Annotated in this window: 100 protein-coding genes and 2 tRNA genes (2 of these 102 running past the window's edge); 59 read left to right on the top strand and 43 right to left on the bottom strand. The window is 65.8% G+C overall.

Annotated elements, in window-relative coordinates; genetic code table 11:
- Positions 1-152, bottom strand: partial view of a phosphatidylserine decarboxylase family protein gene (locus ACZ5V4_RS17070; RefSeq protein ID WP_464316073.1) — the 5' portion only. It extends 490 nt beyond the left edge of the window; the window shows 152 of its 642 coding nt (coding positions 1-152); its start codon is at positions 150-152; its stop codon lies off the left edge, out of view.
- A gap of 33 nt (positions 153-185) precedes the next feature.
- A complete protein-coding gene (locus ACZ5V4_RS17065; protein ID WP_464316072.1) occupies positions 186-812 on the bottom strand; it encodes an HAD family hydrolase in 627 nt (208 codons plus the stop codon).
- 77 nt (positions 813-889) lie between these two features.
- On the opposite strand from ACZ5V4_RS17065, the gene ACZ5V4_RS17060 reads away from it, so the two are divergent.
- Together ACZ5V4_RS17060 and ACZ5V4_RS17055 are read left to right on the top strand one after the other, a co-directional pair.
- Positions 890-2,065 (top strand): ATP-binding protein, encoded by a 1,176-nt coding sequence (locus ACZ5V4_RS17060; protein WP_464316071.1) that lies wholly within the window; start codon positions 890-892, stop codon positions 2,063-2,065.
- On the top strand, positions 2,058-3,023 hold the full coding sequence (locus ACZ5V4_RS17055; protein ID WP_464316070.1) for a YbgA family protein: 966 nt from the start codon (positions 2,058-2,060) through the stop codon (positions 3,021-3,023). Before ACZ5V4_RS17060 ends, ACZ5V4_RS17055 begins: the two co-directional genes overlap by 8 nt.
- 21 nt (positions 3,024-3,044) lie before the next feature.
- On the opposite strand, the gene ACZ5V4_RS17050 is transcribed toward ACZ5V4_RS17055, so the two are convergent.
- From ACZ5V4_RS17050 to ACZ5V4_RS17040, 3 genes are all read right to left on the bottom strand, one after another.
- Positions 3,045-3,389, bottom strand: a complete 345-nt coding sequence (locus tag ACZ5V4_RS17050; protein ID WP_464316069.1) for a DMT family transporter — start codon at positions 3,387-3,389, stop codon at positions 3,045-3,047.
- 148 nt (positions 3,390-3,537) lie between these two features.
- The gene (locus ACZ5V4_RS17045) at positions 3,538-6,324 is read right to left on the bottom strand and encodes a M16 family metallopeptidase (RefSeq protein ID WP_464316068.1); all 2,787 of its coding nucleotides are present in this window, start codon (positions 6,322-6,324) and stop codon (positions 3,538-3,540) included.
- A gap of 191 nt (positions 6,325-6,515) precedes the next feature.
- On the bottom strand, positions 6,516-6,770 hold the full coding sequence (locus ACZ5V4_RS17040) for a hypothetical protein (protein WP_464316067.1): 255 nt from the start codon (positions 6,768-6,770) through the stop codon (positions 6,516-6,518).
- 3 nt (positions 6,771-6,773) lie between these two features.
- On the opposite strand from ACZ5V4_RS17040, the gene ACZ5V4_RS17035 reads away from it, so the two are divergent.
- Together ACZ5V4_RS17035 and ACZ5V4_RS17030 are read left to right on the top strand one after the other, a co-directional pair.
- A complete protein-coding gene (locus ACZ5V4_RS17035; protein ID WP_464316066.1) occupies positions 6,774-8,912 on the top strand; it encodes a PAS domain-containing sensor histidine kinase in 2,139 nt (712 codons plus the stop codon).
- Between the two features lie 76 nt (positions 8,913-8,988).
- The gene (locus tag ACZ5V4_RS17030) at positions 8,989-9,744 is read left to right on the top strand and encodes a substrate-binding periplasmic protein (RefSeq protein ID WP_464316065.1); all 756 of its coding nucleotides are present in this window, start codon (positions 8,989-8,991) and stop codon (positions 9,742-9,744) included.
- A gap of 12 nt (positions 9,745-9,756) precedes the next feature.
- Here ACZ5V4_RS17030 and ACZ5V4_RS17025 read toward each other — a convergent pair whose 3' ends face one another.
- The 5 genes from ACZ5V4_RS17025 to ACZ5V4_RS17005 form a co-directional block, all read right to left on the bottom strand.
- Complete coding sequence (locus tag ACZ5V4_RS17025; protein ID WP_464316064.1) at positions 9,757-12,312, bottom strand: TIGR03960 family B12-binding radical SAM protein; 2,556 nt, start codon at positions 12,310-12,312, stop codon at positions 9,757-9,759.
- 148 nt (positions 12,313-12,460) lie between these two features.
- On the bottom strand, positions 12,461-12,811 hold the full coding sequence (locus ACZ5V4_RS17020) for a hypothetical protein (RefSeq protein WP_464316063.1): 351 nt from the start codon (positions 12,809-12,811) through the stop codon (positions 12,461-12,463).
- Positions 12,812-12,901: 90 nt separating this feature from the next.
- Complete coding sequence (locus ACZ5V4_RS17015; protein WP_464316062.1) at positions 12,902-14,047, bottom strand: glycosyltransferase family 4 protein; 1,146 nt, start codon at positions 14,045-14,047, stop codon at positions 12,902-12,904.
- 22 nt (positions 14,048-14,069) lie between these two features.
- Positions 14,070-14,930: a glycosyltransferase family 2 protein gene (locus ACZ5V4_RS17010; RefSeq protein WP_464316061.1), complete on the bottom strand. Its 861-nt coding sequence runs from the start codon at positions 14,928-14,930 to the stop codon at positions 14,070-14,072.
- Entirely contained in the window at positions 14,930-16,573 is a 1,644-nt protein-coding gene (locus tag ACZ5V4_RS17005; RefSeq protein WP_464316060.1) for a glycosyltransferase family 4 protein, read from the bottom strand. Before ACZ5V4_RS17005 ends, ACZ5V4_RS17010 begins: the two co-directional genes overlap by 1 nt.
- A gap of 125 nt (positions 16,574-16,698) precedes the next feature.
- Between ACZ5V4_RS17005 and ACZ5V4_RS17000 the strand changes: the two genes are divergently transcribed.
- The 21 genes from ACZ5V4_RS17000 to ACZ5V4_RS16900 all read left to right on the top strand — a co-directional run bounded on the left by ACZ5V4_RS17000 (position 16,699) and on the right by ACZ5V4_RS16900 (position 36,206).
- Positions 16,699-17,844, top strand: a complete 1,146-nt coding sequence (locus tag ACZ5V4_RS17000; protein ID WP_464316059.1) for a glycosyltransferase family 4 protein — start codon at positions 16,699-16,701, stop codon at positions 17,842-17,844.
- A gap of 7 nt (positions 17,845-17,851) precedes the next feature.
- Positions 17,852-18,703, top strand: coding sequence for a glycosyltransferase family 2 protein (locus ACZ5V4_RS16995; RefSeq protein ID WP_464316058.1), 852 nt, complete (start codon positions 17,852-17,854; stop codon positions 18,701-18,703).
- Positions 18,703-19,257: a hypothetical protein gene (locus ACZ5V4_RS16990; RefSeq protein ID WP_464316057.1), complete on the top strand. Its 555-nt coding sequence runs from the start codon at positions 18,703-18,705 to the stop codon at positions 19,255-19,257. Before ACZ5V4_RS16995 ends, ACZ5V4_RS16990 begins: the two co-directional genes overlap by 1 nt.
- A 171-nt stretch (positions 19,258-19,428) precedes the next feature.
- On the top strand, positions 19,429-20,529 hold the full coding sequence (locus ACZ5V4_RS16985; RefSeq protein ID WP_464316056.1) for a glycosyltransferase family 4 protein: 1,101 nt from the start codon (positions 19,429-19,431) through the stop codon (positions 20,527-20,529).
- Between the two features lie 36 nt (positions 20,530-20,565).
- A complete protein-coding gene (locus tag ACZ5V4_RS16980; RefSeq protein ID WP_464316055.1) occupies positions 20,566-21,258 on the top strand; it encodes an ATP-binding cassette domain-containing protein in 693 nt (230 codons plus the stop codon).
- Positions 21,255-22,058 (top strand): ABC transporter ATP-binding protein, encoded by an 804-nt coding sequence (locus ACZ5V4_RS16975; protein ID WP_464316054.1) that lies wholly within the window; start codon positions 21,255-21,257, stop codon positions 22,056-22,058. Before ACZ5V4_RS16980 ends, ACZ5V4_RS16975 begins: the two co-directional genes overlap by 4 nt.
- Positions 22,059-22,135: 77 nt before the next feature.
- Positions 22,136-23,599 (top strand): methyl-accepting chemotaxis protein, encoded by a 1,464-nt coding sequence (locus tag ACZ5V4_RS16970; protein WP_464316053.1) that lies wholly within the window; start codon positions 22,136-22,138, stop codon positions 23,597-23,599.
- A gap of 92 nt (positions 23,600-23,691) precedes the next feature.
- Positions 23,692-24,453 (top strand): ABC transporter ATP-binding protein, encoded by a 762-nt coding sequence (locus ACZ5V4_RS16965; protein WP_464316052.1) that lies wholly within the window; start codon positions 23,692-23,694, stop codon positions 24,451-24,453.
- 69 nt (positions 24,454-24,522) lie between these two features.
- Positions 24,523-25,650 (top strand): branched-chain amino acid ABC transporter substrate-binding protein, encoded by a 1,128-nt coding sequence (locus ACZ5V4_RS16960; RefSeq protein ID WP_464316051.1) that lies wholly within the window; start codon positions 24,523-24,525, stop codon positions 25,648-25,650.
- Positions 25,651-25,890: 240 nt separating this feature from the next.
- Positions 25,891-26,238 carry a DMT family protein gene (locus tag ACZ5V4_RS16955; protein ID WP_464316050.1) on the top strand — a complete coding sequence of 116 codons (348 nt, stop codon included), beginning with the start codon at positions 25,891-25,893 and terminating at the stop codon, positions 26,236-26,238.
- 150 nt (positions 26,239-26,388) lie between these two features.
- Complete coding sequence (locus ACZ5V4_RS16950) at positions 26,389-27,300, top strand: branched-chain amino acid ABC transporter permease (RefSeq protein WP_464316049.1); 912 nt, start codon at positions 26,389-26,391, stop codon at positions 27,298-27,300.
- On the top strand, positions 27,284-28,492 hold the full coding sequence (locus ACZ5V4_RS16945) for an ABC transporter permease subunit (RefSeq protein ID WP_464316048.1): 1,209 nt from the start codon (positions 27,284-27,286) through the stop codon (positions 28,490-28,492). The genes ACZ5V4_RS16950 and ACZ5V4_RS16945 overlap by 17 nt, the downstream gene beginning before the upstream one ends.
- On the top strand, positions 28,489-29,208 hold the full coding sequence (locus ACZ5V4_RS16940; protein WP_464316047.1) for an ABC transporter ATP-binding protein: 720 nt from the start codon (positions 28,489-28,491) through the stop codon (positions 29,206-29,208). Before ACZ5V4_RS16945 ends, ACZ5V4_RS16940 begins: the two co-directional genes overlap by 4 nt.
- 105 nt (positions 29,209-29,313) lie before the next feature.
- Complete coding sequence (locus tag ACZ5V4_RS16935; RefSeq protein ID WP_464316046.1) at positions 29,314-30,144, top strand: DMT family transporter; 831 nt, start codon at positions 29,314-29,316, stop codon at positions 30,142-30,144.
- A gap of 13 nt (positions 30,145-30,157) precedes the next feature.
- Positions 30,158-31,036 carry a DMT family transporter gene (locus tag ACZ5V4_RS16930; RefSeq protein WP_464316045.1) on the top strand — a complete coding sequence of 293 codons (879 nt, stop codon included), beginning with the start codon at positions 30,158-30,160 and terminating at the stop codon, positions 31,034-31,036.
- A 57-nt stretch (positions 31,037-31,093) separates the two neighbouring features.
- A complete protein-coding gene (locus ACZ5V4_RS16925) occupies positions 31,094-31,696 on the top strand; it encodes a LysM peptidoglycan-binding domain-containing protein (protein WP_464316044.1) in 603 nt (200 codons plus the stop codon).
- A gap of 146 nt (positions 31,697-31,842) precedes the next feature.
- Positions 31,843-32,691, top strand: a complete 849-nt coding sequence (locus ACZ5V4_RS16920) for a DMT family transporter (RefSeq protein ID WP_464316043.1) — start codon at positions 31,843-31,845, stop codon at positions 32,689-32,691.
- A complete protein-coding gene (locus ACZ5V4_RS16915; RefSeq protein WP_464316042.1) occupies positions 32,691-33,407 on the top strand; it encodes a hypothetical protein in 717 nt (238 codons plus the stop codon). Before ACZ5V4_RS16920 ends, ACZ5V4_RS16915 begins: the two co-directional genes overlap by 1 nt.
- Before the next feature lie 60 nt (positions 33,408-33,467).
- Positions 33,468-34,832: a protoporphyrinogen/coproporphyrinogen oxidase gene (locus ACZ5V4_RS16910; protein WP_464316041.1), complete on the top strand. Its 1,365-nt coding sequence runs from the start codon at positions 33,468-33,470 to the stop codon at positions 34,830-34,832.
- Positions 34,833-34,842: 10 nt separating this feature from the next.
- Complete coding sequence (locus ACZ5V4_RS16905) at positions 34,843-35,943, top strand: M24 family metallopeptidase (RefSeq protein ID WP_464316040.1); 1,101 nt, start codon at positions 34,843-34,845, stop codon at positions 35,941-35,943.
- Positions 35,940-36,206, top strand: coding sequence for a DUF4911 domain-containing protein (locus tag ACZ5V4_RS16900; RefSeq protein WP_464316039.1), 267 nt, complete (start codon positions 35,940-35,942; stop codon positions 36,204-36,206). Before ACZ5V4_RS16905 ends, ACZ5V4_RS16900 begins: the two co-directional genes overlap by 4 nt.
- A gap of 156 nt (positions 36,207-36,362) precedes the next feature.
- Here the strand turns inward: ACZ5V4_RS16900 and cadR are convergent, their stop codons facing one another.
- Positions 36,363-36,836: a Cd(II)/Pb(II)-responsive transcriptional regulator gene (cadR, locus tag ACZ5V4_RS16895; RefSeq protein ID WP_464316038.1), complete on the bottom strand. Its 474-nt coding sequence runs from the start codon at positions 36,834-36,836 to the stop codon at positions 36,363-36,365.
- A gap of 106 nt (positions 36,837-36,942) precedes the next feature.
- Here cadR and ACZ5V4_RS16890 point away from each other — a divergent pair, with 106 nt between their 5' ends.
- Positions 36,943-39,132: a heavy metal translocating P-type ATPase gene (locus ACZ5V4_RS16890; protein ID WP_464316037.1), complete on the top strand. Its 2,190-nt coding sequence runs from the start codon at positions 36,943-36,945 to the stop codon at positions 39,130-39,132.
- A 130-nt stretch (positions 39,133-39,262) separates the two neighbouring features.
- Here the strand turns inward: ACZ5V4_RS16890 and ACZ5V4_RS16885 are convergent, their stop codons facing one another.
- Both ACZ5V4_RS16885 and ACZ5V4_RS16880 read right to left on the bottom strand, forming a co-directional pair.
- Positions 39,263-41,611 carry a mechanosensitive ion channel domain-containing protein gene (locus ACZ5V4_RS16885; protein ID WP_464316036.1) on the bottom strand — a complete coding sequence of 783 codons (2,349 nt, stop codon included), beginning with the start codon at positions 41,609-41,611 and terminating at the stop codon, positions 39,263-39,265.
- A gap of 146 nt (positions 41,612-41,757) precedes the next feature.
- The gene (locus tag ACZ5V4_RS16880; RefSeq protein WP_464316035.1) at positions 41,758-42,660 is read right to left on the bottom strand and encodes an AraC family transcriptional regulator; all 903 of its coding nucleotides are present in this window, start codon (positions 42,658-42,660) and stop codon (positions 41,758-41,760) included.
- A gap of 364 nt (positions 42,661-43,024) precedes the next feature.
- Between ACZ5V4_RS16880 and ACZ5V4_RS16875 the strand changes: the two genes are divergently transcribed.
- From ACZ5V4_RS16875 to ACZ5V4_RS16825, 11 genes are all read left to right on the top strand, one after another.
- Positions 43,025-43,423, top strand: a complete 399-nt coding sequence (locus ACZ5V4_RS16875; protein WP_464316034.1) for a (R)-mandelonitrile lyase — start codon at positions 43,025-43,027, stop codon at positions 43,421-43,423.
- A gap of 65 nt (positions 43,424-43,488) precedes the next feature.
- Positions 43,489-44,691 carry an aldo/keto reductase gene (locus ACZ5V4_RS16870; protein ID WP_464316033.1) on the top strand — a complete coding sequence of 401 codons (1,203 nt, stop codon included), beginning with the start codon at positions 43,489-43,491 and terminating at the stop codon, positions 44,689-44,691.
- A gap of 116 nt (positions 44,692-44,807) precedes the next feature.
- Positions 44,808-46,154: a nickel pincer cofactor biosynthesis protein LarC gene (gene larC / locus ACZ5V4_RS16865; RefSeq protein ID WP_464316032.1), complete on the top strand. Its 1,347-nt coding sequence runs from the start codon at positions 44,808-44,810 to the stop codon at positions 46,152-46,154.
- 4 nt (positions 46,155-46,158) lie between these two features.
- A complete protein-coding gene (gene larE, locus ACZ5V4_RS16860; RefSeq protein ID WP_464316031.1) occupies positions 46,159-46,968 on the top strand; it encodes an ATP-dependent sacrificial sulfur transferase LarE in 810 nt (269 codons plus the stop codon).
- A 13-nt stretch (positions 46,969-46,981) separates the two neighbouring features.
- Complete coding sequence (gene larB, locus ACZ5V4_RS16855; protein WP_464316030.1) at positions 46,982-47,737, top strand: nickel pincer cofactor biosynthesis protein LarB; 756 nt, start codon at positions 46,982-46,984, stop codon at positions 47,735-47,737.
- Between the two features lie 175 nt (positions 47,738-47,912).
- On the top strand, positions 47,913-48,500 hold the full coding sequence (locus ACZ5V4_RS16850; protein ID WP_464316029.1) for a (2Fe-2S)-binding protein: 588 nt from the start codon (positions 47,913-47,915) through the stop codon (positions 48,498-48,500).
- A 3-nt stretch (positions 48,501-48,503) separates the two neighbouring features.
- Positions 48,504-50,996, top strand: coding sequence for a xanthine dehydrogenase family protein molybdopterin-binding subunit (locus tag ACZ5V4_RS16845; protein WP_464316028.1), 2,493 nt, complete (start codon positions 48,504-48,506; stop codon positions 50,994-50,996).
- 39 nt (positions 50,997-51,035) lie between these two features.
- The gene (locus tag ACZ5V4_RS16840; RefSeq protein ID WP_464316027.1) at positions 51,036-52,037 is read left to right on the top strand and encodes an FAD binding domain-containing protein; all 1,002 of its coding nucleotides are present in this window, start codon (positions 51,036-51,038) and stop codon (positions 52,035-52,037) included.
- Positions 52,034-52,855 (top strand): cytochrome b/b6 domain-containing protein, encoded by an 822-nt coding sequence (locus ACZ5V4_RS16835; protein ID WP_464316026.1) that lies wholly within the window; start codon positions 52,034-52,036, stop codon positions 52,853-52,855. Before ACZ5V4_RS16840 ends, ACZ5V4_RS16835 begins: the two co-directional genes overlap by 4 nt.
- Positions 52,856-52,877: 22 nt before the next feature.
- On the top strand, positions 52,878-53,273 hold the full coding sequence (locus ACZ5V4_RS16830) for a hypothetical protein (RefSeq protein WP_464316025.1): 396 nt from the start codon (positions 52,878-52,880) through the stop codon (positions 53,271-53,273).
- A 104-nt stretch (positions 53,274-53,377) separates the two neighbouring features.
- Entirely contained in the window at positions 53,378-54,592 is a 1,215-nt protein-coding gene (locus ACZ5V4_RS16825; RefSeq protein WP_464316024.1) for an MFS transporter, read from the top strand.
- On the opposite strand, the gene ACZ5V4_RS16820 is transcribed toward ACZ5V4_RS16825, so the two are convergent.
- The 3 genes from ACZ5V4_RS16820 to ACZ5V4_RS16810 all read right to left on the bottom strand — a co-directional run bounded on the left by ACZ5V4_RS16820 (position 54,573) and on the right by ACZ5V4_RS16810 (position 59,242).
- Entirely contained in the window at positions 54,573-56,165 is a 1,593-nt protein-coding gene (locus ACZ5V4_RS16820; protein WP_464316023.1) for an acetolactate synthase large subunit, read from the bottom strand. The genes ACZ5V4_RS16825 and ACZ5V4_RS16820 overlap by 20 nt on opposite strands.
- A gap of 261 nt (positions 56,166-56,426) precedes the next feature.
- Positions 56,427-58,622, bottom strand: a complete 2,196-nt coding sequence (gene katG, locus ACZ5V4_RS16815; protein ID WP_464316022.1) for a catalase/peroxidase HPI — start codon at positions 58,620-58,622, stop codon at positions 56,427-56,429.
- A gap of 122 nt (positions 58,623-58,744) precedes the next feature.
- Entirely contained in the window at positions 58,745-59,242 is a 498-nt protein-coding gene (locus ACZ5V4_RS16810; protein WP_464316021.1) for a Fur family transcriptional regulator, read from the bottom strand.
- 630 nt (positions 59,243-59,872) lie between these two features.
- Here ACZ5V4_RS16810 and ACZ5V4_RS16805 point away from each other — a divergent pair.
- Positions 59,873-61,126, top strand: coding sequence for a tyrosine-type recombinase/integrase (locus ACZ5V4_RS16805; protein ID WP_464316020.1), 1,254 nt, complete (start codon positions 59,873-59,875; stop codon positions 61,124-61,126).
- On the opposite strand, the gene ACZ5V4_RS16800 is transcribed toward ACZ5V4_RS16805, so the two are convergent.
- The 5 genes from ACZ5V4_RS16800 to ACZ5V4_RS16780 form a co-directional block, all read right to left on the bottom strand.
- Positions 61,113-61,385, bottom strand: a complete 273-nt coding sequence (locus ACZ5V4_RS16800; RefSeq protein WP_464316019.1) for a hypothetical protein — start codon at positions 61,383-61,385, stop codon at positions 61,113-61,115. The genes ACZ5V4_RS16805 and ACZ5V4_RS16800 overlap by 14 nt on opposite strands.
- A gap of 166 nt (positions 61,386-61,551) precedes the next feature.
- Positions 61,552-61,845, bottom strand: a complete 294-nt coding sequence (locus tag ACZ5V4_RS16795; protein ID WP_464316018.1) for an immunity protein — start codon at positions 61,843-61,845, stop codon at positions 61,552-61,554.
- Positions 61,846-62,046: 201 nt separating this feature from the next.
- Positions 62,047-62,238: a Fic family protein gene (locus ACZ5V4_RS16790; RefSeq protein WP_464316017.1), complete on the bottom strand. Its 192-nt coding sequence runs from the start codon at positions 62,236-62,238 to the stop codon at positions 62,047-62,049.
- 374 nt (positions 62,239-62,612) lie between these two features.
- A complete protein-coding gene (locus tag ACZ5V4_RS16785) occupies positions 62,613-63,281 on the bottom strand; it encodes an amphi-Trp domain-containing protein (protein WP_464316016.1) in 669 nt (222 codons plus the stop codon).
- Between the two features lie 164 nt (positions 63,282-63,445).
- Complete coding sequence (locus ACZ5V4_RS16780; RefSeq protein ID WP_464316015.1) at positions 63,446-64,846, bottom strand: MltF family protein; 1,401 nt, start codon at positions 64,844-64,846, stop codon at positions 63,446-63,448.
- Between the two features lie 290 nt (positions 64,847-65,136).
- Here ACZ5V4_RS16780 and ACZ5V4_RS16775 point away from each other — a divergent pair, with 290 nt between their 5' ends.
- The 13 genes from ACZ5V4_RS16775 (at position 65,137) to ACZ5V4_RS16715 (ending at position 87,980) form a co-directional block, all read left to right on the top strand.
- On the top strand, positions 65,137-68,175 hold the full coding sequence (locus ACZ5V4_RS16775; protein WP_464316014.1) for a chemotaxis protein CheB: 3,039 nt from the start codon (positions 65,137-65,139) through the stop codon (positions 68,173-68,175).
- On the top strand, positions 68,172-69,953 hold the full coding sequence (locus ACZ5V4_RS16770; RefSeq protein ID WP_464316013.1) for a PAS domain-containing sensor histidine kinase: 1,782 nt from the start codon (positions 68,172-68,174) through the stop codon (positions 69,951-69,953). The genes ACZ5V4_RS16775 and ACZ5V4_RS16770 overlap by 4 nt, the downstream gene beginning before the upstream one ends.
- Positions 69,950-71,209, top strand: a complete 1,260-nt coding sequence (locus ACZ5V4_RS16765; protein ID WP_464316012.1) for a PAS domain-containing sensor histidine kinase — start codon at positions 69,950-69,952, stop codon at positions 71,207-71,209. The genes ACZ5V4_RS16770 and ACZ5V4_RS16765 overlap by 4 nt, the downstream gene beginning before the upstream one ends.
- On the top strand, positions 71,202-72,206 hold the full coding sequence (locus tag ACZ5V4_RS16760) for an aminoglycoside phosphotransferase family protein (RefSeq protein WP_464316011.1): 1,005 nt from the start codon (positions 71,202-71,204) through the stop codon (positions 72,204-72,206). Before ACZ5V4_RS16765 ends, ACZ5V4_RS16760 begins: the two co-directional genes overlap by 8 nt.
- Positions 72,203-72,946: an HAD family hydrolase gene (locus tag ACZ5V4_RS16755; RefSeq protein WP_464316010.1), complete on the top strand. Its 744-nt coding sequence runs from the start codon at positions 72,203-72,205 to the stop codon at positions 72,944-72,946. The genes ACZ5V4_RS16760 and ACZ5V4_RS16755 overlap by 4 nt, the downstream gene beginning before the upstream one ends.
- Before the next feature lie 146 nt (positions 72,947-73,092).
- Positions 73,093-74,526: a sigma-54-dependent transcriptional regulator gene (locus ACZ5V4_RS16750; protein WP_464316009.1), complete on the top strand. Its 1,434-nt coding sequence runs from the start codon at positions 73,093-73,095 to the stop codon at positions 74,524-74,526.
- A gap of 531 nt (positions 74,527-75,057) precedes the next feature.
- Positions 75,058-75,354 carry an ElaB/YgaM/YqjD family protein gene (locus tag ACZ5V4_RS16745; protein WP_464316008.1) on the top strand — a complete coding sequence of 99 codons (297 nt, stop codon included), beginning with the start codon at positions 75,058-75,060 and terminating at the stop codon, positions 75,352-75,354.
- Between the two features lie 2 nt (positions 75,355-75,356).
- Positions 75,357-75,746, top strand: coding sequence for a phage holin family protein (locus tag ACZ5V4_RS16740; RefSeq protein ID WP_464316007.1), 390 nt, complete (start codon positions 75,357-75,359; stop codon positions 75,744-75,746).
- Between the two features lie 289 nt (positions 75,747-76,035).
- Positions 76,036-76,356 (top strand): BON domain-containing protein, encoded by a 321-nt coding sequence (locus ACZ5V4_RS16735; RefSeq protein ID WP_464316006.1) that lies wholly within the window; start codon positions 76,036-76,038, stop codon positions 76,354-76,356.
- Between the two features lie 590 nt (positions 76,357-76,946).
- Positions 76,947-77,531, top strand: a complete 585-nt coding sequence (locus ACZ5V4_RS16730; protein ID WP_464316005.1) for a hypothetical protein — start codon at positions 76,947-76,949, stop codon at positions 77,529-77,531.
- A gap of 147 nt (positions 77,532-77,678) precedes the next feature.
- Positions 77,679-77,960 carry a hypothetical protein gene (locus ACZ5V4_RS16725; protein WP_464316004.1) on the top strand — a complete coding sequence of 94 codons (282 nt, stop codon included), beginning with the start codon at positions 77,679-77,681 and terminating at the stop codon, positions 77,958-77,960.
- 76 nt (positions 77,961-78,036) lie between these two features.
- Entirely contained in the window at positions 78,037-79,095 is a 1,059-nt protein-coding gene (locus tag ACZ5V4_RS16720) for an OmpA family protein (protein ID WP_464316003.1), read from the top strand.
- Positions 79,096-79,442: 347 nt separating this feature from the next.
- On the top strand, positions 79,443-87,980 hold the full coding sequence (locus ACZ5V4_RS16715; protein WP_464316002.1) for a glycoside hydrolase family 94 protein: 8,538 nt from the start codon (positions 79,443-79,445) through the stop codon (positions 87,978-87,980).
- Between the two features lie 184 nt (positions 87,981-88,164).
- Here the strand turns inward: ACZ5V4_RS16715 and ACZ5V4_RS16710 are convergent, their stop codons facing one another.
- The 4 genes from ACZ5V4_RS16710 to ACZ5V4_RS16695 all read right to left on the bottom strand — a co-directional run bounded on the left by ACZ5V4_RS16710 (position 88,165) and on the right by ACZ5V4_RS16695 (position 90,124).
- Positions 88,165-89,226 carry a lipid A deacylase LpxR family protein gene (locus tag ACZ5V4_RS16710; RefSeq protein ID WP_464316001.1) on the bottom strand — a complete coding sequence of 354 codons (1,062 nt, stop codon included), beginning with the start codon at positions 89,224-89,226 and terminating at the stop codon, positions 88,165-88,167.
- Positions 89,227-89,398: 172 nt separating this feature from the next.
- Positions 89,399-89,620, bottom strand: a complete 222-nt coding sequence (locus ACZ5V4_RS16705; protein ID WP_464316000.1) for a DUF3185 domain-containing protein — start codon at positions 89,618-89,620, stop codon at positions 89,399-89,401.
- Positions 89,621-89,697: 77 nt separating this feature from the next.
- The gene (locus ACZ5V4_RS16700; RefSeq protein WP_464315999.1) at positions 89,698-89,877 is read right to left on the bottom strand and encodes a CsbD family protein; all 180 of its coding nucleotides are present in this window, start codon (positions 89,875-89,877) and stop codon (positions 89,698-89,700) included.
- Between the two features lie 88 nt (positions 89,878-89,965).
- The gene (locus tag ACZ5V4_RS16695) at positions 89,966-90,124 is read right to left on the bottom strand and encodes a DUF3309 family protein (protein WP_464315998.1); all 159 of its coding nucleotides are present in this window, start codon (positions 90,122-90,124) and stop codon (positions 89,966-89,968) included.
- A gap of 604 nt (positions 90,125-90,728) precedes the next feature.
- Between ACZ5V4_RS16695 and ACZ5V4_RS16690 the strand changes: the two genes are divergently transcribed.
- On the top strand, positions 90,729-90,941 hold the full coding sequence (locus tag ACZ5V4_RS16690; RefSeq protein ID WP_464317849.1) for a hypothetical protein: 213 nt from the start codon (positions 90,729-90,731) through the stop codon (positions 90,939-90,941).
- A 768-nt stretch (positions 90,942-91,709) separates the two neighbouring features.
- Here ACZ5V4_RS16690 and ACZ5V4_RS16685 read toward each other — a convergent pair.
- The 4 genes from ACZ5V4_RS16685 to ACZ5V4_RS16670 form a co-directional block, all read right to left on the bottom strand.
- Positions 91,710-92,423: a hypothetical protein gene (locus ACZ5V4_RS16685; protein WP_464315997.1), complete on the bottom strand. Its 714-nt coding sequence runs from the start codon at positions 92,421-92,423 to the stop codon at positions 91,710-91,712.
- Positions 92,424-92,657: 234 nt separating this feature from the next.
- Positions 92,658-92,733: transfer RNA gene (locus tag ACZ5V4_RS16680), tRNA-Thr, on the bottom strand.
- Between the two features lie 169 nt (positions 92,734-92,902).
- On the bottom strand, positions 92,903-93,526 hold the full coding sequence (locus tag ACZ5V4_RS16675) for a sensor histidine kinase (RefSeq protein ID WP_464315996.1): 624 nt from the start codon (positions 93,524-93,526) through the stop codon (positions 92,903-92,905).
- 27 nt (positions 93,527-93,553) lie between these two features.
- Positions 93,554-95,236: a PDC sensor domain-containing protein gene (locus tag ACZ5V4_RS16670; RefSeq protein ID WP_464315995.1), complete on the bottom strand. Its 1,683-nt coding sequence runs from the start codon at positions 95,234-95,236 to the stop codon at positions 93,554-93,556.
- 434 nt (positions 95,237-95,670) lie between these two features.
- On the opposite strand from ACZ5V4_RS16670, the gene ACZ5V4_RS16665 reads away from it, so the two are divergent.
- Entirely contained in the window at positions 95,671-96,003 is a 333-nt protein-coding gene (locus ACZ5V4_RS16665; RefSeq protein WP_464315994.1) for a TraR/DksA family transcriptional regulator, read from the top strand.
- 75 nt (positions 96,004-96,078) lie between these two features.
- Here ACZ5V4_RS16665 and ACZ5V4_RS16660 read toward each other — a convergent pair whose 3' ends face one another.
- From ACZ5V4_RS16660 to ACZ5V4_RS16650, 3 genes are all read right to left on the bottom strand, one after another.
- On the bottom strand, positions 96,079-96,762 hold the full coding sequence (locus ACZ5V4_RS16660; protein WP_464315993.1) for a response regulator: 684 nt from the start codon (positions 96,760-96,762) through the stop codon (positions 96,079-96,081).
- Positions 96,759-97,883 (bottom strand): sensor histidine kinase, encoded by a 1,125-nt coding sequence (locus tag ACZ5V4_RS16655; RefSeq protein ID WP_464315992.1) that lies wholly within the window; start codon positions 97,881-97,883, stop codon positions 96,759-96,761. The genes ACZ5V4_RS16660 and ACZ5V4_RS16655 overlap by 4 nt, the downstream gene beginning before the upstream one ends.
- An 89-nt stretch (positions 97,884-97,972) precedes the next feature.
- Positions 97,973-99,607: a glutamate synthase-related protein gene (locus ACZ5V4_RS16650; RefSeq protein ID WP_464315991.1), complete on the bottom strand. Its 1,635-nt coding sequence runs from the start codon at positions 99,605-99,607 to the stop codon at positions 97,973-97,975.
- A gap of 218 nt (positions 99,608-99,825) precedes the next feature.
- Between ACZ5V4_RS16650 and ACZ5V4_RS16645 the strand changes: the two genes are divergently transcribed.
- Positions 99,826-100,254: a nucleoside 2-deoxyribosyltransferase gene (locus ACZ5V4_RS16645; RefSeq protein ID WP_464315990.1), complete on the top strand. Its 429-nt coding sequence runs from the start codon at positions 99,826-99,828 to the stop codon at positions 100,252-100,254.
- Between the two features lie 177 nt (positions 100,255-100,431).
- On the opposite strand, the gene ACZ5V4_RS16640 is transcribed toward ACZ5V4_RS16645, so the two are convergent.
- From ACZ5V4_RS16640 to rimI, 5 genes are all read right to left on the bottom strand, one after another.
- Positions 100,432-100,518 (bottom strand) — tRNA-Leu (locus ACZ5V4_RS16640).
- An 11-nt stretch (positions 100,519-100,529) separates the two neighbouring features.
- Positions 100,530-100,877, bottom strand: a complete 348-nt coding sequence (gene secG, locus ACZ5V4_RS16635) for a preprotein translocase subunit SecG (protein ID WP_464315989.1) — start codon at positions 100,875-100,877, stop codon at positions 100,530-100,532.
- Positions 100,878-100,908: 31 nt separating this feature from the next.
- Positions 100,909-101,664, bottom strand: coding sequence for a triose-phosphate isomerase (gene tpiA / locus ACZ5V4_RS16630; RefSeq protein ID WP_464315988.1), 756 nt, complete (start codon positions 101,662-101,664; stop codon positions 100,909-100,911).
- Complete coding sequence (locus ACZ5V4_RS16625; RefSeq protein WP_464315987.1) at positions 101,661-102,863, bottom strand: phosphoglycerate kinase; 1,203 nt, start codon at positions 102,861-102,863, stop codon at positions 101,661-101,663. The genes tpiA and ACZ5V4_RS16625 overlap by 4 nt, the downstream gene beginning before the upstream one ends.
- Before the next feature lie 45 nt (positions 102,864-102,908).
- Positions 102,909-103,400, bottom strand: a complete 492-nt coding sequence (gene rimI / locus ACZ5V4_RS16620; RefSeq protein WP_464315986.1) for a ribosomal protein S18-alanine N-acetyltransferase — start codon at positions 103,398-103,400, stop codon at positions 102,909-102,911.
- Positions 103,401-103,462: 62 nt separating this feature from the next.
- On the opposite strand from rimI, the gene ACZ5V4_RS16615 reads away from it, so the two are divergent.
- Positions 103,463-103,966, top strand: a complete 504-nt coding sequence (locus ACZ5V4_RS16615; protein WP_464315985.1) for an NUDIX domain-containing protein — start codon at positions 103,463-103,465, stop codon at positions 103,964-103,966.
- Positions 103,967-103,982: 16 nt separating this feature from the next.
- Here ACZ5V4_RS16615 and ACZ5V4_RS16610 read toward each other — a convergent pair whose 3' ends face one another.
- From ACZ5V4_RS16610 to ACZ5V4_RS16590, 5 genes are all read right to left on the bottom strand, one after another.
- Positions 103,983-105,410 carry a GGDEF domain-containing protein gene (locus ACZ5V4_RS16610; protein ID WP_464315984.1) on the bottom strand — a complete coding sequence of 476 codons (1,428 nt, stop codon included), beginning with the start codon at positions 105,408-105,410 and terminating at the stop codon, positions 103,983-103,985.
- Positions 105,411-105,514: 104 nt separating this feature from the next.
- Entirely contained in the window at positions 105,515-106,321 is an 807-nt protein-coding gene (locus ACZ5V4_RS16605; protein WP_464315983.1) for an inositol monophosphatase family protein, read from the bottom strand.
- A 2-nt stretch (positions 106,322-106,323) separates the two neighbouring features.
- Positions 106,324-107,349: a rod shape-determining protein MreB gene (gene mreB / locus ACZ5V4_RS16600; protein ID WP_464315982.1), complete on the bottom strand. Its 1,026-nt coding sequence runs from the start codon at positions 107,347-107,349 to the stop codon at positions 106,324-106,326.
- 74 nt (positions 107,350-107,423) lie between these two features.
- Complete coding sequence (locus tag ACZ5V4_RS16595; protein ID WP_464315981.1) at positions 107,424-108,389, bottom strand: GAF domain-containing protein; 966 nt, start codon at positions 108,387-108,389, stop codon at positions 107,424-107,426.
- A gap of 1 nt (position 108,390) precedes the next feature.
- Complete coding sequence (locus ACZ5V4_RS16590) at positions 108,391-108,609, bottom strand: hypothetical protein (RefSeq protein ID WP_464315980.1); 219 nt, start codon at positions 108,607-108,609, stop codon at positions 108,391-108,393.
- A gap of 217 nt (positions 108,610-108,826) precedes the next feature.
- On the opposite strand from ACZ5V4_RS16590, the gene ACZ5V4_RS16585 reads away from it, so the two are divergent.
- Together ACZ5V4_RS16585 and gcvT are read left to right on the top strand one after the other, a co-directional pair.
- Positions 108,827-110,569 carry a hypothetical protein gene (locus ACZ5V4_RS16585; protein WP_464315979.1) on the top strand — a complete coding sequence of 581 codons (1,743 nt, stop codon included), beginning with the start codon at positions 108,827-108,829 and terminating at the stop codon, positions 110,567-110,569.
- Between the two features lie 17 nt (positions 110,570-110,586).
- Complete coding sequence (gcvT, locus tag ACZ5V4_RS16580; RefSeq protein WP_464315978.1) at positions 110,587-111,672, top strand: glycine cleavage system aminomethyltransferase GcvT; 1,086 nt, start codon at positions 110,587-110,589, stop codon at positions 111,670-111,672.
- 323 nt (positions 111,673-111,995) lie between these two features.
- On the opposite strand, the gene ACZ5V4_RS16575 is transcribed toward gcvT, so the two are convergent.
- Positions 111,996-112,823, bottom strand: coding sequence for a TatD family hydrolase (locus ACZ5V4_RS16575; RefSeq protein WP_464315977.1), 828 nt, complete (start codon positions 112,821-112,823; stop codon positions 111,996-111,998).
- A gap of 82 nt (positions 112,824-112,905) precedes the next feature.
- Here ACZ5V4_RS16575 and ACZ5V4_RS16570 point away from each other — a divergent pair, with 82 nt between their 5' ends.
- Together ACZ5V4_RS16570 and murJ are read left to right on the top strand one after the other, a co-directional pair.
- Positions 112,906-114,375: a cyclic nucleotide-binding domain-containing protein gene (locus ACZ5V4_RS16570; protein ID WP_464315976.1), complete on the top strand. Its 1,470-nt coding sequence runs from the start codon at positions 112,906-112,908 to the stop codon at positions 114,373-114,375.
- A gap of 69 nt (positions 114,376-114,444) precedes the next feature.
- Positions 114,445-114,978: the beginning of a murein biosynthesis integral membrane protein MurJ gene (gene murJ, locus ACZ5V4_RS16565; protein WP_464317848.1), read on the top strand. 1,005 nt of this gene lie beyond the right edge of the window; the window shows 534 of its 1,539 coding nt (coding positions 1-534); it begins with the start codon at positions 114,445-114,447; its stop codon lies beyond the right edge, outside the window.

The following is a 114,978-nucleotide window of genomic DNA, read 5'->3' as shown; positions in this document are numbered from 1 at the left end:
TCGCGGAAGAAGTTGAGGAGCAGGGCCAGCGTCACCAGGCCCAGCACGGCGGGGACGGCCCAGCCCAAGAGCGAGAAGACCAGGGTGGCGCTGCCAGCCAGGATGATGGAAGGCCAGCCTTCGGGAGTGAGCGAGATGGAGGGCTTGCGCATGTTCTTTGGATTTCCTTTGTGTTTGGCCCGGGACTAGCCGTCCAGGGCGGCGGGGCAGACCAGCGCCAGGTCGCGCTCGAAGGCCTCGCGGCCGGTGTAGTGGATGGCGTGCATGCCGAGCGCCCGCGCTCTTTCCACATTGCCGGGGTTGTCGTCAACGAAAAGCGCGCGCCCCGGGGCGCACCCCAGGTCCTTGAGGGCCATGAGGAAGAACTCTGGCTCGAGCTTGGTGGCCCCGTGGTCGTAGCTGTTGTAGACCTTGTCGAAATGCTTGAAGAACCCCTGCTCCGCGTCCAGCCTGGCCAGCCAGTCGGTCTGGTCGGAGAGGATGGCCGTTGCGACTCCCATGGCCCGGAACCGTTCGGCCAGCTCGCGCATGAAGGGCCGCACCGCGAAGAGCCGGAAGATCTCCGCGCGCCAGGCGTTCTCGTCGCCCTCGACCCCGGTGCGCTCCTTGAAGAGCTTCCAAAACGCGGCCTCGTCCGCCTTGCCGGTGACGTAGCCGCTGTCCCACACGGCCGCGAGGCCCGCCTGCCAGACCTCGTGCTCGTCGCGCCCGGCGCCGCGCGCCAGGGCCTTGAGCCCGGCCGCGAAGCCCTCCTCGGCCACGACCCCGCCGAAATCCAGGATCAGCGCGTCCAACGGGCAGTCTTTTCTCATGAAATATTCCACAATGGGCTGAAATGAAGTAAGGAAGGCTCAGTAACGCCTTCCACCAGCCAATGCAAGGAGACCCCATGGCCCTTCTCAAGCTCCCGCAGGACAGGCTCAGGCAGTTCAAGGATCTGCTCGGCCTAACCGCCGCCCACGACACCTCGCTGGCCAAGTGGGCTCCGGTCTTCCTGCCCCGCGCCCCCGAGCTGGCCAACCGCATAGAGGATTTCGTCCGCTCCCGCCCGCAGCTGCGCATCATCCTGGAGAACCAGCCCCCGGGGAAGCTCAACGCCAACTGGCGGGCCTGGCACACGCTTCTTTTCACGGCCGGGGCCGGGGACGACTTCATGAACCACGTCTGGCGCAGCGGCCAGGCCCACGTGGTCCACAACGTGGACCACCGCCACGTGAGCCTGGCCTACAACCTGGCCAGGAACTTCCTGCACGAGGCCGCCATCACCGGCCTGCCCGTGACCGAGCAGCCCCAGGCCATCATCGCCCTGGACAAGGCCGTGGACTTCTCCCTCCTGGTGGAGACCGACGCCTACGTCACCTTCGCCACCCAGTGCGAGCTGGAAGTGATCCAGGGCATCTCGCACCAGGTGCGAAACCCCGTGTCCGTGATCGGCGGGGCCGCACGCAGGCTCCTGCGCACGCACCAGGACGACGACACCGTGCGCGAGGCCGCCGAGGTGATCTTCTCCGAGGCCGTGCGCCTGGAGCGCATGGCCAAGAACGTGAACGCCTACATGGACATCACCCAGCAGCAGGCCACGTTCAACCGCGCGGAGCTCGCGCCCGTGGTCCTGAAGGCAGTGGAGAAGATCCAGGCCGCAAGCCCGGTGCCCGCCTCGGCCTTCAGGATGTTCGTCTCGCCCGAGGCCTCGATGCTCTCGGGCGACCCCATGGAGTTGTGCATCCTGTTCTCCTGCCTGCTGGAGAACGCCTTCCAGTACGCCGACCAGAACTCGCCCAACATCAGCCTGACCTCGGTGCCGAGCCCCACCAAGGACGGTTTCGCCATGATCACCATCATCAACAACGGCACGCGCTTCAACCAGGAGCAGATGGGCGAGGCCTTCAGCCCCTTCCACTCCTCCCAGCCCACGGCCACGGGCTTCGGCCTGCCCATGGCCCGCGTGATCGCCAGCAAGTACTTCGGCAACATCACCCTGGCCCCGCTGGAAGGCATGGGCACGCGCTGCGTGGTCACGCTGCCGCTCCACGAGGAAGGCGCGCAGGGGGCCTCCCGTGGATGAGCCATTGAAGATCGGTGTGAGCGCCTGCCTGCTCGGCCAGCCCGTGCGCTACGACGGCGGGCATAAGCACGACCGCTGGATCACCGGCGAGCTCGGCCCGCACGTGGAATTCGTGCCGGTCTGCCCGGAGATGGAAGCGGGTTTCGGCGTGCCGCGAGAGGCCATGCGCCTGGTGGGCGACCCTGCTTCGCCCAGGCTCGTCACGATAAGCTCCGGCCAGGACAAGACCGAAGCCATGCTCGAGTGGGCGGCCCGGCGCGTGGAGGAGCTGGCAAGCGAAGACCTCTGCGGGTTCATCTTCAAGAGCAAGTCGCCCTCCTCGGGCATGGAGCGCGTGAAGGTCTATCCGGAAAAAGGCGGCATGCCCGCGCAAAAGGGCGTGGGCCTCTTCGCCAAAGCCTTCATGGAGCGCTTCCCGCAGCTGCCCGTGGAGGAGGAAGGCAGGCTCTGCGACGCGAGGCTGCGCGAGAACTTCATCGAGCGCATCTTCGTGCTCAGGGACTGGCGCGAAGTCTCCCGGGCCCTGCAGGGCCCCGGGCGCGAATACGCGAGGCTCGTGGATTTCCACTCGCGCCGCAAGCTCCAGCTGATGGCCCACTCGCCCTCCCTGGCCAAGGAGATGGGGCGCCTCGTGGCCGAAGGCGCGCGAGCGGACCGCGCCGTGCTGGCCGCCGGGTACGAAAGGATGCTCCTGGAGGCCATGGGCAAGATCGCCACCGTGGCCCGCAACGTGAACGTGCTCCAGCACATGGCCGGGTACTTCCGCAAGCTCGCCAGCGCCGACGAGCGACTGGAGCTGGCCGAGGCCATCGCGGCCTACCGCGCCGGGCTCACGCCGCTCATTGTGCCCGTGACGCTGGTGGCCCACCACGTGCGCAGGCACAAGGTGGCCTACCTGGCGGACCAGACGTACCTCAGGCCGCACCCGTTGGAGCTCAAGCTGAGAAACTATTACTGAAGCGCCGGACGCGCGCCGGGCTCAATGCCCCGACACGCTTGAGAAGAGGTTGATCACGGCCACGCCGCCAACGATCATGGCGATGCCCGCCATGGCCGCGAAGTCGAGCTTCTGCTGGAACACCACGAGCCCGATCAGGGCGGTGAGCACCACGCCCACCCCGGACCAGATCGCGTAGGCGATGCCCACCGGGATCACCTTGAGCGACTGCGACAAGAAGTAGAGCGCGCTCAGGAAGGCGGCGACCATGGCCAGAGTGGGGACGGCCTTGGTGAACTGCTCGCTCTTGGCCAGGCACGTGGTGCCTATCACCTCGCTGACGATGGCCACGACGAGAAAGCCGTAGGCGGTCGAAGACGGACTCATGGCGTGAAACCTCCCGGAATTGCTCCGGGAAAGATACCGCAACCCCCGCTTATTTCAAGGCGAAGCGAAACGGCCGCGCCCGCAAGCTCAAGAAAAACGGCCGGAAGCGCACGCTTCCGGCCGTTTTCAGTCGGGATCGCGAGCCCTCCTAGGGCTCGATCTTGAGCAGGTAGGCCTTGGCCGGGTCCAGGTACTTCCTCGCGGCTTCGAGCACCGCGGCGTCCGGCAGCGCCTCCACCTTGGCCACGATTTCGCGCTCGAAGTCCAGGGGGTAGCCCATGGCCAGGTCCTGCGAGGCCTCCTGGCTGCGGCTGCCCAGGCTCTGGCGCTCCTGGTAGTAGTCGCCCGCGATGGAGTTCTTGGCCCGCGAGATGCGGCCCTCGTCCAGGCCCGTGGCGGCCAGTTCGGCGGCCACGCGCGCGAATCCCTCCATGGCCTGGGCCTCCTTGTCGGGCGTGGTGCCGATGTAGAAGGCCAGGAAGCCCGTGTTGGGCGACTGCCAGAGGAAGGCCGTCACGGAGTACCCCAGGCCGTGCTTGTCGCGCAGGTCCTGGAAGAGGAGCCCCCCCTGCCCGGCCAGGGCCGTGCGCAGCACCTCCAGGGCGGGGGTGTCCGGGCTGGTTTTCCCGGCCACGGGGAAGATCCAGAACAGGTGCGTCTGGTTGCGCTCGGGCAGCTTGATGGACATCTCGCGCTTGGCCGACCAGGCCGGCTCGGCGAACGCGGGGGCCTGGCCCTCGGGGGAGACGGCCAGGGAGCGCGCCAGTTTCAATATCTCATCGCGGTCGAACACGCCGCACACGGCCATGACCCAGGGCATGGAGCGCTGCTTGCGCCAGAACCCGGCGGCCTCTTCGGGCGTGAAGCCCTGCACGGTCTCGGGCAGCCCGGCCCGGAAATAGCCGTAGTGCCCCTCGGGGAAGAGGAACGGGAAGAGGTGACGGAAGGCCAGGCTGGTGGGCCTGTCGTTGGCTTCGGCGATCTGGGCCAGTTGGAGCTTCTTGGCCCGCGAGACCTCCGAGGCGTCGAAGGCCGGGTCCAGGACCACCTCGGCGAAGAGCCCGGTCATGTCCTTGGCGAAGCGCGAGGGATAGCGCGCGCTCACGGTGAAGGTGTCGCGCCCGGTGGAGGCGGACAGCGAGGCGGCCCGGTCCTCCAGGAAGTCCTGCATGTCCAGGGGGCCGCGCTTGGCCGTGGAGCGCGTGAGCGCCTTGCCCGAAAGCTCGGCCAGGCCCTGGTCGGCGCTCTCCAGCAGGGCGTCGCCGCCCCGGTAGGTCAGGGTGAGCGAGGCGTAGGGCATGGTGGGGTCGGGCAGCAGGACGACCTTGCGCCCTCCCCCCAGGTCCACCACTTCCGGGGCCTGGGCCTTGCCTGCGCGCTGGGCCTGTTCCACGGGCCTGGGCTTGGCGGGCCATTTCTTTGAAAGCTCGGCCAGCATGGCCTGCGCTTTCGCGTCCGCCCCGGCCTGGTCCTGCCCGGGCAGGAGCACCGACAGGCTCGCGTTGCGCGGGTCGAGGTAGTCCTCGATCAACCCTGCGAGCTGGGCCTTGTCCACGCTGCGGGTGGCGTAGACCGTGTTGGCCTCGCCCTCGGGGCCGAAGCCGAAGAACTGGTAGTAGGCCAGCTTGCTGGCCTGGCCGCGCAGGGTTTCGCGCGCGCGGTAGAGCGAATCCTCGATGTTGAGCTTGGAGCGGTCCAACTCCTCGGCGGAGAAGGCCTCGGCCTTGAGCCCGGCCAGCTCCTCCACCAGGGCGGTCCAGAAGGCTTCGGCCTTGGCCGGGTCCAGGGTGGCCTCCACGCTCAGCATGCCGCCGCGCTCCAGGGTGATGGCCGAGACGTCCACGCTGTCGGCGAGCTGCGTCTCGTAGACGAACTTGCGGTAGAACTTGGAGGTCTTTCCGCCGCCCAGCATCTCGGAGAGCACCGTCAGGGGCACGTCCTTGGCCGAGTGCATGCCCGGGATGGCGAAGTTGAGGCGCAGGTAGCACTTGTTCCAGCTGCCCGAGGCGGCCTCGAAGGTGGGGCCGGTGACCACGGGCGAATTGTCCGGGGCGTCGGGCGGGACCACTGTCCTGTCGTTGGCCAGCGAACCGAACACGGCCTGGGCCTCGGCGAAGACCTCCCGGGCGTCCACGTCGCCCACCACCACCAGGAGCATGGACTGCGGCTGGTAGAGGCGCTTGACGTAGGCGCGCAGGTCGTCCGGAGTCACGGAGTTCACGGATTCGCGCGTGCCGATGATCGGGTGCTCGTAGGGCTGGCCGCTCCAGGTCTGGCGCTGGCTCATCTGGAAGAGGCGTTGCCCCGGCTCGTCCTGGCCGCGCTCGAGCTCGGAGATGACGACCTTTTTCTCCTGCTCCAGTTCGGCGGCGTCGAACTTGGCCCCGAAGATCATGTCCTGGAGCACGTACAGGCCAAGCTTCCAGTGCTCGCTCGGCAGGTCGGCCATGTACTGGGTGTAGTCGAAGCTGGTGGAGGCGTTGGTGTCGCCGCCCGCGCCCTCGATGGCGCTGGCCACGCCGCCCTTGAGGCGCTTGGCCGTGCTGTTGAAGACCATGTGCTCGAGCAGGTGGCTGATGCCCCCCTGGCCCTTGGCCTCGTAGGCCGAGCCGGCCCGGACGTAGAGGCGCTCGGCCACCAGGGGGAAGCGCTTGTCCTCGAGCACGAGCACGGTGAGCCCGTTCTCGAGCCTGGCCAGGAGCCTGCCGTCCGTCATGGGCACGTCCGCGCCCGAAGCGGCGGGCTTCGAGGCGGGCGCGGCGGGAGCCTCGGGGGCCTTCCTGGCCGCCGGGGCTTCGGGCGCGGGCTCCTGCTTCGCGGCCGGGGCCGGGACGGCCTGGGGCGCGGCCGGGGCGCGCCGCATGTGGTCGTTGTAGAGGTAGCCGGCGACTATCACCGCCGCCACGAGAAGGTAACCAAAGAGTCTGCGGGTCATTGCGTGCCGTCCTGGCTTATGGATTGCAAACGCCGGCCGCCGGGCGAGGCGGGGCCGAACGGTTCATATCCCAGAGGCGATGGCCCGGCCAGGGCCGACAGCATGAAAAAACGTCCATGTTTCCGCCGGGGAGCGCGTACCCTCCCCCGCTCCCGGCGGCGCGAGGCCCCGGAGCCCGGGACGCAAGGCGCTCACATTCCGGGCATGCAGCCGCAACAACCCGCGCCCATTGCGTTTTCAAGACCAATGTCATAGGAATTGTAAAATGACATACTTGAAGAAGTACCACGCGCCAAGCGCATCAAGTTGACGACATGTTCAGACAGCGGCCGTCCACCCCCACAACGATCAACCTCGTCCTTATCGTCGTCACGACGGCTGTCCTCGTCTCGTTCGGCTTCATCGATTTCATCCATCGCAGAGACAAGTATTACCTCGATCTCCACGATATGCTCTCGTCGGTTTCGGCGCAGCTGGGGTCGAGCCTGGCCCTGCCCCTGTGGAACTTCCAGGACGACCAGGCCAGCAAGATCATCGAGAACGCCTTCAACGACAAATCCGTGGTGGCGGTCGTCGCGCGCGACACCATCACCCAGCGCGTGGTGGCGGGGCGCCTGCGGCTGTCGGACGGCTCGCTGACCGCGACGGAGGTGCCCCCCGGCGCGCCGGACCTCATCGAGAAGCGTAGCGCCATCGCCTTCAACTCCCGCGACATCGGGGAGGTGAGCGTCTGGGGCACGGCGGCCCACGTGCGCGAGGCCATGAAGGCGGCCCTGTACAGGCTGGCCTTCGGCATCGCGCTCCTCAACGCGGCGCTGGTGGCCATGCTCTCGCTGGTGCTGAACAGGATGGTGGTCAAGCCGCTCAAGGCCGTGGAGACGTACGCCCTGGCCGTGAGCTCCCGCGAGGACGCCGACGCCCGCGTGCCCAGCGGGTTCTTCCTGCGCGAGATGGAGAACCTGCGCGACTCCATCGTGATCATGGTGGGCAGGCTTAAACAGCGCTACCTGCAGCTCGAGCGGTCCCAGACGGGGCTCGCCGAGGCCGAGGCCCGCTACCGCAACCTCTACGAGAACGCCCTGGCGGGCATCTACCGCTGCACGCCCGGCGGGCGCTTCCTCTCGGCCAACTCCGCCATGGCCCGCATCCTGGGCTACGACACCCAGGCGGACCTGCTCAGGGCCGTGCAGACCATCGACGGCCAGGTCTTCGTGAAGGACGCCGCCATGGAGCGCTACCGCGAGCTGATGGCCAACCGGGGCGAGGCCTCCAGGCTGACCGTGCGCTTCAAGCGCGCCGACGGGGACGTGCGCCTGGGGCTCCTGCACTCCAGGGCCACCTTCGGCGAGGACGGCCAGCCCGAGTATTTCGACGGCATGCTCGAGGACATCACGGACCGCACCCGCGCCGAGGAGCGCCTGCGCGAGGCCCACGGCTTCATCCAGAACATCCTGGACTCCATGCCCTCCATGATGATCGGCATCGACGACGCCATGCGCGTCACCCACGTCAACGCCCCCGCGGCCGCCGCCATGGGCCTCTCCCACGACGAGGTCATCGGCCGCAAGCTCACCGCCGTGATGCCCAGGCTCTCCTCCAGCGTGGAGGCCGTGCGCGGGGCCCTGAACGGCGCGCGCCCGGCCGCGCTGAACAACCGCTCCTACATGCGCGACGGCCAGCTGCGCCACGAGAACGTGCTGGTGTTTCCGGTGGTCCAGAACGGCATCCCCGGGGCGGTCATCCGCATCGACGACGTGACCGACCAGGCCCGCATGGAGGAGCTCATCCTCCAGACCGAGAAGATGATGTCGCTGGGCGGCCTGGCCGCTGGCATGGCCCACGAGATCAACAACCCCCTGGCGGGCATCCTCCAGGGCGTGCAGAACATCCAGCGGCGTATCTCGCCGGACCTGCCCGCCAACGCGGCCGCGGCGAAGGAGTCCGGCTGCGAGCTCGCGAGCGTGGTGAACTACCTGGAGCGCCGCGAGATACTGGAGTTCCTGGGGGGCATCCGCGAGTCGGGCCAGCGCGCGGCCAAGATCGTCAGCAACATGCTCACGTTCACCCGCAGGGCGCAGGCCTCCTCCGTGGAGGTGAAGCTGGACGAACTGCTGGACAGGGGCGTGGAACTCGCCTCCACCGACTACGACCTCAAGAAGAAATACGACTTCAAGCTCATCGAGATCGTGCGCGAGTACGAGTCGGACATGCCCCCGGTCTTCTGCTACCCCATGGAGATCGAGCAGGTGGTGCTGAACATCCTGCGCAACGCGGCCCAGGCCATGTACTCGGTGGAGGAGCCGAAGAAGCGCCCGCGCATCGTGCTCAGGCTCCACCGCCAGGAGGGCATGGCCGTGATCGAGATCGAGGACAACGGCCCGGGGCTCGAGGAGAAGGACCGCCTGCGCGTGTTCGACCCCTTCTTCACCACGAAGAAGCCCGGCGAGGGCACCGGGCTCGGGCTGTCGGTCTCCTACTTCATCGTCAGCCGCAACCACGGCGGCACCATCCACGTGGAATCAGGGCCGGGCAAGGGCGCGCGCTTCGTGATCAAGCTGCCCCTGGCGGCAAGGGGAGCCGTGGCCTAGGCGGCCCAGGCGGGCCTCATTTTCGGAAACCGGGGCTCGCGCGGCCCCGCTTCGTTCAAGGGAGCATGGTCAAGAAATGCGGTTTTCGTTCCAGACCGCCATCCTCGCCGCCGCGCTGTGCGCGCTGGCGGCCTTCCCCGGCGCGGCACGGGCCCAGAACGCCCTGACGGTGCTCACCGAGGAGTTCCCTCCCTACAACTTCACCGAGAACGGGCAGTTGCGCGGCATCAGCACGGACGTGCTCCGGCTCGTGCTCGAGGATTCGGGGATTCGCGCCGGCGGGGAAATCCAGGTATTGCCCTGGGCCAGGGCCTACTCCTACGCCCAGGCGCACCGGGGGGCGCTGCTTTTCTCCGTGACGCGCACGCGCGAGCGCGAAGCGCTCTTCAAGTGGGTGGGGCCCGTGGCGCCCAACCGCAACGCGCTGATCGCCAGGAAGGGCCGGGGCATCCACCTCGCCTCGGCTGCGGAGATATTCAGCTACAGGATCGGCGCGATCCGGGACGACGCGGGCGCGCAACTGCTTTTGGCCATGGGCTACGCGAACCGGGACCTGGACGTCTCCCCGGACGCGCTCTCGAACCTGCTCAAGCTCGAAAGCGGGCGCATCGACCTCTTCGCCTATCCCGAGGCGGTGTTCCGCTGGGTCGCGGCGAGAAACGGCCGAAACCCCGACGACTACGAGACGGCCTTCGTGCTCCACGAGGGCCACGTCTACTTCGCCTTGAACAAGGACACGCCCGACGAGGCCGTGGCCAGGCTCCAGCATTCGCTGGACAAGCTCAAGGCCGAGGGCCGCGTGCAGGCCGTGATCGACTCCTACCTACGCTAGCAGGCACACTCCTCAGGCGAAGATCTGGCGCAGCTTGGTCAGGCTGAAGTCCTTGAGCGAGAGCCCCTCGTTCACCGCGCCCACGAGTTTGAGCGGGCTGGCGTAGCGGTTGTCCCGCCAGTCGAAGGTCACGGCCAGCTCCAGCGCGGAGCGCTCCGTCATTTCCACCACCAGGGGCCGTATGTCCACGCTGCGGCTGCCGCGCTTGGTCACGGACAGCCAGGGGTGGCTCGCGCTCGCCATGAACTCGCGCCACTGCCCCACCCGCCTGGCGGCCTCATCCTCGGGCAGCAGATAGGTGAGCAGGAACTGCTCGCTCACGGGCTGGGGCACCTTCTTGCCGGGGCCGAGCCCCTCCACGCGAAGCACCCGCAAGCCCTCGGGCAGGGCCGCGCCCAGGCGCGAGGCGATGGACTCGGGCGAGGCGGCCTCGCGCAAAAAGAGCGCGAACCACTCCTCCAGGCTCTCCACGCCCACGGGCAAAGCCCAGCCGAAGGAGATGAGCGGCATGGGGTGGAACCCCTCCGAGAACGAAGGCTTGAGCCCGGAACGGCGAAGCGCGCGCTCCAGGACGCTCGCCAGCTCCAGCTGGCTCAGGAACGCGGCCGGGCCGGTCTTGGAGAACCAGATGCGGAAGTGCCCGGCCTTGCGGGTGATCTCCTCGCGGGCTTTGGGCGGGGCGTTCAGCATGCCGGGGTCCGGGGCCTGCCCCGCCTCGGCCTCCCGAAGCGACGCCGCCCACTCCGGCTCGGGCAGGTTCACCCTGGGGCGCACGCCGGAAGCGGAGATCTCGGGCTTGTTGCACAGCTCGGAACACGCGCCGCACTGCATGCAGTCGCCGAAGCGGCAGTCGGCCGTGTACTTCCCGCTCAGGGCGCGCTTGCGCTCGCTTTGCAAGAACGCCTTGGAGACGCCGCAGCGCAGGTTGTCCCACGGCAGGGGCGCGTCCGGATCGCGGGCGCGGAGCCAGCTTCCGGCGTCGATGCCGCACTCCTCGAAGGCCTTGAGCCAGGGCTCCAGTTCGAGCATGTCCACCCAGCTGGAAAAGAGCGCCCCGAGGCGGTAGGCCCGCTCCACGGCCGGGGCCAGGGCGCGCCCGCCGCGCGAGAACACCCCTTCGAGCCAGCTCATGCGCGGCTCGTGCCACTTGAGCGAGATGCGCTTGTGCGGAGCGATGGCCGCCTTGACCAGGGCCAGGCGGCGCTCTGTCTCCTCGCGCCCGATCTGCTCCTCCCACTGGAAGGGCGTGTGCGGCTTGGGCACGAAGGTGGACACGGACACGGTGACGCCCAGGCGCTTGGCCCCTGGCGGTGCGCAGCGCAGCACCTTCACGGCCAGGTCGGCTATGGCGGTGACGTCCTCGTCGGTCTCGGTGGGCAGGCCGATCATGAAGTAGAGCTTGATGGACTGCCAGCCCGAGGCGAAAAGCCTGGTGGCGTGGCCCAGCACGTCCTCTTCGGTGATGCCCTTGTTGATCACGGCGCGAAGCCTTGCGCTGCCAGCCTCCGGGGCGACGGTGGCTCCCGTGCGGCGCAGCTTGGCCATGAGCGAAAGCATCCTGGGCGTGAGCGTGCCCGCGCGCAGGGACGGCAGGCTGATGGCCACCTGGTCCGCCAGGCAGCGCGAGGCGGACTGCTCGAAGAGGCTCTCCAGGGCGGAAAAGTCGCCCGTGGACAGGGACAGGAAGGAGAGCTCCTCGTAGCCCGAGGCGGCGAGCCCCTTGTCCGCCAGCTCCGCGAGTTTCGGCAGGCTGCGCTCGCGCACGGGGCGGTAGATCATGCCCGCCTGGCAGAAGCGGCAGCCGCGCGTGCAGCCGCGCGCGATCTCCAGGCTCATGCGGTCGTGCACGGCCTGGCCGCAGGACACGGCCGGAAGAAGCGGGAAGGGCGCGTCGTCCAGGTTGGCCACGACGGCCTTCTCGACCTTCTCGTACCCCTGCGCCAGGGGCTGGCCGTTCTCGCCGAAGAACGACGGCACGTACACGCCCGGCGAATCCTTGAGCACCGACAGAAGCTCCGCGCGCGAAAGCCCCTTCTCCCTGGCCTGGGCGATGGCCTCCAGCACGCGCGGCAGGGCCTCTTCTCCGTCGCCCAGGACCATGGCGTCCAGGAACTCCGCGATGGGCTCCGCGTTGAAGGCGCAGCCTCCGCCCGCCAGCACCAGCGGGTGCGACCCGTCGCGCTCGGCCGCGCGAAGCGGCAGCCCTGCCAGGTCCAGCATGTAGAGCACGTTGGTGTAGCAGAGCTCGTGGGTCAGGTGGAAGGCCACGGCGTCCAGCTGGCGGAGCGGCGTGCCGGATTCCAGCGTGCACAGCTCCGCGCCGTGCTCGCGCATGACGGCGGCGGCCTCCAGGGACGGGGCGTAGACGCGCTCGGCCCAGAACTCCTCGCGGCGGTTGACCGCCTCGGAGAGGATCTTCTGGCCCAGATAGCTCATGCCGACCTCGTAGAGGTCCGGGAAGGCCAGCGCGACGCGGGCGGAGACCGAGGCGGGGTCCTTGCGGACCGCGCCCCACTCGGCTCCGGCGTAATGGCTGGGCCTGGGGAGAAGGCGCAGGATGTGACGCATGGATTTGAAAATGCATCGGCCGGGAGCGTCGCCCAGGGACCCGCTCCGCCCTTTCGGGCGGCCCGTTTCCGCTCGGGGCGTGCCGTCCGCGCGGCTGCGCGAGCGGCACGGCGCTTCCGGCCGGTCTGCTGTTTCGGCCTTGGGCCGGTTATTTCAGGATCAGGCCCGAGCCGCTCTTGCCGGAGGCCGCGCCCATGCGGTTGAGCGCGCTCAGGTCGCGGGCCGAGGAGATGGTCAGGTTCGAGGTGGCCTCGATGTACTTGTTCTTGAGCTCCTCGGGGAAGCTCTTGAAGACGTAGAGGATGTGCTCGGCCTTGATCTCGCCGCCGATCTCGGTCTCGAAGGGGTAGCCGAAGGGCAGGAGCACCATCTGCACGCCCTGCTGGGTGGGGATGGTCTGGAGGATGGCCAGGTCCTTGAGGCCCTGGGTTTCCTCGTCGAACTTGCCGAGAACGGTCTCGCCGTTGATGAGCTTCACCAGGCGGATGTCGTAGGCCATATGATGTCTCCTTTGGAGTGCGGTTCTTTGGGTGGGAAGACGGGCTTAGTTATGTTCGGGGGCCTGTCGTGTCAAGGCGAAGCGCGGATTTCAGCCGCTCCCCACCCCGGCCAGCCCGGGCAGGGACAGGGCCGCCTCGTAGCCCGAAAGGGCCACCCTGGCGGCGGCCTCCCAGGTGAAGAGCGCCGAGCGGGCGAGCCCCGCGTCGCGAAGCCCGGCGCGAAGCCCGGCGTCCGCCTCCAGGCGCCCCATGGCCGCCGCGATGGCGGGGGCGTCCCCAGGGGCCACCAGCAGGGCCGCGTCCCCGGCCACCTCCGGCAGGCTGGACACATTGGAGGTGATCACCGGCGCGCCCAGGCTCATGGCCTCGAGCACGGGCAGGCCGAAGCCCTCGAAGAGCGAGGGGTACACGAAGCCCAGGCAGTTGGCGTAGAGCCAGGCAAGCTCGGCGTCGTCCACGTAGCCCGTGAGCTTCACGCGCCCCGAGAGACCCAGGTCGGCGAGCTTTCCGGCCACGTCGTCCATGAGCCAGCCGCGCCCGCCCGCCAGCACCAGGGGGGTTGTCCCTGGCAGCCCGGCCATGGCCTCGAAAAGGCGCTCCTGGTTCTTGCGCGGCTCGATGGTGCCTACGCTGAGCCAGTATGAACCGGGCTCGAGGCCCGCCAGGCGCGCGGGGGGGCGCATGGGGCTCGACTGCCCGAAACGGCTGGCCAGGTGCATCACGGCCGTGCGCTCGCGCGGATAGTGCGGGTAGACCCGCAGGAAATGTTCAAGCGTAGCTTGAGAGATCGAGAGGATGAAGTCCGCCCGCAAACTGGCCCCGAACACCCCCTCCAGGCAGCCCGTGCGGTTCTGTTCGGTGGTCCACTGGGGGTTCTCCATGAAGGAGAGGTCGTAGAGCGTATAGACCAGCCGGGCTTTTTTCAGCCCCACGGGGCAGAAGAAGTTGTTGGAGTGCACGATGTCCGGGCTGCCCAGCCGGGCCTCGAAATCCGGGGGCGGATTGCGCCAGAAGCGCTTGGAGCGCTCGAACCACTTGAACGTCGGCCCCAGGCGCGCGCCCTCGCCGGGACGCGCGCAAGCGCGGGGATTCGGCTCCCAGTAGAGGTCGCCGAAGTGCGGGTAGAACACGAAGCGCGCGCCGAGCCCGGCCAGGGCGTGCGCCAGTCCGTGGGCCAGGTAGCCGCACCCGGCCTTGCCCGCCCCGGTCTGGCTGACGTCGAAGCCCACCAGCACGGCTAGTAGCTCCCGGCGCGGCTCATCGGGGCCGTCCCATCCAGCCCTTCACCGTGGCCCACAGCGAGCGCGACACGCCCTTGTTCCACCACAGCGAAGCTCCCAGCGAGGCCGCCGCGATGAGCGCCACGGTGTAGCGTTTGGCCGGGTCGAAGCCCATCTTGTCGCGCAGGAGCGTGTGCGCCCAGTTGCACAGCCAGCGGTCCGGCACGTAGCCCAGGGCGCCCGCCATCATGGAGTTGATCTCGGTGTGCACGGCCAGGCGCTGGCCCAGGGTCTTGGTGTCCGGGTAGAAGCGCGAACCCGCGAGCTTCCTCTCGATGTAGTCAAAGCGCGCCCCGCCGAGCCCCAGGCGCAGCCAGTACTCGTAGTCCATGCAGTAGCGCAGGTTCACGTCCGGCAGGCCGAAGCGCTCGATGACCCGGCGGCGGAAGAACAGCGCGGGCTGGCAGATGAAGCAGGACTCCTCCAGGCGTTCCACGTCGAAGGGCGCGCTGGGGTACTCCTCGATGAAGCGGTCGTGCTCGTCGATGTGGTCGGCCATGCCGTAGGCCACGTCGCACTCCGGATGGGCCTCGAAGTGCTCCATGACCGCTTCGAGCGCGCCGGGGCAGTACACGTCGTCGGAGTTGAGCCAGCCGATCACGTCGCCATGGGTCACTGCGATGCCCTTGTTCAGGGCGTCGGTCTGGCCCTTGTCGCGCTCGGAGACGAAGTGCAGGCGGCCTTCGTAAGGCTTGGCCACGTCGGCGGTGTCGTCGCAGCTGCCGCCGTCCATGATCACGTACTCCACGGGATAGCCCTGGGAGAGCACGGATTCGATGGTCCGGCCGATGAACCGGCCCTGGTTGAACGACGGGGTGATGACCGAAAGCGTAAGCATCAGGCGCTCCCGAGGAGGTCGAAGGTGTGCGCGCCCTCGAGCGCGAGTTTTTCGCAGACAAGCCCGGGCACGGGGCCATCCGTGCCGGAAGGTCCGAAGGCAATTTCCAGGCAGCCGCCATAGGGGCTGGCCAGGCGGCCGATCCTCAGCCTGGCCCCGGGAGCGAGCACGGCGCGCGACCCCAGGGGCTTGCCGTCCAGGCTGGCCTCGTACTCCAGGGGCTCGCCGCCGCCGTTACGGAAGACCGCCTCGATGCGCTGCCTGCCGGGGACAGGGCCGAAGGCCGCGAACACGCGCGGCGACACGGCCTCGCGGCTGACGCCCTCGCACACGGCGCTCTGGGTCTCGATTGCGCGGACGGCCTCGTCCAGGAGCTCCAGGCATTCCCTGGCCATGTCGCGGACAGCGCCCCGGCTCGCGGCGCGACGCCTGCCCCTCTCGGCGAGGTCCGTGGCGAGGCCGTCTTCGGTCGCGACGCGCTCGATGGCGGCGGCCAGGTCCTCGGGTTTGCGGTGATCGAAGAAGAGCGCGGCGTCCCCGGCCGTCTCGGCCGGGCCGGGCGCGTCCGAGCACAACACGGGCACGCCCATTAGCTGGGCCATGGCCACGGGCGCGGCGAAGCCCTCGTAGAGCGAAGGAAACACAAGGGCCAGGCTCACGGCCATGAGAGCGGAAAGCTCCGCCCCGGAAAGCCGTCCGGTGAAGGCAACGCGGTCCGAAAGCCCCATGGACTTGGCCGCCGCGTGAAGCTCGCGCGCGGCCCCGGAATCCTCCCCCGCCAGCACGAGCTTGAGCGTCGATCCGGGCTGGGACTTCGCGAAAATCCCAAGGGCCGTGAGCAGCACGCCGTGGTTCTTGAGCGCGGTGAAATCGGCGGGATAGATCAGGAATCCGCCGGGGGCCAGGCCGAAGCGGACGCATATCGCCGCCCCGTCCCGGGAGGACGCCCCCTCGGCCCCGGAAAGCCGCGCCGTCACCACGCGCACCCGCCCGGGGGGCAGGTTCGAGTGCTCAAGCGCCTCGCGGCGCACGCTCTCGGACACGCAGGCCAGGCGCGCCGAGCGCCGGACGGCGAGTTGGAAGCTCTGCTCGCGTTCGCGCAGCTCCGCCTCCTCGAAGAGGTGCGGAAAGGCCGCGTGGCCGAGCCCGTGGATCATGCTCACAAGCGGCGTGGCCTCGTGCTGGAAGCGCGGCCTGGCGAAGGGGCAGAACCAAGCGTCCACTGGCCTGCCCAGAAGCTTCAAGGGCGGGGCGGCCAGCCATTTGCCCTCGGCCTGAACCGCCTTGACGTTGGGGCCCTCCAGGCCGCGAAGCGCGCGCAGGGTTTCCGGGCCCGCGACAAGGGCGAAGGTCCAGTCCGGGGCCATGGCCGCCATGGCCTCAAGCAGGCCCAGGACGAAATCGTGCTCCGGGCCGGGCCTGAAGAACGACATGTCCACCGCCACAAGGGGCTTCTCGCCGGGCCTGCGGCCGACGGCAAGCCCGGGGGCCAGGCGGCGAAGCGCCCGTGCCGCCAGGTCCCGCCAGCGCCAGAGCCTGGCCCAGGCCATGAGCGCCCTGTCCAGCAGGGCCGGGAGCGGGGCCTCGGCGCGAAATCCCGTGGTCAGGTCGCGGATAACCGCCTTGTAGTCGTCGTTTTTCATGATGCCTTGGTTGGCGCGCCCGGCGCGTTGCGGGGGACGGGGCGCGCCTTGGCGGGCCGCCCCTCACACGAACTGACTTGCCTATTCCACAAATTTGACGCATGTCAACGCACCGGAGCCGCCCCATGCCCAAGGTCCTGCGCGTCGGCATCGACGCAAGCCCCCTCGCCTACCCCTTCCGCACCGGCATCGGCCGTTACCTGGAGTGCATCCTTCCGCACGTGATCGAGGCGTCGGAAGGCCAGGCCGTATTCACGCTGTTTGCGGGCAAGCCCCTGGTCAACCCCATCGCGCTCGACCTTGTCGAGAAGGGGCTCGTGCGCGCCGTCACCGCGCGCTTCTTCTCGCTCTACGCCTGGCAGCAGTCGGGCATGCTCCTGCAGCGGCTCGTGAACCCCCAGGACGTGTTCTTCTCGCCTGACGGGCTCTTCCCGCCGCTCATCCCGGGCAGGACCGTGGGCATGTACCACGACGTGCTCTGGCACGCCCACCCCGAGACCCTGGCCTGGCACATCCGCACCGTGTTCGGGCTGCGCCACAAGGCCGGACTCAAGCGGGCCACCCGGGCCATCACCGGCACCCAGGCCTCGCGCAACGAGATGCTGCGGGTCTTCGGCAAGGTGGCCAACAAGCTGGAGGTGCTGCCCAGCTACGGCGTGGACATGGCCCACTTCCGCCCACCGCGCGAGGACGAGGCCACCCTGGGCGAGGATTTCCGCGAACGCCACAACCTCAAGGAGGACTTCCTGCTCACCGCCGGGAACCTCCAGCCGCACAAGAACCTGGCCATCGTGCCCCAGGCGCTGGACATCCTGCGCCGCCAGGGCCGCGACATCCCGGTGCTGGCCGTGGCCGGGTTCGGCGACCAGCAGGCGCTCATAGCCGCCCTGCCCGAGGGCTTCCCCGAGGACAAGATCCGCTGCCTGGGCTACCTGCCCGAGACCGACCTGCGTCAAGCCTACCGCCTGGCCCTGGCCTACGTCTTCCCTTCGCTCTACGAGGGGTTCGGCCTGCCCGTGGCCGAGGCCCAGTCCAGCGGCGCGCCCGTGATCTACGCGGACTCCACCAGCCTGCCCGAGGTGGCCGGGGACGCGGGCCTGCCCTTCTACCCCGAATCCCCCGAGGACCTGGCCGTGCAGATCGCCAGCATCCTGGACGACCCGGACCTGCGCAAGCAGATGGTGGCCAAGGGCTTCGTCCAGTCCTCGAAGTTCCGCTGGGACCGCGCGGGCAAGACCCTGTGGCGCGTGCTCTCCGAGGCGGCCGGGTAGGTCTCGCGTGCGTCTGCCCAAGGTGACCGTGGTCACCCCCTCCTTCAACCAGGCCAAGTACCTGCGCCAGAACCTCGCGAGCGTGGCCGCCCAGAAAGGCGTGGAGGTGGAGCACATCCTCCTGGACGGCGGCTCCACGGACAACACGGTGGAGGTCGTGCGCGAGCACGGCGCCCACCTCGCCTGGTGGCGCAGTGAAAAGGATGCGGGCCAGACGGCCGCGCTCATCGAGGGATTCGAGCGCGCCAGCGGCGAGATCCTGGGCTGGATCAACTCCGACGATTTCCTCTGGGAGGAGCGCGCCCTGGAAAAGGTGGCGCGCGCCTTCGCCGAGAACCCCGACGCGGCCATGGTCTCGGGCGACACGGTGCTCACGGCCGAGGACGGCACGCCAGTGATGATGGATATGGTCTGGCGGCCGAGCGCCAGGCAGATGCGCTACAACATGGCCGTGCCGCAGCAGTCCACGTTCTGGCGCGCGCAGGCCTACCGCGCCGTGGGCGGCATCGACCCGGATTTCCGCTACTGCATGGATTTCGACCTGTTCCAGCGCATGAGCCAGGGCAGGCGGATGGTGCGCATCCCGCACATCGTGGCGGGTTTCAGGCTCCAGCCCGCCTCCAAGACAGCCACCTGGGGCGACGTGTTCGCCCGCGAGATGGCCCTGTGCCAGGGCCGCTTCGGCAAGGGCCTGGCCCACGAGGCCGCCGTGAAGGCCGTGACCATGGAAATTAGGCTTGGCGCGGTGATCGCCGAGGCCGGGGCGCTCCTCTCGGGCCGGTCCCTGCCCTGCCTGGCCAACGCCCGCCTGGAGCCCTGCCGGGCCTGGGCAAAGCGCCGCTTCGGGCTGGCGTTCTAGTGCCTCCCCTCCCCGTAAAGCTCGCCCGCTACCTGCGCGTCACTCCCGGAAGCCCGGCCCACGCCCAGGCCGCGCCGGTCTGGGCCGAGGCTCAACGGCTGGCCGACCCGCGCACTTGGTCCCAGCGCATGGACCTGGCCGAGTTCATCAAAGCCTTCGCGCCGCACGCCGCCGCCAGCCGGGATCTCTCCCGCACGCTCGAAGGCGTGACGCACGTCCAACTCATGGCCGCCACCATCGGCGGCGCCCTGGAGGAGCGCGCGGCCGCGCTTTTCTCGGGCGGCGAACCTTTCGCCGGGTACATGCTCGACCGCATGGGCTCCTACCTGGCGGAGGCGGCCATGCGTGCCCTGCACGCCTCCGCGCGCCTGGAGCGCGAAGCCCAGGGCGGGCGCGCCACCAGGCGCTACAGCCCGGGCTACGGCGATTTCACGCTCGAAGCCCAGGCGGCCTTCGTGCGCCTTTCGGCCCATGCCCTGCCGGGGCTTGGCCTCACGGCCTCGCACATGCTCCTGCCCCAGAAGAGCGTCACGGCCGTTTGCGGCCTCATTTGACGCGGGGCTTGAGCCCCACGCCCTGCCGGGGGGCCATGCCCCCTGGGCCCGCAAATGGGCTTCGCGGGTTTCACTTTCATCATGAACATGGACCGTGCGTCCCACCCGTCCTGGGGCAAACGCGCGCCTTCCCCCCTTCCCCCGCGCCCGTGTCGCGGCTATAGACCCGCCATGCGAATCGCCGTGAGCTGCCGCAGCCTGGAGTACGCCTCGGGCGGGGTGCGCGAATACCTGGTCAGCCTGCTCGGGGAGCTTCTGCGCCTGGACACCCGCAACACCTACGTGCTCCTGCACGCCCGCAAGGAGCACCTGGGGGCGTTTCCCGGCGCGGAGGAAATCTCTCTGGACTGCCCCAACCGCCTGCTCTTCGACTGGGTGAAGCTGCCCCTTGCGCTCAGGAAGCACCGCGCGGACGTGGCCTTCTTCCCCTCCTCCAACATGCCGCCCCACGTGCCCTGCAAGGCCGTGGCCGCCATGATGGACCTGGGCTACTTCCACGGCGAGTACCGCATGTACAGGCTGGCGGACACGCTCTACATGAAGCCCGCCATGGCCTGGACCGCCAGGTTGGCCGACAGGCTGGTGGCCATCTCGCAAAGCACCCGCGACGACCTGGTGCGCATCCTGGGCGTGCCCGAAGGCAAGATCACGGTGACGCACCTGGCTGCCGACGACATCTACCTCAAGCCCGTGGGCGCCGAGGCAGTCGCGGCCCTGCGCGCCCGGCACGGGCTTTCCCGGCCGTTCTTCCTCTACACCGGCAACATCTCCCCGCGCAAAAACCTTAAAGCGCTGCTTGAGTCTTTCGCGCTGGCCAAGGACCGCGTGGACGCGGACCTGGTGGTCACGGGCGGGCTCTCCTGGAGCGAATCCTGGTCCGCCTGGGTGGACTCGCTGGGCCTCGGCCCCCGGGTGCGCCGCCTGGGCTTCGTCGCGCGCGCGGACATGCCCGCGCTCTACGCCGCGGCAACGGCCTTCGTGTTCCCCTCGCTCTTCGAGGGCTTCGGCCTGCCCGTGCTGGAGGCCCAGGCCGTGGGCACGCCCGTGATCTGCTCCGACGCCACGAGCCTGCCCGAGGTGGCCGGAGACAGCGCCTACATGCTCTCCCCCCGGGACGTGCCCGGCTGGGCCAGGGCCATGGAGGAGGTGGCCGCGAGCCCGGATTTGCGCGAGAAGCTCTCGCGCCTGGGACGCGAAAACGTGCAGCGCTTCTCCTGGCGCGACACGGCCGTGAAAACCTTGGAAGCCATCGAGGCCGCCGCCCGGTCCTAGGCCTTCCGCCGCTTCGCCTCCGCCCGGGTGAGCGGAGTGAGCGAGCGCTCGGTGGTCTGGCGGCACATGTTCGTCAACGCGCTCATCCCCATCCTCACGGCCACGGGCATGCACGTGGGCGAGCTTCTGGACGCGGCCATGATCATGCAGAACCCGTCCAGCTGCTTCGACCCGGTGATGACCATCAAGGGCCACTTCAAGGAGACCCTGGCCGCCCAGGGAACAGGCTGGGGCGAAGGCCATGCCAGGGCGCTGGAGTCCCTGGCCGAAGCCGGATTCGACGATCCGGCCGCGCTCCTGCCGCTCTACCCCTTCCAGATGAGCGGGGGCATGCTCCAACGGGTGATGATCGCCCTGGCCATGCTCTCCGGGCCGCGCCTGCTCCTGGCCGACGAGCCCACGACGGACCTGGACATGCCCGCCCAGGCCAAGGTGCTCGCGCTCATCGACCGCCTGCGCTGCTCAAGGGGCCTGGGCGTGCTCCTGGTGACGCACGACCTCTCGGTGGCCGCAAGGCTCGCGGACCGTGTGGCGGTGATGCGAAACGGGCGCATCCTTGAGACCGGCCCGGTGCGCCGCATCTTCGACGCCCCAAGCCACGAGTACACCCGCACCCTGCTGGCCGCGCATTTCGAACTGCACGACGCCCTGGCTCCGCCCCGCGAGGACAGCCCGCCGGTGGCGTCCGGCGCGGCGCGGCCCGCGTGGGCCATGGAGGAGGCGTCATGAGCGTGCTGTCGGTGGAGAACGTGCGCAAGTCCTACCGCCAGGGCGGCGTGTTCGCCGGGGGAAAGCCCGTGGAGGTGCTGAAGGGCGTGAGCTTCGAACTGGCCCGGGGCGAATGCCTTGGGCTGGTGGGCAGAAGCGGCTGCGGCAAGTCCACCCTGGGGCGGCTGGCGCTGGGGCTCGAGCGGCCCGACTCGGGCGCGGTGCGCTTCAAGGGCCGCGACGTGCGCGAGATCAAAGGCAAGGACTGGCGCTATTTCAGGCGAAACGTCCAGGTGGTCTTCCAGAACTTCATCGGCGCGGTGAACCCGCGCTTAAGCGCGGGAGACATCGTGGCCGAGCCGCTGCGCAACTTCGAGGCCCTGGACGGGAAGCGCCTGGCGGCGCGCGTGGCGGAGCTTCTGGAGATGGTCGGGCTCTCGGCCGCCGACGCCCGCAAGCGCCCGGCCGCGTTCAGCGGCGGCCAGCTCCAGCGCGTCTGCATCGCCAGGGCCATGGCCCTGGGCCCCGAGGTGCTGGTGCTGGACGAGGCCGTGAGTTCCCTGGACATGCTCGTGCAGGCCCAGGTCATGGAGCTCCTGGCCAGGCTCGGGCGCGAGCGGGGCACGTCCTGCCTGTTCATCTCCCACGACCTGCGCGTGGTGGCCCGGCTCTGCTCGCGCGTGGCCGTGATGAAGGGCGGGGTGATCGTGGAGCAGGCGGCTTGCGGGTCCGGCGGCATCGGGCTTCGCGGCGACGGGTTCGCCGAGCTCTCGGAAGCGATATTGCCCGCGCGCCCGGCGCGCCGGGCCTGTGGGGGCTGAGAGGGTTTATCGCCCGGGCGATGTTTTTCGGCGGCCGGACGAGGTATCGGCTGGGCGAAAGTCCTTACGGAGTACACATGAGCGACTTCACCGCGCTGGTTGTCCGGCCCGCCGTCCCCGCCTTCTGTCTCGCCGCCGGGAGCGCCCTCCTGGCTGCGGCCGCCCTTCCGCCGGATTCCTCCCTCGCCTGGGCCGTGCGCCTGCCGCTTGGCGCGGCCGGGCTCGCGGGCTGCCTTGCCGCCTTCCTGACGGCCTCTTCCATGCTGAAAACCCTCGGGCGCGCCCTGAAGGAGTGCTCGCAGGCCCTCGGCGAGGCCCAGCGCCGTTCGGACGACTACCGCCAGGCCCTGGAGGACAGCCCCGTGCCGCTCCTGGCCTTCGACGGCTCCGGCGGGCTCCTGCTGGCCAGCCGCTCCTACAAGGCGCTCACGGGGGTGGACGCCCAGGCCCGGGCCGGAAGCTCCCTCGCCGAAGTGGCCGGGGAGGAGATCGCCGGGGCGGTGGGCAAGGCGGCCTTCCCCGAGGGAGTCACCGTGGGCGTGTCGTCCGCCGGAAAGGACGCCCTGCGCTCCCGGGTCATCGCCGCGCCGGGCTCCATGGGCCTTTTGTGCCACTTCATCCCCCTGGCCAGCCAGCGCAAGGACCTGGAGGCCTCGGAGAAGCGTAGGCAGGTGATCATGGAGACGGCCAAGCGCCTGGGCGGCCTGGCCTCGGAGCTGGACGCGTCCGCGCGCCGCTTCGAGGAGGGCGCGGCCATCCAGGTGGAGGAGGCCCGCAGGCAGAAGCGCAACACCGACTCCGTGGCCGCGGCCATGGAGGAGATGGCCGCCAGCGTGCGGGAGGTCGCCCGCAACACCCAGGCCACCTGGGAGGAGGCGCGCACGACCGGCCAGACCGCTTCCGAGGGGGCGAGCCTGGTGGACGGAACGGCCAAGGGCATCGACGAACTGCGCCAGTCCGCCAGCGGGCTCTCGCGGGACCTTGAGGCCCTCTCGCGCCAGGCGGGGGAGATCGGGCGCATAATAGGCGTGATCAACGACATCGCGGACCAGACCAACCTGCTTGCGCTCAACGCGGCCATCGAGGCCGCCCGCGCCGGGGAATCCGGCCGGGGCTTCGCCGTGGTGGCCGACGAGGTGCGCAAGCTGGCGGAGAAGACCCTGATTGCCACCAAGGACGTGCGCGCCGCAGTGGAGACCATCCGCGCGGCCTCGGCCGAGGCCGTGGCCTCCATGAACGGCACCTCCACGCAGGTGGAGGCCGCGCGGGAGCTCTCCACCGCCACGGCCCAAGCCCTGGAGCGCATCCGCCAGGACGCCTCCCGCGTGGCGGACCACACGGCCGAGATCGCTTCCGCCGCCGGGCAACAGTCCCAGGCGGCCTCGGAGATCGCCCGCAACGTGGAGGACGTGGACCGCATCGCCTCGAGCTTCGTGGAGTCCTCCGAACGCCAGGGGGAGGCGGCCTCGCGCCTGCGGGAGCTCTCCGGGGAACTCAAGGACCTGGCCCGCGCCCTGGGCCAGGACGGGCCCAAGGCCTGACGCCACCGGGACCGTCTTACAATCTTGCCAATTCGGGTACATGCGGGTAATCATCGCCGCTCACATCCATCACAAGGAGCGGTTTCACCCACATGGCCCATCTGGTGTTCGAGGACGTATCGGTCCGCTTCGGCGGCCTCCAGGCCCTCTGCGAGGTGAGCTTCGAGCTCAAGCCCGGGGAGATCCTGGGGCTCATCGGCCCCAACGGGGCGGGCAAGACCACGGTGTTCAACGTCATCACCGGGGTGTACCAGGTCAGCTCCGGCCGCGCGGCCTACGACGGCAAGGCCCTGGCCGGGACCGCGCCGCACCTGATCCTGAAGATGGGCCTGGCGCGCACCTTCCAGAACATCCGCCTCTTCCAGAACATGACCGCGCTGGAGAACGTGATGATCGCCCAGCACGGCCGCACCCGCGCCGGGGTGGTGGGCGCCATGCTGCGCACGCCCTCGCAGCGCGCCGAGGAGGCCCGCATCCGCGACAAGGCCCGCTGGGCGCTCGATTTCATGGCCCTGGGCGATCACGCCCACGAAGAGGCCCGGAACCTCCCCTACGGCCTGCAGCGCCGCCTGGAGATCGCCCGCGCCCTGGCCAGCGACCCGCAGACCATCCTGCTCGACGAGCCCGCCGCCGGGCTGAACCCCACGGAATCCGCCGCCCTCATGAAGGACATCGAGCGCATCCTGGGCCACGGCGTGAACGTGCTCATGGTGGAGCACGACATGAAGGTGGTCATGGGGCTTTGCACGCGCATCGTGGTGTTGGAGCACGGCGAGAAGATCGCCGAGGGCACCCCCTCCGAAATACGGAAAGACCAGCGGGTCATCGAGGCCTACCTCGGCACGACCCACTGATTTCAGCTACGACGCGAAGAATCTGGAGAACCAAGGGAAGTCAACAGGCAAACACGACAGGAGGACGACATGGCGAAACGGATCATCGGGCTTCTGGCCCTGGCCCTCACCCTCGTTGCCGGAGCCGCCCAGGCCGCGCCGCTCAAGATCGGCGTGCTGGCGCCCATTTCCGGCTCCTCTGCCGCCGACGGCAACGACATCGTCAAGGGCGTGAAGACCGCCGTCGAGGTCGTGAAGGCCGAGGGCGGCGTGCCCGGATTCGACGGCATCGAAGTGGAAGTGCAGGACAGCGCCTGCGATCCCCGCCAGGCCGTGGCCGGCGCCAACAAGCTGGCCAACTCCAAGGTCGCCGGCGTCATCGGCGCCTACTGCTCCTCGGCCACCATCCCGGCCTCCGAGGTGCTGAACGAAGAAAAGATCACCATGATCACCCCGGCCTCCACCAACCCCAAGGTCACCCAGCGCGGCTTCAAGTACATGTACCGCATGTGCGGCCTGGACATCCACCAGGCCGACGCCGCGGGCAAGTTCCTCAAGGATGTGCTCAAGGCCAAGACCATCTACATCGTGGACGACAAGACCACCTACTCCCAGCACCTGGCCGAGTACGTGGCCGAGGAGTCCAAGAAGATCGGCGTGAAGGTGCTGGCCCACGAGCACGTCAACGAAGGCGACATGGACTACTCCGCCATCCTGACCAAGGTGAAGGAGGCCAACCCCGACGTCTTCTACATGAGCCTGCAGAACTCCTCGTCCGGCATCCGCATGATCAAGCAGTTCCGCCAGATGGGCATCAAGGCCGCCGTGCTCTCCCAGGACGCCGTGTACCACCCGAACTTCATCAAGGAAGCCCCCGAGCAGTCCCAGGGCGTGTTCTTCACCTTCGGCTACGCCGACAAGAACGCCCCCGTGTACAAGAAGTTCCTGGACAAATACACCGCCATGCACGGCGACCCCGGCGCGTATTCGGCCTACGCGTTCGACTCCGCCTATTCCCTGCTGACCGCCATCAAGGCCGCCAAGTCCACCGACGCCGACAAGATCCGCGCCGAGATGATGAAGCTCAACATGGTGGGCGCCTCCAAGACCATCAAGTTCCAGGACAACGGCGACTCCGGGTCCAACTACGTGATCTACAAGGTCGAAGGCGACAAGTTCAAGGAATACTTCAACCCCGAGACCGGCAAGATGTTCTAGGCCCGGCCACACCTGACCAGCAGGCCGGACCGCTTTCGGGCGGTCCGGCTTTTTTTGCGCCTCGCCGCATCGTGGGCAGGGCAGCCTCGCGGCGGGAGGTCCCCCTTGCCCGGCAAGAGGCTTGCGCCCGCCCCGGAAAGGGCCTAGGTGCTTCTGCGCCTCCGCCGGGAGCAAACCGCCGGAAGCGCGCCATCACACGCCAGGCCCGCGCGAGGGCCTGGCAAACAGGGGCTTACCGCGATGTTCTCACGCACCGTCCTCACCACTGTGGGCCTGCTCGTGGCCTCCAACGTGTTCATGACCTTCGCCTGGTACGCGCACCTGAAGAACCTGCACTCGCGCCCCTGGTGGATCGCGGCGCTTTTTTCCTGGGGCATCGCGCTCTTCGAGTACATGCTCCAGGTCCCGGCCAACCGCATCGGCTTCGGCCAGCTCACGCTGCCGCAGCTCAAGATCATGCAGGAGGTGATCACCCTCTCGGTGTTCGCGCCCTTCTCCATCTGGTACATGAACCAGCCCCTCAAGCTCGACCACCTCTGGGCCGGGCTCTGCCTGGTGGGCGCGGTGTACTTCATCTTCCGCTCGTAAGCGCCAGGGGCGAGAAAAATAATCAGCCCGGCAAAGGGTCCGCAGCCTTGACGAAAACGGCATTCGTCTGCTCAAACAACGGCTCCCCGAACGCCGGGGAGGGGCATCCTCTTCAACCTTGAACGCCCGAGACGAGACCACCCGCGAACCATGGACTTCTTTCTCCAGCAGCTCATCAACGCCGTGACCCTGGGCGGCTTCTACGCCCTGATCGCCCTGGGCTACACCATGGTCTACGGCATCATCCAGCTCATCAACTTCGCCCACGGAGAGTTCTTCGCCGCAGGCGGCTACATGGGCGTCATCCTGCTGGCCTGGATGGACTCCCAGGGCTACATGCAGACCCATCCATGGCTCTGCCTGAGCATCGCCTTCCTGCTCTCCATGGGCTACTGCGCCATGATGGCCATGGGCGTGGAGAAGGTGGCCTACAAGCCGCTGCGCAAGGCGTCCAAGCTCTCGGTGCTGCTTTCGGCGCTGGGCATGTCGATCTTCCTGCAGAACGGCCTCATGCTCACCCAGGGCGTCTACGACAAGACCTACCCCGGCGTGTACGCCAAGGGCGCGTTCCAGGTGGGCGAGTTCAACTTCACCTACCTGCAGATCATCGCCCTCAGCGTCACGGCGCTCCTCATGGTGGGCCTGAACCGCCTCGTGTACCGCACGCGCCTGGGCAAGGCCATGCGCGCCACCGCCCAGGACAGGGTCATGGCCACCCTGGTGGGCATAAGCTCCGACAGGATCATCTCCGTCACCTTCGCCATCGGCGCGGCCCTGGCGGCGGCCTCGGGCATCCTGGTGGGCCTGTACTTCGGCTCCGTGCGCTACGACATGGGCTTCGTGCCGGGCATCAAGGCCTTCGCGGCCGCCGTGCTGGGCGGCATCGGCTCCATCACCGGGGCCATGCTCGGGGGGCTTATCATCGGGGCGACGGAAATCTTCACGGCGGCCTACATCTCCGGCGAATACAAGGACGTCTTCGCCTTCGTGATCCTCATCGCCGTGCTCTACTTCAGACCAACCGGCCTCATGGGCGAGAACATCAATGACACCCGCGTCTAAGGGCCTGGCCGGAAGGCTCGCCATCGGCGCGCTCTGGCTGTTTCTGCTGATCTGGCCCATGACCGGCATCACGGCCGGGGGCCTGGAGTTCGCCAAGGCGGCGAAGATCACCGGGTCCGCGCTCCTGGCCGCGCTCGTCTGCCTGGCGCTGTGGAAGCTCAAGTCCCGGGTGGACCTGGGCACGGACAGGCTCTTCGCCACCGCCTCCCACGCCGCCTCGCGCGTGCCGGGCTGGCTGTGGAAGGCCCTTGGGCTCGCCGTGCTGATCGGCTTTCCGCTGATCGCCTCGCGCTACGGGCGCGACGTGGCCATCAACGTGCTCGTCTACGTGACCCTTGGCCTGGGGCTGAACATCGTGGTGGGCCTGGCCGGGCTTCTGGACCTCGGCTACATCGCCTTCTACGGCGTGGGGGCCTACACCTACGCCCTGCTCTCGGTGCACTACGAGCTCTCCTTCTGGCTGGCCCTGCCGCTGTGCGCCGTCTTCGCGGCCGTGGCCGGGTGCGTCATCGGCTACCCCACGCTGCGCATGCGCGGCGACTACCTGGCCATCGTCACCCTGGGCTTCGGCGAGATTTTGCGCCTGGTGCTGAACAACTGGATGAAGCTCACCGGCGGCCCCAACGGGATACTCGGCATCAAGGCGCCCGCGATCTACTGGCCCGACCCCGAGAACGGCTGGGAGATCGCCCGGATGCTCATCAGGAGCCCCCTGTCGCAGTACTACCTGATCCTGGGCATCGCGCTGGTGACCATCGTCGCCGTGAGAAGGCTGGCGGATTCGCGCGTGGGCCGCGCCTGGGAGGCCATCCGCGAGGACGAGACAGCCGCCTCGCTCATGGGCGTGAACACCTTCGCGCTGAAACTCCTGGCCTACGCCATGGGCGCGGTGTTCGGCGGGCTGGCCGGCGCGTTCTTCGCGGCCAAGATGCGCTTCGTGTCGCCGGGGTCGTTCACGTTCATCGAGTCGGCCATGGTCCTGGCCATGGTGGTGCTGGGCGGCATGGGCTCGATCCCGGGCATCGTCCTGGGGGCGCTGGCGCTCATCGCCCTGCCCGAGGTCTTCCGCGACTTCGAGCAGTACCGCATGCTCGTGTTCGGGGCGGCCATGGCCTTCATGATGCTCTTCAGACCGGCCGGGCTCATTCCGGCGGCGCGCGTGGGCAAGCGCTCCGAGGAGGAACACTCGTGAGCGCGCCGGTGCTCGAACTTCGCGACGTGTCCGCCGGATGGGGCCGCGCCCCCGCCGTGCGCGGCCTGTGGCTGCGCGTGGAGCCCGGCGAGATCGTGACCATCATCGGGGCCAACGGCGCGGGCAAGTCCACCACGCTCATGACCATAAGCGGAATCCTGCGGCCCATGGCCGGCCAAGTGGTCTACGACGGCCACGACATCGCCTCCATCGCGCCCGAGAAGCTGCCCAGCATGGGGCTTTGCCAGGTGCCCGAGGGCAGGCGCATCTTCCCCAGGCTCACCGTGGCCGAGAACCTGGAGATGGGGGCCTATTTCCGCAAGGATTTCGAAGCAGTGAAGCGCGACCTGGCCCACGTGTTCGCCCTCTTCCCGCGCCTCAAGGAGCGCCGCGACCAGCACGGCGGCACCCTCTCCGGCGGCGAGCAGCAGATGCTGGCCATCGGGCGCGCGCTCATGGGCAGGCCGAAGCTCCTTCTCCTGGACGAGCCCTCGCTGGGGCTCGCGCCGCTCATCGTGGAGCACATCTTCGCCATCATCCGCCGCGTCAACGAGGAGGAGGGCATGACCGTGCTGCTCGTGGAGCAGAACGCCAACCTGGCCCTCAAGCTGGCCCACAGGGGTTACGTGATGGAGACGGGCGAAATATCCATGACCGGGGGAGGCCAGGAACTCCTGGACAACCCGGAAATCAGGAAGGCGTACCTGGGCGAGTAGCCCGGAAAGGCTGTCACAGATGAATCCGCATTGCTCGCTGCGGCCGGGGGGCGTTGCCCTTTCCGGCCTTTTTCCTCTTTACCGCCCCAACGGAAGGTTCCCCGGATGACCGGCAGAAACGCCGCCCTGGCCCTGGTCCTCACCGCCGTGCTCTGGTCCATCGGCGGCGTCTTCATCAAGTCCGTGGAGTGGAACCCGCTGGCCATCGCGGGGGCGCGCTCGGGCATCGCGGCCGTGTTTTTGGCCCTGGCCCTGGGGCGGCCGCAAATCCGCCTGAGCTGGCCGCTTGTCGGCGCGGCGGTGTCCACGGCCGCGTGCATGCTCATGTTCGTCACGGCCACGCGCCTGACCACGGCGGCCAACGCCGTGATGCTCCAGTACCTGGCCCCCATCCACGTGGCGCTTCTCGCCCCGCGCTTCTTGGGCGAGCCCACGCGCCCGAGCGACTGGGCCGCCCTGGGCCTGGCGCTGTGCGGCATGGTGCTCTTCTTCTGGGAGGACGTCTCGCCCCAGGGCAAACTCGGCATCACCCTGGCCGTGGGGTCGAGCTTCGCCTTCGCGGGCATCCCGCTCTTCCTGCGCCGCCTGGGCGGCCGCGGCGGCCAGACCGAGGCCGTGCTCCTGGGCAACGCGCTCCTCTGCCTGGTCTGCACGCCCTTCTACTTCTCCGGCCCCCTGCCGGACGCCAAGGGTATCGGCGCGCTTCTCGTGCTGGGGCTTATCCAGACCGGGCTGGCCTACTTCATCTACACCAAGGCCATCCGCCACGTGCGCGCCCTGCCCGCCATAATCATCCCGGTGATCGAGCCCATCCTGAACCCCGTATGGGTGTTCCTCTTCATCGGCGAGAAGCCCTCGGCCACGGCCCTTGCCGGAGGCTTGGTGGTGCTCGGCGCGGCCACCATGCAGGGCTATTTCGCGGCCCGGGCGAGATGAGGGCCACGGCGCCATGAGCCTGACCACCCTGAAGCTCTTCGCCACCGCCGTGATCTGGGGCGGCACGTTCATCGCCGGGAGGATGCTCGGCCCGGAGATCAGCGCGTTCCCGGCCTCGTTTCTGCGCTTCGTGGCCGCCAACGTCTTCCTCGTGGCCTTCTTCCTCTGGAAGGAGGGCACGCTGCCGCGCTTCGACGCCAAGATGATCATCATCCTTCTGGGACTCGGGGCCACGGGCGTGTTCGGCTACAACGCCTTCTTCCTCTGGGGGCTGAAAAGCGTGCCCGCCGGACGCGCGGCCATCATCGTGGCGGGCAACCCCGTGTTCATCGCGCTCTTTTCCTGGCTCCTGTTCAGGGAGCCGCTCGGCAAGCTCAAGGCCCTGGGCATCGCGCTCTGCCTGACCGGGGCCGCCGTGGTCATCGGCCGGGGCAACCCGCTGGGGCTCTTCTCCGGCGAACTGAGCCTGGGCGACCTGGCCATCGCCGGGGCCATGCTCTCCTGGGTGAGCTATTCGCTTTTGGGCAAGCAGGTGATGGGCAGGCTGACCCCGCTGGCCGCAGTGACGTTCTCCTGCCTGGCCGGGATGCTCATGCTCCTGCCCCCGGCCCTGGCCGACGGGCTCGCGACCCAGGCCGCCAGCCTGTCGCTCACGGGCTGGGCCTGCATCCTCTACCTGGGGATCTTCGGCACGGGCGTGGGCTTCGTGTGGTTCTATCAGGGCATCAAGGAGATCGGGGCTTCGCGCGCGGCGGTGTTCATCAACTTCGTGCCCGTCTCGGCGGCCATCATGGGCGCGCTTATGCTTGGCGAAGCCATCAACGCCCCCATCGTGGCGGGCGGGGCACTGGTGCTCGCGGGCGTGGCCCTGACCAACCGCCCGGCCAGATAGGGCTTGCTCCAGACTTCCTGAATTGTTAGGGCTGCTTGCAAACAGAAAGGAGTAGGCATGGCCCGGACGGTTCACCGCCTCTGCGCGAAGCTTCTCGCGGCGCTGGCCGTGGCGCTTCTCTGCTCCCCGCCCTGCCAGGCCCTCGAACACGCCGTGCGTCCGGGCGAGACCTTGCGCGGCGTGGCCCGCGCCTACAAGGTCAGCCCCGCCCTGCTCGCCCGCGCCAACAGACTCAAACCCGACGCGAAGATCAGATCCGGCGCGATCCTGACCATCCCGAGCCTCGCGGCCGCCCTGCCTCCGCCCGTGGCGGACCATCGCGACTTGATCGCGGGAAAGCCCGTGGCCGGGGTCAAGGGCCTGGGCGGCAAGCGCCCTGGGGAGGCCCGCCAACGGCCGGACAACGTGGTGGTGACCCCGAACACCCGCCCTGCCGCCGAATCCGTGACGCCCAACTCGCCCGTGGACCGCGACCCCAAGACCTTCGGGCGCAGCACAGCCGGGGTCCGGGCCACCTTCCAGACCGACCCGGACACGGAGGTCATCGGCATCCTGGGCGCGCCGGACGGCCCGGGCGCGGCCTACAGGCCCTACGGCAAGCCCGAGCCACAGACGGGGAGTTCGCCGTCCGGCGGGGTGCTCCTCAAGCGCAGCTTCTGATCCCGGCCTTGCCCGCGCCAGGAAGCAGGCCCCGCGCCCGCCAGTCCTGAAGCACCCTCAGCGAGCCGTCCCGGCGCAACCGGACCGGAAAGGTTCCTCGTGATTGTCCTTTCTTTCCCGGCCGCATGCGGCTAGAAAAGCCCGTCATGTTCACCGGATATGCGCTCGTTGCCCTGGCCGCCCTGCTTTGGGGCATGATCGGCCCCCTCTCCAAGTACGCCTTCCAGTCCGGCATGCCCGCCCTGGAGGTCGCCTTCTGGCGCGCCACCCTGGCCTGGGTGCTCTACGCGGCCCACGCCCTGGCCATCAGGCGCGTGAAAATCGACGGCCGCGACCTGCCGTGGGTGCTGGGCTTCGGCGTGGTGTGCATCTTCGGGCTCTTCGGCAGCTACGTGCTGGCCGTGCGCGAGGGCGGGGCCGCTCTGGCCTCGGTGCTTCTCTACACCGCGCCCGCGTGGGTTGCGCTCCTGGCCTGGAAGCTTCTCGGCGAAAAGATGACCCCGGCCAAGGTGGGCGCGGTGGCGCTCACGGTGCTGGGCGTGGCGGGCGTGAGCCTGGGCGGCGGGCTGGACGGCGGCATCAACGCCCAGGCCCTGGGCTTCGGGCTTCTCTCGGGGCTCACCTACGCGCTCTACTACATCTTCGGCAAAGCCTTCCTCTCACGCTACCCCACGCCCACGATCTTTCTCTACGCCCTGCCCGCCGGCGCGGCCTGCATGACGCCGTTCTTCAGCTTCGGCCCGCACCCGCTCGAGGTCTGGATCGCCTGCGCGGTGCTGGCCGTATGCAGCACCTACGGGGCCTACTCGCTCTACTACGCGGGCCTGAGGCGCATCGAGGCCAGCCGCGCCGCCGTGATCGCCACCCTGGAGCCCGTGGTGGCCGCGCTCCTGGCCTTCTCGCTCTTCGGCGAGAGCTTCACCGCCTTCGGCTACCTGGGCTCAGGACTGATCCTGACCGCCGTGGTCATGACCATCTTCGCCGGGAGGCGCTGATGTTTCTCACACACCCCGCGCCGGGCAACCTGCGCATCCTGGACACGGCCCCGCTTCCCACGCCCTCGCAGGAGGCGCTCGAGCGCGTGGATGAGCTCTGGCGTCAAAGCCTGGAGCGCGTCCCCGGGCTCTTCGACGGGCGCGTCTTCAGCCTGGAGCGCTTCGAGGGCGGCGACGCCGTGGGTTTCCTGGCCCCGTACAAGTGGTACCTGGCGCAACTGGCCGAGCCGGAACTCTACTCCGAGCTTCGCGTGCGCTCCCTGGCCCTGAGCGGGCTGGTGGTCGCCTCCGGCCACCTCTTCTTCGGGCTGCGCAGGCGGAACCTGGCCGTGGAGCCGAACCAGTGGGAGACCGCGCCCTCGGGCACCCTGGACGCCTCCATCCGCGAACCGGACGGGTCGATCTCCTGGAGGGGGGCGTTCGCGGCCGAACTGCGCGAGGAGCTGGGCATCGACCCCGCCGCCTGCGATCCCAGGCCCTTCGCCCTGGTGGAGGACACCGGGACGCGCATCATCGAGACCGGGCTTCTCTTGGAGCTCCCCATGGACCATCGCGACGTCCTGGCCGCGTACGTGGGCAGCCCCGCGCCCGAGCACTGCGAGATGGCCGCCGTGCCGCTTCACGACGTGGCCCGCTTCCTCAAGGAGCGCGCGGCAGCCATGACCGGGGCCTGCCCGCACCTGGTGGCCGCCTCCGGGCTCATCCCGGCTTCCTGACGCCTGGAAAACGGCTCGTATCTTGCATTAAAAAGCGCGTCTCTTCACGGAGGAAGAAACGTGCGTCACAAATACATCATCGTGGGCGCCGGCCCCACCGGCTTGGGCGCCGCCCGCAGGCTCGCCGAGCTCGGCGAGCGCGATTTCGTCGTGCTCGAGGCCAACTCCTACCCCGGCGGGCTCGCCGCCAGCTTCAAGGACTCCCAGGGCTTCACCTGGGACGTGGGCGGGCACGTGGTCTTCTCGCACTACGAGTACTTCGACCGCATGCTGGATGACGCCCTGGGCGGCGACTACCTGGAGCACCAGCGCGAGGCCTGGGTGCGCATCGCCGGGACCTGGGTGCCCTACCCCTTCCAGAACAACATCCGCCACCTGCCCAAGGACCTGGCCTGGGAGTGCGTGCGCGGGCTCCTGCCCGGCGTGCGCCCCGAGAACGCGGGCGATCCGGCCAACTTCCACGAGTGGATCCTCAGGGTGTTCGGCCAGGGCATCGCGAAGCTCTTCATGGAGCCCTACAACTTCAAGGTCTGGGCCACGCCGCCGGAGCTCATGGGCTACAAGTGGATCGGCGAGCGCGTGAGCGTCATCGACCTGGAAAAGGTGCTCAAAAACGTCATCCTGGAACTGAACGACGTCTCCTGGGGCCCCAACAACACCTTCCGCTTCCCGCTCAAGGGCGGCACTGGGGAGATCTACCGCAGGGTGGCGGCCAAGCTCGCGGGCCACATCCGCTACGATTTCCCGGTCAGGGGCGTGGACCCCGCCGCGAAGACGGTGCTCGGCCCGGACGGGGCGGCGATCGAGTACGAGCGCCTGCTCTTCACCGGCCCGCTGGACATCCTGGCCCGCACGCTCCTGGCCACGGCCCCGGACGCGGTGCGCCGGGCCGCCGACGGGCTCAAGCACAGCGGCGGCTACATCGGTGGCGTGGGCGTGGAAGGCCCCAAGACCGACGAGCGCTGCTGGATGTATTTCCCCGAGTCCGACAACCCCTTCTACCGCGTGACCAACTTCCACCACTACTCGCCCAACAACACCCCGGACCCCGACGGCATGACCACGCGCATGCGCGCCTACATGACCGAGGTGAGCTTCTCCGAGCACAAGCCCGAGAACGCCGCGCACCTGGACAGCGTGGTGGACGGTCTTGTAAACGTGTCGCTCATGACGCCAAGGGAACGGGACGCCATCGTCTCCACCTGGGAGATGCGCCTCGACTACTCCTACCCCGTGCCCACCCTGGGCCGCGACGCGGCCCTGCGCACGATCCAGCCCTGGCTGGAGTCCGTGGGCATCTTCGGCAGGGGCCGCTTCGGCGGCTGGAAGTACGAGGTGAGCAACATGGACCACTCGGTGATGCAGGGCGTGGAGTGGGCCGAACGCATGGTGACCGGCAAGGCCGAAACCACTTACGCCCTCTGAAGGTTCATCCGTGACCGACGCTCCCTTTTCGCCGGACGTGTACGCCGCCCGGCGCGAGAAACTGCGCGCCCGCATCCGCGATGCGGGGCACACCGCGCTTCTGGTCTCCCACGCGGCCAACCGCTACTACCTGAGCGGCTTCGAACTGCACGACTCCCAGTGCAACGAGTCCTCTGGCATGCTCCTGATCGGCGCTGACGGCCGCGACAAGCTGCTCACCGACCCCCGGTTCCTGGACGCCGCGAGGCGGCTGTGGCCCGAGGACGACATCTTCATCTACACCGGCCACCGCCACGCGCAGATCAGGGAATTCATCGCCAAGGTCCACCAGGGCCCCCTGGCCTTCGAGAGCAGGGCCATGAGCGTGGACACCTGCGAGCACCTGCGCGAGACGCTCGCGCTCGTTCCCACCCACGGCCTCGTGGAGGACCTGCGCCGCATCAAGGAGCCCGCCGAGATCGAACGCCTGGACCGCTCCTGCGCGGTCAACGAGCGGGTCATGCGCGCGGCTCCGGACGAGATCCTGCCCGGGCGCAGCGAGGGCGAGGTGGCCTGGCGGCTCGAGCAGCTCTTCCGCGACTTCGGGGCCTCTGAGCTCGCGTTCTCGCCCATCGTGGCCGTGGACTCCAACGCCGCCCTGCCGCACGCCGAACCCGGGCGCGACCTGGTCAAGGAAGAGTGCATGGTGCTCGTGGACATGGGCGGACGCCACGGCGAGTACAACTCCGACCAGACCCGCACCTTCTGGGTCGGCAAGCGCCCGCCGGACTACTTCCGCAAGGCCCTGGAGCTGACCCAGATGGCCCAGGCCAAGGCCATCTCCGTGATCCGCCCGGGCCTGCCCATAAGCGAGGCCTACCACGCCGCGCGCTCCTACTTCGCGCAGTTCGGTGTGGAGAAGGCCTTCACCCACGCCCTGGGGCACGGCATCGGCCTGGAGACCCACGAATACCCGAGCCTCTCGCCCATCGCCGAAGGGGTGCTGGAGCCGGGCATGGTCATCACCGTGGAGCCTGGGCTCTACTACCCCGAGTGGGGCGGCATCCGCTGGGAGCACATGGTCGTCGTCACCGAGGACGGCCACCGCATCCTGGGCCAGGACGGGGCGTGAGCGAACCCAGGCCCCGCAGGCGCAAGACGCCCTACGCCGCCCCGCGCCGGTCGTCACGGATCTACGTGGGGATCGCGCGGGAGAACGTGGGGCTCCTCAAGTTCCTGCTGGAGGCCCACGGCCACCTGGGGATCATGAGCGTGCTCGACCGCCACGCCGCCGTGGCCCAAATTGCCTACTCCCCGGACTGCGAGCGCGAGCTGCGGGCCTTCCTTGAGGAAGCCGCCCAGACCGTGCCACTTCGAGAACTGAAAATCGCCTGACCAAGGCCAAGGCGGCCCGGAAGTGCATGCCGCGCTCCCGGGCCGCCTCGTTTCGCCCCCCCCTTGCTCCCGCGCGGGCCGCTCCATCGTCGGAAAGAAACCTGTCGCGACGGCCTCCTCCACGCGACCGGAGAGGACTGCCACCGACGAGCGGGCCTAGGACGCGTTTTTCGCGTGCGCGCAGCGCGCCCCGCGCACGTGCGGCTCCAGGCAGCCCTTGGCGGCGCGGCCGTCCTCCACGGGCTCGGAGAGCTCGTGCAGGATGGCGCAGTCCGACACCGCCCGAATCCTGGCGCACCTGCCACGCAGGGCGGTGAGCTGGCCCTTCAGGGCCGTGAGCCTCTCGATGCGCTCGGCCACGTGCTCGATGTGCTCGTCGAGGATCACGTTGACCTCGTTGCAGTCCTTGCACGGGTCGAGCTTCAGCTGGATGAGCGCGCGGATCTCCCCCAGGGACATCTCGAGCGTCCGGCAGTTGCGGATGAAACTCAACGCCTCCAGGTGCTCCGCGCCGTACACGCGGTAGTTGTTGGCCCCGCGCTCCGGTTCGGGCAATAACCCCTCGCGCTCGTAGTAGCGCACGGTCTCCACCGTGCAGCCGGCCCTCCCGGCCAGGTCCCCTATCTTCATCGCTTCCTCCTGGAAAACGCTTGACCCTGAAGTTACTCCAGGGTGTCTACTCTGGCAAGCCGTGGGCCGAAAGGCCCGAATATGTTTCCAGAGAAGAAGGAATCCCATGAATTCGTTGACGTTTCGCATCATGGACATGGACTGCGCCGAGGAGGTGGCCATCCTCACCCGGGCCCTGGAGCCCCTGGTGGGCGACAAGGACCGGCTCAGCTTCGACCTCCTGGAGCGCAAATTGAAGGTGGATGTCGAAGGCTTGCAACTGGCCCAGGAGCAGATCGAACAGGCCGTGCGCGCCACCGGCATGAAGGCCGAGCCCGTGGCCCAGGCCCTGGCTGCCTGCTCCTGCTGCGGCGGCACCTGCGCCACCCGGGGGGGCTTCTGGGCGCGGCGGGGCCGAGAGGCGCTCTGCGCCGTGAGCGGCGCGCTCTGGGCCTCGGGGCTCGGCCTGATGATGGCGGAGCACGGATCGCTGTTGGCTGCCTTCAGGCACAGCAGCGAGGCCCCCGTGGCGGCCAAGGCCCTGTGGATCGCGGCGGCCCTGGCCGGAGTGTGGCACGTGCTGCCCAAGGCCGCGCACTCGCTGCGCACCCTGCGCCCGGACATGAACCTGCTCATGGTCCTGGCGTGCAGCGGGGCCATGGCCATCGGCGAATACTCCGAGGGCGCGTCCGTGGCCTTCCTCTTCGCCCTGGCCAACCAGCTCGAAGCCTGGAGCGTGGGCCGCGCCAGAAACGCCATCCACGCCCTCATGACCCTGGCCCCGGACAAGGCCCTGGTGTTCTCGCCCTTCACCTTCGGCCCGGTGGAGACGCCGGTGGAGGAAGTGCGGCCGGGCTCCGTCATCCTGGTGCGCCCCGGCGACCGCATCCCCCTGGACGGCGAGGTGCGCTCGGGCGCGTCCAGCGTGGACCAGTCCCCCATCACGGGCGAGTCCATGCCCGTGCCCAAGTCCCCGGGCGACCAGGTGTTCGCGGGCACCATCAACGCCGAGGGCGCGCTGGAGGTGAAGACCACCCGGGCCGCCTCGGACACCACCCTGGCCAGGATCATGCGCATGGTGGAGGACGCCCAGTCCAGGCGCGCCAAGGCCGTGCAGTGGGTGGAGAAGTTCGCGGCCGTGTACACGCCGGTGATGGTCGGCGTGTCGCTCCTCTTCGCGGTGATCCCCCCGCTTTTCGCGGGCGAGCCCTGGGACAAGTGGATCTACGAGGCCCTGGTGATCCTCGTGATCTCGTGCCCGTGCGCCCTGGTGATCTCCACGCCCGTGAGCGTGGTGGCCGCCCTGGCCTCGGCCGCGCGCAACGGCGTTTTGGTCAAGGGCGGGGTGTTTCTGGAGGTCCCGGCCACGCTGGACGCCGTGGCCCTGGACAAGACCGGCACCCTGACCCGCGGCAGGCCCGCCGTGACGGGCGTGGCCTGCCTGAACGGAACCTCCGAGGCCGGGCTCCTGGCCGTGGCCGCCGCCCTGGAGTCGCGCAGCAGCCATCCGGTGGCCCTGGCCGTGATGCGCCACGCCGCCGCGCTCGGCGTGGACGTGCCCCAGGTGCGGGACGCTCAGGCCAGGCCGGGCCTCGGCGCGCAGGGCGTGGTCCACGGGGCCGCGCACTACGTGGGCAACCCGCGCTTCCTCAGGGAGACGGGCGTGGCGCCGGTATCGAGCGAGATCGAGGAGACTATCGGGCGCATGGAGGATTCGGCGGCCACGGTGGTCTGCGTGTGGACCGAAGGCCGCGTGCTCGGCTGCCTCTCGGTGGCGGACGAGGTCAGGCCGCAATCCAGGCAGGCCGTGGGGGAGCTCGCGGCCCTGGGCGTTGGCACGGTGGTCATGCTCACGGGCGACAACGCCCGGACCGCCGCCAAGATCGCCAGCGAGGCCGGAGTGACGCAATTCCGGGCCGACCTCTTGCCCGAGGACAAGACCCGCGCGGTCCAGGAGCTGGTGGATTCCGGGCGGCGCGTGGCCATGGTGGGCGACGGAGTGAACGACGCCCCGGCCCTGGCCGCCTCGCATCTGGGCGTGGCCATGGGCTCCGTCGGCACGGACGTGGCCATCGAGACGGCGGACGTGGCGCTCATGTCCGACGACCTCTCCAAGCTGCCCTGGCTCATCGGGCACTCGCGCAGGACCATGGGGGTGATCAAGGCCAACATCGGCTTCGCCCTGGGCGTGAAGGCGGTGTTCCTCGTGCTGGCGGCCATGCAGATGGCCACGCTCTGGACGGCCATCCTGGCGGACCTGGGCTCGTCGCTTTTGGTGATCTTCAACGGCCTGCGGCTTCTGCGCATCAGGCGTTAGCCGACGCGTCCCGGCGTCCCACGGGCCTGCCCCTGTCCGGCTCCGCCAACCGGGGCGGGCTCGTGAACCGGCGGCCACCCCGTCCGGCCAGCCGGGCACGACCGGCCCGTGAAGCGCGCCCGCGCCGGGGCTATTCCGCCTTGGGTTTGGCGGCCTTCAGGGCCGCCAGCTTTTCCTCTTCCTCGGCGGCCAGGGCGCTCGCGGCGGCCGCGCCGAGGGCCTGACGGGCGGCCTCGTCCATCTGCTTCTCCCCGGCCGCCAGGGCGCTGAACTCCGGGGGGAAGTACACCGTCACGTTGCGGTGCGCGAACTCGATCCCGTTCTTCCTGAAGGCCTCCTGCACGCGGCGGTAGAGCTCCTTTTCGACCAGGAACTGGTGGCCCGGCACGGTCTTGAACTTGATGCGCAGGATCATGGCCGAATCTTCCATCTTGCGCACACCCATGGACTTGATGTCGCTCAGCATCCCCCGGCTGATCTCCTCGTTGGCCATCAGCTCCTTGTTGATGCGCTTGATGATCTTCCTGATCTTCTCGATGTCCGCGTCGTAGCGGACGCGGAAGTCGAGCTTGGAGATGATGTAGTCCCTGCTGTAGTTCTGCAGTATCTTGAGCCCGCCGTAGGGGATGGTGAAGACCATGCCCCGGGGGTGGCGCAGTTTCATGGAGCGCAGCGAGATCTGCTCCACCGTGCCCTTGGCCGTCCCGGCCTCCACGTAGTCCCCCACGCGGAAGGCGTCGTCGATGAGGAAGAACACGCCGGAGATGATGTCCTTGACCAGGGTCTGCGCGCCGAAGCCGATGGCCAGGCCGATGACGCCAGCGCCCGCGATGAGCGGCCCGATGTCCACGCCCAGCGAGGACAGGGCCACAAGCGAGCCCATGACCACGATCACGCACAGGAGGAACTTGCGCAGCAGCATGAGCAGCGTGGCGCTGCGCGAGCCCCCCGCCCCGCCGCCCTCCTCCATCTCGTCGCCGGGCAGGCTCGTCTCCTCGCTCAGCCTGCGGTCGATGCGGATGCGGATGACCTCCCAGACCAGAAGCCCGCCCACGCCCACCAGCAGGACGCTCAGCACGTTTCGCGCGAAAAGCCAGCCCAAGGGGATCTCCACCCCCCAGGTCTTGAGCATGGCGAAGGCCGCGAAAGCCACCAGGACCACCCGCAGGCTCTTGCGGATGAACGGGATGTAGTAGCGGATGGTCTTCCTGTCCGGGGCCGCCGGGTGGACCGGTTCGCCCGCGCCGCGCTCCTCCGGGGTCAGGTCGATGACCTCCCTGTCCTCCCCGGACGCGGCGGCCAGGAGCTTGCCCACCCACAGGTCCACGCCGATGGCGCACGGGATGAGGAACAGGCTCAGCACGAGCAGCAGGATGGTGGCGTCGCCCGAGAGGGCCTGCGAGCTCCAGAAGAAGCCGATGACCAGCGCGTAGGCCACGGCGGGGTAGTGCCAGAAGCGCGCCGCCAGGGCCCTGGCCCCGAAGTGCTGGCCGCCGTCCCCACCCAGGATCACCCCGGCCACCCGGGAGCGGTTGGCCAGGATCATGCCCGTGAGCAGAAGGCCCACCACCGGCCCGGCCTGGGCGTAGAGGATGTCCCCCAGGGCCGGGGCCTTGCCCAGATTCTTGAGGACCACGCCGGACACGCCCAAGAGGGCCGAAGCCAGGGCGATGGCCATGAGCCAGCGGTAGAGCGTGAGCGCGTCCTCGTCGCGGATGGGGATGAGCCGGGCCCCCCCGTCCTCCGGGGAGAGCAGCACGCGCGCCACGGCCTTGACGAGCAGGTAATAGGACAGCCCCACTATGGCGATGACCCCCATGGTGCGAACGTTGCCCGCCGCCGGGAGCAGGGCCATGTAGAGCGCGAAGGCGGCCAGGAAAAACGCCGCCACCGCGAGCGCGCTACGCAGGAGGTTGGAGAGGACCCTGCCCGTGCGGCCGAGCCCGGGCCCGTCCGGGAGCCCCGGGGAGCGCCTGGTCAGGGTGTCGCACAGCCTGCCCGCGCCCGCCGAGGCGGCCAGCGCCCCGGCGAGGACGGCGGCCAGCGCCAGCAGGGAATACAGGAGGCTCCGGGAGGTTCCGCCGCCGGTGAGGTTGCCCGCCACGTCCACTCCGGAGAGCTCCTCCTGGGCCTTGGCCAGGAGGCGTTCGTGGCGCGCAAGCCCCTCGCGCACGGACTTTTCCAGGCTCACGAACAGCCCGAGCAGGAAGCTGCCGTGCTCCTCCCCGCTGTCCTGCGCGGCCGGGGCGGCCTGGGCCGCGAGCTTGGCCTGAAGGAGGGCGCGCGCCTCCTCGTCGGTGAGCCTGGCCATGAAGGCCGGCACGTCCTGGGGGTCGGTGGGCTCCACCAGGGGGGCTTGAGCCTTGCCCGAGGGTTTCTTCATCCCAGGGACGGCCGCGATGCAGGCATGGGAAGCGAAAAGCGGGACGGCCAAGGCGAGCACGGCCAAGACTGCGAGGTGCCTGACCATAAAGATCATGCGGGGGTTCTCCGGGTACTGGAGCCGAAACGGCGCTCGGTTAAGCGGACGATACTCCTGCCACCCGATCCATCTCCATCAAATCACGCAAAAACACAAGGCCGCAGCCCGGCCGCGAGCCCGCTCCCGGACGGCGGCCCGGCCCGCTACCGCCCCCTGCGCATGTCCCTCTTCGGCGGCTCCCCGAAGAGCCGCTTGTACTCCCTGTTGAACTGCGTGGAGCTCTCGTAGCCCACGGCCAGGGCCGCGCTGGTGGCGTTCTCGCTCTCGGCGAGCATCAGGCGCTGGGCCTCGTAGAGGCGCAGGCGCTTGTGGAACTGCAAGGGGCTGAGGCTCGTCACTTCCTTGAAGTGCCGGTGGAACGTGGAGGTGGCCATGTTCACGAACCCGGCCAGCCTGTCCACCTGCAAGGGCTCCTTGAAGTTCGCCCGGAGCCAGGTGATGGCCTTGGCGATCTGGTTGCCCTGGGTGCCGTGCGTGTTCAGCCTGCGCAGGTGCCCGCCCTGCGGCCCGGCGAGCAGCCGGTAGTGGATCTCGCGCGTTATCAGCGGCGCGAGCACCGGTATCTGCTCGGGCCTTTCGAGCAGCTCCACCAGGCGCAAGAAGGCGTCCAGCACGTCCGGGTCCGCGTCCGCCACGGATATTCCCTTGCGGCAGCCCTTGTCCGGCCCGCCCGGCAGGGCGGTCTCGGCCGCGAGCCTGGTGATCAGGGCCTTGTCCAGGGTGAGCGACACCACCAGGAACGGCCGCTCCGGCGACGCGGAGGTGATGTAGGAGGTGCTCGGCATGTCCACCCCGGCCACCAGGCACTGGTTCTCGCCGTAGCGGTACTCCTCGGAGCCGATGATCGAGCGCTTGAACCCCTGGACGATCACCGCCACCAGGGGATCGGAGAAGCTGTTCTCGCAATTGACCGGTTCGTCGCGCCTGGAAATCCGCAGGCCCTCCACGGCGGTGCGGTGGACTCCCGGCGCGGGGGCCCAGCGCAACAGTTTCTCTTTCAGCAGGCTGTTCGCCTTCTCGAACTCGAAGCGCTTCTCGTTTTCCATTGCTGACCAACCCGTTGTTTTCAAAGTAAATAGCAGAAAACAGCGCCGGTGGCGCATGCCCTCAGATAATACGATCCTCTTGTCCTTGGTAGCCTCGTGAGAGAATCAGGCAAGAATTGGGCAGGATCGTGTCTACTGCCCCGCGGCCGGGGGACCTATATGCGCATCATCGGGAAATCGGGACCAGGGGAAGCGGGCGGCGCGGATCGCTGCCGGCCCGAGGCGAAAACGCACGGACGTTCGGCGAGCCGCCGCGACATCCCGAAGCTCCCGGCCGCAGGCCTGCTGGAGGGCATCGCGGCGACGGCGCAATTTTTCCGGGCGGCCTTGGCGCGAAGCCCCGCCCAGCGAAGGAGGATCATCCATGGAGATCAAGAGGGCAGGCTCCCAGCCTTCCATGACCGGCCCGGCCGAGAGGTTCACGGGCCAGGTGCGCATCGACCCGCTGCGCCCCCAGGCGCACGATCCCTCGCGCGTGACAGCGTTAAGCGTCACCTTCGAGCCCGGGGCACGCACGGCCTGGCACGCCCATCCCCTGGGCCAGACCCTGATCGTCACGGCCGGGTGCGGGCGGGTGCAGCGCGAAGGCGGGCCCGTCCAGGAGATCCGGCCCGGGGACGCGGTGCTCATCGCGCCCGGTGAAAAGCACTGGCACGGCGCGTCGCCCACCACGGCCATGACGCACATCGCCATCCAGGAGCAGGTGGAAGGCCGCACCGCCGACTGGATGGAGAAGGTCGACGACGCCCAGTACGGCGGCTGAGCGCGCCCCGCGCGTGGCCGCCGCCGAAACGAAACAACCCCTCCGCAATGACAAGGAGACTTTCCATGCTTTACAGGAAGATGCCGAAAACAGGAGACGAGCTCTCCATCCTGGGCTTCGGGTGCATGCGCATGCCCATGATCGACGGCCAGATCGACGAGCCCCGGGCCATCGCCCAAATCAGGGGCGCCATCGACAGCGGGGTCAACTATGTCGACACCGCCTGGCCCTACCACGGCGGGCAAAGCGAGCCCCTCCTGGGCAAGGCCCTGAAGGACGGCTACCGCGAGCGCGTCAAGGTGGCCACCAAGCTGCCCACGTGGCTGGTCAAGGACCGTGCGGACATGGACCGCTACCTGAACGCCCAGCTCGAAAGGCTCGGCGTCGAGCGCATCGACTACTACCTGGTGCACTCCCTGAACGGGCCGTCCTGGGACGACATCGAGGCCAAGGGCGTGCGCGACTTCCTGGACCAGGCCAAGAAGGACGGGCGCATCGTCAACGCCGGGTTCTCCTTCCACGGCCTGGGCGAGGACTTCGCGCGCATCGTGGACGCCTACCCCTGGGAGTTCTGCCAGATCCAGTACAACTACCTGGACCAGGAGTTCCAGGCGGGCACGGCCGGGCTCAAATACGCGGCCTCCAAGGGCCTGGGCGTGGTGATCATGGAGCCTCTGCGCGGCGGCAACCTGGGCCTGCCCACCCCGCCCCCGGCCGTGGCCGCCATGTGGGACGGGGCCGAAACCGGGCGCACCCCGGTGGAGTGGGCCCTGCGCTGGGTGTGGGACCATCCGGAAGTGACCGTGGTGCTCTCGGGCATGAACGAGGAGGAGCACATCGCCCAGAACCTGGCCATCGCGAACGAGGCCCACGCGGGCTCGCTCACCGCCAAGGAGCGGGAACTGGTGGACAAGGTCCGGCGCAAGTACCAGGAGCTCATGCAGGTCGGCTGCACGGGCTGCGCCTACTGCATGCCCTGCCCGGCCGGGGTGCAGATACCCAAGTGCTTCGATTTCTACAACAAGATGCACATGTTCGGGAACGTCCAGGAGGCGAAGTTCATGTACGTCGCCTTCAACTCCGGCCTGACCGGCGGCGGCCCGGGCTTCGCCTCGCAGTGCGTGGCCTGCGGCGAATGCCTGGAGAAGTGCCCCCAGAGCATCGAAATCCCGGACGTCCTGGAAAAGGTCTCCGCCGAGATGGAAGGCCCCGGCTTCCAGGAACAGTTGGCCATGATCAAGGATCACTTCAGGAAAGGGCTCGACTAGCCCGAAGCGGCGGGAGGGCGCGTCCATGGACACGCCCTCCCCCATTGCATACAAGCGTATCCGGGCGGGAACTGCCCGCCCCCCAACGATCAACAGGCGCGAAAGCGCACCAGGCGATGAGAATACTCTATTACGACTGCTTCGCCGGAATAAGCGGCGACATGAACCTGGCGGCCATGATCGGCCTGGGCGTGGACCCCGGCTTTCTGCGCGCGGAGCTCTCCAAACTGGGCCTGGACCACGAGTTCGAGCTGCTGGTCTCGCAGGGCGAGCGCCACGGCATCCACGGCACGCGCGTGGACGTGGCGTTTGGGAACCAGGACTCCGGCCACTCCCACGGCCACGAACGCCATGACGAAGCCCCCGCCGAGGCGCACGCCCACGGACACCATCACGACCATGGCCACGGGCGCGACCACAATCACGGGCACGACCACGGCCACGGCCACCATCACGACCACTGCCACGCGGAGCCGCGCGCCGAGCGCCACGACCACGCCGCGCACCGCAACCTGGCGGACATCGAGAAGATCATCACGGAGAGCTCCCTGGCCGAACCGGTCAAGAAGACCAGCCTGGCGATCTTCCGCAAGGTGGCCGAGGCCGAGGCCAAGGTGCACGGCAAGGGACTTCATGAAGTGCACTTCCACGAGGTGGGGGCCACGGACTCCATCGTGGACATCGTGGGCGCGGCCGTCTGCTTCCACGCCCTGGGCGTGGACGCGGTGTGGTGCTCCCCGGTGGAGCTCGGCGGCGGGTTCGTGCGCTGCGCCCACGGGATGATGCCCGTGCCCGCGCCCGCCACCGTGGAAATCCTCACGGGAATACCCACCACGCGCGGCGCGGCCCGGCACGAGGCGACCACCCCCACGGGCGCGGCCATAGTGGCCGTGCTGGCGGACGAATTCACTTCCGCCCCCTCGCTGGCCGCCGAGAAGACCGCCTACGCCGTCGGCCACCGGGACGCCGAGATCCCCAACGTCCTGCGGGTGCAGCTGGCCCGCCCGGCCGCCTCGAAGCCCGAAGGCCCGGTGAGCGAGGCGCGGCTGCTGCAATGCAACATCGACGACATGACCGCCGAGGCCCTCGGCGTGGCCATGGACGTGCTCATGGAGAACGGGGCCATGGACGTGCACTTCACGCCCATCGTGATGAAGAAGAACCGTCCGGCCACCTGCGTCTCGCTTCTGTGCGCGACCCAGGACGAGGAGCGCTTCAAGGAGCTGCTCTTTCGCCACACCACCACCCTGGGCGTGAAGAGCTTCCCCCTGGAGAAGACCGTGCTGGGCGTCAGCTTCGAGAGCCTGGAAACGGAGCTCGGCCCCGTGACCATGAAGAACGCCCTCAAGGACGGCCGCGTCATCCGCTCCAAGCCGGAGCTGGAGGACTGCCGGGAACTGGCCAGGAAACACGGCCTGAGCCTGGCCGAGGTCCAAGCCGCCGTCGCCAGGCACGGGAAGTAGCGCCATGGAAGCCAAGCGCCAAGCCCTGCTCGCTATCCTGCGCCCCCTGGGCAAGGCCCTGGTGGCCTTTTCCGGCGGGCTGGACAGCACGCTTCTGCTGCACGCCGCCCGCGAGGCCCTGGGCGGCGGCGCGCTGGCCGTGACCCTGGTCACGCCCTACACGCCCGCCCAGGAAGTCGAGGACGCCAAGGAGGCGGCCAAGGCCATGGGAGTACGCCACAGGATGATCGAGGTCCCCTTTCCCGAGGCCCTGCGCGACAACCCTCCGGAGCGCTGCTACATCTGCAAGAAGGGCCTCTTTTCCCTGCTTCTCGGCCTGGCCCGGGAGGAAGGCATGATCCACGTGCTGGACGGGACCAACCTGGACGACCTGGGCGACCATCGCCCGGGCTTCAGGGCCGTCAAGGATCTGGGGGTCGAAAGCCCGCTTCTGGAAGCCGGGCTGACCAAGCAGGATATTCGGGGGCTCTCCCGCCTGTTTGGCCTCGCCACCTGGGACAAGCCCGCCGGGGCCTGCCTGCTCACGCGGCTGCCCCACGGGACGCGCGTGGACGAGGCGGAGCTTACGCGCATCGACCGGGCCGAGGACTTTCTCAAGGGCCTGGGCTTCCCGGCCGTGCGCGTGCGCAGCCACGGGGGCGCGGCCCGCATCGAGGTGCCGCGCGGGCGCGTGGCCGAACTGGTCGAGGCGGACGAGAAACACGGCATCGACGCCATGCTCAAGGCCCTGGGCTTCAGCCACGCGGCCGTGGACCTGGCGGGCTACCGCATGGGCAGCCTGAACGAGAAAACCGCCCGGGAACGGGCATCATAATAATAAAGAAAACATGGATACCCAAGAGAGCCTGAAACTGCTGCTGACCGCCGTCAAGGACGGCAGCCTGGACGTGGAGCAGGGCATGGAGCGCCTGCGCGACCTGCCCTTCATGGACATGGGCCACACCAAGATCGACATGCACCGCGCCCTGCGCAACGGATTTCCCGAGGTGATCTACGGCGAGGGCAAGACCCCGGAGCAGGTCGGCGAAATCTTCACCCGCATGCGCGGCCACGCGGGCGTGCTGGCCACGCGCGTCTCGCCGGAAATGGCGGCGCACGTGCAGGCCGTGTGCCCGGAGGTGGAGTACAACCCGCTGGGGCGCACGCTGACGCTCACCAGCGGCGAGAGGGCCTGGCGCGAGGGCGAGATCGCCATCGTCACGGCGGGCACCTCCGACCTGCCCGTGGCCGAGGAGGCCCGGGTGACCTGCGAGATGCTCGGCAGCCGGGCCTGGATCGTCTCCGACGTCGGCGTCGCGGGCATCCACCGGCTGCTGGACCGGCTTTCGGACATCCGCAAGGCCCGGGTGATCATCGTGGTGGCGGGCATGGAGGGGGCTCTGGCCAGCGTGGTCGGGGGGCTCGTCTCCCAGCCCATCGTGGCGGTGCCCACGTCGGTGGGCTACGGGGCGTCGCTCTCCGGGCTCTCGGCGCTGCTCGGCATGCTCACGTCCTGCGCCAGCGGGGTCACTGTGGTGAACATCGACAACGGCTTCGGCGCGGCCTGCGCGGCCTGCAAGATCAACAACCTCTTCCCGGCCTGAAAACGAGCCCAGGGATTTCGCCGAATGGTGTTGGCATGGGGCCGTCATCGGAGTATCAGGCCGTAGTGAAGAAAAATGTCCGTGCGGTGCGCACCCTTCACCCCCCGGAGCCTCCGGGAAGAAAGGCGGTGGTGCAATGTGCGATTGTGATGCTTCGCAAGCCAGGCCCGGGGGCATGTCCCGCCGCCAGTTCATCAAGAGCGTCATCGCGGCGGGCGCGGTCACGTTTTCCGCCCCGCTGTTCACCGGCCCGGCGGGCGCTGCGGCCCCGGCCGCGCCCGGCTCGGTGGAGCGCCTCGTCACCCTGACCGTCAACGGCCAGCAGCGCCGCGTGGACGTGCTGCCCCAGGAAACCCTGGCCCAGACCCTGCGCGGCAAGCTCGGGCTCGGCGGGGTCAAGCTCGGCTGCGACCGGGCCGAGTGCGGGGCCTGCACCGTGCTCGTGGACGACGTACCCGTCTATTCCTGCTCGATTCTCACACACGGCGTCCGGGGCAGGAAGATCCTCACCGTGGAGGGGCTGGCCAACCCGGACGGCTCGCTGCACCCCCTGCAGCAAGGCGTGCTCGACGAGCAGGGCTTCCAGTGCGGCTACTGCGCCCCGGGCTTTCTCATGTCCGCCCTGGGCTTTCTTAAAAAGAACCCCTCCCCCACCCGCCAAGAACTTGCGCGCGGCGTCTCCGGCAACCTCTGCCGCTGCCAGGACTACGACAAGATTCTCACGGCCCTGATGCGCGGGGCCGAATACATGAGGAAGGTGTAAGCCATGGCCCAGCAAGACCCGCCCTTCACGGCGAAGCTGACCGGGCGCGACTACACCACGCCCGACCAGCGCGCCAAATTGACAGGCTCCGCCCGCTACGCCGAGGACTTCCGCGCCGAGGGCATGCTTGCGTGCAGGCTGCTCACGAGCCCCATGCCGCACGCCAAGGTCACGCGCCTGGACACGCGCAAGGCCCTAGCCATGCCCGGGGTGCGGGCCATCCTCACGCCCGACGACCTGCCGCCCCCGGCCGACTCCGTCACGGACACCGGCGCGGTGATCAAGGCCAGCCCCTGGGCCGAGCGCGCCCTGACCATGGAGCCGCTCTACCAGGGCGACCCCGTCCTGGCCGTGGCCGCAGTGGACGAGGCCTCGGCCGTTGCGGCCATCGAGGCCGTGGACATCGAATTCACGCCGCTGCCCTTCGTCATCGACCCCCTGGACAGCCTGCGCCCGGGCGGACCCAACGCCCGCGCCGACGGCAACGCCTGGCTGCCCCCGAAGAAATCAGGGGAGCTGGCCTCGGTCGGGGAGTTCAAGTGGACCGCCGAGGACTTCGCCGCCGCCGCCCCGGGCCAACTGCCCCTGGGCAAGGCCACGGCCGAGTGGTCCTTCGGCGACGTGGAGGCCGGTTTCTCCAAGGCCGACCTGGTGCTGGACGAGACGTTCGTCACGCCCAACGTCAGCCACCAGGCCCTGGAGACCAGGTCCACCCTGGCCTGGTGGGAGAACGGCAGGCTGCACCTGGCCGCCGGGACCCAGAGCACCATCCAGACCGTCCCGGCCCTCGCGCGCTGGCTCAACCTGGAGCCGGACAAGATAGTCTTCGTCAGCGAGTACACGGGCGGCGGGTTCGGCGGCAAGATCACGGCCTCCATCGCCGTGGTCATACCGGCCCTCTTGGCGAAGAAGGCCCAGGCCCCGGTGATGATGCGCGTCACCCGCGAGGAGGAGCAGTACATCGGCCGGGCAAGGCCCAGTTGCATCGGGCGCACGCGCGCCGGGTTCTCCAAGGACGGCCGCCTGCTGGCCCTGGACATCCTCGTGGTGCAGGACAACGGCCCCTACGAGCAGCAGCACGACGTGGCCATCATCGGGCGCATGGCCTCGCTCCTCTATCAGCCCAAGGCCATGCGCTGGCGAGGGGTGACGGTGCTGACCAACACGCCCCCGCGCTCGGCACAGACCGCGCCCGGCGGCCTCCAGGCCACTGCCCTGGTGGGGCCGGTGCTGGCCAAGGCCGCGCGCAGGCTTAACCTCGATCCCCTGGCCGTCTGCCGGGTCAACGCCCCCCAGGGCCGCGCCCCGGCCGGGCCGCCCAACGCCGAGGGCAAGCTCGGCCAGGCCACGGCCGCGAACGTGGCCCAGGCCCTGGACCAGGGCGCGAAGACCTTCGGCTGGCAGGAGCGCCGCGCCCGCCCCGCGCCCAAGGAAGGCCCCCTGCGGCGCGGCCTGGGCGTGGCCACGGGCTGCTTCGTGGCGGGCACTGTGGGCTTCGACGGCCTTTTCGTCATCACCCCCGAGGGCAGGCTTCGCATCCACAGCGGCGTGGGCAACCTGGGCACCGAGTCCTTCAGCGACGTGCAGCGCGTGCTGGCCGACGCCATGGACGTGCCCTGGGAGGCCTGCGAGGTGATCTGGGGCGACACGGGCAAAGGCCTGGGCTGGAGCTGCGTCTCGGGCGGCAGCCAGACCATCCACGCCATGTCGCGCGCGGCCCTGGCCGCCAGCCTGGACGCCAAAAAGAAGTTGCGCGAGATCGCCGCGTCCATCCTGGGAGAACGTCCGGAGGACTACCAGATCGGCGGGCAGCGGGTCTTCCGGCCGGACACGGGGCAGGGGGTGAGCCTGGCCGAGGCCGCCGCCCAGGCCATCAGGATGGGCGGCGTCTACGACGGCCACGAGGCCCCGGCCGACGTCCACAAGCTGACCAAGGCCTCGGTTGCCGCGCTGGCCGGACAGGGGCTCGTGGCCGTCGGCCGCGACAACTTCCCGCGAGACGGCCAGACCTATTCCTTCGTGGCCGCTTTCGTCGAGGTGGAGGTGGACGTGGAGACCGGCATGTACCGCATCAAGGACTTCCACGCCGAGGCCGACGCGGGCGTCGTGGTCCATCCCAGGGCGTTCGCGGGGCAACTCGCCGGGCGCTCCATGCTGGGCATCGGCCACGCCACCACCCAGAAGTGGTTCTACGACAAGCACTACGGCCTGCCCGTGGCCAAGCGCTTCTACCAGACCCGGCCGCCCACGGTCCTCGACTTCCCGGAGAAGTTCACCTGGGGTTCGCTCGGCATCCCCGATCCGCAGACGCCCATCGGGGCGCGCGGCATCGGCGAGCCGCCCACGGCGGCGGCCTGCGCGGCCATGCTCTGCGCGCTGTCCGACGCGCTGGGCGACGGCGCGTTCAACCGCGCCCCGGTCATGACCGAAACGGTCATCAGGGCCTTCGAGCAGGCGGGCCGGGTCAGCCGGGACGGCCTCTCGGCCAACGTCTGATCCCGTAGGCCGCCACGCAGGCGGCGGGAGGATACGCCCATGGCGACGACGCGTGACGGCATGGCGCCTTTCGAGCTCTACCAGCCGGCCGCAGTAGAGGACGCCCTGGCCCTGGCCGGACGCTTCGGAAATGACGGCTGGCTCCTGGCCGGGGGGCTGGACAGCCTGGAGCGGTTCAAGGACCGCATCGTGAGGCCCAAGGCGGTGATCGACCTGACCCGCGTCGAGGCCTTGCGCGGCGTCCGCGAGGAAGCCGGGGACCTCGTCATCGGCCCCATGACCACGCTCACCGAGGTGGCCGGCCATCCGGCCGTCCGGCAGCGCTTCGGCCTGCTGGCCGAGGCCGCGGGCGAGGTGGCCTCGCCGCAGATCCGCAACCAAGGGACCATCGGCGGCAACATCTGCCAGGACGCCCGCTGCTGGTACTACCGGGGCGGCTGGGACTGCTACCGGGCCGGGGGCAACATCTGCTACGCCGACGCGCCCGAGGGCATGAACCGCGAGCATGCCGTGTTCGGGGCCAGCGGCTGCGTGGCCGTCTCCCCCTCGGACACCGCTCCGGCGCTGGTGGCCCTGGAGGCCAGGCTGGTGATCCAAGGCGGCTCGGTCAGGCGCGAGGTGGCGGCCGAGGACTTCTTCGTGGGCCCGGAGCGCGACATCACTCGCCTGAACGTGCTCGGCCCGGGCGAGATGCTCACGGCCATCCGCATCCCGCCCACGTGGTCCGGGGCGGCGTTCCACTTCGAGAAGGTCAGGGACAGGCCGGTGTGGGATTTCGCGCTGGCGAACGTGGCCTCGGCCATGCGCATCGGCAACGGGCGCATCGCCAAGGCACGCGTGGTGCTGGGGGCCGTGGCCGCCCGGCCCTGGCGGCTGCCCCGCGTGGAGGAGGCCGTGGCCGGGCGCACTCCCGCCGACGCGGCGGCGGTTGCCGCGCGCCTGGCGGCCGAGGGCGCGGTGCCCCTGCGCCACAACGGCTTCAAGGTGGACTTGGCCCGCAACCTGGTCAAACGCGCCTTCCTGGGCAAGGAGGGGTCATGAGCCTGGTCACGTGGGGACACACCCCCTGGGGACAGCCCATCATCCTGCACGCCGCCTGGTATCTGCTGTGGTACTCGCTGGCCGCCGGGGCGGCCTTTGCCGTGGTCCACTCCCTGTGGGCGCGTGGAGCGCCCAAGCCCGGGGGCGCTCCAACGCTTTCGCCCGAGGCGGCGGACAGGCTCCCGCAGCGCATCGCGCGCCATTCGCGCCCCGCGAGGCTCTTCCACTGGGGCATGGCCGCGGCCATGCTCACGCTTTTGGGCACGGCCTTTTTGCCCAAGCTGGGCGTGCGCTTCGCCTGGCTGGAGATCCATGTGCTCGCCGGAGCCGTCCTCGTGGCGGCCCTGGTGTTCCACCTGGTGCACGCCGTGTGCTTCATGGACTTCTGGTCCATCTGGCCCAGGCCGTCCGACATGGCCGAAGTGAAGGGCCTGCTGGCCGGCGGAGAAAAAGGGGCGGCCCCTGCCCGGCCCGGCAAGTATCCGCTGGGCAACAAGCTCTACCACCTGACGGTGGCTGCCCTGGGCCTGACCATGGCCGCCACGGGCCTCGCGATGCTCACGCGGGTGCGTTCGCCCTTCATGGCGCGCGACCCCTACCGCTTCTTCTCCGACGGCGGCTGGGGCGTTGTGTACGCCCTGCACGGGCTGGCCGGGCTCGCGCTGGTGGCGCTGGTGATCGTCCACGTGTACTTTGCCCTGCGGCCGGAAAAGCTGCCGGTCACCCGGTCCATGCTCACGGGGGACCTGGAGAAGGACTACTACCTCAGCCACCATGACCCCGAACGGTGGAGCGGCGACACCCGCCCCGCCCGGTAACCTCACAGGAGACCAAGCGCCCATGACGCAGTTCACGGATATCGCCGCGCGGTGCGACGCAATCGAGGAATGCTACGAGTTCATGCTGGCCTACGCGGCGCAGGGCGCGGCGGACGACAGGCAAAGCCGCAACGGGGCGCAGCTTCGGGAGCTGCTCTCCCGCGCGGTGGAGGCCGCACGGGGCCTGCCCGGGGCCTTCGCGGCGGCGTCGGCCTCCATGGCCCCGGGAGCGCGGGAGAAGTACGACGCCTTCCTGGACGTGCTGCGCGCCGACGCGGCCAGGGCCCTGGCGGCCATGGAGCTGGTGCTGGCCCTGGAGCGCGTCTCCTCGCAACTGGTCGACAACCTCAACGCCTCCCACCACGTGCGCACGCTGCTCACGGACGTGTTCCTCCTGGACGAGGTCCTGAAGCCCTGAGCCCGCCTTTCCTTATTCTCACTTGACCCGCCCGCCTTTTGGCGCGAAGAGCCCACCTCGCCGGAGGTTTCCGCCTGCGGCGACAGCAACACCTCGGGGGCGAGATGCGCTCGGAAATCTTCGGCAACGCCGCCTTCACCCGCTTCTGGATCGCCCGTAGCGCCTCGGGCTTCGCCTACCACCTCACGGCCGTGGCCATCGGCTGGCAGGTCTACGACCTCACCGGGGACGTCTTCAACCTGGGCCTTGTGGGCCTGATCGAATTCCTGCCGCAGTTCCTGCTCACGCTGGTGGTGGGCCAGGTGGCCGACCGGCTGGACCGCAGGCGCATCGCCGGAGTCTGCCAGGCCGTCCAGGCCCTGGCGCTCCTGGTGCTCATGGCCGGGAGCCTGGGCGGCTGGCTGAACCTGCACGGGATATTCGCCTGCGTGGCTTTCATCGGGGCGGCCAGGGCCTTCGAGAACCCTTCGCTCCAGGCGCTCCTGCCCGGGCTCGTGCCCCTGGACCAGCTGCTGCGCATGCTGGCCTGGAGCTCGTCCGTCTGGAAGACGGCCATGATCCTCGGCCCGGCCCTCGGCGGCGTGCTCTTCATCATGGGCCCCTGGGTGGCCTACGCGGCCGGGGCGGGCGTGTTCCTTCTCGCGAGCGCCTGCGTGGCGGGCATCCCGAAGCCCGCCTCCAAGTCCGGCAAGGAGCCCCCCACCTGGAGCTCCGCCCTGGACGGGGTGCGCTTCATCCGCAAGCGCCCGGTGATCTTCGGGGCCATCTCCCTGGACCTCTTCTCGGTGCTTCTGGGCGGGGCCACGGCCATGCTGCCCGTCTTCGCCAAGGACATCCTCTTCATTGGCCCGTGGGGGCTCGGCGTCATGCGCGCCGCGCCCTCCATCGGGGCGCTGGCCATGTCGCTCTACCTCACGCGCTACCCGCTCAAGCGCAACGTGGGGCGGATCATGTACGCCGCCGTGGCCGTCTTCGGGCTGGCCACCATCGCCTTCGGGCTCTCGCGCTCCTTCCCGCTCTCGGTGGCCGCCCTGGCGACGCTCGGGGCCAGCGACATGATCAGCGTGGTCATCCGGGCCACGCTCATCCAGCTGGACACCCCCGACGAGCTGCGCGGCAGGGTCAGCGCCGTGAACTCCGTGTTCATCGGCACGTCCAACCAGCTCGGCGATTTCGAGTCCGGCGTGGCCGCCGCCCTGTTCGGGGCCGTGGGCGCGGTGGTGATCGGCGGGGTGGGCACGCTCGCGGTGGTGGCCTTGTGGCTCAAGCTCTTCCCGGAACTCTACCGGCGAGACACCCTTAGATCACAGCCTCGATGAGCCGGGGCCCGGGCTCGCGCAGGGCGGCGGCGAACGCGTCGGCAAAGGCCTCTGTCGTATCCGCGCGCACGGCCTCCACGCCCATGCCTTCGGCCAGCTTGACCCAATCGAGCGTGGGGTTGCCCAGGTCCAGGAGCGACCCGGCCTTCTCCCCCCGGGACTCGGCCTGGACCAGGCGCAGCTCGTGGTTCAGCACGGCGTAGGATCTGTTGGCGTAGATCACCGTGACCACGTCGAGCCGCTCGCGGGCCTGGGTCCAGAGGGCCTGGAGGGTGTACATGGCGCTGCCGTCCCCCTCCAGGCAGACCACCTTGCGACCGGGCGCGCCAATGGCCGCCCCCGTGCTCAGGGGCAGGATGTTGCCTATGGAGCCGCCCGTGATCGGCAGATAGTCGTGGGGCGCGGCCGTGGCCAAAAGCGACGAGTACGGGAGCGTGGACGTGATCCCCTCGTCGGTGACGACGGCGTTCTCCGGCAACAGCGCTGCGACGGCGCGCATGACGGCCTCCGCCGTGAGCGGGCCTTGCGGCGGCAGCGCAGGCGGGTCGTAGGGCGTCATGGGGCACGTCCCGGGCACGCCCATGGCCCGGGCCAGCGCGGCCAGCGCGGCGTTCGCGTCCTCGTGGGGGTGGGACAGCGTGAGTATTTCGCACCCCGGGGGCGTCAGCCAGCCCTCCTGCCCCGGGTAGGCGAAGAAGGACACCGGAGGCTCCGCGCCCACCAGCAGAAGCTGCCCGAACTCGCCCAGGCGGCGCAGGATGTCCTTGCCCCGGTAGGGAAGCCGCTCCACCACCGGGGACCCCGCCCCGGCCCGCATGCGCGGGGGGAAGGTGTCGCAGAAGAGCGTGGCCCCGGCCCTGGCGGCGATGCACCCTGCGACCGTGAGCCCGTCTCCGTGGAGCGCCGGGCCGCGCATGAGGATGGCGGTCTTGCGCCCGCTCGCGAGGGCCTTGGCCGCTGCGTCCACCGCAGCGTCCGGGACTTTCGACGGCGCAAGGACCTCGAGCCTGGGCGAGGGGCGCTCGGCGGGCTCCCAGGCCGTGTCGGCGGGCAGAATCAGGGTCGCCACCTGCCCCGGGGCCTGGCGCGCGGCCTGCACGGCGCGCGCGGCGTCGGCCGCCACGCTGCGGGAGTTCCTGGACCGGCACACCCAGTGGGAAGCGGCCTTGGCCAAACCCAGCACATCGGAAGTGAGCGGCGCGTCGTGGCGCTCATGGTAGGTGGCGTGGTCGCCCACGACGTTCACCATGGGCGACTGCGCGCGGCGGGCGTTGTGGATGTTGGCGATCCCGTTGGCGAACCCCGGCCCCAGGTGCAAAAGGGTGCAGGCGGGCCTGCCCGTCATGCGGGCGTAACCGTCGGCCGCGCCGGTGGCCACGCCCTCGAACAGGCAGAGCACGGGGCGCATTTCCGGCACGGCGTCCAGCGCGCTGACGAAATGCATCTCCGAGGTGCCCGGGTTGGCGAAACACACCTCCACCCCGCTCTCCACCAGGGTGGCCACGAGGGTTTCGGCTCCGTTATACGTCTCCATGGGTCCCGGCTTGGCGTCCGCGCCGCTCTCTTGAGGCATTGCCCGCTCCTTTTTTTCAATCAGTGGAAATCGTCCCGGCTTTCCCGCCGGGGTTGCCGCGCGTGGGCAGGCCTCGGGGCCCGCGGGCGAATCCCGCCGGGGACCATACACCACGGACGCCCGCCGCGCCATCTTCGGCAACCGGGAAATCGCAAGCGCCCGGGCGGGCAGGAAGGCCAATGAAAAGCGCGGCGCCCCAAGACGATTGGAGCGCCGCGCGGGTTCACGGCCGGGAATCCCGGAAGCGTTGCGGCTTCGATCTTAAGCGAGGTCGAAGCGGTCGAGGTTCATCACCTTGGTCCAGGCGGCCACGAAGTCGCTCACGAACTTCGCCAGAGAATCCCCGCACGCGTAGACCTCGGCGATGGCCCGAAGCTGCGAGTTCGCCCCGAAGATCAGGTCCACGCGCGTGCCGGTCCACCTGGGTTCGCCGGTCGCGCGGTCGCGGCCCTCGAAGAGCTCGTTGTCCTCGGAGATCGGCTTCCACGCGGTGCGCATGTCCAGCAGGTTCACGAAGAAGTCGTTGGTGAGCGCGCCCGGCCGCTTGGTGAAGACGCCGTGCGGGGCCTGGCCGAAGTTGGCCCCGAGCACGCGCATGCCGCCGACCAGCACCGTCATCTCGGGCGCGGTCAGGGTCAGGAGCTGCGCGCGGTCCACCAGCAGTTCCTCGGCCGTGACGGAGTACCTGGCCTTGCGGTAGTTGCGGAAGCCGTCGGCGGCGGGCTCCAGCACCGCGAACGAGGCCACGTCGGTCTGCTCCTGCGAGGCGTCCGTGCGCCCGGGGGAGAACGGCACGGTCACGTCGCAGCCCGCGGCCTTGGCGGCCTGTTCCACCCCGGCGCAGCCGCCCAGGACGATCAGGTCCGCCAGGGAGACCTTCTTGTTGCCGGACTGCGCGGCGTTGAACTCCTTCTGGACCGCTTCATAGGCCGCGAGCACCGTGGCCAGCTGGGCGGGCTGGTTGACCTCCCAGTCCTTCTGGGGCGCCAGGCGGATGCGCGCGCCGTTGGCCCCGCCGCGCTTGTCCGAGCCCCTGAACGTGGACGCCGAGGCCCAGGCGGTGGAGACCAGCTGGGGAACGGTAAGTCCGGAGGCGAGAATCTTGGCCTTGAGCGCGGCGATGTCCTTGTCGTCGATCAGGTCGTGGTCGACCGGGGGCACCGGGTCCTGCCAGATGAGCTCTTCCTTGGGCACGTCGGGCCCGAGGTAGCGCGAGCGCGGCCCCATGTCGCGGTGCGTCAGCTTGAACCAGGCCCGGGCGAACGCGTCCGCCAGCTTTTCGGGATTCTTCTGGTAGTCGCGCGCGATGGGCTCGTAGATGGGGTCGAAGCGCAGGGAGAGGTCCGCCGTGGTCATCATGGGGCGGTACTTCTTGGCCGGGTTGTGCGCGCCCTCGATCATGTCCTCCGGGGCCACGTCCTTGGCCAGCCACTGGTGCGCCCCGGCCGGGCTCTTCACCAGCTCCCACTCGTACTTGAAGAGCGTGTTCAGGTAGCCCATGTCCCAGCGGGTCGGGTGCGGCTTCCACGCGCCCTCGATGCCGCTGCCGATGGTGTCGTCGCCCTTGCCGGTGCCGAAGCTGCTCTTCCAGCCGAGCCCCTGCTCCTCGAGCCCCGCCCCTTCCGGCTCCGGGCCGACGTGCTTGGCGTCGCCCGCGCCGTGGCACTTGCCGAAGGTGTGCCCGCCCGCGACCAGGGCCACGGTCTCCTCGTCGTTCATGGCCATGCGGGCGAAGGTTTCGCGCACGTCCTTGCCGGACGCCACCGGGTCGGGGTTGCCGTTGGGGCCTTCTGGGTTCACGTAGATGAGCCCCATCTGCACGGCGGCCAGCGGGTTGTCGAGCTGGCGTTCGCCCTTGTAGCGGGTGTCGCCCAGCCAGGTGTCCTCGGCGCCCCAGTAGATGTCCTCCTCGGGCTCCCAGACGTCCTCGCGCCCGCCGCCGAAGCCGAAGGGCTTGAGGCCCATGGACTCGATGGCGCAGGTGCCCGCCAGGACCATGAGGTCGGCCCAGGAGATCTTCTTGCCGTACTTCTGCTTGATCGGCCAAAGCAGCCTGCGGGCCTTGTCCAGGTTGACGTTGTCCGGCCAGCTGTTCAGGGGGGCCAGGCGCTGGCTGCCCGAGCCCGCGCCGCCGCGCCCGTCGCCGGTGCGGTAGGTGCCCGCGCTGTGCCAGGCCATGCGGATGAACAGGGGGCCGTAGTGGCCGTAGTCGGCGGGCCACCAGTCCTGGGAATCGGTCATCAGCGCGAAGAGGTCCTTCTTCACGGCTTCGAGGTCGAGCTTCTTGAACTCTTCCGCGTAGTTGAAATCCTTGCCCATGGGGTTGGACTTGCAGGAATGCTGGTGCAGGATGTGCAGGTTCAACTGGTTCGGCCACCAGTCGCGGTTGGAAGTACCGCCGCCGGCGACTTGACGGCTGGCCCTGCCCGTTACCGGACACTTTTTCTCGTCACTCATACAGCAACCTCCTTGAATTTTATAAAGTGCTCCACATATCCATTCGAATTTCCAGTTGACCATGTACGGCTTCAAGATGACGCTTGCGCGTCATGCGTCGAAAGCCCAAGGTGACTGCCCGGTCATTTCTCGTCGACATTTTCGACGCCAAAGGGATGCGACACCGATCCCTTCCGCTTCGCAGCGCAGGCGTTGCAGATGCCTTTCACCTCCACCTGCGTCCTTTCGATCGATCCGATTGCGGCGACTGATTCCGGAAGCGCCAGCATGTTCAGGTCTTCGCTGTAGAAATCGCGTGTCAGCCCGCAAACGATGCAGACGAAATGATGGTGGCGCGACAGATTCGCATCGAAGCGCGTGCTGTCCCTCGCCGGTCCGAGCGCGTTCACCAATCCCAATTCGGTGAGCCACCACAAAGTGCGGTAAACTGTGTCCAGCGAGATGGCCGGAAGACGCGCGCGCACGCCCCTGTAGATGGACTCGGCATCAGGGTGCTCTTCGCTCGCGGCGATTTCACGAAATATTTCGGCGCGCTGAGGAGTCAGCCTGACCCTGGCTTCCCTGCAAGCCCGGAAGAAGGCCTCCATGCGCAGTGCGATCTCGTTTTCATCCAGAGCCATGGCCACGACCCAGATAGGAATATATTCTTATTTTCAGGCTATCGAAAATTCGACGGAAGATGTCAAGACGAAACAATCTCATGGCCCCCATGCCTAACTCTCTGGCGAGAATTAAATATTTGGCAATCATATCAGGATATTTCAGCCAGACTGGCGGACGAAACCCTTGGCTCCGCGCTTGACAGGCACAGGCGCCTGCTCGCGCTGGGAGCAAGACGGCGTGGACGGACAGCGCCGGGCAAGAGAAGGCGGGACTGCCCTGGGAGTGAGCCTGGCGCCACCGAGCCTTGCGCCTGAGAGATTGGCCCAAAAGGCCCGCCTCCCGGGCACGGACAGACGCTAGCAGGAATAAAAAGAGCCCCCGGACGTAGCTTTGGGGGGTAAAAGGAGGGTGACGACTCTTAACGAAAACAAAAAAGGGTCCGGCCTAGTACAGCCAAACCCTTTGCCATTCCTTGTGGAGCCAGCGAGGGGACTCGAACCCCTGACCTGCTGATTACGAAGCCGATTCATGACCACCTCTGCACCATACCTAGTCATATTACATTCATTTATTACAGCTGATTAACTTTGTTCTTCCATCCCAGGGCATCCCTTGACCGGGATTTATTCCGGGACTATTCCGGGACCATGAAAGCGCGTTGGAACCGCACCCCCTACCCCGGCGTCAGGTATCGCGAGCATCCCAGCCGCCGTCACAACGGCAGGTCGGACCGTTACTTCTGCATCCGCTACTACATCAACTACAAGGACTGCGAGGAAGGGCTCGGCTGGGCCTCCGAGGGCTGGAACGCCGAGAAGGCCCATGGAGTGCTCTCGCGCATCAAGAAGCACATCAAGACCGGCTCTGGTCCCCAGAGCCTCGCCGCACTCCGGGCAGAAGGCGACGCCAAGCGCGAGGCCGAAGCCCAGGAAGCCCGCCGCTTGAGCGTGCAGGGCATGACGGTCTCCGACTTCCTCACGAATCATTACATGCCCGAGGCAAAACGCAGCAAGCGCACCTGGCGCGATGACGACGGCCGGGTCCGGAAGATCATCCCTCGTCTGGGCCATCTCCCCCTCGCCGCAGTGACCCGGGACGATATCCGGGCCTTCCTGGACTTCCTGCGGCAGGACGGCGCTTCCGAGTCCACGGCCCTGCACTACATGGCCGTTCTGCGCCGGGCCTACAACATGGCCAGGGTGACGGAAGTGGAGGGCGTGGCCATCTTCTCCGGGCAAAGCCCGCTGGAGGGTGTGGCCCTGCCCAAGCCCAAGAATGCCAGGGAGCGTTTCCTCTCCTATGAGGAAGCAGATGTCCTGATTGAGGCTGCTCGCGCCTCTGGGCATCCTGACCTGCACGCCGCCATCGTCCTGGGGCTCAACACAGGCATGCGCCTTGGCGAGATATTGCGCCTTGAGTGGGTGGATGTGGACCTTGTTCACGGCGTCATCACCGTGCGGGAGGAACACAGCCGGAAGCCAGGCGGCAAGGTCTTCATCAATACCGAAGTGGAAGCGGTGCTCCGGGAACGCCTGGACGCCGCATCCTGCTCCGAGAATGCCAGCGGGAATGGAGTCCGAGAGGTTCCAGGCTGTCTGGTCCTGACACCGCCGAAGGGCGGGAAGGAGCGCAGCTCCCTCACTCACCGCTTCGCGGAGCTTGTTGTCCGGCTCGGGTTCAACGCCCAAGTGAAAGACGCGCGGCACAAGGTGGTCTTTCACACCTTGCGCCACACGTTCGCTTCCTGGCTGGCCATGGCCGGAACGGACATCTACCGGATCAAAACCTTGATGCGGCACAAGACCATCACCATGACCATGCGCTACGCCCATCTGATCCCCGATGCCACCAGGGCCGCAGTGCACAATCTGCGTCCGGCCAACGGGGCTACAGGGTCTTGAGGCTCGCAAGGCGGACAACCCCGAACCGTTCCACGATCCACCTGATCAGTGATTCCGTTCTGTAGGTGACCACCCGCCCCACGCGGTAGGCGACCTCCGGCCCCACTCCGGCGGAATCCGCATTGCAGAGGGTTTGGGACGCTATCATCCCTCCCAGGTAGCGCTTGACCTCCTTGCGGGCGATGACCGGGGGCAGACCCGACAAGAGCGTGCTGATGAACTCTTCTTCCTCGGGACTCAGTTTTCTCGAATTTCTCACAAGGGACCTCGTCTTGATGGTTTGGCATCCTGGAACGCTGAGCCTGATCGTCAGCGCCAGGGAGAACGAGGTTGCTTTAGCAAGAATTTCTTGTGAAACACAAGGCCCGGAAATTATTTCCGGTACCAGCAGGCCATTCGCCAATAAGATGAGTTGTTCGAGGAATTCAGGTGGGCTGGCTCGACTTTCTGGCTATCTCTTTGGCCACGGCGAGCAGATAGGTCAGATCCTCACCAAGAACGTCAGCCATGCGCTGTGCGTCGGCGATGAGCACGCCTTGGGGTTTGCCTGTGTTGGAGGATCGGCTGCGTATGGCCGCCCACTTCGTGGCGGCGGATTTCGGGTTGTCTCGTGGCCAGACTTGCTGGGCAAATTCCCCCTTGCCCCACCCACGAGCGTCTGCCCGCTCGTCGACAAGCGAGACAAAGCAGCGCTCTAAGAGTGAAGAGAAGTCGTCCATGCGCCACATTCTTTGGAGATTTGGCTGATCAGATCCACGCGCTCACCGGAAAGAATTTCCTGGCCATTGTCAAGGAATGCCCCTGGTCTCAAATCAGGCAGCGTTCGATTACGAGAGTATCCAAGGTCCAGACTTAAGTACACATTTCGCGCCAGACAAGCACAGGCGGTTTAACCAAGGCTGTTCCTGTCCCGGCTCACATCAGCCGTCGCCATGCTGCGCCAGCCACTGCCTGCCTTTGTCGGTCAGGCGGTATTGTCGCAGGCGTCTGTTGGGCTTGTCGGGGACGGTCATTTCGATCAGGCCATCCGCCAAAGCCGGCTTGAGGTAGCGTTCGCGGAAGGATTTTCGGTCCAGCAGGCCGAGGGCGGATTGCAGCGCCTCACGGCTCATTTCGCCCTGCATCGCCGTCAGCAGCTCGCCGACTGGGGGGGGGTGACTTGAGGCGTGACTTGGGGGGATGAGGTGCGCACGGTGTCCAGGATCATCCGCAGCATGAAGGCGATGAAGGGCGCGGAGTCGCTCTGGCGAGTGCTCTCACCCAAGGCTTGATAATACTCGGCCTGGTGCTCGAGGATCAGCAGTTCACCGGTATCTCGGCAAACAATGGATTCCAACTGACCAGAATCAGGCTCATGAGACAAGCACGAACACGCTCATGAACACAGGCAGATAGAGCCTTGAATTTCTCGACAACTCTACACCTATAAGCATTGAGAACATACGCCTCCTGACATGCGCAATCTGCCCATTAAGACACGTTGAGACTAGCCGATTCCCGTTGTGGAATCTGACATTATGAGACGCCTATTCTTGATCTTGAGCTGTGTGACAGGAATGACCATGTCGCGGTTCATCTGGCCCAGGACATCGCCAGTACCGACGACCGCCGAGGAGACGGCCTGGCCGGGGGTCAGGATAAGGTCTTCCACTGTTCCGACTTTTTCGTTGGCGGAGTTGTAGACGTGCTTGCCCAGAAGGTCCTTCCTGGCGCGCGAGGCGTTTGTGAAGAACATGTTCCCTTCACTGCTGAAGAACAGCCTCTCTTCGTTGGTGAGGATCGTCTCTTGCGTGTTGGCCAAGGCGTTGGCCCTACCGCAGCCAAGTCTTGATGCCTCAGGACGGACTGAGCCAGAATTTGCCTTCGAGGCGGAATGGAAAAACGACCCCTGCCATTGGAATTGTTCCGCTTCACCATCCCATTTGAGTTCTATCACCAACGTCTGCCTTCCCTTGCCGGTGTCAGCCCGGATCTCGTAATCAAGATTGTCGGCCAGCGTGAGGGTCTCACCTCCCGTGCCTTCGCCGACGCGGATGCTGCCTCTCTTGAAGTCTCTCAGCAACCCTTCGAGCAGAACGCTCAAATCCGCCCGGTGAATCGACCCCTTAAGGGCGAATCCTTTCTTCTTCGGAGTGTGCTTCATGAGGTAGCGCACTACAACAACTATGCCGCCTGCCACATTGTATCAATACACTATAATAATGAAGTTATTATTTTGCTGTTTCTGGATTTGCACATGTTTTTCATTTTGCAAGAGTCGCTGGATGACGAATTATCATGCCATGATAATCGTTTTGATTCTGGACTCACCTCGGAGCATCACGTCTTTTCCATGGTTCTATCGCGGTTTGCGCGGGCCTCCTCTTCGAGTTTGTACGCCACGTAATACTTGAAGATATTGCGCACGTACCGCACGGGCTCCTGCCCCACCATCCTGGCCACCACCAGCTCCACATTGTTGAACCAGACAGAGGGATCGAGCCCTTCTGCTTCCGCCCTCTTGCGGGCGCGGGCAATCCGGTCCGCGCCTGCGTTGTAGCTGGCGAAAGCGAACAAAGTCCGGTTCGTTTCGTTGAACGGAGTGCTTTTGAAGTGCTCGTCCATCATCCTGGCCACATATTTGGCTCCGCCGTGGATGTTGGGCTCCACCTGGCGGATGTCGCCCACCCGAAGTTCCCTGCCGGTGGCGGGCATGATCTGCATGACGCCGATGGCTCCCATGGGGCTCCTGGCGTTCTGGTCCAGCCCGGACTCCTGGTAGCCCTGGGCCATGAGCAGCAAACTGTCGAATCCGTATTGGCTCCCGTACTTCTTGAACAGGCCGACCAGCGACTCGAAGCGGCGCATATCCGCACCGTCTCGGGCGTTGCGCATCTTTTGGGCGTCTCGGGCGAACTGCTCGTAGATGGCCTTCTGAAGCCCTTTTCCCGTGGAGTGGGGGATGATCTCGTCAAGGATGGCCTTGAGCTTTGGGCTGTCCTTGCGGACAGCCCAAGCGATGACGCCGTCCGTGCGCACGACAAGGTCAGGACGCGCGGTGATGTGCGGCAGAAAGTCAGCCCAGAGGTTCACCAGGCGGTCGTCCTTGACCGTCACCTGGATCAGGCCCGCATTCAGCATGTCCAGCACGTCCTCATCCTGGAGCTCGTCAGGCAGCAGGACAATGCTCACGGGTTCCTTGCCTTCATGTGCAAAACGCTCGTTCAGGGTATCGAGGCTCTGCCGATAGCTTGTGGCTGCCCTCACATGAACGTCGCGACCGGACAGATCATCCAGGCTGCCGAGCTTTGGGGCGCCGGGTCCGGTTACCACGATCTCATTCATGGAGTCCGTGATGGGCACGGTGAAATCGACAGACTCGAGTCGTTCCCTGGTCACGGTGATGCTCCCGGCGGCTATGTCCGCCTTGCCCTCCAGCAAAGAGGGCAGGAGGCGGTCTAAAGTCATGGGAGTGATGACCACCGACAAGAAACGTTTGCGCGGCAGATGTTTACGCAACCGGCGCTCCAACTCGCGGATGGCGTCTGCCGCCAGCCCGCACTGACGCCCCTTGTTGTAGAAGAACTGGGTGCGGCTGAAGGGCACGGCCACGCGCAGGACGCGCCGCTTGAGAATCTCATCAAAATCGCCGGTGTAAGTCCCGGTATCGGTTTTGAATCTCCCCTTGGCGGCGAGCGCGGACATGCCGGAGAAAGTCAAGAAGAACGCCAGGACAGCCATGAGACAACCAAGTCTTTTCATACGGCCCCCGGATGAAAGGAATCGGCACCCTCTGCGGACACGGAAAGGACTCTGGACCAATAGCAAAAATATGGCCGTGATGGCGAGAGACAAAACGGGAAAAGGCAATCGGAACGGACGAAATTAAAATGCAGGAGCCAGCAATGTTTAGCATTAATTATGTTGCCAGATTATGTGAGGCATGAGATATTGAAAAAGTGACTCACTCCAGACGGAGCGGAATTTTCACGTGTAACTATCAATGCCTAGCCGAACCTGGGGATGCCTTCATGAGTAAGAAACGTGGCCATGTAATTCACACACCTAACAAAGAATGCGCTCCATTTATAGAAACACCTGACATTGCTTTTGATGCCAACACCAAGTCATCATTCCCCATTGTCGGCATCGGGGCCTCGGCCGGTGGCCTAGCCGCCTTCGAGGCCTTCTTCTCCGGGATGCCCGGCGATGCCGACCCCAACATGGCCTTTGTTCTGGTGCAGCACCTGGCCCCGGACCACAACAGCATCCTCACGGATCTCGTCCGGCGCTACACCCGCATGCAGGTGTTCGAGGTCCAGGACGGGATGACGGTCCAACCCAACTGCGCCTACATCATCCCGCCCAATCACGACATGGCCTTCATGAACGGAACGCTCCAGTTGCTTGCTCCCGCCGCCCCTCGCGGACAGCGTCTGCCCATCGACTTCTTCTTCCGCTCCCTGGCCCAAGATCAGCATGAGCGGGCCATCGGCGTGGTGCTCTCCGGCACGGGCAGCGACGGAACCCAGGGGGTCAGGGCCATCAAGGGCGAGGGCGGCATGGTCATGGTTCAGAATCCGGAGTCAACGGAATACGACGGCATGCCGCGAAGCGCCATCGCCACAGGGCTGGTGGATTTCGAGCTTCCGCCAGCCGAGATGCCCATTCAGATCATCTCCTACGTGACCCATGCCTTCGGCAATCCGCCCCTGCCCGCAACCGCCCCACCCCACAAGGCAGAGAGCGCACTGAAGAAGATTTTCATTCTTCTTCGGGCCCAGACCGGGCACGATTTTTCCTTGTACAAGCCGAGCACCATCCATCGACGCATTGAACGGCGCATGGCGGTCCACCAGATCGACTCGCTGGACGGATACGTCAAATTCCTCCAGCAGAACCCAGTCGAGGTGGAAGCGCTCTTCAGGGATCTGCTCATCGGAGTGACCAGTTTCTTCCGCGACCCGGAGGCTTTCAAGGCGCTTGAGGAGCACGTCATCCCCAAACTGTTCGCGGGAAAACCGACCGGGGCCAGTGTCCGTGTCTGGTCGACGGGATGCTCCACCGGAGAAGAAGCCTACTCCCTGGCCATCCTCCTGCAAGAGCACCTTGAGATTCTGAAGCAGAGTTTCACCGTCCAGATCTTCGCCACGGACATCGACAGCATGGCAATCGCCACGGCCCGCACCGGGCTGTATCCGGCCAGCATCGCCGCCGACATCTCGCCAGAACGGCTTGGACGCTATTTCGTGGCAGAGTCCGACGGCAGCATGTACCGAATCCACAAAGGCATCCGGGACATGCTGGTGTTTTCCGAGCACGACGTGGTCCGCGACCCGCCGTTCTCCAAGCTCGACCTCATCAGTTGCCGCAACCTCATGATCTACATGGGAGGAGAGCTGCAGAAAAGGCTTATCCCCATCTTCCATTACGCGCTGAATCCGGGCGGCTTCATCTTCCTGGGCACATCGGAAACCGTGGGGGAATTCGGGGACTTGTTCGCGACCTTGGAGCGCAAGCTGAAGCTGTACCAGCGCAAGGATGACATCCACGGGATTCGACGGACGGTTCCGGGCCACTATCTGCCGTTCCCGTCATTGGAGGGCAAAGCCAGTCAACCTGTCGGCAAGGCTCACAGAGCAGGAAAACTGCCGCTGCGCGAACTGACCGAACAGGCGCTTCTCGCCCAGGTCCCGCTTGTAGGCGTATTGGTGAACGCACAGGGAGTAATACTGTATCTTCACGGCCGCACAGGCATGTACCTGGAGCCGACTCCAGGCGAAGTCGGGGTCTACAACATCCTGAAGATGGCCAGGGAGGGTTTGCGGCGCGACCTGACCACGGCCCTGCACAAGGCCTCGATGACCAAAGCGACCGTCCGTTGCGAGGGCCTGCGCATCAAAACCAACGGCCACTACACCATGGCCAACCTCGTCGTCAGCCCGGTACCGACGCAGCTCGCCTCGGCCCCCGAGGACACCTTGTTCCTGGTCATCCTGGAGGAAATCCTAGGTGCGGACACCACAGGTGCGCCGGGAGCCATCCTGGAACCTGTCTGGGTTGAAGGCGGCACAGATGCGAACGTCGATGCGCGCATCACGGCACTCAAGCAGGAACTCCGGGCCAAGGAGGAGTATCTCCAGACCACCAATGAGGAGCTGGAGACATCCAACGAGGAGCTCAAGTCCTCCAACGAAGAGATGCAGTCCATCAACGAGGAGCTGCAATCATCCAACGAGGAGCTGGAGACGTCCAAGGAAGAGCTGCAATCAGTCAACGAGGAGCTCGCCACGGTCAATGCGGAATTGCAGACCAAGGTGGCGGACCTGTCGCAGGCCAACAACGATATGAACAACCTGCTGGCGGGAACGGGCATCGCCACCATCTTCGTGGACCATCAGCTGCGCATCCTGCGGTTCACTCCAGCGGCCACCAGGATCATAAACATGATCCTCTCGGACGTTGGGCGGCCCGTGCGCCACATCGTGTCCAACCTGGTCGGCTACGACAGCTTGGTCGCGGACGCCCAGGAGGTGCTGGACTCCCTGACCCCGAAAGAGATCGAGGTGGAGACGGCCGAAGGCAACTGGTACACCATGCGCATCCGTCCCTACCGCACCCTCGACAACGTGATCGAAGGGGCGGTGATCACCTTCTTCGACATCACCGAGACGAAAAGAGCGCAGGAAATGCTGAAAAGGGCCAACGAGCAGCTCCGGCTGGCCATCGTTGTCCGCGACTCCCAGGACGCCATCCTCATGCTCGACCTCGAAGGCCGCATCATGGCCTGGAACCTTTCCGCACAGAAGGTGTTCGGCTGGAGCGAGGCCGAAGCCCTGTCCATGAACATCCGGGACATGCTCCCCTCCGAGTTGCGCGAGCACGAATTGGACAACCTCCTGAAAGTCGTCAAGGACGATACCCAGGCGCCCTACTCCACAAAACGAATGAACAAAGACGGACGGACTATCGATGTGTGGCTGACCGCCACGGCAATGCTCGACAATGCCGGGCGGGTGTACGCCATCGCGACCACCGAACGGGCCGGACTCGTGAGAGGTGACCCATGAACGCATCACTGCGCCAACGGGCTGAAGAGCGTGCCAGGACGGTCAAAGCCCCAAGGGGGCCGGAGCTGTCCGCCGAAGAGATGCAGGAGAAGCTCCATGAGCTTCTCGTGCATCAGATAGAACTTGAAATGCAGAACGAAGCGTTGCGCCAGTCCCAGGAAGACCTGGAAGCCGTGCGCGCCCGGTACTTCGACCTCTACGACATGGCCCCCATCGGCTACGTCACGCTCAACGAACAGGGCCTGATCCTCGAAGCCAACACCACCATCGCCTCCATGCTTGGGGTGCACCGCAGCCTGCTTGTCAACCAGCCGATCAGCCGGTTCATCTTCAAAGAAGACCAGGATCATTATTACCGGCACCGCAAGCATCTCGTCGCATCAGGCGAGCCGCACTCGTGCACCCAGCGCGGATGCGAACTGCGCCTGGTGAACCAGGAAGGGACTATATTCTGGGCGCAGATCGAAACAAAATCCGCCCAGGAGGCAAACGGGGAATTCGTGCAGCTTACCATGGTAAGCGACATTTCCGCGCGCAAACAGGCGGAGCAGGAGATGGTCAAAGCGCAAGACTACCTCGCTAGCATCCTGAACTCCATGCCCTCCATCATGATCGGGATCGACCTCAATTGCGTGGTGACGCACTGGAACAAGGCAGCGGAAGACGCCGCCGGGACTCCCGCCCGGATTGCCCTTGGCCGCCCACTGGAAGAAGCGTTCCCCAGGCTGGCCACCCAGATGGACACCATCAGGGCTGCGCTACGCGACAGAACCCCCCAGGACACGAAACGCGACGTGTTCATACGGAACGGCGTGAGGGGCTACCAGGACGTGATGATCTACCCCCTTGTCAACGAGGACATTGTGGGCGCGGTGGTCCGGGTGGACGACGTAACCCGGCGGGTTCAGATCGACGAGATGATGGTGCAGTCCGAAAAGATGATGTCGGTTGGCGGCCTCGCCGCGGGCATGGCCCATGAAATAAACAACCCCCTGAGCGGCATTCTCCAGAGCGCGCAAGTGGTGATCTCCCACCTCCAGCCGGATGTCCCGGCCAACAGGGCTGCCGCAGAAGAGAGCGGATGCTCCATGGACTGCATCCTGGCCTACCTGGAAAAACGAAAGATATCCGAGTTTCTGGACGCCATCACCCAGTCTGGCGCGCGAGCCGCCCAGATTGTTTCCAACATGCTGGAATTCTGTCGCAAGGGCGACGTGCGGCACCAGACTGCGGACATCAACGAATTGCTGGACAAAGCGGTGGAGTTGTCACGCTTCGACTATGACTTGAAAAAAAAATACGACTTCAAAAGCATTACCATCATTCGTGAATACGCTTCGGACCTCCCGGAGCTGCACTGCACCAGCGCCGAGATAGAGCAAGTTGTCCTGAACCTGCTCAAGAATGCGGCCCAGGCCCTCGTGAATCAAGACGCAATCCAGGCCGGGCCGACCATCACGTTGCGGACCGCCCGTGAAGGCGGCCTCCTGCGCATCGAAGTGGAAGACAACGGAATCGGCATGACCGACGCCGTGCGCAAAAGGGCCTTCGAGCCGTTCTTCACCACCAAGGGGGTCGGAGAAGGTACCGGCCTGGGACTCGCCGTTTCGTACTTCATCATCGTCACCAAGCACGGCGGAAGCTTCGATGTGCAGTCGCAGCCTGGGAACGGAGCGCGCTTCACCATGCGGATTCCCCTCTCGTCAAATAGGACGGACGACCAGACGGGTGAAGCCGATGCGACCGGAAGGTCGGCCAGCTCAGGAGAGACAAAATGACCGATAGGCTGCGTAAGTGTGCGGAAAAACAGCTCAAGGTAAGCGAGACAGCAGCCGAAATGGCGATGTCTCCCGAGGAAATGCGTCAGACGATGCATGAATTGCGGGTGCACCAGATCGAGCTAGAGATGCAGAACGAAGAACTTCGGCGGACGCAGGCGGACCTTGAAGCCATGCGCACAAAATATTTCGACCTCTACGATCTGGCCCCCATCGGCTACGTGACTCTGAGCGGGAAGGGGTTGCTCCTTGAAACCAACGTCACCTTCGCGAGCATGGTTGGCGTGCCTCGGGGCATGATCCTCAACCAGCCCTTCAGCCGGTTCATCAGCAAAGAGGACCAGGACATCTACTACCGGCATCACAAGCAACTCACGGCCACCGGCATGCGTCAGGGATGTGAACTGCAAATGATGAAGGCGGACGCCACCTCATTCTGGGCGAAAATCGATGCGGTTCCCGTTGACGAGGCGGGTAAGCCCACCGAGTATCGCGCCGTCATAAGCGACATCTCCATCCGCAAACATGCCGAGCTACTCCAGGCGCACATCGAGGGCGTCATCCAGCACGACCTGCGCTCTCCGGCGTGCAACGCCGTGAACGTCGCCACGTTGCTGCTTGAGGGAAACGACCTGAACAACCAGCAACGCCAGCTTTTGGCCCTGCTGAACAACGCTGGCCGACAGATGCTGGACACGCTGGATCGTACCCTGGACATGCACAAGATCGAAACAGGACAGTACCGGGCATATCCCAAGACCTTCAATTGCATCCCGGTGATTCTTGAAATCGTCCAGAATCTGCGCAACACGCCCCAGCACAGGCACACCTCCATGCAGGTGCTCCTGAATGGCGCCCCGCTGCCTGAGAAGGTGAGTTTCCCATGTTCCGGACAGGTGGAACTCTTGCGCTCCTCACTGTTCAACCTCATGAAGAACGCGGCGGAGGCTTCGCCCAAAGGGAGCACGGTGATCGTGAACCTGATATCAGGCAGGGATTGTCACATCGAGATACGCAATCAGGGCGTGGTCCCCGTGCCCATACGGGACCGGTTCTTCGACAAGTACAGCACGGCGGGCAAATCATACGGAACGGGGCTCGGCACCTACTCGGCGAGGAAGATGATCGAGGCGCAGGGCGGCACGCTTGAAATGCGCACTTCGGACGAATCAAACGAGACGGTCCTCACGATTCATCTCCCGGAGTGCGCGAGCATCGCAGAACGGGATTCGGGCTTGTGGCGAAACGATGTTTGACAGGTATATGGGGCATCTCGATCATTTCGACCCTTTGCATGGATATCTAAAGGATCACATCGTTCCACAACTTGGGGTTGACTCTGAAGGGGTGGAGTTTCGCGTATTCCAGTCCGCATGTTCCCGGAATGTTTTTCTTTATGAAGAAAAGCACAGCGGAGTACGGCTGGTAGGGAAATTCTATCCCCCTAAAAGCCCCTCCCAACAGATGAAGACCGGGGAGACCGAGTTTGGCAATCTCCTATACCTGCGCAACCTCGGGTTCGATTCTGCGCCTCACTACGTGGTCAGACCACTCGGGTTCAACCCCGACATAAACAACGTGCTGATGATGGAATTTCTAGGGGGAGACCTGCTTGGTACGGTCATCACCCAAGCCGTCCATCAGCGCAGAGGCGGGCGGCTTTTCCGCAAACTGACAGCCTTGGGAAAATTCCTCGCTTCCCTCCATAACCGCACGGCAGGAGACTGGAGAGTCAGCTTCGACCACAGCCACGCCTACATGGGGCGGCTCATCGGGTCGCTCACTTCAAAGCGAGGCATGGGATGGGACCACTCTGACGAACTCTATCATCTGCGAGACTCGTGGAGCGCCCAAGGCATCATGTGGGAAGACTGCAACGTTCTGGTTCATGGCGACGCCACGCCCTCCAATTTTCTGTTCGGACCGGGGCATACCGTACTGGCAATCGACCTGGAACGAATGCAATGGGCCGACAGGGTTTTCGACCTGGGAAGAATCTGCGGCGAACTGGCGCATTTCTTCTATCAGGGAACAGGCGCCCCAGAGGCCGCCGAGCCCTTCATCGGGCACTTCCTATGGGAATACTCGCGTTATTTTCCGGACCCCATGAGCGCATTCCGATCCATCACTAGGCGCATCCCCTTTTTCATGGGCATCACACTGCTCCGCATCGCCCGCAATTCGTGGATCAACTACGATTATCGCTGGCAACTTGTGCAGAAAGCCAAAATGATCCTGAGGGAGCTGCCATGAACATCAAGGCTGTTTTGTTTGATATCAACGGCACACTCATCGACATTCAGACCGACGAAGGCAATGAGGAGATCTACCGCGGCATCAGCCATTTCCTGACCTACCAAGGTATTCGAACGAGCCGTTGGGAGGTCCGCGACGAATATTATCAGCTGCTGGACACCCAGCGCAAAGTACGCGGAGAGACTTTTCCCGAATTCGATGCGGTCGAAGTGTGGCGGGAGTACCTGCGCCGCAGACCTGAGGCCTGCCAGGCCTTGCCTCCCGAGAAACTGAAGTGGATGCCGTTGTTTATCGCCGAGATGTACCGGGGCATCTCTCGTAACCGGCTGCAGCTTTATCCCGAAGTGAAAAACATACTCAACGAACTGTCTCAGCGCTATAAGCTTGCAGCGTTGACCGACGCGCAGAGCGCCTGGGCATTATCGGAAATGCGGGCCGTAGGCATCGTGGAGTATTTCCGACCCATCATCATTTCCGGGGACCTGGGATACAGAAAACCTGACACCAGGATATTTCAGTCTGCACTCGATAGGCTCGAACTGCCTGCGGAGAATGTTCTCTTCGTGGGCAACGACATGTACCGAGACATCTATGGAGCCAGTAGCGTAGGAATGATAACCGTCTTCTTTTCATCCAACCAGGGAAGAAAAAAGCACAGCGGAGTAGAGCCAGACTACATCATCTATCAGTTCGCAGAACTGCGCCAGGCAATCACTTTTCTTGAGTCTCAGCGTTAGCGAGCAGAGCTGATCAGAGAACTGTGCAAGCCATGTCCGCACAAACATGCAACCGATCACATTGTGGTGCAACACGCTTCAAGACGACTCGACGAGTACGAGGGACTTCCGAGGCAGCCACCGCCGATTGAGTACATGGGAGTACTATGGCCAGGATTCTTATAGTTGACGATGACGAAATCACCCGAGTGGTGCTTTCGGACATCATTGCCACGGTAGGACACGAAGTGTACGCCGAACCCTCACTGGCCCGGGGACTCAAAAGAGCCGAATCAATCCCCATCGACCTCGTGTTCCTGGATGTGATGCTCCCGGACGGCAACGGCCTGGAATTCCTGCCGAGGTTCACGCACCTCCCCTCCAACCCGCTGGTGATCATCATCACCAACGCGGGCGATCCGAACGGAGCGGAGCTGGCCATTCGCAACGGAGCCTGGGACTACGTCGAAAAGCCGTTTTCACCACAGGACCTTCAGCTCTCCATCCGGCAAGCCACGGCGTTCCGTGAGAAAAAGGGCGACACGCTGCCCGTGGAGCGCAGCCGGATTGTGGGGTCGAGCCCCCACCTGCTGCAATGCATCCAGGAGATGGCCAGGGCGGCCCGAAGCAACGTGAGCGTGCTGGTGTACGGGGAAACAGGCGTCGGCAAGGACCTTTTCGTCAGGGCCTTGCATGAGAACTGTTCCGTGGCGAACGGGCCGTTCGTGATCGTGGACTGTGCGTCTCTCCAGCCGAACATCGCCGGAAGCGAACTCTTCGGACACAAGAAGGGATCGTTCACCAGCGCGGTGTCCGCAAACCAGGGGCTTATCCAGCAGGCGCACGGCGGCACCCTCTTCCTGGACGAAATAAGCGAACTTGACCTTGAAACGCAAAAACTCCTGCTGCGCGTCCTGGAAACCCACAGATATCGCCCCCTCGGGGAACATCACGAGGTGTTCAGCGATTTCCGCTTCGTGTGCGCCAGCAACAGAGACCTTGAGGCCATGGTCGGCGCGGGCCAGTTCCGGGAAGATCTCTTTTTCCGAATCCGGGAGGTGACAATCCGCCTCCCTCCCCTGCGGGAGCGGCTCTCCGACTTGCCCGAACTCGTGGCGTTCTTTCTGGCGGAAGCCTGCCGAAACAACAAGCTGGCCACAAAAACCGTCTCCCCGGAACTCATGCGCATGTTCGGCACGTATGCCTGGCCAGGAAACGTGCGCGAACTGTCCCACCTGATCCGGGCGTTGGTTTCCAATGCCCAAACCGACGCAATCATCATGCCTTGGCACCTGCCCCTGGAGTTGCGGGCGCTGCTCATCCGCTCCACCTTGAAGGGGACTGCGGCATCGCAGGAACTGTCCCTCAAGCCCGCAAGTGACTTCGTGGACATGAACTGGAAGTCGTTTCGCGCGGAATCACTGGACAAGATCGAACTGATCTATTTCCGGTCCCTGGTTGATTCCTACGCGGGCAAGATCTCCAAGATAATGGCCGTGTCGGAATTGAGCCCTGCGCAATTATACCGGTTGTTGAAAAAGCACGGCCTTACGTCCCGCTCCAAAGGCCTCAACGCGCAAAACGACTCGCAAGAAAGCTAGCCTGAAATCCCGCCTCTCATGGCTGCCAAGTTTCATCCATGTGGATGAAGCCTAGTCGACATGCCGAATTGCTGCCACCACACCAAGCCCCTCCGACTCTCATCTGATGATAATTTCTTTCTCATGGATTCTTGTTGCATGAGACAATTCCAACAAATGAACCTTGGCATTATTATGAACAACAATGTCAGCACCTTACAAACACACCAGGGCGGCACACTTATTGTATATTAAAAGAACATTACATGTAGTTATTAGAGATAATGAACATCTCCAGTCACTGAGACTGAATTTTACATGAAACGTCGTGCTCAAACTCAACACGAACTGCATCCTCAAGATTCCCAACAATACAAAAGGCTGAAACACTACATAGGATCATTACAAACGAACTAAATAACAACTACTCAATAAAAATAAATGAAACGGCCGAGCGCTGAACAACGAAACGCCGTGACGTAACAAATCATCATAGAGCAACAGCCCCTCGCTGCAAAAACCTGGAACATCTGAACAAGGAGCACCCACCCAATGGCAACCGGACAAAATAATATGAAAGCGATGGAAAAGGAAATGCACAACATGATGGAACACGCTCAGGCACTGATCGACGCAACCTCCGACGAGGTGGACGACCGCATAAAGTCGGCACGCTCGGCACTCCGTGAACGCCTGGAATCAGCCCGCAAGGAATACGGCGAGATAGAGGAAATGGTCATGGCCAAGGCCCAGAGCGCAGACGATTTCATCCACGCAAAACCATACTACGCCATCGGAGGCAGCTTCATCGTCGGCCTGCTCTTTGGCTGGTCCATGTCCAGAAAATAAGGGTGAACCTGTTGCCACCGCACCATCCCAGAATTGCGCAAACCGCAGGCAGGATTGGCTGGACATCTCTACAGATACTGGAAGACCGCCTGGAGTTGCTGTCCCTGGAATTGCGCGAGGCAAAAATCAGGTTTGTTCAGGCGTTTGTCCTGGCCTGCCTCGGAGTGATCTGCTTCATGTTCGCGATCGGCCTGATGACCCTGGGATGCCTGTCCGCCCTGCCGGACGAGTGGAAGCTTCACGGATTCGCGGCAGCGACCGTAATCAGCCTTTTGGGCTCAGTTGCAGCATTTATGGCACTGAAACGGCGAACGTCCAACAAGCCCATGGCGTTCGGACAGAGTCTGGCGGAACTGAAGAAGGACAAGGCATGTTTCTCGACAAGGAACTAAGGCGAATCCAGGAGAGCAGGAATCGCCTTGCCATATGCTGCGAGTTTCGCAGACGCCTTGTCCAACTCGATATTCAAAGCATCTGGAGCAAGGGACATAGCACCTTTTCAAATCTGACTCTCGGCCTTGCCTTAGCAGAACAAATATTGGACCTGTATCACAAGTACAAACGCAACAGGAGATAGACTCAGGATATGCCACGCACAACAGCTAAACAGACACCAAACCTCAACCCAAACAGCAAGCATAAATTTATTACATAAACTTTGACCAACACAGGAGATCAGACATGAAGCCCGGAATAAATGTTTCCCTCGTACTGGCCGTATTCATCCTTACGATTTCGCTTGGGTGCGCATCCACCAAAACCCAGGAGGGAACTGGAGAATATCTCGACGACTCTGCCATCACGGCAAAAGTCAAAACAGCAATTCTCCAGGAGCCGACTCTTTCATCAGCAGAGATTAATGTAGAAACATTCAAGGGCGTGGTCCAACTCAGCGGATTTGTCGGCTCAAGCGCAGAGATCAGGACTGCCGTAGAAGTATCCCGCAGAGTTGGCGGAGTGAAGTCCGTACGCAACGACATGCATGTAAAGGGACAACAATAGGACTGTGTCGCCTCAACCCGTACACGGCGATCCGTGCGGTTGCCACAACCGTCCCCAAAGAGGACGTCGACATGAAACTACCCACTTTTACCGTGATGGCATTCATCTGCTTGAGCACCCTGGCTGTCGCCGCAGGCCCCAATTCCTACCAGTGCATCCGCCCCGACGGCACGCTCGTGTGCACTGTCAACGTCCCCTCTGGTGATCCGAGTGTTGTCTGCAACCATGACTGCGTCGAGTGCAACATGACCTGCGCGGCCAAACAACTTGTCATCAGGGACGGGAACGAGAGGATTTACAATCCGGGAGCCCCTGCGGCAACGCCGCCCAGCCAGACAAGCCGAGGCGGTGTCGAAACGCCTGAGTATTGCAAGCGACAGTATCTGCAGTGTGAAGACAGGTGTCGCAGCAATCCGAGCAACAGGACGCAGAGTGACATCGATGCCTGCACGTCCAGTTGCTACAGCGCACTCTCTGGATGCGGCAAGGCGCAATAGCCGTATCGAACAGGCCGGACGTCCACACTCGTGACGAGCTCCAGTTCACAAGGAACTACTGACAAACAAGAAGGAATCAAAGCGAGGAAAATCATGCAAGAATCAAAAATTCACAGGCCGATGTTGTTGTGTTTCGCGGCAATTCTGGCTGTAAGCGCAACGTATGGCTGCGCCAAGAAAAGAACCCCACCGGAACCGACCGAGGCAAGCACGACAAACATCAACGAAAGAGCTGTCATCGTCCACCGTGGAGACGACGGTTCCACGCGGTACTACCGCGACAATAACGGGAAGCTCTACTATGTCGATACGGCAGGAGCCGTGCATACCATAGAAAGAAGCCCCGTGGTGCAGCAGGGCCCTGCAGGGATATACTACATTATTGATGACGACAACGTCAGCTATTCAACGGATGACCGTGGCAGGTTGTACTACAGGGACAACACCAACAGGACCGTCTACATAGACGACAGCAGTGCGGGCAGGGTCATTGACCCCCTCCCCATAATGCGCGGTGATTCGTACCCCAGAATCGAACAGGTGCGCAGCCTGAACTACTGCAACGAAACATGGAGAAAATGCACTTCCCGCTGCGACGACGACCCAGGCCTGGGAAGCAAGCGGAATTGCCTGGAAAACTGCGACTTCCAAAGAGAGCAGTGCCTCCAGCCCTACTGATTCCGCATATCCTTCGCGCGACTGTTGATCGGAGCATAAGCGGCACGACATCAACAGCCTATGCTCCGACTGCAAATATAACACTCCAACCGCATATGCGTTATAATGACGGGTGTGTAAGTACAACAAACCAACAAGGAGCTATCAATGAGAATCTTTAAAACAGCCACCTGCGCGCTTTTGCTCGTTGCGGGCCTGAGCCTGTCCATGGCTCCAGCGATGGCGACGTCCAACTCCAGCACGGTAATCGCCGGATTTACTGACCTCCCCCTGCGCAACTGCCAGGGAACATATTGCGGCGAACTGAAGAAGCTCGCCTTTGGCCAGGAAATGAGGGTTCTGTTCAACGACACCGGTGGAGGCTGGTCCTATGTCGAGGTTGTGCAGACCGGAGAGAAGGGATGGGTGTGCAACGAAAACGTGTTTTAAACGTGCAATGTGAATCAATACCGACAGCGTCAGCAGTGCTTCTCACAACGCAACACCAGTGAACAAAGGGATTTATATGACCAATATCAACACAAGAACAATGCGCATCATTCCTGCGCTGCTGGCCATTGCCTTGCTGATTTCATCGATTCCTGCCGCTGCCGCAAAGCTTGTGCCGTCAGTCGACAACTTCATCCTCTTCCTGGATCATTCCAGCTCGATGAAGTTCTTCTACAAAGGCGTGCGGATCGTCGACCTTGGCGGACAGTCCAAGATTGTCCTGGCCAAGTCCGCCATGGTGGAGTTCAACAATCTCGTCCCGGACCTGGGCTACAAGAGCGGTGTGTACACCTTCGCTCCGTTCAAGCAGTACGCAGGCATGGCACCGTACAGCCGAACAGCCGTGGCCAACGCCATTGACCCCATCAGCATCGATTACGAGACCTATGGCCGCGTCACTCCCATGGGACCCGGCTTGCAGGAACTCGACAAGGTGCTCGGCAACCTGTCCGGCAGGACCGCAGTCGTCCTGTTCTCGGACGGCGACGAAAACCTGGGCATCGATGCCGTGGCCGAAGCCAAGCGGCTTCAGGCCAAGTACGGGGACAAGCTGTGCTTCATGGTGGTTAGCTTCGCCGACAACAAGCACGGCGAGAGCGTCCTGAAGCAGATCGCAGCCCTCTCCAGGTGCTCGTGCTTCGTGAAGGGCGAAGATTTTCTTCGCGACCAGGCCGCGCGCCTGACCTTCATGAGATGCGGCCTGTACCAGGAGCAGTCCGACATGGGCAGCGAAACCGTGGTCTTCCGCTCCATTTACTTCGACTTCGACAAGTACAACATCAAGCCCGAGTTCATCCCGGTGCTTGATGAAGGCGTCGCCATGAGCAAGTCCAAGTCCAACATGGGCGTCGTCCTTGAGGGCCACACCGACTCCGTCGGCTCGGAGAGCTACAACCAGGCCTTGTCCAACCGCCGCGCCAACTCGGTTAAATCCTACTTCGTGAAGAAGGGTGTCGACGCGAACCGCATCACGGCGATCGGATACGGCGAATCCCAGCCGCGCGCCGACAATGCAACCGCTGAAGGCCGCAAGCTGAACCGCCGCGTGGAGATCAAGTTCAAGCCTCTGCAATAACACCACAACAAATCTGTTTCTGCCAGGCAGGGACCAACAATCCCTGCCTGGCGCATTGAAAAAATGAAACACGCGCACATTCCGACATGAAAAAGTTAAGATTGAGCAACACATTAGTATGATTAATTTCGAAACATACCTGGACACAACCCCACCATAAACAGACAATGGAGAGTATTTCCTGAAGACAGAAACACATATTCACCCATCATTGCGAGGATAGTACCATAGTAATCAATGCGTTTGCACTCACGGCACGCACGCGTACCGCGCTCCGGGGCGATCAGGATACTGAGCTGCTGCGTTCGGAATTGTTCAGTATAAAGCAACTGGAGCGCCACGCCGTCATGCTGGCCGTCCAGCATCGAATCGCCCAGAAGCCTGGGCCCGACAAGCTGCTGCCACGGCTGTCGGACAACGCCCACGTCCTGCTGGCGGCCTATGACGTTGTTACGGCGTCCACGACGCAGGGGCAACGACTCGTCCCTGCGGAAGCCTGGCTGCTGGACAACTTCTATCTCATCGAACAGCAGATCGTCATGGCCCGCCGCCATCTCCCGCGCGGATACAGCAGGCAGCTTCCGCAGCTGGCCGAAGGCGCATCGTCTGGCTTCCCGCGCATCTACGCCCTGGCCCTGGAGCTTATTTCGCACATGGATGGCCGGGTCGATAGCGACAACACTCATCAGTTCATCGCGGCCTATCAGACCGTGGAGCCGCTCAAGCTGGGTGAACTCTGGGCGTTCCCCATCATGCTGCAACTTGCGTTGCTGGAAAATATCAGGCGAGTCGGCGTTCGCATTGCGCGCAGGCGTGAGGAACGCGACGCAGCCATCCTCTGGGCGGACCGCATGCTCGCCACCGCCGAGAAGGAACCCAAGCAGCTAATCCAACAGCTGGCCAAATTCGCCAACGCCGATGTCCCCCTCACCGCCCCGTTTGTGGAAGAGTTCTATGCCCGGCTTCAGGCCCAGGGGGCCGTCATGGCCTTTGTGCAAACCTGGGTCGAGCAGAAGCTGCGGGAGCAGGGAGTCACGGCAACCCAGCTGTCGGAAGCTGCCGGAAGGACCGCTGCGGCCAACCAGATAGCCATTGCCAACAGCATCGGCAGCCTGCGCTTCATCGGCGCAATGGACTGGCGCGACTACGTCGAGTCGCAAAGCGCGGTGGAACGGACGCTGCGCGAGGATCCGGCCGGGATGCACGCCCTTCAGGATTTTTCCACCCGCGACCGGTACCGCCACGTGATCGAGGAAGTGGCCAAAGGCAGTACCAGGAGCGAACCGGAGGTGGCGCGCGAAACGCTCAGCCTCGCCAAGGCCGCTGCCCAGGCGTTTGGAACAGGGGATCGAACCGCACACGTCGGGTACTACCTGGTCGACCAGGGCCATCACGTGCTGGAAAGCGCGGTAGGCTTCCGCCCCACCTTGAAATCGCGCCTTCGCGCCACGAGCCAAAAGCTCCGGCTCACCGCGTACCTCGGCTCCATGCTGGTGCTCACGGCTTTGGCTGCCTCCCCTGTATTCCTCTCAGTTTCCCTGCTTGGCCCAACTGACTGGAGATACTGGCTGCTCGCGTTGGCGGGTGTGTTCGGCGTTTCCACACTTGCCGTCTCCCTGGTGAACCTGCTGGTCACGCTTTTCCTGCCTCCGCGCGGATTGCCGCGCATGGATTTTTCACAGGGCATCCCATCTGCGCACCGCACCATGGTGATAGTCCCCACCCTGCTGAGCACGCCGCAGGAAATTGATGACCTTCTCGAAGCATTGGAAATCCGCTACCTCGGCAACCGCGACCGCAATCTGCTCTTCGCCTTGCTCACGGATTACCGCGACGCTTCCGAGCGTGCGCTCCCTGGAGATGACGAACTGCTGGCGCACGCCCGCTCGGCAGTGCAGGCACTCAACGAGACCTACCGTGACGACCGCCCGTGCGTCTTTTACCTGTTCCATCGTCCACGTGTCTGGAATCCGTACGAACAGGTCTGGATGGGCTTTGAGCGCAAGCGCGGCAAGCTGGAGCAGTTCAACTCCGTGCTGCGCGGCGGCGACGTCGCCGCATTTTCCGAGATCGTCGGAGACTTGGGCGTGCTTGGCTCGATCAAATACGTCATCACCCTGGACACCGACACGCAACTGCCTCGCGACACGGCGCGCACGCTCATCGGCAACATCGCCCATCCTCTCAACAGGCCGGTGTACGACGCCGCGAAGGGGCGCATCGTCGACGGGTACGCCATCCTGCAACCCCGCGCGTCCATCAGCCTGACCAGCGCGGGGCATTCGCTGTTTACCAAGTTGTTCGCGGGCGAGTCCGGCATCGACCCCTATTCGCGCGAAGTGTCCGACGTCTATCAGGACCTCTTCGGGGAAGGATCGTTTATCGGCAAGGGCATCTATGATGTGGACGCCTTCCGCCAGGCCGTGGATGGCCGCTTTCCCGAGAACCTCATCCTCAGCCACGACCTGCTGGAAAGCGGCTATGCCCGCTCCGCCCTGGTGACCGATGTGGACCTCATAGAGGAGCATCCCGCCAGTTACGCCATCGAGACGAGCCGACGCCACAGGTGGATTCGTGGCGACTGGCAGCTCACCGGATGGCTGCTCCCGAGCGTGCTGGGTCCGCCGGGGCCGGATGGAACAAAATCAAGACGGCAGCCCAATCCGCTCACCGCCTTGTCGGTCTGGAAAATTTTCGACAACATCCGGCGCAGCCTTGTGCCGCCGTCGCTGTTGGCCATGCTGGCGGGCGGCTGGCTGCTCGTGCCGGGATCGCCGTGGTTCTGGACCCTGCTGGTGGCGGGCGTGGTGTTCCTGCCCGACCTGCTGCGGGCCGGTATCGAACTCGTCCGCAAGCCGGATGACCGCAACTGGCTGGTGCACACGGCGCTCTCAGGAAGAGCCGCCGGTCGTCCCTTGGCGCTCGCCCTGCTGACGCTCGCCTTCCTGCCGTACGACGCGCTCATCTGCGTGGACGCGATCCTGCGCTCGGGCCTGCGGATGCTGTTCACCCGGCGGGGTTTGCTGCTGTGGCACATGCCCAGCTATGCCCGGCGCAACGCGCGCCGGACCCTGGCGGCGTTCTGCGTTGAGATGTGGGCCGCTCCGGTTCTGGCGGTTGCGCTGGGCTTCGCGGTATGGACCCTCCACCCTGCGGATTTGATCTCCTGCGCGCCGGTGCTGCTCCTGTGGCTGCTCTCTCCCGCCGTGGGGTGGTGGATCAGCCTCCCGTTCCTGCCGCCTGCGCAAGAGCTGACCGACGAACAGCGGAAATTCCTGCGAGCGTCCGCCAGGAGAACGTGGCGTTTCTTCGCGGAATTCGTGGGGCCGCAGGACAACTGGCTCCCGCCCGACAACTTCCAGGAGTATCCAAGTGCGGTCATCGCCTCACGCACCTCGCCAACGAACATGGGCATGTCCCTGCTGTCTGCACTGGCAGCCTACGATTTCGGCTATATCCCCGCCGGAGAATTTCTGCGGCTGGCGGGCAACACCATGTCCACCATGGAGAAGCTGGAGCGCTATCGCGGCCATTTCTACAACTGGTACGACACCCGCACGCTGACGCCACTTCGCCCGCAGTATGTTTCCTCGGTGGACAGCGGCAACCTGGCGGGCAGCCTGCTTACGTTGCAAGCGGGTCTTGCCGAACTGAAAGACCACCCGGTGCTCTCCCCGCGCGCGTTCCACGGACTTCAGGATACCGTACAAGTGCTGTCCGAATACGCGCCTTCCTCACGCATCCCCGAGCTCGCGAAGAAGATCAGGCTGCTTCAGGACACCCTGCAAGCACTCACGCGCGACGGCCTGCCGCGAACGCTGGCCGCTGCCTACATCGCCCTGGCCGAAATTCACCGCCATGGCGAGGGGCTTGCTTCGTCGCTGCCACCCACCGCACTCGATGACGAACTGCACTACTGGGCGAACGCGTTCGTCCAACAGGCCCACACGATTGAGGACGACATCAGGACGCTGATTGCTGATCCGCAGACGGCGGGCGACATTCCAGGACTGGCGGAGCTGGCCCTGGGTGTGATCGACCCCACGCGGCCAGCCGGGCTTGCATCACAGCGTGCAGCCGCGCTGGAGCGCCTGGCGATCATCGACGACCTGATGGAGCGTTGCCGGGAACTGTCCGCCATGGATTTCGAATTTCTCTACGACACGTCGCGCGACCTGCTGACCATCGGCTACGACGTGGGCGAACGCCGCCGCGACCCCTCCTGCTACGACCTGCTCGCCTCGGAGGCGCGCCTGACCAGCTTCCTGCTCATCGCGCAGGGGCAGATCCCGCAGAAACACTGGTTCTCGCTGGGGAGACTTCTCACCAGCCATGGCCGCGACGTGAGCCTTATCTCCTGGAGCGGCTCCATGTTCGAGTACCTCATGCCGCAGCTCGTCATGCCCAGTTACGAGAACACCCTGCTGGAGCAGACCTGTAAGGCCGCCGTGTCCCGCCAGATCGAATATGGCCGCCAGCGCGGCGTGCCCTGGGGAATTTCCGAATCCTGCTACAACGTCGCCGACGTGCTCCACGTCTATCAGTACCGGGCCTTCGGCGTTCCCGGACTTGGCTTCAAGCGCGGCCTGGGCGACGATTTGGTGATTGCGCCGTACGCCAGCGCACTGGCCCTCATGGTCTTGCCCAGAGAAGCATGCCGCAACCTGCAAACGCTGGCGGCCAGCGAATTCCAGGGTGCGTACGGCTTCTACGAGGCCGTGGACTACACGCCGTCACGCGTTCTGCGCGGCAAGAGCCACGCAGTGGTGCGCGCGTTCATGGCGCACCATCAGGGCATGAGTCTCCTGGCCTTCGAGCATGTCCTGCTGGGCCAACCCATGCAACGGCGCTTCATGGCCTCCCCCCAGGTGCGGGCCACGGATTTGCTGTTGCAGGAGCGCGTGCCCAAGAAGGGGGCGACGCTTCACCCGCACGCAGCGGAAGTGAGCGCCGCCGCGCGCCCGACCGCAACGGAAGCGGACGCGATCATGCGCGTTTTCACAGACCCCAACACGCCGATGCCCGAAGTGCACCTGCTGTCCAACGGCAGATACCACGTGATGACAACCAGCGCAGGCGGAGGCTACAGCCGCTGGCACGATCTGGCCGTCACCCGCTGGCGCGAGGACGCCACCTCAGATTGCTGGGGCGCTTTCATCTACCTTCGCGATATCGACACGGGCCGCTACTGGTCCACCGCGCATCAGCCGACGCTGCGCAAGGCCGATCACTACGAGGCGACCTTCGTGCAGGGGCGGGCCGAATACCGCAGGCGCGACCAGGCCATCGAAACGCACACCGAGATCAGCGTTTCGCCGGAAGATGATGTGGAAATCCGCCGCGTCACGCTCACCAACATGTCCTCGCGCACCCGCCGCATCGAGGTCACCAGCTACGCCGAAGTCGTGCTGGCCCCGCTCAATGCGGACCTTTCCCATCGCGCCTTCAGCAACCTGTTCGTACAGACCGAGATCCTGCCCGACCGCCAGGCCATCCTCTGCACGCGGCGTCCCCGCACGCCGGGAGAGCAGCTGCCGCTCATGTTCCACTTGCTGGCTGCCCCTGGCGCGACCGCAGGCGAACCGTCCTTCGAGACCGACCGCGCCAGGTTCATCGGGCGGGGCCGCAGCGCCGCCAATCCGGCGGTGCTGGATGACGGCTCATCGGTAATGCTCTCCAACACCGGCGGGTCCGTGCTTGATCCCATCGTGGCGATCCGGCGCATCATCACCCTGGCTCCCGACGAATCGGCCAGCGTGCAGATCATTTCCGGCGTGGCCGACACGCGCGACGCGGCCCTGACGGTGCTCGAAAAGTATGCCGACCGGCACTTCGTCGAACGCGCGTTTGAAATGGCCTGGTTCCAGAGCCAGGAAGTGCTGCGCCATTTAGGAGCAACCGAATCCGACGCGCAGGTCTTTGGCCGTCTGGCGACTTCCGTCATTTACGGCAGCGCCACGCGCCGCACCGCACCGAGTGTCATCGCGCGAAACCAGCTCGGTCAGGCCGGGCTGTGGCGCTTCGCCATCTCCGGCGACCTGCCCATCGTCCTTCTGCGCATAAGCGACCTGAACCGCATCGGGCTGGTCAAGGAAGTGCTGCAAGCCCACGCCTATTGGCGAATGAAAGGCCTGAGCTCGGACCTGATCATCCTGAACGAGGACTTCACCAGTTACCGGGCGGTTCTGCAGGATCAGATCATGGCGTTTATCAATGCGGGACCGGAGGCGCAGGTTCTCGACAAACCCGGCGGGGTCTTCGTGCGCCGCGCGGAGGAGCTCTCAGAAGAGGACCGAGTCCTGTTCCAGACCGTGGCCCGCGTCGTGCTGACAGACTCTACGGAATCCCTGGCCGAACAGGTGGAACGCCGCGTCCTGGCAGACCGGGTGCCGAAGAGGCTTGATCCCATTCTCCGGCGGCCCCTCGACCCCGTCCACCCGCTGCACCCGCGCGAGCGCATCTTCTGCAACGGCCTGGGCGGCTTCACGCCGGACGGACGCGAGTACGTTATCACCATGGAGCCCGGCCAGACGACGCCCGCTCCATGGGCCAACGTCATCGCCAGCCCGCACATCGGCACGGTGGTCAGCGAAAGCGGGAGCGCATACACCTGGGTGGAAAACGCCCACGAGTTCCGCCTGACCACCTGGCACAACGATCCGCTCTCGGACACGAGCGCTGAAGCGTTCTACATCCGCGACGAAACCACCGGCGCGTTCTGGTCGCCAAGCCCCCTGCCAGCCCGTGGCCGGTCCGGCTACGTGTGCAGGCACGGGTTCGGCTACAGCGTCTTCGAACATTACGAATCCGGCATCTCCTCTGAGATGCATACTTACGTGGCCATGGACGCTCCGGTGAAGTTCGTGGTGATCAAGCTGCGCAACCACTCCAAGCGTTCTCGCCGGTTGTCGCTGACCGGATACTGGGAACTGGTCCTCGGCGAATGGCGGCACGCCAACCTGATGCACGTGGTCACCGAAACGGACCCGCACAGCGGGGCCATGTTCGCCCGCAACGCCTATGGCCGTGAATGCGCCCACCGGGTCGTCTTCGCCCATGTCAGCGAGCTCTCGCGCTCCATGACCGGAAGCAGGACCGAATTCATAGGCCGCAACGGGTCGCTGAACAACCCGGCGGCCATGAGCCGCAGGCGGCTGTCGGGAAAGACCGGCGCAAGCCTCGACCCCTGCGCCGCCATTCAGGCCCGCATCGAGTTGGCCGAAGGCCAGGAGCGCGAGATCGTGTTCATCTTCGGAGCGGCGCGCCACACGGACGCGGCCCAGCACTTCATCCAGCGCTTCTCCGGACCTGCCGGCGCGCGCCAGGCCCTGGAGGACGTCTGGAGCCACTGGAACCGCACGCTGGGGGCGGTGCACGTGGAGACGCCGGATGCGGCGCTGAACGTGATGGCCAACGGCTGGCTGGTCTACCAGACGCTCTCGTGCAGGCTCTGGGGACGCAGCGGCTACTACCAGTCCGGCGGGGCCTACGGATTCCGGGACCAGTTGCAGGACACCATGGCGCTTGTCCACGTCACGCCGTGGCTCGCCCGCGAGCAGCTGATCCGATGCGCGGAGCGCCAGTTCCTCCAGGGAGACGTGCAGCACTGGTGGCACCCGCCAGGGGGCCAGGGCGTTCGGACGCATTTCTCCGACGACTATCTGTGGCTCGCCTACGCAACCTGTCGCTACGTACTGGCCACCGGCGACACGGGGGTGCTCGACGAACAGGTGCACTTCCTGGAAGGCCGCGAGCTCGACCCCAAGGAAGAAGCCTACTTCGACCAACCGCAACGCTCGACAGAGGCGGCAAGCCTCTATGAACACTGCGTGCGGGCGCTTCGGCACGGATTGCGCTTCGGCGACCACCATCTGCCCCTGATGGGCTGCGGCGACTGGAACGACGGCATGAACCTCGTTGGTCATGAAGGCAAGGGCGAGAGTGTCTGGCTGGCGTGGTTTCTCTACGAGAATCTTCAACTGTTCACAGGACTGGCACGCGACAGGGGCGACGAAATTTTTGCCGAAACATTCAGCAGGCATGCATCCCTTTTGCGCACCAACATCGAGGCAAACGCCTGGGATGGAAACTGGTACCGCCGGGCCTACTTCGACGACGGCACGCCACTGGGCTCTGCTGAGAACGAAGAGTGTCAGATAGATTCGATCAGCCAGAGCTGGGCGGTCATTTCAGGCGGAGGCGATCCCCAGCGCGCCCGCCAAGCCATGGACGCAGTGGATGAACGACTGGTGCGGTACGACGCGAAACTCATCCAGTTGCTCGCGCCGCCCCTCGACAAATCCGACATCGAACCCGGCTACATCAAGGGTTACGTGCCTGGCGTGCGCGAGAACGGCGGCCAGTACACCCACGCCGCCATCTGGGCGACCACAGCCTTCGCCATGATGGGCGACAAGAAACGGGCCTGGGGGCTGTTCGACATGCTAAACCCCGTCAATCACGGTAGCACTGCGGAGGATATCGAGCGCTACAAGGTTGAGCCGTACGTGATGTGCGCGGATATTTACGGCGCGGCACCGCATACCAGCCGGGGCGGCTGGACTTGGTACACCGGAGCCTCCGGCTGGATGTACCGCCTGAGTGTGGAGACGCTGCTCGGTCTGCACCTTGAAGTGGATACCCTGCGCATAGCGCCGTGCATGCCGGATCATTGGGATTCGTACAAAATGCATTACCGTTTCCGTGAGACTTTCTATCATATCACGGTACGGCGCGTGGACGGGAAGGCGAACCGCGTGATTCGCGTCACGGTTGACGGCGCAGTGACACAGGATGCCGGGCCTGCACGCATGGAACAGATTACCGGACGGATTCCCCTCCTCGACGACCATCAGGACCACCATGTCGAAGTGGAGATGGCCTGAAATGAATGATGACCGCAGCGGCACTCCAGTGTGTCGCTGCGGCCATCATCTGGCAGGGAGCGGCCCGCGCGCGCACCCTGGTCTTGAGCGGGGCTCTCGGGGCCGTCCGCATAGCCACGAGCCAGTCCGCCTCAAAACAGTCTAATCTGGTACAGAAGTTCCTGCCGAGCCTAGACGCGCCGCACTAGAACGTCACGGCCAGGCTCACAGATCCGAGCATTTGCGGCCCGGACTGTTTCTCGAACTCCTGCGTCCTGTACACGTGTGTGTAGGTCAGCTTGGCCCGGCCCAGCACCAACCCCACCCCCGCCATGAGATCGGCCACGAATGGCTTTTTCGTCACGCTCGGACTGTTCTGCCAGGTGTTGCCGTCCAGGAATATGTTCCTGGCCACCGCCCTGCCTTCGGCGCCAACGAAAACATGCAAGCCGAAATCGGTGTCCTGGCGCAGGCGCGGATCAGCCGGGCTTGCGGGTGCGCTCACGCCGCCGCCGGGCTGTATAAGCGAGGTCCCGAAATCCCAGGGCAGCCTGTACCCGAAGCGCGTCTCGAAGCCTATCGCCCCTTGTGTCACCACGTTTCCCACCGTGGCCCGCACGTGCGGCATGATATCCCAGGCAAAGTCATGGCCCAGGTCGGCGCGCAGAGACCGCAGGGTGCGCTGCCAGGAGAGCATGACGCCCGGCTCGTCGTTGATCTGGTGGTCCCAGCCCTCAACGCGATCAAACCCCATGAGGGCGTGGTAGTTGTTCTGGGTCTCGGCTGCCCTTGCCGAAGGACCGACGATGCCGAGGCTCGTTTCGAAGGTATCGAGCTGCGTGCTGGTCTTGGCGTGCAAGGCCAGGGAAACATACGCCCAACCGGCATACGGGCGATCGTTGGGCAATGGCGTCTTCAGGCTTGTGTTGTGCGGGACGTACATGTTCTGGCCCAGCGCGAGCGCGACATTGTACTGCTGGTCAGGTTCGTTTACGAAAGGGAGGATGTGAAGGTAAGGAAGCAAGAACGTTGGAAGCCGTTTGTCCTCAGCATAATGCTTGAGATCGCCGGAAATCCAATTGAGTTTGATGCCGTTGGTGTAGTGTTCGTCGGTTCCCGCGAAGAAGTCATTCTCCTCCGTGATGATGAGTGTGGAGGCGAGTTCAACGATCTGGTCGGGTTCTGCACCGGCCACAGGTGGGGTCGTGACGAGAAGAGCCAGGACAGTACAGAGCAGGACGAATGACGTGATGTGGCGTCTGCGCATGAGGGAGGGCCTTCTCTGTCTCGATTCCGGTTTGTGCTTGACGCCCAACGGAACATCCGGCGAAGCGTTTATTCTCTTGGCGATCCCAGCGTCACCTCCCACCGGACACCGCACTCTGCCGGATACGGGACATGCTCATGCAAGCGGAGAAAGTCGTGAACGCCAGCACCTGTCAACCGCGCCTTCGTCCAATGACCAGCAAGGCAACGCCTCCGGCCAACGCGATGATTCCGACAACAGGATGTAGGGGAAACGTTTTCGTAGTCTCGGACGTCACTTCAAGTGGCCCAAGATCGACGACCTTCTCTTTGGTCGTATAGGTAAACCCTTGATACCCAAGAGCGACGATGCCCAGCACAATGAGTGCGACGGCAATGATCGTGGTTGTTCTCATAAAGTCCTACTGCGATTTAGATTTGGCAATGATCGCCTGGCATGCACACAATCGGAATGTCGCCGCCGGGTGGACGCCTACTTGCCCAGGACTTTCTTGATCTCCCCGACTTTGGATTGAATCTTCCCACTAAGATTCTCTCCCTTGCCCTCAGCTTCCATCTGGACATCTGATGTCACCACACCAAGGACTTCCTTGGCCTTGCCCTTTACCTGGTGCAACGTTCCCTCAACACTGTCCTTCGTGCTTGACTTCATCGTTTACCCCTATTTTTAATGTTCAAACTCACTGGAGTGAGCTGCACTCAAAGCCAATAGACAAAAATCCTTACGGCACTATCTCGCCCTAAATTTTACCGAGCAGAAACAAAATCAACAGAACGACAAGAATAGTACCAACCAGTCCACTTGGGCCATATCCCCAAGGTCGGCTATGCGACCAAACTGGCAACACACCAAGAAGCGCAAGAATAAGAACAATTAGCAGAATTGTACTTAAAGACATTGTCCGTCCTCCTCAATTTTACATCATTCAAACATATATTCATGCAAGAACACTCTCACCACAACACAACCACACCTCACAACTCACCTGTTGCAGCAAGAGCACCACAATTTCCCACCACTGCCCTTGAACAAGATACTTTGTACAATTATCATGCCGCCATAGTTATAGACACCACGTCAAAGATATTATTGAACTTTTGCGTATAACAACCAAATCGCCCCCCATGATTCTCGCACGATGAGAACCATGAAATGATACGCTCTCTCCTGATGACGGACAAACTCGCAACATAGTTCTCAATCCAAACCACATACCAAACAGCAACACCACCACATCGAGACTGCTGCACGCTGTAGCAGCCAAATAATTCTAACTACCCGTAATTTATATTATTTAACGCTACCCATTCCCCTTTCAGATTGGAGGAGATCAAGGCCGACGAGCGAAGAAGGCACCCCGGCACAACGGACCACAGGGTTTCCCTGCGTAAGCGCAAAGTGACGTTCCTGGAAGAGAGAGACAGGCTCATTGCCTGGAAGGTCTTAGAACGCCTTCTCAACAAACGGATGAAGCGTCAGCCTGACGCTGTGGGCAATCTGGCATACCAGTCGCTGCCCATGCCCAAGGTCTGCTGCTTCAGTGCTTTTACAACTTGAGCGACGAGGCGGTTGAAGAGGGCCTGACCGACCATTTGTCCTTCGTGCGCTTCGCTTGGCGTGCTGCTTCTCAAGGTTTAGTGCAGGCTGTCCCAGGCAAACACGTTGAACATAGTGAACCTGGACAGGCCCGCTCGCTCCGCGCTGGCGGCAATTAAGGGTTGCTCCTCCGTGATGACGTAGAACCAAAGTGTCAGCTTCTTTGTCGCATATTCGATCTTCTCCGGTTAGCGTTGAGCCGCAGGCGAATAAGCTTCAGCCCCACAGGGCAAGGCGTGAGGTACTAGTACCTTACCTGTCCTGCCTCCGGACCCCTTTGTTCCGTATTCCATCGTTTTGTATTTTACGAGAGCAGCCAGACTGATTTGAACAACTTTGAGAATATTTCAATTCACAACAACATAGAAGAATATGGACCATCAAACATGTCATTTCAAGCAATATGATTCACACATTGGACTAACTTTCAGCAATAGCATTCAATACCATCGCATGAATGTTCAATTTGTCTGGTTTTGAAGGTGCGTACGACGGATATTGAGGTCAACGCGGAGGGAATGTGGGCAGACTCCGTGCGAAGTTCGATTTTGTTTGGATTTCTAAAGCCCATCCTAAGGTTTCAGTCTGTCCTTCTGAGGGGGGAGGATGAAAACGAAAAAGCTCCCGATGCCGAAGGGGCTGCTACCTCTTCTTGTATTCTTGCCTCTTGGGATTTATGAGCGACACCTACAGGCCAACCAAGCGACACTTATTTGGGCAAACGAAAGCGCAAAACGAAGTAGACGCCATACGAAGTATGCCCAAGGCGGTTTCAGCTTGGCCCTTGGCGCTTCTAAGTCGGTATTTAGGGTAAAAAGTCGGACGGAGAAGACAAGTCTAGACTGCGAGCCCTTACGGCTTGCAACGCTTCAAACAACGATGCTTTGCTACTGTTCTTGGCCTGGACTGTATTCCGGTGGATAGCCCAAAGCTTCGTTCGTTCGCCGTTGGGCTTCCCGAGCGTCCAGGCCAGTTCGGACATTGCCTGCCCAGGTGGAGTTCCACAGAGCGGCACGCTGCTCCCTGGATTTCCCATCCTGGTAGCGTTTGAACATGGGCTTTGCGCCGGACACAACGCGCCTCATGAAGTCTGCCAGCTTGCGATTGGCCTTTTGAGCCTTGCGGCGAAGCGCCTCCGATGCTCTGGCCCGTTCACGCCGTAGCATCGGTCCAAGGCCAAGCCATTCGAAGAGAGCTGAGGTAACGACGCGAATGGCCCTGCATCCGAAATATTTCCCTTCGTCGCTTCTGCTTCTTGGCTGGGTCACTTGCATGAACCCGGCTTGCTTCAACTGCCCGATGGCGCGCTCACATCGGCGTTGGCCAAGCCCCGAGCCCCTGACGATGGTCCTCATGTCGATGTCGATGAAACCGTTGGCCAGCGTCGGCACGCCCAAGGCCAGGGAAGCCAGATCGAGGTGCGACAGAAGTGTTTCCAAAACGACAAGACACGCCTCGCGGCGCTCACTTCGCGTCTTTCGATCAGCCGGGGCCAATAGCGTTGGACATTTCTTTGGGTGGTCATACCATGCCTTGGCCTGCTCAGCTGCCAGGGACAGGATGCGCGGCAGGCCGCCCTTGCCCTTGCGGATGGGACGCACGGGATCAAGCCGAGGATTCCTCGGATCATGACCGCAACGGTTCCCGCAGAGCAGACCGGAGAGAAAGGGGACCCCAGACGGGGCGGCAGTGCCAATAGACAACAGCCGCCCCTCAGGAAAACTCGAAGAAAATTTTCCTTTCCGGGACTATTCCGGGACCAGATCGGTTTTTTGGCAAAAAGAATGGGTTGCATGCGGTGGTACAAACTGCATGCAACCCATTGATTTTCCTAGTGGAGCCAGCGTGGGGAATTGAACCCCAGACCTGCTGATTACGAATCAGCTGCTCTACCAACTGAGCTACGCTGGCATTCAAGCGGAAACGCTTGATACACGCGGGTTCGCGCACCGTCAAGCGGTTTGCGCGAACTGGTCAAAGCCGGTCAATACTGGTCAAAAAAGTATGCACTGTGCATACCATTTGCAAACCGGGCTCCCTGGTTCACCACGGCTTCCCGCCTTCCCCCTCGTCATCCCCGTCAGGAGCCGACGCCCTGGTCCGCCGCCGCCTGATCGCCGTCTTCCATCGCCCGAGGCTCGTTCACGGGCAGGCGGATGCTGAACCGGGTTCCCTGGCCCGGGGCCGAATCCACCTCGATGGAGCCGCCGTGGTTGGTCGTGACGATGAAGAACGACACCGAAAGCCCGAGCCCGGTGCCCACGTTGGGGGACTTGGTGGTGAAGAAGGGCTCGAAGACCTTGCGCCTGGTGGCCTCGTCCATGCCCGGGCCGTTGTCCTCGATCTCGACGAGCACGTTCTCACCTTCCAGGCGCGTCCTGAGCGCCAGGAGCGGCTGGCGTCCACCGGCCTGGGCCTCGGACTGGGCCTGGGCCGCGTTGCGCAGGATGTTCATGAACACCTGCTCCAGTTGCCCCTGGGCGCAGGCCACGGGGGGAAGCCCGGGCTGGTAATCGCGCTCGATGCGGATGTGCCTGAAATCGTAACGCTTCTTCAGGTCGCATTCGTTGGCGCACAGCGCCAGGGCCTTGTCCAGCACCATGTCGATGGCCACGGGCGCGAACTCACTGCTCTGCTTGCAGAAGGCGAGCATGTCCTGCACGATCCTGGCCGCGCGCACGGCGGACGCCCTGATCGATTCCACCAACGGGTAGACCTGCCTGCGCTCGCATTAGCTGTGCACGTTTTCCAGCGAGCCGCCTGCCTGCCCGGCGGCCGCCCTGTTGGCCGGCGTGTCCGTGCTCAGGCGGTTTTGCAGCACCTGGGTCCCCTGGATGATGCCGCTCAGGGGGTTGTTGATCTCGTGGGCCATCCCGGCGGCCAGGCCGCCCACGCTGGTCATCTTCTCCGTCTGGAGCATGGCCTCCATCATGCGCCTGCGCTCGGTCACGTCGGTATGCGCGCCCGCCACCCGGATCACCTCGCCCTGCCCGTTCTTCAGCGACGCCCCGCGACCGAGCACCCAGCGCCACGAGCCGTCCTTGTGCCTGAGGCGGTACTCAACCTCGAACGAATCCGCCTCTCCGCGCAAGCAGCGGTTGTTGGCCTGCCGCACGCGTTCCAGGTCGTCCGGGTGCACGCGCGCCTCCCATTCCTCGAGGCTGTCCGGAAATTCGTCCGGGGCGAAGCCGATGATCAGCTTCCAGTGGTCGGAGAAATAGACTTTTTCCCTGCGCGGGTCCCAGTCCCAGATGCCGTCGCTGGTGCCGCGCACGGCCAGGGCGTAGCGTTCCTCGCTCTCGCGCAGGGCCTCCTCGGAGCGGCGGCGTTCGGCCGCGTCCTTCTCCAGGGCCGAGGCCATGCCGTCCAGGGCGCAGGCCAGCTTGCCGAGCACGCCCCGGGACTCCGTGAGGCCCGAGCGGGCCGTAAGGTCCCCCTGCCCGAGCCGTTGCGCCACGGCCACCAGCCTGGCCACCCGGACGTGGATGCCGTACTTGCCCACCACCCAGGCCAGGCAGCTCGAAAACACGAGCGACACCGCGAGCCAGGAGACGAAACCGACGGTGACCGCGTCGGCCTGGAACAGGATCTGTTTCTCGGGGATGCCCACGAAGACGTTCAGGTACGGCGTCCGGCCCGGATCGAGGCGTACCCGGCGCACGGAAAACACGCGGCGGATACCGTCGGCCCCTTGCTCGGTGAACTCCATCTCCCGCTCCACCGGCTGGATCGACGCCCAGACGTCCTGGAAGATCATCACCCCGACCGGGATCGACTCCTTGGAGGGGTAGCGGTAGAGGCGCATGCCCAGGTGGTCCGTCAGGCCGACGAAGGACTCTTCCGGCAAATGGAACTGTTTGAAAAGGCTCGCGAACTCCTGGAGCCTGAGAGTTGCGAGCAGGACCCCTGCGATCTTGCCGCCTTCTCCGCGCACGGGGAACGCGAAGGGCAGCACCGGCACCCCGCTCACCCTGCCGATGGAGTATTCGCCCACGGCGAAGCCGCCCGTGGCCAGCGCCTCGCGGATCTCCTTGCGGCCGGACAGGTTCTGGCTGGTGAACGGGAGGGCCGAGGCCAAGGCGTTGCCCTCGGCGTCGAGCAGGGCGAAATTCACGTAGTTGGGATTGGCCGCGAGGAAAGTCTTGAAGAGCCCGCCGCAGGCCGCCGCGTCCATGGCGGCGACCGCCGGATGGGAGGCCAGCTCGCCCAGGATTTTGCGGATCCTCTCGGTTTCGAGCTCCTGCTGATGGGCGACGAACTCGGCCAGCCTGGCCGAGGTGCGCTTGGCGTTCTCTATCTCCTGGCTGCGCCGCTCCCAGCCGGACCCCAGGACCACCAGCAACAGAGGGACCACCCCCGCGAGCACAACAAGCAGGAGGTTGAGCCTGACAGAACCCGGAAATCTGATCTTCATAAAACGTCCAGTGATGGCCTGCCGCTGCTCCGGGCGCTCCCCGCGCCCGCCTGCTTCCGCCGCCTGCCCCGTGAAGCGGCCCGGGCCAGACGGCCAGTCTCCCTCCTTCTAGCCTTTAATCCGGCAAAAAATCCAGTCTGGAACATCCCCCCGCCCATAGGTGTAGGACTGCTCCGACACGTTTTGCCCGTTTCGCCCAAGCGCCTAGGATGCGCGACATGGCCGCCGCCCTCGCCCCAGTTTTCGCCAGCCGCACCCGCCGCACCGGGAGGGCTCGCGCCTTGCCCGCCCCAAGCGCCAGGCCCCGCAAGGCCTGACGCCTCACGCCCCCACAGCCGCCTCGGGGTGCCCGGGGCGGATCACTATAAGCCCGCCCGGACGCGCGTCCGGGCGGATTCGGCCGTTTCGGCCGCACGAACACAAGGAGAACCGAAATGAACAGTTCCATGCACGAACCGCTCGCGCGCAGCATCAGATGGACCCTGGCCGACATCCGCGCCCAGGTGCGGAGCCTGTCCACCCCGGAGGGCGCGGCGATGGTGGACGAAGCGCTCCTAGGCGCGACCCTGGAGGCGCTCAAGCGGCGCGCCAAGGGACTGGAGGGCCTGCTCGCCCGGCTCGGGCAGGAGGACTTCGACGCATGCGAGGAGTGCGGGGAGACCATCGGGGTCAAGCGCCTCTTGGCCATGCCCGAAACCAGGCTCTGCTTCGCCTGCAAGACCTCGCGCGAGGAGGCTTGGCCCATGCGCGCGACCGCGCGCTTCTGAGAACCGGCCCGGGGATGGATGCGTCCGCCCCGGGCCGCGCGCCTCTTATGCGCGCCCCCGGGAAAGGACACGGCCCTAGGCCCCGCCGAAGGGGTCGTCCATGTCGATCAGCCCCTTGCGCATGGCATAGCGCACGAGTTCAAGGGGCGTCTTCAGGTTGAGCTTGGCCATGATGTTGGCCCGGTGGTTCTCCACGGTCTTTTTCGTGATGAAGAGCCTGTCCGCGATGCCCTTGGGCGAATGGCCCTCGGCCAGCAGCCGGAGCACTTGCTGCTCGCGCCGGGTGAGCTCCGCGTAGGAGGACTCGCCGAGCTTGGCCTTGCGCGCGCAGTAGTCCAAAAGCCCCCGGATCACGCGCGGGGAGATGGAACTGTCCAGGTACTGCTCGCCCCTGAGCACCGCCTCCACGGCCTGGATCAGGCGCTCCCCGGCGGATTCCTTGACGATGTAGCCCATGGCCCCGGCCTGGAAGCATTCGGCGACCATCTCGATGGCCGAGTGCATGCTGAGCACGATCACCGACGCCTGGGGCAGTTCCTGCGAAAGCTCCCGGATGAGCGCCACTCCGCTGCCGTCGGCGAAGCCCAAATCAAGGAGCACGAGCCGGGGTCGAAGCTCCAGGGCCATGCGCTTGGCCTCGGCGAGGCTCCCGGCCTCCCCGGCGACGCAGAGCCCCGGGGCCTTCTCCAGGAGCGCCCGCACGCCCTGGCGCATGAGCGGGTGGTCGTCCACGATGAGCACGGACGAGGCCGGGTTCATGCGCCCTCCTCGCCCGTAGCGGGCACCTCGACCTTGATGCGCGTGCCCCCGCCCGGGCGCGAGCGCAAGAGGAACGAGCCGCCCAGGAGGCGCGCCCGCTCGCGCATGCTGGGAAGCCCCATGCGCGCGCGGCCATCATCCTCCGCCGCCCTGGCCTGGGGGTCGAAGCCCGCGCCGTCGTCCTCCACGCGGAGGATCAGGCTCGGGTGCGTGGCCACCAGCAGCACCCGCACGCGCGACGCGTTGGCGTGCCTGCGGATGTTGGCCAGGGCTTCCTGGATGATCCGGTAGAGGTTGACCTGGGCCTCGAAATCCATGGAAAGCGCCTCCAGGCCCTCGCAGGAGAATTCCACCTCCAGGCCCTGCTCCTCCCCGAAACGGGCGCACAGGCGCGAGGCCGCCGAGGCCAGGCCCAGCTGCTCGAGCTCCGGGGGCATGAGCGCGTAGGAGAGCCCGCGCACCTCCCCGATGATCCCGGCCGTCATGTCCACCAGGCGGCGCACGCGGCCTTCATCGGGGCCGGACGGCTGGCCCGGGCGCGCGAGCAGCTCCTCGATGCCGATTTTCAGAAGCGAGAGGTCCTGGGCGGTCTTGTCGTGGAGTTCGCGCGCGATGCGCTGGCGCTCGGCCTCGCGGGCCTTGAGGAGCTCCCCGGAGAGCCTGCGCGTGCGCTCGTTGGCCCGCCGCGTGCGGATGATCTGGCCCAGGAGGTCGGCCACGGCGTCTATCAGGTGACGCTCCTCGGCGAGAAACGGCCCCTCGTCGCGCTCCGGGCACGGGCTCAGGTAGCGCACCTCCACGAGCCCGGCCTCCTCCCCGCCGACGACGACCGGGGCGGACTGCGCCCAGGGCGTCTCCCGGTAGCCCGGGGTGCGGTGCTCGCGGCCCTCGGCCACCACGCGCGCGCAGGCGAGCTCGGGGTACTGCCAGGAGCGGCGAAGCTCCTCGGCCACACCCCGGGCGAGCTCCCCGGCGTCCAGGTCCTCGCGCTGGGCCAGGCGGGTGATGCCGTAGAGGCACCCGAGCTCCTTGACCCGCTCCTTGAGCGCGTCGCGCGTGCGCTGGAGGCTGGTGATGAGCTGGGTCAGGTCTTCGCCCGGTTGTTGGTGGCGGTCTTCCACGTGTCGTGCCTCGTCGTGCGGCTTGCGGCCCGCGCGCGAATGTCGCGCGCGGGCCTTTTCTCTAGCAGAGCCCCGCCGGGCGCGCCACACTACGCCAGCAGGATGTTGCGGGCGGTCTCGTCCTGGACGTCGGTGATGAAGGGGATCTTCGTCTCGCGCTCGGTCTCGCGGTTGGCCGAGGTGAGGTCCTCGCGGGCGATCTCGGCCACGCCGAACTTGCGCGCCCCGGCCAGGAGCTGCTGCAGGCCGGCGCCCAGCTTGTCGGCCAGGGAGCAGATGGCCACCGCGCCGTAGGGCACCTGGCGCATGGCCTCTGGCCCGATCTTGGCGCTGACGGCAGCCCAGGCCGAGAAGAGCTCCTCGGGACCGTCGCCGATGTCCTTGACGGTCTTGGGCAGGGCTTCCCAGTTGCCGCTCACGGCCTCGCGGCGCTCGGGGTTGAGCGCCCCCTCGATGTTTGAGCCCAGGAAGCCCGGGATCATGATCGCCCGCCCCATGCACACGAGCTTCGCGTAGGGCGCGCCAAGGGCCAGGGCCTTGAAGATGTGGTCCTCGCGCGCGAACCCTCCCGCGAAGGACAAGTCCGTGACCTTGCGCCCGCGCGAGGCCAGCAGGGCCGCGTATTCGTAGGCCTTGGAGTGCAGGAGCACCGAGGGCACGCCCCAGGTCTCCATCATGTTCCAGGGGCTCATGCCCGTGCCGCCGCCGGAGCCGTCGATGGTCAGGAGGTCGAGCCCGGCGTCGCAGCTGTAGCGCATGGCCATGGCCAGGGCCTCCATGCCGTAGGACCCGGTCTTGAGCGAGATGTTGCGGTAGCCCAGCGCGCGAAGCCCCTCCACGGCCGCCATGAAGTTCTCGCGCACGGCGTCCTCGGAGGGCAGGTCCGTGTAGCCCAGGCGCGAATGGCGGGCGAAGCCCTTGACCGCGCCCTGGCGGTAGGCCTCCCGGACCTCGGGGAGCTCCGGGTCCGGGTCCACCAGGTAGCCGCGCTTCTTCAGGAAGAGCGCGTAGTCGATGTCCTTGACCTCGATCTCGCCGCCGATGTTCTTGGCCCCCTGCCCCCACTTGAGCTCGATGACCACCTTGTCGCCGTGCTTGTCAATGACGTACTCGGCCACGCCGTTGCGCGCGTCCTCCACGTTCAGCTGGACGATGATGGCGCCGTACCCGTCGAAATAGCGCATGTAGCCTTCGATGCGCCGGTCGAGTTCAGGGGCCGCGACGACCTTGCCGTTTTTGAGCTCGGCCTTGCGGTCCACGCCCACCACGTTCTCGCCCACCACGATGGGGATGCCCGTCAGGGCGCAGCCGGCCGCGAAGCTGTCCCAGTACTTGGCCGCGATGAACGTGGAGCCGAGCGCCCCGGTCATGAGCGGCAGGCGGGCCTTCAGGCCCTTGCCGAAGGAGGTTTCGAGCCCGACGCCCGTGAACAGGCAGTCGTCAGGGTTGGTGGTGCGCCCCTCCGCCACGCCCTTGGCCCCGTAGTTGTAGCCCTGGATGCGCAGGGAGTTGTAGCTCACGCCCACGTGGGCCGTGTTCCCGCTGCCCGCCGTGACCAGGCCGAAATCGCGCGGGTAGAGCATGGCCCGGCCCTTGAGGCTGGACATCCACGTCTCGCATTTGCCTGCGCAATCGGCCCTGCAGAGCGTGCACAGCCCGGATTCGGCCACGTTGCCCCGGTTCATCGTCCCCAGAACGTCGTTGTGTTTGGAAAGATTGAGCATTCCCCCTCCTGCGCGGGTAGTGTGATTTCTTGAGCCCGGACGCCCTCCCGGACGCCCGGAGCGAGGAGGAATAAACACTGGAAAATTGAGCGGTTGTCCATGGGGAAACTTCCCGGAAAACCGGGAAATCCTCCCGGTTTCCTGCGAGAGGGAGCGGACTGCCCCTCGGATCGGCCAGGGAGCTTGCCACAGGGCCTGGGCCCTGGCACAAGGGCTCCATGACCACCACCTACCTCGCGGGTCCCCTCTTCGGCGAAGCGGACAGGGCCTGGCACCGCGCGACAAAGGCACGCATCGAGGCCGAGACCGGCCACAGGGTCGTCTGGCCGTTCGAGCTGATCGGCCCGGACGACATCGAGCGTTGGGGCGACAGGGCGGCGCGCAAGGTCATGGAGCACTGCCGCGACGCCATGGCCGAATGCAACACCGTGGTTGCCCTGCTGGACGGGGCCCAGGTGGACGACGGCACGGCCTGGGAGATCGGGTTCGCGCACGCGCGCTGCATCACGGTGATCGGCGTGCGGACCGACTTCCGCAAGGCCGGGGACGTGCCCGGCGCGCTGGTCAACGCCATGATCCACGCGAGCTGCGAGGTGATCGTGACCAGCGTTGACGATTTGATCGCGGAACTCAAAAGGCGGGGTTGACCGCCCCGCTCCATCGCCTTCGGGCGCGCGGGGGACTTGAAGCCCGGCTTCGTCCCCACGCCCTGGCCGGGACGGTTGCGCTGGCCGCCCCAAAAGCAGGAAGCCGGACGATTTCTCGCCCGGCTTCCGTGATCTTCCAGGATGTTCCGGTTTGTCGGCCGGCCCTGGGCATATGGATGGTGCCGAAGGGGGGACTCGAACCCCCATGGGCTGTCGCCCGCCACCCCCTCAAGATGGTGTGTCTACCAGTTCCACCACTTCGGCAAATTCGAGGCTTACTGCTTCTCGGCCGGGGCCTTCTGTTCTTCGAACAGGCCCTGACCGGGTTTCTTGTTTTCAACCGGGGCGGCCTTCTGCTCGATGGGCGCTCCGTCCATCACGGAGGAGCCGAGCTTCTTGCCCGCGCCGATGTGATAGTTGTAGGCCAGCGAGGTGATCAAAAACAGCGCGCCGAATCCGGCCGTGAGCTTGACCAGCAGCCCGCCCGCGCCGGTGCTGCCGAACACGGAGCCGGAACCGCCGCCAAAGATCACCCCCATCCCTTCCTTGCCGGACTGCAAGAGCACCAGCACGACCAGGACCACGCAGGCGATTATGTGTACCGTAGCGATGAGAGTGTCCAACGTGTTCTCCAAACTCTGTTCGAGCGTTTCGTCAGGCCGTCGCGATCTTGGCGAAGCTTTCCGCGCTCAGGGAGGAGCCTCCTACCAAGACCCCGTCAACATTGTCAAGCGATAAAATTTCGGCGGCGTTCTCGGGCTTCACGGAACCGCCGTATTGGATGCGCATTTCAAGCGCCTTGTCCCCGAACTTCTCGCGCAGGACAGCCCGCACCAGGGCGTGCGCCTCGAGGATTTCCCCGGGCCCGGCGGTCAGGCCCGTACCGATGGCCCAGACGGGCTCGTAGGCCACGCTCAGGCGCTCGGGGGCCACGTCCTTGGGGACACCGGCCAACCCCTCGGCCATCTGGCGGCGTACGACTTCCTCGAGCTTGCCGCCCTTGCGCTCGTCCAGGGTTTCGCCCACGCACAGGATCATGGAGAGCCCGCGCTCCAGGCCGAAGGCCACCTTCTTGCCCACGAAAGCGTCGGACTCGCCCAGGATGTGCCTGCGCTCGGAGTGCCCGGCCAGGGCGTAGGAGCAGCCCATGTCCGCGAGCATCTCCGGCGCGATCTCGCCGGTGAACGCCCCCTGCGCGGACGGGTAGAAGTTCTGGCCGCCCAGGGCGAAGCCGGGGGCCTTCTTGATGGCCTTGCGCACGGAGCGCAGCGCCGTGAACGGCGGGATGACCAGCACCTCGCGGTCGCCGGGCAGGACGCCCTCCACGGCCTTCACCAGGGCCTCGGCCGTGTCCTTGGCCTCGCGGCGCAGCTTGTACATCTTCCAGTTGGCGGCGATGAGCTTTTTCATTTTCCGAACTCCCTCAGGGCCTTGAAGGCGGGCAGTTCCTTGCCTTCCATGAATTCCAGGGACGCGCCCCCGCCGGTGGAGATGAAGCTCATCTTCCCGGCCAGCCCGGAGGCGTGCACGGCCGCGTCGGTGTCGCCGCCGCCGATGACGGTCACGGCGTCGAGCCCGGCCAGGGCCTTGGCCACCGCCATGGTGCCGCCCTCGAAGGCCGAATTCTCGAAGGCGCCCATGGGGCCGTTCCAGACCACGGTCTTGGCCGGGGCCAGGAGTTCGGCGAACAGCTTGGCGGATTCGGGCCCGATGTCCAGGGCCATGGCGTCGGCCGGGATGGCCGCGTCCGCGACGACCCCGGCGGCGGTCATCTCGGAGAGGGGCTTGCCCGCGTCGCGCGAGATCACGAAATCGACCGGCAGGCCGAGCTTCACACCCTTCTCATCCGCAGCGGCCAGGATGGCCTTGGCCTCGCCCAGGAGGTCGTCCTCCACCAGGGACTTGCCCACCTCCAGGCCCTTGGCCTTGAGGAAGGTGTTGGCCATGGCCCCGCCGATGATCAGCACGTCCACCTTGTTCAGCAGGTGCTTGAGCACCGCGAGCTTGGTGGAGACCTTGGCCCCGCCCGTGACCGCAGCAAAGGGGCGCACGGGGTCGCTCAGGGCCTTGCCCAGGAACTCCCATTCGAGCTTCAGGAGAAGCCCCCCGCAGCAGGCGGGCATGATGGCGGGCAGCACCGAGACCGAGGCGTGAGGGCGGTGCGCCGTGCCGAAGGCGTCGTTGACGTAGACTTCGCCCAGCTTGGCCAGGGCCTTGGCGAAGTCCTCGTCGCCCTTGGTCTCGCCGGGATGGAAGCGCAGGTTCTCGAGCAGCAAGACCTCGCCGGGCTTGAGCTTGGCGGCGGCCGCCTCGGCCTCGGGGCCGATGCAGTCGGGCGCGAAGGCCACGGGCCTGCCAAGAAGCTCGGAGAGCCGCCTGGCGGCCGGGGCCAGGGAGAACTGCGGGTCGGGCGCGCCCTTGGCCTTGCCCAGGTGCGAGCAGAGCACGAGCGACGCGCCCTTGGAGAGCGCCAGGTTCAGGGTGGGCAGGCTGGCCTTGATGCGCGTGTCGTCGGTGATGGCGCCGTCCTTCATGGGCACGTTGTAGTCCACGCGGATGAGCAGGCGCTTGCCTTCGATATCCATCTCGTCCAAGAAACGCATGGGCATGGGGACGCTCCTTTGGCTTGCTGTGCGTGACGGGGATGTGCGCGGTCAGCCCTGCCTGGGCGGGGCCGCCTCGAGGTCCAGGCGCATGATGATGGCGTCCTCCCGGTTGTCGGGGTAATAGCGCCTACGCACGCCGACCTCCTCGAAGCCGAAGGCCCTGTAGAGGGCCTGCGCGGCCTCGTTGGACCGCCGCACCTCCAAATACCCGCGTTTTATGCCCATCTTGAGGCAAAGATGCAAGACGTGGGAGAGCAGCCGCCGGGCGTGGCCCCGGCGGCGGCGCGAGGGGTGCACCGCGATGTTCAGGATTTCCATCTCCCACGCGGCGGCGTAGAGTGTCAGGTAGCCGATGAGCTCGCCCTGCTCCCGCACGCCGAAGAGCCGGAAGGGCTCGTTGCCGAGCACCGTCTCGTACTGCTTGGCGGTCCAGGGCACGGAGAAGCACAGGCGCTCCATGGCCACCAGGTCCGGGATGTCCTGCTTGCCGAGCTCCAGGGGAGCGCCCTGGGCGGCGTGTCCGTCTGCGGGGCCTGTCATGGCAATCTGTCCGTCATCTTCATGTTTTCAGGATGTTGAACGTGTACTCGGAAAATAACGCCTTGGAAAACGACGACGCCCCCGTGGAGGTCGTGGACGCGACCGGGCGGCCCCTGGCCGTGCTGCCGGCCGGGGAGGCGCACCGCCAGTCCCTGCCGCACCGGGCCGTTTTGGTGCTCTTCTTCGACGCCTCAGGCAGGCTTTTGCTCAAAAAGCGCCCGCGCGACTGCGACATCTACCCCGACAGGTGGGACGCCCCGGCCAGGGGCCACGTCCGCCCAGGCGAGGCCGCCCAGGACGCGGCCAGGCGGCTCGCCGACGCCGCGCGCCCTGGGCTCGCGGCCCAGGTGCTGCCCGCGCGCGCCCTGGAGCCCTCGGCCAGCACGGGGTTCGAGGTCCTGTCCGTGTTCCGCTGCCGGATACCGCCCGGAACCGAAGCCCCGGACAGCGGGGAGATGGCCGTGAGCAGCGGGGAATTCGAGGCCTTGATCCAGGATTTCCGCGAGCTCTTCACCCCCGGGCTGGTGCACGCGTTCGAATCGGGGGCCCTTTTCCGGGAGCCCTGAGGCCGGAAACCGCGCCTCAGGCGGATTCCACCCTGTCGCGCCCCAGGCGCTTGGCCATGTAGAGGGCCTGGTCCGCCGCCTTGTAGAGGCTCTCCAGGCTCTGGCTCGCGCCGCCCAGGCTCGCCTGGCCGATGCTGGCGGTGATGCCCGCCGTGGCGCCCTGGACGGCGAAGCGCGTCTGCCTGATCCTCTCGCACAGCCGCTCCGCCACCATCTGGGCCTCGCGCCCGCCCGTCTCCACGAGCAAGACCGCGAACTCCTCCCCGCCCACGCGCGCGCAGACGTCGGTGTTGCGGGCGAACATGCGCAGGATCTCCGCGAACTCCCTGAGCAGCCTGTCTCCGGCCGCGTGCCCGTGGCGGTCGTTGACGGCCTTGAAATGGTCGACATCGACCATGAGCAGGCTGAGCTGGCGCGAGTAGCGCAGCGCCCGCTCCACCTCGCGCGCGCCCTGGGCCAGGAAGCTTCGCCTGTTGGCCAGGCCGGTGAGCTCGTCGGTGGAGGCCTGAAGTTCCAGCTCGCGCCTGGCCGCCGCGTAGAGCGCCAGGGCCCTGTCGAGCTTCCAGACGATGGCGCAGACCACGGCCGATCCGGCCAGCAGGATGACCACCCGGAAGATCGTGTTCTTGACCCAGCCTTCCAGGGCGTCGTCCAGTCCCGAGGAGACCGTCACGATCACGGGGTATCCGGCCAGGCGCTTGAAGCTCACCAGCCGTTCCACCCCGTCGATCAGGCTCCCCGAATCGGCAAAGAGCCCTTGCTCCTGGCCGCGCAGGTACAGCGCGGCCCTCGGGGAGTTGGCCATGGACTGGCCCAGGAGGTTCTCGATCAACGGGATGCGGCTCAGCACCACGCCGTCCTCTCGGACGAGGGCGACGGAGCCGTTGGGCTTTGGCCTGGCCTCGCCGTGCTGCGCCTCCAAGTGGTCGAGCCCGACCATGGCCACGGCCAGGACCACGTCGCCCCCGGCGTTCTCCAGGGGCATGGACACGGGGATGATCCACCGGCCGTTAAGCCGCTCCCTGACCGGCCCGGACACGTACAGCCCGTTCGCGCGCCCCTCGCGCCAGGCGGCGAAGAACTCCCGGTCCGCGACGTTTGCGCTCCGGGCCTGCTCCGCCGTGGTAAGGAGGCGCACGTCCCCCTGGCGCGTGATCAGGGTGATGTCGAACAGCCGGTTGGAGGCGTTGCGCAGGTCGCCCAACAATTGGATGAATTCCGGGTCCCGCGCCGGGTCCACGCCGGGGTGCGCGGCAGCCCAGCCCCTGGCGGCGGTCAGGGCCATCTCCACCAGCCTGAAGAGTCCGTTGCCGTTCTCCGCCACGGCCGAGTTGAGCTGGACGAGCCCCTCCCGTTCGCTCTCCAGGATAGAGGAGCGCTCCGACACGGTCCAGGCCGCCACGGCCGCCCAGAGGCAGGCCAGGAGCAACAGGGGCGTGAGCACCAGGGAGAATCGCGTCCGCCGCCGCCCAAACAGCCCGTCCCAAGAGCGCCCTTCCGGAGGCGGGGCCGGAACCTGTCCGGGAGCGCCAGGCTGGCCTGGCCCGGTCATGTCCGGCCCGGGCGGCCGAGAAGCGCGGCCACGTCACGGTGCAGCACGCCGTTGGATGCCAGGATGGAGCGCGAACGCAGGTGGTAGGGTTGGTCCGGGTCGAACTGGCTGACCCGCCCCCCGGCCTCCTCCACCAGGAGCCATCCGGCGGCGGTGTCCCAGGGCTTCAGCCCGATCTCGTAGAAGGCGTCGAAGCGCCCGGCCGCCGTGTAGGCCAGGTCGATGGAGGCGGCCCCGGGCCTGCGCACGCCCTGGGTGTGGGCGAGCACGTTCTCCAGGTCGGCCATGAGGGCGCGCATGTCCTCGCGCACGGTGTAGGGAAAGCCCGTGGCCACCAGGGAGTCCTCCAGGCGGTCCGTGCCCGAGACCCCGATGGGCCTGCCGTTCAAAAACGCGCCCCCGCCGAGCGAGGCCCGGAACATCTCGCCCATGAGCGGCGCATGCACGTACCCGAGCACGCTCCGCCCCCCGGACCACAGGGCCACGGACACGGCCACGAAGGGCAGGCGGTGGGCGAAGTTGGTGGTGCCGTCCAAGGGGTCGATGATCCAGGCCGGGTCGCCGGGCTCCAGGCCTTCGGCCGATTCCTCGGCCAGGAATTCCGAGCCCGGGAGCACGCGCGACAGGCTCTCCTTTAGGGCCTCCTCCACGGCCAGGTCCGTCTCCGTGACCAGGTCGATGCGGCCCTTGCGGCGCACGTCGCTGGGCTTGTCCCAAGCGGCGCGCACGATGGCCCCCGCCTCTTCCACAGCGCGCGCGGCGGCCTCGCGAAGCCCGGCCAGGTCCTTGGCGTCCAGGCGCATGGCTAGTTGATATACACCTGCTGGTAGTTGCGGCGGTACTCGATGGTCTTGCCAGTGCCGCGCACCACGGTGGTCAGGGGGTCGTCGTCGAGCATCACGTGCAGCTGGGTCTCTTCGGCGATGAGCTTGTCCAGCCCGCGCAGGAGCGAGCCGCCCCCGGCGAGCAGGAGCCCGCGCGAGGCGATGTCGGTCACCAGCTCGGGCGGGGTCTTCTCCAGGGCGCGGCGCACGGCCCCGACGATGACGGCCACGGGGTCCTTGATGGCCTCGCGGATGTGGCCGTCGTTGATCTCGACAACGCCCGGCGTGCCCGTGACCATGTTCTTGCCCGCCACCTCGAGGGTCAGGGGCTGGGCCAGGGGCACGGCGCTGCCGATCTTGATCTTGATCTGCTCGGCCATGTTCTCGCCGATGAGCAGCTGGAACTGGTCCTGCATGTAGCGCTGGATGGCCTCGTTGAGCTCGTCGCCCGCCACGCGCACGCTCTCGGCGTAGGCCACGGCGGAGAGGGAGATCACGGCCACCTCGGTGGTGCCGCCGCCGATATCGACCACCATGTTGCCCACGGGCTCCTCGATGGGCAGGCCCGCGCCGATGGCCGCTGCCATGGGCTCTTCAACCAGCTTCACCTCGCGCGCCCCGGCCTGCTGCGCGCTCTCGATCACGGCGCGCTTCTCCACCTGGGTGATGCCCGTGGGCACGCAGATGACGATCTTGGGCTTGGCCAGCCTGAAACCCGTTATCACCTTGCGGATGAAGAAGGCGATCATCTCCTTGGTGATCTCGAAATCGGCGATGACGCCGTCCTTCATGGGGCGGATGGCCCGGATGCGCTCGGGGGTGCGGCCCAGGAACTCCTTGGCCTCCTTGCCCACGGCCACCAGGTGGCCGGTGCGCGTTTCGATGGCCACCACGGAGGGCTCGTTCAGCACTATGCCTTCGGAGGGCGTGTAGAGCAGCGTGTTGGCGGTGCCCAGGTCCATTGCCAGGTCCTTGCCGAAAAGACGGAAAAAACGATCGAATATCATGGCCTGCCCGTGGGAATGAGTTATTCGGGGTACGTCAAAATCGCCTTTTGTCTACGGGCAGGCCGTGAAAAAGTCTACGCCTTGCGCCGCGCCAGACGGGCTTTGAGGTGAAGGTTTTCCAGGAAAAGGGCGAGCTGGTCGGCGATGGTGCGCGCGAAGTCCTTGTGCACGGCCGTGACCTGCTCCTGCTGTTGCGAGGCCAGCACGAGCACGGCGCGCGTCTTTCTGGAAAAATGCACGGGCTGGCAGATCACCGTACGGAACACCGGGGCCCCGGCGGCCGCTCCGAAGAGCCTGAGCGCCGTGGTGTCGGCGTCCTCGGCGTAGACCGGCGCGTCGTTCTTGAACACCCAGCCGATCATGCCCCCGCCCAGGGGGAAGCTGCCCGGCCCGGGGTGCGCGGCCGAGAAAAGCGGCTGGCTCGCGCCCTCCACGCTGAAGGCGCAGGCCGCGTCGTCGCGCACGGCCAGCAGGCAGTGGCCGAAGCCCGTGCCCCGCGAGACCATGTCCAGAAGCGCGGCCAGGTAGGCGTTCCATTTCACGTGCAGCCTGGGCAGCGCGGAGACCTGGCGCAGGCAGTGGCAGAGCCTGGCCTCGGCCTGGCCTTCGGCCAGGGCGTCGCGCTCCAGGTAGAGCGAGGAGACGAGCCTGGCGAACTCGCTGAGGATCTTCTGGTCCTTGTCGCCGAAGCTGTGCACCTTCTTGGAATCCAGGCAGAGCGCGCCGTTCACGCCCTCCAGGGGCACGCCCAGGAACGCCCTGATCTCGCTCTCGGCGTTGCCGGAATAGTAGCCCAGCACGCCGCGCTTCTGGTCGAAGTTGCTCACGAGGAGGGGCTTGCGCTCCCTGACGATCCAGCCCGCCAGGCCCTGGCCCGGGGCCAGGGCCATGCCCTGGCGCACGTCGTCGCCCAGGCTGAACGCCGCCGCCAGCGTGCACTCGCCGCCCGCGCCCGAGGGCAAAAACAGCACGGCGGAGTAGCTGTCGAAGACGTTGCAGACCAGCTGGAGCGCCCTGGAGAAGACGTCTGAACGGGTCATGTCATCCGTTGCGGCAGGAGAGGAAGAAGGCGATGGACCTGTCGAAGGTCTTCTCCTGCTCGGCGGTGAAGTAGCAGGCCGGGAGCTGGTCCCTGTCCCTGTGGTGTCTCACGCACTGGCAGCAGTTCCCGTGCTTGGAGCACCCTGGATAGGTGCAGGGGCAGTCGTCCACGCCCGAGGCTTTCGCGCATTCGCTGGCCATGATCACGGCTCCGTGCATCCACCGTTCCCGGGGGTTTTCCCACCTTGACAGAACTGGTGAAATATTCTTTTGATAGTGGACTTTGGGGGCGGCTACCCCGGCGGATCGACTCCCGCCGGGCCACCGCTCGCCACTGGTAGCCCAAACGCAGGCGTTTGGAAAGCCGCCCTCCCGGGCGCGAGGGGCAGCCGCTCGGGAACGTCCGCATCATCCGGAACCGACGGAGCCTTGCCGAATGTCCTTCACGTGGAAAAAAGCCTTCACGCAGGTCCCGGGGCCGCGCGGCCTGGCCGGGCACGCCAGGGCCGTGGGCGGCGACCTCATGGCCCTCAAGGCCTTCCTGGACCTCGCCCACGTCAAGTACGCCCTGCTCAAGCCCTATTTCGAGGCGTCATCCTACCCCCTGGTGGAAAACCGCGAGTTGCTCCCCTCCTTCGAGGTGGACCTCTTCGAATTCAAGGAGCTGCCCGGCTTCTCCATGGTGGTGCTGCCCAGGCGGCTCTCCTACTTCCAGGAGATCTTCCAGTACGACATCCTGCACTCCCCGGAGGACGCGGCCCAGGGCGACGGCGACGGCGAAAAGGACCGCGCCCTGGCGGCGGACACCGGGCTGAACAACCTCAACTCGCTCACCCTGCGCATCCCCAAGCAGAGCCAGGACCAGTTCCGCCAGCGCTTCCAGAAGACCGACATCACCGCCCTGCCCAACTACCCGGCGCTCCTGCCCACGCTCCTGCACATGGAGCGCGCCCACGTGCTGGCCCTCAACTCCAACGACCGCTTCCACCTGGCCGGGGTGTACAGCTCGTTTCCCTCCTACCTGGACACGGAGCTCAAGCAGTTCGGGCTGCGCATCGGCAAGTTCAGTTCCGGCGACGACCACAAGTACGAGTTGAACCGCCTGTTCGTGTACCAGTTCCTCATGGAGCTCTACGGCTTCCCCATCGTCTCGGAGCGGCGCACCTCGGCGGCCATGTTCGCCCGCCGCCTGTTCCGCTCGGGCGAGAATTTCATGGTGCGCGTGCTCGGCCAGTCCGACCGGACGCTGACCAGCATCTATTCCCACCCCGACGCCAAACACTACCCCAGGGTGGAGAAGCTCGCCCTGGTGAGCGTGCACGAGCACTTCAAGGACACGGTGAAGCTCCTTTCCGAGGGCGGCTACTTCGTGGACCCGGACAGGCGCGTGGTGATTCTGCGCGTGGTCTACAACCAGCACAAGTACGACCCGGACAACGTGCGCCAGGAGCGCGCGCTCTCCGTGGTGCGCCAGGACGTGATCCACCCGCTCACGGGCAAGACCATCTCGGGGCTGAACATCATCAAGGACTCGTACTCCATGTTCCTGCGCTTAAACGACATCGTGCGCGGGGAGTACCACGGCCGGGTGGTGTTCAAGCGCCACGAGATCGTCGAGGGCACCGAGACCGACGAGAAGCGCCTCAAGTTCCTGCACTGCTGGCTGACCAAGCACCAGCGCAGGATCATCAGCTACTCCGACGACTTCTACGCCAACGTGGTCAAGGTGCTGGACAACTACCTGCTCTCGCCCGACAACTACGACCGCTTCACGCCCATGCGCGGGCTGCACCAGGAAGTCTGGAGCAGGTACAGCCACATCCAGCAGGCCCGGAAGGTCAAGACCCTGGAGGACCTGCTCAACCGGCAGTACAAGGGCAAGAAGCTCTCCTACCTGGCCATGCTCACGGCTTTCACCGAGATCGTGGGCGACCTCAAATTCGAGATGGTCAACTATTTCGACGAACTGGTGGAGCGCGTCATCAAGATGACCGACACCATCCTCCAGGACCGCTACATCCGGAAGAACTTCGTGGAGCGCAAGGAAGAGGAGCTCTCCGGCTACGGCCTGCAGATCAAGAAGACATACGCCCGCCTGGTGTCCCTGCTCGACGAATTCACGCGCATCCGCAAGCTGCGCACCGAGCCGCCGAGGTCCCACAACATCATCACCCTCTAAAAACGCGGAGACGTTTCGTGGAAAACCTCTTCACCACCCCGCTGAACGCCTGGCACAAGGCCCACGGCGCCAAGATGGTCCCCTTCGCCGGCTGGGAGATGCCCGTGCAGTATTCCGGCATCATCGCCGAGCACCAGCACTGCCGCACCAAGGCCTGCATCTTCGACATCTGCCACATGGGCGAGTTCAGCCTCAAAGGCACCGGGGCCAAGGACGCCCTGGCCCGCGCCGTGACCCAGAACCTGGAGACGCTCGCCCCCGGCAAGTGCCGCTACGGCTTCCTGCTCAACCCCGAGGGCGGCGTGCTGGACGACCTCATCGTCTACCGCGTGGCCGAGGACGAGTTCATGCTCGTGGTCAACGGCGCGTGCATCGACTCCGACTTCGCCACCATCGCCTCGCGCCTGCCCGGCACGCTCTCCTTCACCGACATCTCCGCGGCCACGGCCAAGATCGACCTGCAAGGCCCGGCCTCGCTCGACGTGCTCTCACGCCTCCTGCCCGGCGACTGGACCAAGCTCGGCTACTTCAGCTTCGTGAAGGCCGATTTCGAGGGCGCCGAGATCATCGTCAGCCGCACCGGCTACACCGGGGAGCTGGGCTACGAGTTCTACCTGCCCGCCGAAAAGGCCCAAGCCCTCTGGGAGAAGCTGGCCGCCGACCCCGACGTGCTCCCGGCCGGACTCGGCGCGCGCGACACCCTGCGCCTGGAGATGGGCTACCCCCTCTACGGCCAGGACCTGGACACGGCGCACACCCCCACCGAAGCCGGTTACGCGGGCATGCTGACCTCCACGGCCGAATACGTGGGCAAGGAAGCGGCCAAGCGCGCCGGCACCGCCCTGGTGGCGCTCTCCATCGAGGGACGCCGCAGCGCCCGCCACCACGACAAGGTCTGCCTGCCCGGCGGCGAGGAAGTGGGCGTGGTCACCAGCGGGTCGTTCTCGCCCTCGCTCGGCCACTCGATCGCCCTGGCCTACGTCACGGCCGAGGCCGCCGCCTCCGCTGAATTCACGGTCAAGGCCGCCAAGGTGGAACTGCCCGCCGCGAAGGTGGAACTGCCCTTCTACAAGAACGGAACCGCCCGCAGGAAGCTGGCGTAAAGACAAAAGAAAACCGGAGAGGGCGCCGCCCTCTCCGGACCTCTCCCGCCAGGGGACTTCGTCCCCTGGACCCGTTTTAGCTTCGCGTTTTTCACCCGCGAATGTTCTGCCACTTCCTCCGCCCGCCGGCCGTGCGTTCACGCTCCGTGAGCCCCTACCGCCGCGAGGGCTGGGCATGGCGGCGACGGATCGTCTTCCGATCGGTCCTAGCCCTCGGCGCGCTGCCCCGGCGCACGGGAACGGCACGGGCGAACCGACGAAGAAACAATAGGAAAAGGGATTCCAAAGGGCGGGAGCCCTTTGGCCGCCGGAGGCTGAGAAAACTACTCTATCCCAAAAAAACGCTTGGCGTTCTCCCCGGTCGCGCGCCAGATTTCCTCCACGCTCACGCCCTTCACCCGTGCCACGGCCTGGGCCGTGAACACGTTGTACGCGGGCTCGTTGGGGCGGCCCCTGTAGGGCTCCGGGGTGAGAAAAGGCGCGTCGGACTCGATCACCAGCCTGTTCATCTCCAGGATGGCCACGGCGCGGCGCAGGTCCTCGTTCTTGGAATACGTCACGGGGCCTGGGATCGACACGGTGTAGCCCCTGTGGATCAGCTCCACGGCCAGGTCGGGCCCGCCGCCGAAGCAGTGCCAGAGGATCATCTCCCCGGGCAGGCCGGACTCGTCCAGGACCTTGAGCGTCTCGGCCGCCGCGTCGCGGCTGTGCACGGCCACGGGCATGCCCATCTCGCGGGCCAGGGCCAGTTGGGCGCGGAAGAAGCGCTCCTGCACGCCTGGCGGGGTGTCCTTCCAGTAGAAGTCCAGGCCGACCTCCCCCACGGCCCTGAGCCTGGGCTCGGCCGCGAACAGGGCCGCCATTTCGGCCATCTGGGCGTCCAGGTCGCCCGCCGCGTCGTTGGGGTGCACGCCCAGCAGGTAGAACACCTGCGAATAGGGAGCGAAGGCCGGTGCGTTGGCCTTGAAGGCCTCCACGCCCAAAAACACGTTGCCGAAAAGGGCCACCCCGGCCCGCCCGGCGCGTTCGAGCACGCGCGGAAGCTCCTCGGGGTCCAGGCGCTTGTAGTCGAGGTGGGCGTGGGTCTCCACCCCCACGGGGGGCAGGCCCAGGGACTCGGGCAGGGGGCGTTCGGTTTTCTTCTTGGACACGCGAGGCGGGTACCGCAACCGGCTCCGGCGGGCAAGAAAAAACCCGTTGCCTTGAAAGGCGTTGCGGATACAATCCGCGCCCATGACACCAACCCTGAAAGGGCTCGCCAACGCGCTCGCCATGGCCGAGCCCGCCGACCTGGCGGTCTTCGCGGCGCTTCTGGCGCTCGCGCTCTTCCTGCACGTGATGCACCTGCGCTTCACCGGCAAGGGCGCCGCCGGCGCGTTCTCCGTGGCCAAGTGGCTGGCGGCTCTGGCCGCGCTTCGCGTGCTGGACGAGCGCGTGCTGCGCGGTTTTTTGAGCACCCCCTCCATCGTGCTCTACTGCCTGCTCGTCTGGCAGGCGTTCCGGGCCTTCCTACACGACGTCTACAGCGGCGTGTACCTGGCGCGCATAAAAAACCGCGCGCCCAACAAGCTCTTCCTGAACCTGTTCTCCTTCCTCACGGCCCTGGTGCTGGCGGGCATCACGCTGCGCGGCGCGCTGGACGTGGACGTGAGCTCGATCCTGACCTCGTCGGCGATCCTCACCGCAGTCATCGGCTTCTCCATGCAGGACACCATCGGCAGCCTCTTTTCCGGGCTTCTGATCCAGACCGAGAAGCCCTTCAAGATCGGCGACTGGATCAAGACCGGCGAGATCGAGGGTCAGGTCACGGAGATCACCTGGCGCTACACCAAGCTGGTGACGCTCTCGCAGAACCAGATGCTCATCCCCAACAACGCCATCGCCAAGGAGCGGCTCCTGAACATGTCCGAGCCCAGCCCCGAGGTGGGCGTCACCGTGAACGTGCCCGCCCCCGTGACCGTGCCCCCGGTTAAGGTGAAAAGCGCCCTGGAGGACGTGCTGCGCAAGTCGCGCCTAGTGTCGCCGCTGCCGCTGCCGCGCGTGCGCCTGGCGGAGATCGGCCTGGACCAGGCCGTGTACCGGGCGGTGTTCTCCGTGCGCGACTACTCCGACTCGGTGGCCGCGCGCAGCGAGGTGCTCTCGGCGGCGTGGTACGAGTTCAAGAAGCAGGGCATCGACTTCCCCTTCAGCCGCCAGATGATGCTCTCCGAGCGCAAGGAGGCGTGCGGCATGGAGGCCGAGGCCACGGGCCTGCTCGGCGGCATCAGCCTGTTCGAGGGGTTGCGTGAGGAGCAGCTCGCGCTTCTCGTGCAGTGCTCGGCCGTGCGTTCCTTCGCCCCCGGGGCGCGCATCGTGGAGCGCGGCCAGACCGGCGCGACCATGTTCATCATCGTGGCGGGCAGCGTGTCCGTGCGCCTGCACGACTCGGAACTGGCCGTGCTCGGCCCCGGCGACGTGTTCGGCGAGATGGCGCTCCTTACCGGCGAGCCCCGCCAGGCCGACGTGATCGCGGTGGATGCCGCCACCTGCCTGGAACTCGACCGCGAGGCCTTCCGGAGCGTGCTGGACACCGCGCCCGTGCTGGTGGCCAACGTGGACCGCGCCTTCCGCGAACGCGAGGCCAAGATGAAGAAGGCGGTCCAGGCCGGGGCGGAGGAATCCGCCGAGGGGCTCTTCGAGCTCTTCCGGCGCATCTTCCTGTAGCGCCCCCAGGCCCGGGCCGTCCGCGCCAGTGTGGACGCGCCCAGCCGTTTGCTCTACTCTCCCGCCGCCATGAGCGCGCACATCAAGCAGATCGCAAAGGACGCCTCCGTCGTGGGCGGGGCCACCCTGTTGTCCCGGGTACTGGGGTTCTTCCGCGACGTGGTGGTCGCCTACGTGCTGGGCGCGGGCCCGGCGGCGGACGCCTTCTACGTGGCCTACCGCCTGCCCAACACGCTTCGCCGCCTGTTCGCGGAAGGGTCCATGACCATGGCCTTCGTGCCGGTGTTCTCCGACCTGCGCGAAAAAAAGGGCGACGAGGCCGCCTTCGCCATGACCCGCTCGGCCCTGGTCTGGCTGGTGGGGATACTCGGCGTGGTCACGGCCCTGGCCCTGTGCTTCGCCGGGCCCCTGACCATGGCCATCGCGCCCGGATTCGCGAACGACCCGGCCCAGATGGCCCTGACAACCGACCTGGTGCGCATCGTCTTCCCCTACATCATCCAGATCTCCATCGTGGCCCTGTGCATGGGCGCGCTGAACTCCATGGGCCACTTCCTGGCCCCGGCCCTGGCCACCAGCGAGCTGAACACCGTGATCATCATC

Source organism: Fundidesulfovibrio sp. YSD1, assembly GCF_055397115.1.
Note: the sequence above shows the minus strand (reverse complement) of the source record. Positions and strands in the feature narration are given on the sequence as shown.

Excerpts from the sequence above, each read along its gene's own strand:
- ACZ5V4_RS17065 (WP_464316072.1), bottom strand. The coding sequence starts at position 812 with ATGAGAAAAGACTGCCCGTTGGACGCGCTGATCCTGGATTTCGGCGGG.
- ACZ5V4_RS17060 (WP_464316071.1), top strand. The coding sequence starts at position 890 with ATGGCCCTTCTCAAGCTCCCGCAGGACAGGCTCAGGCAGTTCAAGGAT.
- ACZ5V4_RS17050 (WP_464316069.1), bottom strand. The coding sequence starts at position 3,389 with ATGAGTCCGTCTTCGACCGCCTACGGCTTTCTCGTCGTGGCCATCGTC.
- ACZ5V4_RS17045 (WP_464316068.1), bottom strand. The coding sequence starts at position 6,324 with ATGACCCGCAGACTCTTTGGTTACCTTCTCGTGGCGGCGGTGATAGTC.
- ACZ5V4_RS17035 (WP_464316066.1), top strand. The coding sequence starts at position 6,774 with ATGCTCTCGTCGGTTTCGGCGCAGCTGGGGTCGAGCCTGGCCCTGCCC.
- ACZ5V4_RS17030 (WP_464316065.1), top strand. The coding sequence starts at position 8,989 with ATGCGGTTTTCGTTCCAGACCGCCATCCTCGCCGCCGCGCTGTGCGCG.
- ACZ5V4_RS17025 (WP_464316064.1), bottom strand. The coding sequence starts at position 12,312 with ATGCGTCACATCCTGCGCCTTCTCCCCAGGCCCAGCCATTACGCCGGA.
- ACZ5V4_RS17020 (WP_464316063.1), bottom strand. The coding sequence starts at position 12,811 with ATGGCCTACGACATCCGCCTGGTGAAGCTCATCAACGGCGAGACCGTT.
- ACZ5V4_RS17010 (WP_464316061.1), bottom strand. The coding sequence starts at position 14,930 with ATGCTTACGCTTTCGGTCATCACCCCGTCGTTCAACCAGGGCCGGTTC.
- ACZ5V4_RS17005 (WP_464316060.1), bottom strand. The coding sequence starts at position 16,573 with ATGAAAAACGACGACTACAAGGCGGTTATCCGCGACCTGACCACGGGA.
- ACZ5V4_RS17000 (WP_464316059.1), top strand. The coding sequence starts at position 16,699 with ATGCCCAAGGTCCTGCGCGTCGGCATCGACGCAAGCCCCCTCGCCTAC.
- ACZ5V4_RS16985 (WP_464316056.1), top strand. The coding sequence starts at position 19,429 with ATGCGAATCGCCGTGAGCTGCCGCAGCCTGGAGTACGCCTCGGGCGGG.
- ACZ5V4_RS16975 (WP_464316054.1), top strand. The coding sequence starts at position 21,255 with ATGAGCGTGCTGTCGGTGGAGAACGTGCGCAAGTCCTACCGCCAGGGC.
- ACZ5V4_RS16970 (WP_464316053.1), top strand. The coding sequence starts at position 22,136 with ATGAGCGACTTCACCGCGCTGGTTGTCCGGCCCGCCGTCCCCGCCTTC.
- ACZ5V4_RS16965 (WP_464316052.1), top strand. The coding sequence starts at position 23,692 with ATGGCCCATCTGGTGTTCGAGGACGTATCGGTCCGCTTCGGCGGCCTC.
- ACZ5V4_RS16960 (WP_464316051.1), top strand. The coding sequence starts at position 24,523 with ATGGCGAAACGGATCATCGGGCTTCTGGCCCTGGCCCTCACCCTCGTT.
- ACZ5V4_RS16955 (WP_464316050.1), top strand. The coding sequence starts at position 25,891 with ATGTTCTCACGCACCGTCCTCACCACTGTGGGCCTGCTCGTGGCCTCC.
- ACZ5V4_RS16950 (WP_464316049.1), top strand. The coding sequence starts at position 26,389 with ATGGACTTCTTTCTCCAGCAGCTCATCAACGCCGTGACCCTGGGCGGC.
- ACZ5V4_RS16945 (WP_464316048.1), top strand. The coding sequence starts at position 27,284 with ATGACACCCGCGTCTAAGGGCCTGGCCGGAAGGCTCGCCATCGGCGCG.
- ACZ5V4_RS16935 (WP_464316046.1), top strand. The coding sequence starts at position 29,314 with ATGACCGGCAGAAACGCCGCCCTGGCCCTGGTCCTCACCGCCGTGCTC.
- ACZ5V4_RS16930 (WP_464316045.1), top strand. The coding sequence starts at position 30,158 with ATGAGCCTGACCACCCTGAAGCTCTTCGCCACCGCCGTGATCTGGGGC.
- ACZ5V4_RS16925 (WP_464316044.1), top strand. The coding sequence starts at position 31,094 with ATGGCCCGGACGGTTCACCGCCTCTGCGCGAAGCTTCTCGCGGCGCTG.
- ACZ5V4_RS16920 (WP_464316043.1), top strand. The coding sequence starts at position 31,843 with ATGTTCACCGGATATGCGCTCGTTGCCCTGGCCGCCCTGCTTTGGGGC.
- ACZ5V4_RS16915 (WP_464316042.1), top strand. The coding sequence starts at position 32,691 with ATGTTTCTCACACACCCCGCGCCGGGCAACCTGCGCATCCTGGACACG.
- cadR (WP_464316038.1), bottom strand. The coding sequence starts at position 36,836 with ATGAAGATAGGGGACCTGGCCGGGAGGGCCGGCTGCACGGTGGAGACC.
- ACZ5V4_RS16890 (WP_464316037.1), top strand. The coding sequence starts at position 36,943 with ATGAATTCGTTGACGTTTCGCATCATGGACATGGACTGCGCCGAGGAG.
- ACZ5V4_RS16885 (WP_464316036.1), bottom strand. The coding sequence starts at position 41,611 with ATGATCTTTATGGTCAGGCACCTCGCAGTCTTGGCCGTGCTCGCCTTG.
- ACZ5V4_RS16880 (WP_464316035.1), bottom strand. The coding sequence starts at position 42,660 with ATGGAAAACGAGAAGCGCTTCGAGTTCGAGAAGGCGAACAGCCTGCTG.
- ACZ5V4_RS16875 (WP_464316034.1), top strand. The coding sequence starts at position 43,025 with ATGGAGATCAAGAGGGCAGGCTCCCAGCCTTCCATGACCGGCCCGGCC.
- ACZ5V4_RS16870 (WP_464316033.1), top strand. The coding sequence starts at position 43,489 with ATGCTTTACAGGAAGATGCCGAAAACAGGAGACGAGCTCTCCATCCTG.
- larC (WP_464316032.1), top strand. The coding sequence starts at position 44,808 with ATGAGAATACTCTATTACGACTGCTTCGCCGGAATAAGCGGCGACATG.
- larE (WP_464316031.1), top strand. The coding sequence starts at position 46,159 with ATGGAAGCCAAGCGCCAAGCCCTGCTCGCTATCCTGCGCCCCCTGGGC.
- larB (WP_464316030.1), top strand. The coding sequence starts at position 46,982 with ATGGATACCCAAGAGAGCCTGAAACTGCTGCTGACCGCCGTCAAGGAC.
- ACZ5V4_RS16850 (WP_464316029.1), top strand. The coding sequence starts at position 47,913 with ATGTCCCGCCGCCAGTTCATCAAGAGCGTCATCGCGGCGGGCGCGGTC.
- ACZ5V4_RS16845 (WP_464316028.1), top strand. The coding sequence starts at position 48,504 with ATGGCCCAGCAAGACCCGCCCTTCACGGCGAAGCTGACCGGGCGCGAC.
- ACZ5V4_RS16840 (WP_464316027.1), top strand. The coding sequence starts at position 51,036 with ATGGCGACGACGCGTGACGGCATGGCGCCTTTCGAGCTCTACCAGCCG.
- ACZ5V4_RS16835 (WP_464316026.1), top strand. The coding sequence starts at position 52,034 with ATGAGCCTGGTCACGTGGGGACACACCCCCTGGGGACAGCCCATCATC.
- ACZ5V4_RS16830 (WP_464316025.1), top strand. The coding sequence starts at position 52,878 with ATGACGCAGTTCACGGATATCGCCGCGCGGTGCGACGCAATCGAGGAA.
- ACZ5V4_RS16825 (WP_464316024.1), top strand. The coding sequence starts at position 53,378 with ATGCGCTCGGAAATCTTCGGCAACGCCGCCTTCACCCGCTTCTGGATC.
- ACZ5V4_RS16820 (WP_464316023.1), bottom strand. The coding sequence starts at position 56,165 with ATGCCTCAAGAGAGCGGCGCGGACGCCAAGCCGGGACCCATGGAGACG.
- katG (WP_464316022.1), bottom strand. The coding sequence starts at position 58,622 with ATGAGTGACGAGAAAAAGTGTCCGGTAACGGGCAGGGCCAGCCGTCAA.
- ACZ5V4_RS16810 (WP_464316021.1), bottom strand. The coding sequence starts at position 59,242 with ATGGCTCTGGATGAAAACGAGATCGCACTGCGCATGGAGGCCTTCTTC.
- ACZ5V4_RS16805 (WP_464316020.1), top strand. The coding sequence starts at position 59,873 with ATGAAAGCGCGTTGGAACCGCACCCCCTACCCCGGCGTCAGGTATCGC.
- ACZ5V4_RS16795 (WP_464316018.1), bottom strand. The coding sequence starts at position 61,845 with ATGGACGACTTCTCTTCACTCTTAGAGCGCTGCTTTGTCTCGCTTGTC.
- ACZ5V4_RS16790 (WP_464316017.1), bottom strand. The coding sequence starts at position 62,238 with ATGAGCCGTGAGGCGCTGCAATCCGCCCTCGGCCTGCTGGACCGAAAA.
- ACZ5V4_RS16780 (WP_464316015.1), bottom strand. The coding sequence starts at position 64,846 with ATGGCTGTCCTGGCGTTCTTCTTGACTTTCTCCGGCATGTCCGCGCTC.
- ACZ5V4_RS16775 (WP_464316014.1), top strand. The coding sequence starts at position 65,137 with ATGAGTAAGAAACGTGGCCATGTAATTCACACACCTAACAAAGAATGC.
- ACZ5V4_RS16770 (WP_464316013.1), top strand. The coding sequence starts at position 68,172 with ATGAACGCATCACTGCGCCAACGGGCTGAAGAGCGTGCCAGGACGGTC.
- ACZ5V4_RS16765 (WP_464316012.1), top strand. The coding sequence starts at position 69,950 with ATGACCGATAGGCTGCGTAAGTGTGCGGAAAAACAGCTCAAGGTAAGC.
- ACZ5V4_RS16760 (WP_464316011.1), top strand. The coding sequence starts at position 71,202 with ATGTTTGACAGGTATATGGGGCATCTCGATCATTTCGACCCTTTGCAT.
- ACZ5V4_RS16755 (WP_464316010.1), top strand. The coding sequence starts at position 72,203 with ATGAACATCAAGGCTGTTTTGTTTGATATCAACGGCACACTCATCGAC.
- ACZ5V4_RS16750 (WP_464316009.1), top strand. The coding sequence starts at position 73,093 with ATGGCCAGGATTCTTATAGTTGACGATGACGAAATCACCCGAGTGGTG.
- ACZ5V4_RS16745 (WP_464316008.1), top strand. The coding sequence starts at position 75,058 with ATGGCAACCGGACAAAATAATATGAAAGCGATGGAAAAGGAAATGCAC.
- ACZ5V4_RS16735 (WP_464316006.1), top strand. The coding sequence starts at position 76,036 with ATGAAGCCCGGAATAAATGTTTCCCTCGTACTGGCCGTATTCATCCTT.
- ACZ5V4_RS16730 (WP_464316005.1), top strand. The coding sequence starts at position 76,947 with ATGCAAGAATCAAAAATTCACAGGCCGATGTTGTTGTGTTTCGCGGCA.
- ACZ5V4_RS16725 (WP_464316004.1), top strand. The coding sequence starts at position 77,679 with ATGAGAATCTTTAAAACAGCCACCTGCGCGCTTTTGCTCGTTGCGGGC.
- ACZ5V4_RS16720 (WP_464316003.1), top strand. The coding sequence starts at position 78,037 with ATGACCAATATCAACACAAGAACAATGCGCATCATTCCTGCGCTGCTG.
- ACZ5V4_RS16715 (WP_464316002.1), top strand. The coding sequence starts at position 79,443 with ATGCTGGCCGTCCAGCATCGAATCGCCCAGAAGCCTGGGCCCGACAAG.
- ACZ5V4_RS16710 (WP_464316001.1), bottom strand. The coding sequence starts at position 89,226 with ATGCGCAGACGCCACATCACGTCATTCGTCCTGCTCTGTACTGTCCTG.
- ACZ5V4_RS16705 (WP_464316000.1), bottom strand. The coding sequence starts at position 89,620 with ATGAGAACAACCACGATCATTGCCGTCGCACTCATTGTGCTGGGCATC.
- ACZ5V4_RS16700 (WP_464315999.1), bottom strand. The coding sequence starts at position 89,877 with ATGAAGTCAAGCACGAAGGACAGTGTTGAGGGAACGTTGCACCAGGTA.
- ACZ5V4_RS16695 (WP_464315998.1), bottom strand. The coding sequence starts at position 90,124 with ATGTCTTTAAGTACAATTCTGCTAATTGTTCTTATTCTTGCGCTTCTT.
- ACZ5V4_RS16670 (WP_464315995.1), bottom strand. The coding sequence starts at position 95,236 with ATGAAGATCAGATTTCCGGGTTCTGTCAGGCTCAACCTCCTGCTTGTT.
- ACZ5V4_RS16665 (WP_464315994.1), top strand. The coding sequence starts at position 95,671 with ATGAACAGTTCCATGCACGAACCGCTCGCGCGCAGCATCAGATGGACC.
- ACZ5V4_RS16660 (WP_464315993.1), bottom strand. The coding sequence starts at position 96,762 with ATGAACCCGGCCTCGTCCGTGCTCATCGTGGACGACCACCCGCTCATG.
- ACZ5V4_RS16650 (WP_464315991.1), bottom strand. The coding sequence starts at position 99,607 with ATGCTCAATCTTTCCAAACACAACGACGTTCTGGGGACGATGAACCGG.
- ACZ5V4_RS16645 (WP_464315990.1), top strand. The coding sequence starts at position 99,826 with ATGACCACCACCTACCTCGCGGGTCCCCTCTTCGGCGAAGCGGACAGG.
- tpiA (WP_464315988.1), bottom strand. The coding sequence starts at position 101,664 with ATGAAAAAGCTCATCGCCGCCAACTGGAAGATGTACAAGCTGCGCCGC.
- ACZ5V4_RS16625 (WP_464315987.1), bottom strand. The coding sequence starts at position 102,863 with ATGCCCATGCGTTTCTTGGACGAGATGGATATCGAAGGCAAGCGCCTG.
- rimI (WP_464315986.1), bottom strand. The coding sequence starts at position 103,400 with ATGACAGGCCCCGCAGACGGACACGCCGCCCAGGGCGCTCCCCTGGAG.
- ACZ5V4_RS16605 (WP_464315983.1), bottom strand. The coding sequence starts at position 106,321 with ATGCGCCTGGACGCCAAGGACCTGGCCGGGCTTCGCGAGGCCGCCGCG.
- mreB (WP_464315982.1), bottom strand. The coding sequence starts at position 107,349 with ATGATATTCGATCGTTTTTTCCGTCTTTTCGGCAAGGACCTGGCAATG.
- ACZ5V4_RS16595 (WP_464315981.1), bottom strand. The coding sequence starts at position 108,389 with ATGACCCGTTCAGACGTCTTCTCCAGGGCGCTCCAGCTGGTCTGCAAC.
- ACZ5V4_RS16590 (WP_464315980.1), bottom strand. The coding sequence starts at position 108,609 with ATGCACGGAGCCGTGATCATGGCCAGCGAATGCGCGAAAGCCTCGGGC.
- ACZ5V4_RS16585 (WP_464315979.1), top strand. The coding sequence starts at position 108,827 with ATGTCCTTCACGTGGAAAAAAGCCTTCACGCAGGTCCCGGGGCCGCGC.
- ACZ5V4_RS16570 (WP_464315976.1), top strand. The coding sequence starts at position 112,906 with ATGACACCAACCCTGAAAGGGCTCGCCAACGCGCTCGCCATGGCCGAG.